This window comes from Arthrobacter parietis, from assembly GCF_039530425.1.
GTDB classification, from domain to species: domain Bacteria; phylum Actinomycetota; class Actinomycetes; order Actinomycetales; family Micrococcaceae; genus Arthrobacter_D; species Arthrobacter_D parietis.
Window position 1 is genome coordinate 1 of record NZ_BAAAON010000003.1, and the last position, 82467, is coordinate 82467.

The window sequence follows — 82467 nt, forward strand, 5'->3', positions numbered from 1 at the left end:
TCGGGGGTGTGTCTGCGTGCCATAATTCGTGAATTTCCTCCTGTGTCCATTCTCGGACACGAAACTCACACAGACACTGGACTTCTAACTGGGGACCCAACCACAGCCACTGCTCAAGGGACTCCTGCTCTGCCTGCAGCTCCTGAAGGTTTGTGTCGAGGCCGGACACTTTCTCGAAGTCGACCGTGGCCTTGCTGCCGGCGTCGCTCATCTGCTGGTTGATCTTCTCGATCTGCGAGCTGGTCTTGGTCATCTGCCGCTCAATGCGGGTCAGATCCTTCTTCGCCTGGCGGGCCTCCTCCGGTGAGGGGCCTGCAGACCCGGCAGCCGCCGCCGTCGTGCCGTTGCCGCTGTCCGTTCCCATCGGGGTGCCGGCAAGGTTGTCGCCGGAAGCCCTTCCCCGCCGCAGCCGCAGGTACTGGTCCAGCCCGCCGAGCAAGTCCCCCAGCCTCTCCCTTCTCTATCCGAATACGAGACCCGCCCCACAACGGCTCATCACGTTCCCGGTCAGGAGGCCCCCATCGATTTGGCTCTCCTTCGAGTCGAAGCGAATATTCGTGCCTCCAACTGTCATATGCACTTCCGCTGTGACTAGGGGGAAATCAAGCTCATCCTTCAGGACCAGTATCCGAGGATGAACCGCCTCCAGTATCTCGGCGGATTCCCAGACCTTGAAACGGACGCCCACGTCATCGCCATTGGCGTACTGTACGCGGAGTGAGCTGCCGTTTGGTGGACTGTCCACATCGAGCGGATCTCCTCGGATCTCCCAGTCGTTTGCTATGAGTTCCGTGCGCGGCTGGCCAGAGGCACTCAGCATCCTGATATTCAGAAGCAGGTACCCACGCTCGTCCCGGTCAAACCAAATGATCGGTTGATCACGGAACACAACCATGTTCGGCGTTTCGTGATAAAAGTTCCCGCCAACGATCCCGACCACTTCATGGCGCATCCACTCAAATCGTCCGCTTACTTCTGCTGTGTGAGACTGCTCTTTGAGTTCTCGGCACTGCTCGGCGGTCCAGGCGTCGGCTTTCCTATGATGCACGCTACAGAGAGCCACCATTCCTTCTGGACGATGGTGTTGCTCGACGTGCCATGGCGGATCGAAATGGTGGTATTCCAGGTACGGAGTACCGCACCCTTTAACCGGACATCCGAATCCAACTTCGCGTCGCAGTTGCTTCCTAATAGCGACTGGTGGTGTGCGACTAAGCTTCGGCATTGGGCTCCCTATTGCGCATCGAGTTCGGATCGAAAGACTCCGAGACTGGTCCACGTCTGATAGTAAGAGCTAACCCCGGAGGATATGCACCGGGTCGACGCGACTGCGATGGCACGCCTTCAAGAAGCGGTTCGGTAGTGGGATCACTCCCCCAAGGCCTCCGCGGCTGCCAGCCACTGCTCCTCGAGTGACTCCTGCTCAGCCTGAAGCTCCCGCAGCTTCGCGTCGAGGCCGGACACCTTCTCGAAGTCGACCGTCGCCTTGCTGCCGGCGTCGCTCATCTGCTGATTGATCTTCTCGATCTGCGAGCTGGTCTTCGTCATCTGCCGCTCAATGCGGGTCAGATCCTTCTTCGCCTGGCGGGTCTCCTCCGGTGACGGGCCCTCAGAACCGGCTGCCGCCGTCGTCGTACCGTTGCCGCTGTCCGACCCCATCGGGGTGCCGGCGAGCTTGTCGCCGGATACTGCTGCTCCCCGCCGGAGCTGCAGGTACTGATCCACACCGCCGGGCAGGTCGCGGATCTTGCCGTCGCCGAGCAACGCGAGCTGGGTATCGGTGACGCGTTCAAGCAGGTACCTGTCGTGGGAAACCACGATCAGCGTCCCGGGCCACCCGTCCAGCACATCCTCCACGGCCGCGAGGGTGTCTGTGTCCAGATCATTGGTGGGCTCATCGAGCATCAGCACGTTCGGCTCCCCCACCAGCAGACGCAGCAGCTGCAGACGCCGCCGCTCCCCACCTGAAAGGTCACCGACCGGTGTCCATTGCCGCTCATTGGTGAACCCGAGCTGTTCCACGAGCTGGCTCGCCGACACTTCCTTCCCGCCGACGGACACCACCCGCTTTTCCTGCTCAATCACTTCGGTGACGCGGAGGTGGTTGACGTCGTCGAGCTCGCGCACGTCCTGTGACAGGATCGCCGTCTGCACCGTCTTGCCGCGCTTCAAGCGGCCGGAGGTAGGCGCCATCTCGCCATTGAGCAGCCGCAGCAGCGTGGTCTTGCCGGCACCGTTGACGCCGACGATCCCGAGCCGCTGACCTGGCGCCAACCGCAGGGTGATGCCCTTGAACAGGGGCTTGTCCCCCAGCTCCAGCGAGACGTTCTCCAAGTCCAGCACGTCCTTGCCCAGCCGGGCGGTGGCGAGCTTGCTGAGCGCGAGCGAGTCACGCGGCTCTGGAACGTCCGCGATGAGCGCGTTGGCCGCCTCGATGCGGAACTTCGGCTTGGCGGTCCTTGCCGGTGCGCCGCGGCGCAGCCAGGCCAGTTCCTTCTTCACCAACTGTTGGCGCTTGCCCTCAATCACGTTGGCCATGCGGTCACGTTCGGCGCGGGCAAGGACGTAAGCGGCGTATCCGCCGTCGAACCCGTCCACAATGCCGTTGTGCACTTCCCAGGTGCGGGTGGAAATTTCGTCGAGGAACCAGCGGTCGTGGGTGACCACCAGCAGCCCGCCCTCGGTGGGGCGCCAGCGCTGCTTGAGGTGCTGAGCAAGCCACGCGACGCCTTCCACGTCGAGGTGGTTGGTGGGCTCGTCGAGCATGATGACGTCGTCGTCCCCTATTAACAGCTTCGCCAGCGCCACACGGCGCTTCTGCCCGCCCGAGAGGGAGTCCACGCGGGCGTGCCAGTCCACCTCCGCCACGAGGCCGCCCATGACGTCGCGGATCTTCGGGTTGGACGCCCACTCGTGGTCGGCCTGGTCGCCGACGATGGCGGCGCCGACGTCGAGGTCGCCGTCGAGCACGTCGTTCTGGTTCAGGTATCCCACGGTGACGTCGCGGCGTTTGGTGACGCGGCCGTCGTCGGGCGTGGTGCGCTGGGCGAGCAGGCGCATCAGGGTGGATTTGCCGTCACCGTTGCGGCCGACCATGCCGATGCGGTCACCCTCCTCCAGTCCGAGGGTGACGCCGTCCAGGATGGTGCGGGTGGCAAAGGTGACGCTGATGTTCTCAGCACCGAGCAGATGGGCCAACGTAGATACTGCTTTCGTTATGGGGATCAGTGTCCAACTTAGAACACTCCGGGGCACACGGGAAAACGCCTGATCGGTAGGCAGCTGAGATTGCGCACTCCGGAACCGCCGTTCATCGCGGGCATGCTGTACGGTGAAGAAGGAGTTCCAGCTATACGTCCTTCGACGGATTTTGAGCACACAGGATCCGTTGCCGCCCGCACCTCATTCCCGCGGTGCCTGGCTGTGGTTATTCATCACCACCCGGAAGCCACACAGCCGCTTCCCTCCCTGGAGCAGACCTCCAGACCTTATCCTTCGCCCCCGCCGGCACCCGGTCGGAGCGCCTGATCCGCATCTTCGTGAACCAGCCCCTCCTTCCTCCTGCCAGTTCCCGTGACCCCTCCTGGGTCACGTAAGGAGAACAGCCATGAGTTTCAACAGCAAAATCACGTCCAGCCAGCCCTTTCCCGCAAGCCTGCGCGCACTCCCCGACCGCGCCCTGCACGTGCTCAACAGCAAAGTGCATCGCGCGCAGGATGCGGAGTACCGGCACGGAATCCCTGAGATGGAGACCGAATTCCGGAAGGAAGAACTCCGCGAGGAAATTTCACGACGCGAAGCGTTGAGCGCTACCGCCTCGTACCCGGCACTGCGGATCGCGACCTAAAACTCGGTCCGAGCGATCCGCGCGGTGCTTCCCGATGCGGGCTAGGCGATGTAGTCGCTGACAATTCTCGCACCGTGGGCGGGACCGTGCACCAGTTCTGTGGTGAGGCCGGCGGTGGCCAGGAGTGCGTCCACGGTTGCGGCGTGATCCTCGGACTCGGCAAGGAAAGCGACCGTGGGGCCGGATCCGGAGACGATACCGGCGAGCGCACCCGCTTCCCTGCCGGCGGCAAGGACGTCCTTCAACTCGGGTGCGAGTTCCAGGGCTGCGGCCTGCAGGTCATTGTGGAGCAGGTCAGCGAGGGTGTGCGCGTCACCGGAGCGCATTGCACTGAGAATCTGCGGATCGATCTCGGGGATCTCCGGCGGCTGCTCACCGCTGGCGAGGCGGAGGTCATCGAGCGTGCGGTACACCTCCGGTGTGGATAGCCCGAATGATGATGGCACCAGGACCCAGTGCAGCGGTGTCTTGGAAATGGCGGGTGTGAGCTGCTCCCCCACCCCAACTCCGACGGCGGTGCCGCCGATAAGCGCGAACGGTACGTCCGCGCCGAGGTCGATGGCGATTTTGGCGAGCTCGTCGCGGGAGAAGCCGCTGTTCCACAGGGCGTCGCAGGCGAGGAGTGCTGCTGCGGCGTCTGCTGAGCCTCCGCCCATGCCGCCAGCGATCGGGACGCGCTTGGTGATGTTGAGGTGGACCCCGGTGGACTTCTCGCTCAGCTCGGCCAGCAGTGCAGCCGCGCGGGCGGCGAGGTTGCTGGCGTCGAGGGGGATTTCCTCCATCGGGAGGTTGAGGCTGCCCTGGCCGTCCACCGTGACGGCGATGGCGCCGTCGTCCGTGGCTGTAGCGGTGATCTCCTCATACAGGGAGACGGCGAGGTAGACGCTGGCGACGCTGTGGTAGCCGTCCTCGCGGGGAGGACCCACCCGGAGGGAGACGTTGATTTTGCCCGGCGCCTTCACCCGTACGGCGCGGGGACCCGTTGTGCGCATCCCTGCCGTTCTCCCAGCCACCATGGTGTCCAACTTAGATCACGTCAGGGCTGAGGAGAAACTGCCGGGTGCTGTGACCTGCGGGTTTCAGGGGCGCTGGTTGTCAGCGGTTACTTCGACGGGAAGGGGCTGCAGGCGCTGTGCGCTGGCCCGGCGATCAAGGATTACTTTGGCGGCCACCGCGAGGAGTAGGACGGGGGCGGTGAGAATAGCCATGCCAATTAATAGGTCGATGAGTTCCAAACCGATTGCACCAAGCTTTCGTTTTCTACGGACGCCTCATCCATGAATAACGTATGTGTTTATAAGCCGGTTCCCAAATTGGGGGACGGTGGGTCGCTTTTGGAGGTGCGGGCCCGAGGTGCTCGGGGCGTGCCCGTGGAGATCAGGTGCAGCTGACCAGCAGGTCCTGCAGTCCGCGGGCGTCGGCCGGATGGCCGAGGAAGTAGCCCTGTGCGCGTTCGCATCCCAGTGCCTGCAGGACGGCGAGTTGTTGGGTGTTCTCCACACCTTCGGCGACCACCCGGAGTCCGAGGCCGCGGGCCAGCCCTACGATGCCTGCAACGAAGGCATCAGAGCCGTCCGGTCCCAGCGTGCTGATGAAGGACTTGTCGATCTTGATCTCGCTCACGGGGAGCCGATGGAGTTGGGTCATCGATGAATATCCGGTGCCGAAGTCATCGATCGAGATACCGACTCCCAGTTCCTTCAGATTCCAGAGGCTGCTGACGTCGGCGTTCTCGGAGATCACCTGGGTTTCGGTGATTTCGAGGATGAGGGCTGTGGCCGGGAATCCTGACTCATGCAGGGTCTGCGTGACCAGATTGGCGAAGCATGCGGTGTTGAGCTGCGCTGCCGAAATGTTCACTGCCACCTCGATCGGATGGCCAAGGCTGTGCCAGACCGCTCCCGCGCGGCACGCTTCGGCCAGGACAAACGCACCGATCTCACCCATCAGATTGCTCTCCTCGGCGAGCGGGATGAACTCGGCGGGTGAAATCATGCCCAGCTCCGGGTGTCGCCAGCGCAGCAGGGCCTCAGCTGCCGCGACCTTGCGGGTCTCCAGATTCACCTGCGGCTGGAAAAGTACCTGCAACTCACCCCTGGCGGCTGCTCCCCGAAGATCTGTTTCGAGTTGGAGCCGGTACGGGGAATGCGTTCTGCCGGGAGCGTGTCCGCGGGTACGAGCCTTCGACCGGTACATGGCGAGATCAGCGGACTCAACCAGCTTCCGAGCCGCCTGGGTCACGTCATCCGGTGTACCGGCTGTCAGGGCTTCGCTGAGCGCTGTCCCGATAGCGGCGTCGAGGAACAATCTTTTCCCGTTCACCTCGAACGGCTCACCGAGAATAAGCCGGATCCGGGCAGCAATGCCCTCCACCTCGGCCTGCACTTCCGCCTCGGTATCGGCGTGAAGGTTCTCGAGAAGAACGATGAACTCGTCGCCGCTGTAGCGGGACACCAGATCACCCTCGCGTACCGCACTGGTGATCCGGGCCGCTACCTGCTGGAGGACGGAATCCCCGGCGCTGTGCCCGAGGCTGTCATTGATGCGCTTGAACCGGTTGAGGTCACAGAAGAGAAGCCCCACCCGCCCTTCGGTCCAGGCAGCCCTCACCAGTGCGGCTTCGATGCTGCTTTCCAGCTTCACCCGGTTGGGCAGCCCGGTGAGGGGATCGTGAAGGGCCTGCCGTTGGGTCTCCTCGAGGAGCCGTGCATTGTCCAGCGCGACGCCGGCCAGCCCGGCAAGCCCCGCCAGCCGCTCGGTCATCACACCCTCGATGCTTGTTGGCGCAGGCCTGTCAGCCCAGTGGGCCAGGATGATCCCGACCAGTTTCCCGTCGGTGGTGATGGGTGTGCCGGCGAAGGCTTGAATCTCGAATTCCTCCACCGTGCGCTGCGCCCACGCCGATCCGTTCCGGTCTGCCAGTTGCGGGAGGTTATTGGCGAGCATCTCGGCCAGTTCCGGGCTCTCTGCTGCCGTGGTCATGTAGTTCGCGAGCTTGTCCGCCAGGGCGCCCGTCCAACCCACCATCGCGCCGATCCGCACCTCGCCGGCGTCGTCATCCCACAGGGCCACAGCAGAACGGTCCGCGCCGGATAAGGCGGGAACGGCGTCGGCCACTGTCTGGGCCACCGTTTCGACGGTGGACCGTTGGTTCAGGGAGCGCGCCACCTCCAGGAGCAGCTGGGCGGTTTCGCCCTGTTCCCGGGTCTCGATAAACATCCGCGCAATATCCAGGCCGACGGCGGCGTGGTGGGCATAGGCGCTCAGCGTGGCCTCGTCCTCTGGGAAGAACTCCTGGCCGGGATACGCAACGGCGGCCAGTACCCCGTAGGAGTGATCGGCGGAGCTGACCGGGGAGGTGACGATGGGCAGACCAGTAAGGCTGGGATGTTTCAGGTTGAGCTCCGTACCGGAGCCCAGTGCCCCGGTCAGCAGGGTGCCTGTGCCGCGGGTACTGATGTGGCGACTGCCGTCCGGAAGGGTTACTGCCAGGAGATGGCCGGGTGCATGTACTGCGACGTTGGCCCTGCTGGCGATCCGTTCGAGGACCTCTGCCAGCGACTCTCCGCTGGTCAGGTCGGTTGCTGCACCCTGCAGCGCGTTCAGCCGGCGTTCGGCTGACTCCAGCTCAACCGGTGTGCTCTTCCTCCGGCGATCGACCCGGCGTCTGCGGAAGCGTCGAAACGGTTTCTCTTTCCACGTCACCTCGTAACGGCATTCCTCTGCGCCGTCCAACTGGCACAGATCGTGGGAAACCTGGGCCGGTGCCAGGCCGAAGAGCGCGGGGGCCTGGGCCAGCAGACTGAAGGTGTAGTCGCAGTCGACCTGGTGGGGAGCGTGCGGAGGCAGCACCCACCACCTGAGCACCGCCTTCCCGTCCGTCACCTCGTCGGCGCGGATGACGGAGCCCGTGTCCAGGCGGGTTGAGAGCCGGGACGCGCTGCCCAGCAGCACCGAGGTGGAGCCGTGCGCTCTGGCAAGGGTTCGTAGCGGTGCGAGGCCACGGTCCTTGAGCGCGGCCGGGCCGAGCAGCAACCCGATGCGGGGGTTGGAGGTTTCAGCGGTGGCGGCGTCAAACAGCCGCACGGTGGTGGCATGCGGAATCCGCCCAGTCACGCCGCTCAGCTTTGCTTTCTGAGCCTGCAGGCCAGCCCGCCGCAAGACCCGCTCCGCTCCTGATGGCCCGAGTTGGTCCGCGACCACCTGCAGTAAGAGCCGTGTGGTCGCTGTAGAGGTTTCTCCTCCTGTAGCGGCGCCGTCCAGATCTTCCACAGCACTTCTTCCTGCCTATAACGGAACTCCCCGGGGCACAACGCAGTGCCCGCACAACCCTTGAACGGTACCAAGGAGCCGTGGCCGTTTCGCCCGCGTTAGGCGAATCCTGCGGCAAAGCCGCCAGGAACGGTGTTATTCCTGCGCTGGGATCGGGTGGTTGCGGAACGGCGTGCGGAGGCGGGCGCCGTCGTCGTCTTTGTCTTCGTCGGTAGGGCCCGGCTACGGTGCGACGACTTCGATGGTGGCCCAGCGTCGGGTCTCGTCAATCGACTGTCCGCTGGGCATCCCGTCCGGAGTGGCCGTCAGCACGCCGTAGGTTCCGGGCGTGATGTCCGGTGACAGGGTGATGGTGAAGCTGTAGTTCCCGGAAGGGCTTGCGTAGGCGGACTGCTCGCCGATGATCGAGTAGTCCGTGCGTGAAGGCCCGAAAAAGACGGTGATTCGCTGGCCCGGCTGGTAGCCGCTGCCGGTGATGGTGAACGCCGTTCCCGCCTGGACGACGGTCTGCACAGAACCCCAGACGGGGCCCGGCGTCACCGTGTTGGGGGCACCCGCGAAGGGGTTGGGCTCACCGTGGGGTGGCGGGACGAATGGCGTGCCCGGGTTTGGCTCGCCGTGCGGCGGCGGAACAAAGGGATCGCCCGGAGCAGTGGGAAGCGGCTCGAGGGTCGGTGCAGGTTCCGCGGGGGCTTCTGTAGCTGGCGGAGTGCTTGGCTCGTCGCTGGGCTCCGGAGACGGCTCGGCGCTCGGCTCCGGGGTCTCTGCGGGTTCCTCTGTGGCGGTCTCCTCCGGGGTGGGAGTTGCGGACGGCGATGGAGAGGCGGAAGCGGTGGTGGTGCGGGCTTCGGGCTCACCGGTTGCGTTTGTGCAGCCTACAAGGAGGAGCGTGGTGGTGACGGTGAGGGCGAGGACTGCTGGGAGCTTGGACAAGAGACCGTACTTTCGGAACGAAGTAAATAAGAGGTGGCGTGGAATCGCCGGGCAAGAAACCCTGCAGTGCTGCATCCCCACTGACGGACTTTACTGCCCGGGATGCCTGCCCAACAGCACGGAATCATTACGTGAGCAAACCGTTATGCGGGCTGCGGTGGTCTTCTCCCGGCGCTCATACGGGCGCACACTTGAATTGTGCTCTTCTCGGAGCGGTCAAGCAGCGCGCTGTCCCGGGGAGGGTCACTCGGACGGGCCAGAGGGTAAGTTCTCAACCCTTCCGATCAGCGGTCGAAATGAGTCGTTGGTTCAGCCGCCTGACCGGCGCTGGCGACAATCTGGACTGCCAGTTCGCGCAGCTTGATGTTGCGGTGGGAGGAGGCTTTCTTGAGAAACTCGAACGCCTCGGTCTGGCTGCAGCGGCTCTGGCACATGATGACTCCGATCGCGATGTCGATGGCCGTCCGCGATTCCATTGCTGTTCTCAGATCCTCGGCTATCTCGCTGTGATGGGCAATCCGCACAGCCAGGCGCAGTGAACGGGCTGCTTCTGCGGCATAGGCGGCAGCTCTCTCTACGGTTTCATCCGTGAACTTGTGCGCCCTGTCCGCGTAGAGATTCAGCGCAGCCTTGGCGTCTCCCATGAGGTCAAAGGGAACAGCGAGAATGGACTGCATTCCGCGATCGGCGACAGCGCCGATGTAGTCCGCCCAGTGTTCTTCCTGATTGACGTCTGCAACGTGGACTGTGGTCTGGTTCCGTGCGGCGGAGAGGCACGGGCCGTCGTCGAACTTGTACTGAACTTCATCCATCTCTCGGGCGCGTTCACTACTGCTGGCTACGGTGGCAGCCTTGCGTTCCCGCAGCAGCGTGATGCCGCAGAGAATCTCTTCACGGTCACCGAGGGCACCGGCGGCATGCCGGCACAACTCGTTCAGGAAGGCCTCAACGTCTGCGGAATCGAGTACTGCGTCTTGCAGTCGGTGGTCGGTGCGTACATCGGAAAGCTCATTGCTGCTCACTGCAGCCTCCGGATCTGTCATGCCAGGCGGCACGGGAAGGTAGCTCAGACCCGCGGCGTAGACGGCGCGCCAAAGGAATGACCTAGCAACCATGACGGCGTAGCTAGTGGCGGCCGCTTTTTAACCGTAGGTACAGCCTACGTTTCGCCGTCCTCACGCGTCGAATTTTTCCGGACCGTCCCGCCGTCGTCATTTCGTGGCTTCTTCGGTCCCAAGGGCCTTCAGCTGCAGCCGGATCAGGCTCGGCGCTCCGGCTTCAAGGCTGTCCACGCTCAGCTGGATCTGGTGGCCTTCGTAGGTCGCGAGCGCAGAACAGACGCTGCTCAGGCCGATTGATTCGGGGCCTCTCTCGCAGGTTCCTTCGAGCTCGAACTCCCATCCGGAAGCCTCCGCCAAGCGCAGTACGTCTTCGGCTTCCAGCACCCGGTCAGCCTGCCACGTGCGGCTGAGGGTGGGGCAGGACTTGTTGTTGAAACAGATGAACCGTTCCCGCTCGACGTGCTGGGACACCACGGTCCAGCCTTGAGGTATCTCCAACTGATCGGCCACGGCTCCCAGCTGCACTGCTACCGAATCGTGGTGCGTCTTGACGAAGAAAAAGGCGCCGGCCCAGACGAGCACCATGATGAGACACAGCCGAATGGCCAGTTTCCGCATGCTTTCCCCCGAGACCGATCGAAGTTTTGTCGAGCATATAGAGGGCGCGGGTGGTGCGGGAAGCGTCGTGACCTAAACGATAGGTTCGCGCTTTCGTCGGTCACCCGCCGTCGGGCGCTGGACGCGCAGGCTTCACGTTCAACACGAGCATGCTGTCCGCACCTTCAACACCAGGAACGCGCCTGCCCAGGCAAGGATCATGCCGATGCACAGCCACCCCGCTACTTTTCTCACGCCCCCCCCCAAGGACGTCCCGGATGGTCTTCAACCTATCGGCGAAGCAACGAATCCCGCGTCCACCGCCGTCGTCGTTCTTGTGCCCAGCCATGGTCAGATGTACCGTCGATGGGTATGGTAAGCATACTGATGAATTGATCGTTCATCTGATGTTCCAATCCTAAGGAGACGCTATGAGCACGAGGATCGAGAAGCAGATTATGGTCAACGTTCCAGTGAGCGTGGCCTACAACCAGTGGACACAGTTCGAAGAATTTCCCCACTTCATGAGCGGGGTGAAGAAGGTTGAGCAGCTGACCGACGACCGCCTGCAGTGGGTTGCCGAAATCGGTGGCGTGAAGCGCGAGTGGGAAGCGAAGATCGTTGCTCAGGAGCCTGACCGCCGCGTCGCCTGGGCAGCCACCGAGGGCGCAACCAACGCCGGAGCTGTGACGTTCGAGGACGTCGGCGGCGGCCAGACCTCCATCCGGCTCGAGCTTGAGTACGAGCCCGAAGGCATGATCGAGAAGATCGGTGACAGGCTCAACGTCGTCGAGAAGGAAGCCGAGGGTGACCTCAAGCGCTTCAAGGAATTCATCGAGGACGAGGGCTATGCCACGGGCGCCTGGCGCGGGTCCGTCGCCGGCGACACCTTGGGTTCCCCAACCGTCACCGACGCCGCCGCCTCACGCGGGGACAGCGGCAAGGCCGGTATCTCGGGCAAGGCAGCAGCCGCAGGTGTTGGCGTGGCCGCCGCAGCCGCAGCTGGTGTCGCGGCAGCAGCGGGCAACAAGAAGAGCACCGATACGGAGGCGACCACTGTTGATGTACCGGTGGTTCCGGTTGAGGACACCACTCCCCCGGATGTCACCCCTGTTGTCGGCGGCGCTCCTGTGGACGTGGCACCCGAGACCGCATCCGAGCGGCCCCTCGGTGAGCCCTTCGACCAGACCAACGGACTTACCGACACAACCGGCGACTCCGACGGTCTCGCTGCCAGCGACACCCGCAGTGCAGTCGAGCGTGACGAGGATGATCGGACGGCCGACGGCTACATGCCTCCGGGCAGCCGTCCTGGCGCACCGTAACTCTCACACCCATCCACGGCGGCTTCCTTCGGGAGGCCGCCGTGTGGCGTTTAAGGTGCCTGTATTCGAGGTGCTTTGCTTCTCAGAACAACCACTGCGGCTATCAGGGCGAGGGCGGCGACCAGTCCCAATAACATCGCGGGCCCGCCAATGTTTTCGATGGACCCCGCGTGCACGCAGATGCCAGCGACCGTCAATGCCGACAGACACAGCGACGCTGTCATCACATCGATCCACCGCTGTGAGCCATTGGTTAGACTCTGTCGCCTTCTCCTGGCCGTAAGTCGCCATGCTGCCAGCAAGGCAAGCTCGAAGAAAGCGAGCGCAACCACAACTGCAGTGAGATACGGAATCTCCAGGTACGCAACCTCGGGGTAGCGCTCAGCAGCGTCAGCGGCAATCTGCGGAACAACCACGAACTGAGCCAGCAAGGAGCCAACTGCCAGAGCGCCGATGAGGATTCGGGCGAGTGCAATGTGGTGTCTGGTCATGCTTCGATCATCGTCCCAGCCAGCTTCACTGTCCCTCATCAGGGTCCTTCCACCCGCCGCGGTGGGACATTGACGGCACCGCAGGCTCGGGTGCCCTCCAGATGACGATCAGGGCCGTGGCCAGTGGACCCACCACAAGCGAGACCAGGAACCACACGCCCCGCGAACGATTCTTCTGTTCCGCAAGACCCGCGTTGATCAGGGCCAGTGTGAACCAGAAGAAACTCGAGCTCACGTACTCATCCATCGCTCCACCCCCATGAGAGACCATCAGGCATAACGCCTCGAGCCTAGCGGAGGGTCTGGACCGGGACCCGCAGGACCGTCGCTAGACGAGCGGAGGCTGCTTCGCCTCAGCGATGCGGGCAAACGCGTGAATGTCGAGCACTTCACCGCGAGCGGAGGGGTCCACGCCGGCCCGGGCCAACGCCTCACCCGCAAGCACGCCGCTGCCGGCCCAACTGGCCAGGGCGGCACGGAGAGTCTTGCGTCGCTGTGCGAAAGCGGCGTCGATGACGGCGAACACCTCTTCGCGGGAGGCTGTGGTTTGGGGCTGTTCATGCCGTTCGAACGCAACCAGCCCGGAGGCGATCTTCGGCGCAGGCCAGAAGACGTTCATGCCGATCACTCCGGCTTTGCGCATCTTGCCGTACCACTGGGCCTTCACCGACGGCACGCCGTAGACCTTGGAGCCGGGCGGGGCGGCGAGGCGGTCGGCCACCTCGTCCTGAACCATCACCAGTCCATGGCGCAGCGACGGGAAATGTGCCAGCAGATGCAGCACCACGGGGACGGCCACGTTGTAGGGAAGGTTGGCCACCAGGGCGGTGGGTTCGGCGGGTAGTTCGGTGATGCGCATGGCATCGCCCTCCACCACGTCGCAGAACGTGGCCCGTTCCGGGCGCCACCGCGTGATGGTCTGCGGCAGGCGTGCAGCCAGGACCGGATCAATCTCCACGGCCACCACGCGATGCGCGGCGTCCAGCAGACCAAGGGTCAGTGAACCGAGCCCGGGGCCAACCTCGAGCACCGTTTCCGCGGGATCAACGGCGGCAACCGAAACGATCCTGCGGATGGTGTTGCCGTCAATGACAAAGTTCTGGCCGAGCGTCTTGGTGGGACGGATCCCCAGTTCCTCGGCCAGTCGGCGGATTTCGCTCGCGCCCAGCAGGGCCTGTGCCGGGGATGAGCTCGCCTTGTCATTCACCTAGACATCGTAACGGGACCTGCGCCGGAGGCCGGGACCGGACGGCAGACCGGAACCGGCACGGCCCGGAACGCAGCAGCGCCCCTACCGATACTGGCAGGGGCGCTGGGAAAGCCGCGGAAGGAGTCGCTTACCGCAGGCCGAGCTTCGAAGAGCAGGAAGGCCAGTGGCCCCAGCCGCCGTTCTGCTTGAGCACCTCGGCAGTAGCGATCTGCTCGGCGCGCGATGCCTGGTGCGGCAGCGGTGCGTACTGGCCGCCGCCGGCACCAAGCCAGCTGGACTGGCTGAACTGCAGGCCGCCGTAGTAACCGTTGCCGGTGTTGATGGACCAGTTGCCACCGGACTCGCACTCGGCGAGGGCATCCCAAGCGGCGCCGCCGGATACCACTGCTGCCGGAGCGTGTGCGGGCGTTTCGATCTCCGCCGGAGCGGCGGCCTCGGCTGCAGCCTCAACTTCGGCCTCAGGCGCCTTATCCTCTTCCGGCTCGGGCGTCGGCTCCGGCTCTTCCTCCCGGGTGCCGACGGCGATAATTTCCTCGACGGGCTCGCGGGTGACCTTATCGCTCACGTTCTCCCTCTTACTCTCCTTGCCGTCAATGACGGTCACGGTGAAGACGCGGGTGCGCTCGCCTGCAACCCCGGCCTGGACCACTTCGCGTTCGCCGACGAGCAGCTCCTCGGTTTCCTTTTCGGTGGAGGTGAAGTCGATCGTCTCGGTCTCGGTGATCTTCTTGCCGGTCTCAACTCGGGTGACCTTGAGCCCCATGCCGGTGACCAGCGAGCTGTTCACCGGAACCGAGACGCGGTCTTCCTTGCCGAGCGTGACCTTCGCTTCTGCGAGAAGGTCCGCCACGGTGTTCATGGTGGTTTCGATGCGGGTGCTCTTGCCGTCAACAGCGAGGGTGACGTTCTTCGGCGTCGAAATGCTGAGGGTGGAGCTGAGGGTGACCAGCCTGGTTTCGGCCGGTGCGGAGATGTCCGAGTCGCTGGCCACGCCGAGATCATTGACGAGCTCGCCCACGGTCTCTCCCGTGGTGTGGACAATTGTTTCGGCTCCGTTGAGCCGGACGTCCACGGCGGTGGCCTTGTTGACCTGGATGGCAGCGCCGTCGTCAACCGGGGTTGCAAGAGCCGGGTACACATCGTCGTTCGCGGTGACGGTCACCTCCGCGGTCCGCAGGACCTCGGCCACGGTGCCGCCGAAGGTCTGGACGGTCTGTGCCTGCCCGTCAACCACCACCTGCACGCTCTTGCCGTTGCCCACGAAGGCCACCAGTCCAACCACCAGAGACAGCATGACCACGCCCTGTCCGGTCAGGACAGCCCAGGCCTTTGCATTCCGCCTGGCTACTCGCTTCGCCACTCTTTTTGCCACAACGTCCCACATTCCCCGCAGTATCCGGGCACGGGGAGAGGGCGCTCTGCAGCCGGCCCAATAAAAGCGGCAGCACAGAGTGCACAGGCAAATGAACGACGGCGGAGGGCGCCTCAAGCGCACCTCTGACGTTGAGCTGAGCACACCTGACATGCCTCATTCAGGCGCGGCTCAACGCCAGCGGTAATACACAAGGAACCCGTCCACAGCGGACGGCATCAGTCCGAAAGCCTTCCCCGACCCCGGCTAATAAGAGTTCACCGTAATCCAACCGTGATAATAGGGCAAGCTCCGGGCCGGGACTTCTACCGGCCCTGTTGGCCGTCCTTCAGTGAAGAAGATTTGGTGGCCGCCCTTGAACTGATGCAGCGCCCCGCGGCAACGGTCGATCTACCCGCCCACGACAGGGCCTTCTGGGAGAGGCACTCGGGAATTGCGAACCGTACGGCATCAGCGGAGGCATCGGTCGGGAATGTCGTTGCGCAGGTGCGCCTTGAGGCTGATGCTCTGACAGCCGAGGAGGTGGCGCAGCGCCTCCAGGTCGACGCATCCACGGTTCGGCACTATCGGCGTGAGAAGAAGCTGCACGCCTGCACCATGGGTGGCAGGCTGCGGTTTCCGCTCTGGCAGTTCACCAACCATGCGGCGCTGCCGTCCATTGGCCGGGTACTGGCAGTCCTGCCGGAAGATATGCATCCGCAATCTGTGGCCGGGTTCTTCACCACACCGCAACCAGACCTAATGCTGGAGGGCGCAGCCGTGTCCCCCCCGTGAATGGCTTCTCGGAGGCGGATCAGTCGATCATGTGGTCGGACTGGCGGAGGACCTGGCGGCCGGGCGCTAATGCCGGGTCAGTACCCGCCAAGTGTTGCCGAACTTCGCCGCATCGGCTGTGACACCCACCTGCTCAGTCAAGGGTCGGTGCTCTGGAGAGTCCACTTCACAAGCTCCCCACACCCCAAAGCGTGGAATGGCCTCCGCACGTGGGGGCCCGTACCCAGCTCACGCTGGGACCCGCATCCCGAGCCCGCTCAGGATCACGCACCTCTCGGCGCCGCGTATCTGGGCGAAAGGGTGGACACCTGCCTCGGCGAGGTATTCCAACTCACCCGCTTCGTCGATGTCGATCGGCACGCCCCCTATGTCACGGCAATCCGCACCACGGTCGATGTGAGCTTGGCCGACCTCACCGGCCCGTGGCTGATACGCGCCGGAGGCTCCGCACAGGTTGCCCTTCAGGAGAAGGAGCGCACCCGTGCCTGGGCTCGGGCCATCCACGCGGCATGGCCGGATCTCGACGGCGTGCTGGCTCCCTCGGCTCAGCTAAGCCCCAATCAGCTCAAGTGTGACATCGGGGAAGGCATCGGCGAAGTGGCCCAGTTTCCACCGGTCACCGAAGATGGCGATGCATTCGCCGTCCGATCGCCGCAGGATCTCCCCGCCCCGGAAGGAATCGGGAAGGGAACTCGGTGCAGCCGGGATGCGGCGGGCCAGGGTATAGGACAGCTGCTCCAGGGCAACCGGCGCGTTGAACTCGGTACGCATGCGCTGTTCTGCCACCTCGAACTGGAGCTGCCCGACGGCGGCCAGCACCGGCGCCTGGTCACCGCGCAGCTCAGAGCGCAGCACCTGGATGACGCCCTCATGATCGAGCTGCTCAATGCCGCGCCGGAACTGCTTGTACCGTCCGGGGTCTTTGGCGCGCACGGTGACAAACAGTTCGGGCGAGAAGTGCGGGATCTCCGGGAAGGTCACCGGCTCATCCTGGTAGAGGCTGTCCCCTACCCGGAGGCTCGTCGCGTTCACCAGCCCGACGACGTCTCCCGGCCAGGCCTGCTCCACTGCTTCACGCTCCCGCCCCAGAACGCGGTGCGCATACTTGGTGGCGAAGGGCCTGCCGGTCCGGGAATTGGTGATGACCATCCCCCGCTCGAACACGCCGGAGCAGATTCTGAGATAGGCGATGTGGTCACGGTGGGCGGTGTTGGCGCCGGCCTGGACCTTGAACACGAAGCCGGAAAACCCGCCTTCCAGAGGGCGGTGGGCACCATCCGCAGTAACCCGGGGCGTTGGTGCTGACCCCAGGTCCACCAGCAGGTCCACCAGCTGGCGCACGCCGAAGTTCCGGGCGGCCGCAGCGAACAGGACCGGAGTCTGCTGAGCTGCGGCAAACGCTTCAGCGTCGAAGTCTCCGTTGGAGGACGCCACCAGGCCCAACTCTTCGCTTGCGACGTCCCACACCTGTGCGGCGTGGGGATCGAGGTCGGCGGGATCGATGGTTGTTTCCCGTGCCGGCTGTGCGCCTCCCTCGACTGCTTCCAGTGCGATCGAGCTGGCGGTGCGCACGTCGAGCAGTCCCTCAAATTCGCCAGCAATGCCTGCGGGCCAGGTCAACGGAACCGGAACCATGTCGGTGCGCTCGCCGATCTGGTCAATCAGCCCCAGCGCGTCCAGGCCGGGCCGGTCCCACTTGTTAACCACCGTCACAATGGGAAGCCCACGCTGCTTGCAGACTTCGAGCAGCTTCACGGTCTGCGGCTCGAAGCCCTTGGCGGCGTCGATCAGCATCACGGCGCAATCGACTGCGGCCAGCACCCGGTACGTATCCTCGGAGAAATCAGCGTGGCCGGGAGTGTCCACCAGGTTCAGCACGGTATCGCGATACTCGAGCTGAAGTGCCGCCGAGCTGATGGAGATGCCGCGCTCGCGCTCCATGCCCATCCAGTCCGAGACCGTGCCGTGTCGGCTGGACTTGCCGTGGGTGACCCCGGCGTCCTGGATGGCGCTCGCGTACAGGGCCAGCGCTTCGGTCAGCGTGGATTTTCCCGCATCCGGGTGGGAGATGACAGCGAACGTCCGCCGCCTGCGCGCCTGCTCAGCGATGGTGGCAGGGCGTATCGCCTCCGAGAGGGTGGATGTGTTTGTCATGGGTTCCTCTTTCTACCTCTGAGGACTCCAACAGACCCCGAAATAACTCGACTTAGTGCTTCTTCGGCCGTGCAATGGACGTGCCCGTGCGAAGAAGGTTCTCAACCATCATCTCGCGTTCAGCGGGCATCGACATCATCGATGGGTTTGGGATCTCACTCCCACTCACCGTACGCGCGGCGGGTGTTCGCGTTGATGGTCCGGCACAGCTCCTCGAGGTCGGTCCCCAGATGTTCGGCCATGAACCGCACCGTGTAGGCAACGGCGTAGCTAGCGTTCGGCTGGCCCCGGAACGGATGCGGAGTGAGGAACGGCGCATCGGTTTCGGTGAGGATCAGCGAGGGATCCGCCACGTCCAGCGCTTCCCGCAAACCGCGGGAGTTCTTGAAGGTGACCGTGCCGGAAAAGGACATGAACCAGCCGTTGTCATTGCAGATCCGCGCCAGGTCGGCGTCGCCGGAGAAGCAGTGGAAGACGACCCGCGCGGGAGGTTCCTCCGAGCGCAGGACCTTCACGACGTCGTCGTGCGCGTCCCGGTCATGGATCTGCAGGGCGAGGTCAAGCCGGCGGGCAATGTCCAGGTGTCGGCGGAAGGAGTACTCCTGCCGTTCGCGGCCGTCCTCACCGGTGCGGAAGTAGTCCAGCCCGGTCTCGCCGATCGCCCGGATGCGGGGATGCTGAGCGAGGTGTTCGATCTCGGCGAGCGCATCCTCAAGCGTGCCTGCCTGTGCAAGGACGGGTGCTTCATTGGGGTGGATCGCCACGGCGCCCAGCAGGCGGGAATCACGGCTAACGGCGTCGACGGTGAAGCGGGAGGACTCCACATCCGTGCCCACCTGCACCGCGAAACCGACGCCGACGGCCTCCGCCGCGTCCATGGCGTCCGTCGCGCTGACGGCAACCTGCCCGTCACGGAAATCAAGGTGCGTGTGGTTGTCCATCACCGGGAACGGAAGTGGCTCCGGTGCCGGCGGATAGTCGAGTTTCCGGCTGCGGCCGCCCGCCTCGGGAGCACGTGACCTGCTGGAAGAATCTTCCGCTGAGGTCTCAACAGGCGTCTCAACAGGGCGGTACTGAACGGGGATCGAACTGGTGCACATGGTCCAACCCTAGACTTTCCTTGCAAAACCCAGCGGAGCTCCTGTGCTTCCTCCTGATCAAAGGAACTTTCCGCCACGAACCCCAGTTGTCCTAGTAGTCTTGAGCTAGTTAGCAACCGTTGCCCCGCACGTGTTTCACTGACGTATCTCCACACTGAGGTGGTGCCTACGTTCCCGGCAGCGTCTGACGGAAGGTATCGATGGACGCCCACAACCAGTACGCCACTCCGAACGGCACGGCGCCCAGCGCTTCCACAGGAACAAGTGCGGAGGCCGCCCGCCCGCCGATGACGGGCGAGACGTTCCATGACACCAGCACGCGCATCCTGCAGTCCATCAACACCGTGATTGACGGCAAGCCCGACGCCGCCCGGTTGGCTTTGACCGTGCTGCTCGCCGAGGGACATCTGCTGTTGGAGGACGTGCCGGGCGTCGGCAAGACCATGCTGGCCAAGACCCTGGCACGCACCATCGACTGCAGCGTCAACCGCATCCAGTTCACTCCGGACCTGCTGCCCTCGGACGTGACCGGCGTATCCATCTACAACCAGGATTCCCACCGGTTCGAGTTCCGGCGTGGGCCGGTGTTCGCGAACATCGTGATCGGGGATGAGATCAACCGGGCGTCCGCCAAGACGCAGTCCTCCCTGCTCGAATGTATGGAGGAACACCAGGTCACGGTGGATGGCTCCACCCACCGGCTGGCCGAGCCGTTCATGGTCATCGCCACGCAGAACCCGATCGAAATGGAGGGCACCTATCCCCTGCCCGAAGCCCAGCGCGACCGCTTCATGGCCCGCATCTCCATGGGCTACCCGGACATGAGCTCCGAGATGGACATGCTGGAGACCCACCAGTCCGTCTCGCCGCTGCGGTCCATCCAGCCGGTTGCCGGTGTTGAGGACGTTGCGGCGATGATCCGCCAGGTCCGGCAGGTGTACGTCTCCCCTGCGGTGAAGGAATACACGGTCGGGATTGGCCATGCCACCCGCCAGCACGCCCAGCTCCGCCTCGGCGCCAGTCCGCGTGGCCTGCTGCAGCTGCTGCGGGCGGCGAAGGCCGGTGCAGCACTGGAGGGCCGGGACTTCGTTCTGCCCGACGACGTCGCTGCCGTCGCCGAAGCCGTTCTGGCACACCGGCTCATCCTGGACCGTAAGGCACTCAGCTCCGGTGAGACGCCGTCGTCAATCATTGCCGGCATCCTCGCCCGCGTGCCGGTGGCACGTGACGCTGCGAGCGCCTCCTCCCGAAACGGCTAGGACCATGTCCCTGGTCGAGCGGCTGCCCCGGGTCCTGACGGCCCGCGGTTGGGGCCTGGCTGCGGCCGGTGTGCTGTCGCTCCTCTTTGCCCAGTTCCTCGGCCGGCGGGACCTGCTGTACTTAGGCATCCTCCTGGTTCTCCTGCCGCTGGCGTCCGTGCTGGTGCTTCACCTCGTCAAGCCGCGGTTCACCGTGCACCGGACCTTTGCACCGCAGAGCATGGAAACGGGATTCACCACCACGGTGACGCTGTCAGTTGCCTCCGACGGACCGTTGGGCGGTTCGGTGGTCATGCGCGAACAACTGCCGCAGCGCTTCGGCGACGCCCCCGAATTCCACTTCCCCGCCCGCCACCCCACACCCAGCGGTGTGAGCCTGTATGAGTACCGGCTGCGCTCGGCCGCGCGTGGAGTGTACGACGTCGGCCCTGTCACCGCCGGCTTCACCGACCCCTTTGGTCTGGGCATCTCCCGCCACACCCTCGGTGGAACCGACCGGCTGGTGGTCACGCCGAGCCCGCTCGATCTGCCCCATTCTCCGCTGACCGGTGTCCGTGGGACGGACGGCAATGCCGTGACCCGCCGGAACGCCAACCCCAGCGACGACGACGTCATGACCCGCGAATACCGCCACGGCGATCCCATGCGCCGGGTGCACTGGGCGGCGACGGCCCGGCACAACGAACTCATGGTGCGGCAGGAAGAATCCGTCACCACGCCCGAGGCCACCCTTATCCTCGATCAGCGGCAGGCCAGTTACGGGTCCGGTTTCCTGTCTGCGTTCGGTGGGGATCCGGACACCGATTCCAGCATGCTGTCCTCACCCACGTTCGAGTGGGCGGTGGTTGCTGCTGTCTCCATTTCAGCGCACCTGCTCGAGCGCAGCTACGCGCTGCGGTTTGTCGACGAGACGGGTGCGCCGGCTCTGCAGCGATCGGTGTCAGCGCCGTGGCCCGGAGATGAGGAGTTCTCCGGGCCGGCCGGGCTGCATGGAATCGCGCAGGGGTTGGCCGCGCTGGAGCTGTTGCCGGATCCTGCGAAGCGGTCCACGTCGTCGCAGAAGCGGCGGTCGGTTGCTGACCGGTCGGTTTCTGCGAGATCTGTTTCGGCCCGGTCTGTTTCTGCGCGGTCGGTTGCTGCGCGGTCCGTCGCTGACCGGTCCTCTGCTGTGCCGTTTGGCGATCCGATGCTGGACAAGCTTGCGGGGCTGAAGAACCGGGGGCCCCTGATTGCCCTCCTCGGTGCAATTACCGAGGATGAGGCACGTGATGTGGGCCAGGCAGCCGAGTACGGCTCGCAGTCCCTCGCCATCCTGGTCAGCGAGCGCCCACGGGACCTCCACTCGGTCATGGACATCCTCCGCAGTGCCGGCTGGCACGTGGTGGCTGTGACGCCGAACGCGTCCGTCGCTACCGCCTGGGCGCACCTGGACACACCGCCCGCCACTGTCACTTCCTCTACAGCGAAAACTACTCTCCGCTCAGGAGCTTCCTCATGACCGCCACTCTCTTCCGGCCTCCAGCCGACGGACAGGCACAACGTGTTCTTCCGAACCGGCCGGCCGCTACCCGTCGGAGCCATTGGCACCTGCTGGTTACGGCGGCGTCGTTCGGGGCTGTGATGCTGACGTCCACGAGCCTGTCCGGGGTGATCTTCGGCTGGACCTGGTTCACGCCCGTCCTGGTGACGGTGGGAACGGTGCTGTTCTTCATGGCGCTGACCCGTGTTTCGCGTCTTCCCTCCTATTTCGCTCCCCTGGTGGGCATCCTTGCCCTGGCGGGTTCGTTGATCTGGCAGTTCTTCCCGTCACAGAGCACCTTTGGCTTTTTTCCGGGTGACGGGTTCGTTGGCCGGCTGACCATCCTGCTGGGGCACGCCGAGAACACCGTGGTGTCCCAGGTGGCGCCGGTGTTACCAACGGCCGGGCTCTTCCTGGTGGTCTGTGCCGGCATGGGGCTCATTGCCGTCCTCGTGGACACCCTCGCCACATCGTTGCGTATGCCGGCCACCGCCGGACTGGCGCTGCTGGCAGTGCTGGTGGTTCCCGCCGTCGTACGTATCAACAGCGTTGGCGTGCCGGCGTTCATTGCTGCAGTGGCAGGGTTCCTGCTGCTCCTGGGCTGTGCGCACTGGCGTGAATCGCAGTGGGAATCGGCGTCGTCGGGCGAGTTGTCAGGCGCCCACCTGACCCGGGGAGTGACAATCGGGGCGCTGGCACTGGGCATCGCCGTCGTGCTTCCGCTGGCCATTCCCGGCTTCAACTCGGGGGCGTTTCCACAGGGCGCGCGGGTGAACCTGTGGGGTGCGGCGACGGGGCTGAATCCGATTGTCACGCTCGGCAATGACCTGCGCAATCCCAATGGGTTCGGGCGGATCGAGTACTCCACTACGTCGGACGACCCGCTGTATCTGAGGTCGGTCACGCTGGAGGATTTCAGCGGTCAGCGGTGGGAGCCTGATCAGCGTCTGGGCCAGCGGGTGGCCGGTGTGGACGAACTGTTCTCCGAGAACCAGCCTTTTGCGGCGACCACGCTCACGCGGGTCAGTACGGACAGCTTCACCAGCCCGTGGCTGTTGGCGCCGTATGCCCCGGTGTCCGTCGAGGGCCTCAATGGGCGGTGGGCCTATGATCCGGCGAACCTCAGCATCCTTGCAATTGACGGCGGCTCAACGGCGCAGCAGGAATACCTGATCCGCAGTGCCGAGCCGGTGCTGACTCGCGAGCGGCTCCAGGCCATCCCGCCGGCTGATCCCCAGTCTGTACCCGAGCAGTTCCTCGCGCTTCCCGATTCAATGCCCGGCATCATCGGCGAGACCACGGCAGCGGTAGTGGATGGCATCAGCAACCCGTATGACCAGGCGATCGCCATCCAGCAGTTCCTGCGCGGACCGTCCTTTGTGTACTCGGTGGATGCGCCGGTGGACGGCGGGTATGACGGCAACAGCCTGGATGTAATGGCGCGTTTCCTCGAGTCGAAATCCGGGTACTGCGTGCACTATGCCGGAACCATGGCAGTGATGGCCCGGCAGGCAGGGATCCCGAGCCGGGTGGCCGTGGGGTACTCGCCCGGAACGCCCACCGGCGACGTTTCGCGTGGACCCAACGACGAACGGTTTGTCGAGTTTTCGGTCAACTCCAAGGATGCGCATGCCTGGCCGGAGCTGTATTTCGAGGGTGTCGGCTGGGTGCGGTTTGAGCCCACTCCGTCCCGCGGTTCGGTGCCCGAGTACGCGTTCTCGACCGTGGTGCCTACCGGTCCCGTACCGAACGAAGGCAACCTGAACCCGAACGCTCTGCCGGGGACGCCGTCCACTGCGACTCCGTCCCCGCAGGCTTTGGAGGAGGAGTCGCCGCAGGCGGTGCGGGAGAGTGCCGAGCGCAGTTCCGCTCTCGGGGTGATCCTCGGTGGAGTGCTCGTGCTGCTGGCGTTGACGCCGATGGCCTTGCGGCGGATGCGGACCCGGCGCCGTCGTCGTTCTGTCACTGCCAACACCGAAGGAGTGGGGTCAGCAACAGTGGCGTGGGCGGAAACTGTGGAGCTGGCCGCCGATTACGGAGTCCCTCCCCTGCCCACCGACACACCGCGGACGTTCGAGCAACGGTTGCGGGCGGGATTCGATGAGGGTCCGGCGGCAGCGCTGGCCCGGCTGCGGCGCGCCTATGAGGAAGAGGAGTATGCGGAGTTTGCCGTCTCCGGTGCACAGCCACGGACGGCGAACAGTTGGGATGACGTGCAGGCCGTCACCGACGCGCTGCACGAATCTGCGACTCCTGCGGCACGGCTGCGGGCCCGGTTCTGGCCCCGCTCGCTGTCGCAGCCGTTCGGGGCGCAGCGGAGCGAAGAGGTTGTTGCTGCTGTCGCTGCCGCTTCGCGCTGAGTCGCGGGCCGTCCTGCCCACCTTTTGAACGCACCGACGGCGTGTCGGGGGTGACACGCCGTCGTTCTGCGGCTTCACAGGCCAGAAGGTGGGCAATCCGGCCCGGGCCTGAACCCGAAACCGCAGCGGTTTAGCCCGCGGGCCTCTAGCTCGCGGTCGGGTCCGCGATGCCCACGTACTGCGTGTAGAGGTATTCCTCGATGCCCTCGTAGCCGCCTTCACGTCCCAGGCCCGACTGCTTCACGCCGCCGAACGGAGCCGCTGCATTGGAGATGACGCCTGCGTTGAGTCCGAGCATGCCGGTGTCCAACCGCTCGCCCATCCGCAGCCCGCGGTTGAGGTCGCGGGTGAAAACGTACGCCACGAGTCCGTATTCGGTATTGTTGGCCAGCCGAACGGCGTCGTCTTCGGTGGAGAAGGTGACAATCGGCGCAACGGGACCGAAGATCTCCTCCTGCAGGATGCGGGAGGAGGACTGTACATCCGTGAGCACCGTCGCCGGGTAGAAGTAGCCGGGACCATCCATGGGTGAGCCGCCGGAGAGGACCTGTGCGCCGTCGTCGACCGCATCCTGCACCAGGGAATGCACGTTGTCGCGGCTCTTGCCATCGATCAGCGGGCCAAGCTTCGAGCTGTCTTCGGTTCCGCGGCCCGGGGTGACGTCCTTCATGCGGGCGGCGAGCCTGTCGGCGAAGTCGGCCGCGACGGACTCGTGCACAATGAACCGGTTGGCTGCGGTGCACGCCTCGCCCATATTGCGGAGTTTGGCGGCCATGGCGCCCTCGACCGCCTTGTCCAGGTCAGCATCCTCAAAGACCAGGAACGGTGCGTTTCCGCCGAGCTCCATCGAGGTGCGCAGGACGTTCTCGGAGGCGTCGGCCAGCAATCGGCGGCCAACCGGCGTCGAACCGGTGAAGGAGAGCTTGCGCAGGCGGCTGTCCTTGATGAGGGGTCCGGTGACCTTACCGGCGCTGGTGGTGCTCACGATGTTGAGCACGCCCTTGGGCAGGCCGGCCTCTTCAAGCACCTTGGCGAACAGCAGCGAGGTGAGCGGGGTCAGGTTGGCGGGCTTGAGCACCATGGTGCAGCCGGCGGCAACTGCGGGTGCGATCTTGCGCGTTGCCATGGCCAGCGGGAAATTCCACGGAGTTATCAACAGGCACGGGCCTACGGGCTTCTTGTTGACGAGGATGCGGGATTTGCCGTCCGGTGCTGTGGAGTAGCGGCCGGACATGCGGACGGCTTCCTCGGAGAACCAGCGGAGGAACTCGGCGCCGTAGGTCACTTCACCGCGGGCTTCGGCGAGGGGCTTGCCCATTTCCAGGGTCATCAGGAGTGCGAAGTCCTCGGCGCGTTCGGTGACGAGTTCGAAGCCGCGGCGCAGGATTTCGCCGCGTTCGCGGGGAGCTGTTGCGGCCCAGCTGTCCTGTGCTGCGACGGCGGCGTCCAGTGCGGCCTTGCCGTCTTCGGGGCTTGCGTCAGCGATGGTGAGGAGGGTCTTGCCGGTGGCGGGATCTTCGACGTCGAACGTCTTGCCGTTCAAGGCGTCACGCCATTCGCCGCCGATCAGCAGGCCGGTGGGGACCGAGGACAGAAGTTCTTGTTCGCGCTGGGCGGTGATAGTCATCCGGAAGCCTTTACGATCGACGATGGTGAGTGCAGGAGCCGTTCTTGCATCTTGGCCTTCACGCTAGCCCTGCGTTTTGGGCCCTGTCCATACAAACCTGCACCACGTAGTCCCGGATCTGCTGTTGTACTGCACAGCAGCTCGCCTCCCGTTGAAGGTTACGTCCGCGCGGCCACCACTGCCGCGTACAGCTCCCGCTTGCTGACCCGCCGGTCTTCGGCAACGGCGGCAACGGCATCCTTGAGCCGAAGCCCCTGGCTCATCAGCTCGTTGACTGCGTGGACGTGGTCTTCCGGTTCGGTTGGCGCATCTTCCGGTGCACCGCCGACGACGACGGCGATCTCCCCCCGGATCTCGTTGCCTTCCACCCACTCGAGCAGGTGCTGCAGCGGTCCGCGGATCACCTCTTCATAGCGTTTGGTGAGTTCGCGTGTAACGCACGCCTGCCGGTCCGCGCCGAATTCGGAGTGCAGTGCGCGGATCATCGCTTCGAGCCGGTGGGGCGCTTCAAAGAACACCATGGTGCGGCGTTCGGTGCGCAGGTCGGCAAGGCGGGCGGCGCGTTCGCCGGTCTTGCGGGGCAGGAACCCCTCGAAGCAGAAGCGGTCGGTGGGGAGGCCGGAGAGGGCGAGTGCCGTGAGGACGGCGGAGGGTCCGGGGGCAACGGTGACCGTGATGTTCCGTTCGGCGGCGGCTTCGACGAGGCGGAAACCGGGGTCGGAGACGGAGGGCATACCGGCGTCGGTCACGAGCAGGAGGGTTGCACCGGCGTCAACGAGGTCCAGCAGTTCGGGGGTTCGTGAGGCTTCGTTGTGCTCGTGGTAGCTCAGGGTCCTGCCGCGTGGGCTCACCTCGAGGGAACGGATGAGCCGCTGCAGGCGCCGGGTGTCTTCGGCGGCGATGACATCGGCGGATTCAAGGAGCGACACCAGCCGGAACGTGGCGTCGCCCATATTTCCGATCGGTGTGGCCGCCAGGACAATGCTGCCGTTTCCGGGGATCAGCGTCCGGGAGCCCGGGTCCTCGGAGGTGAGGTTTTCCGGAAGGAGCGGGGCGTCGTCGTCGGAATGTTCCGTCTTGTCCGTAGGTTCTGTCACTGGTTCAGCCTAGCTGTCCCGGAACTGTCAGAGCCGCTCGGTACGATGATTCCGTGAGCCAAACCACCACTGCCGCAGCCGTCCCCGAGGGGTCTGGGCGGCAGTGGGTCGTTTCGGCGCGCACGGCGTTTTCCGAGCCGGTGCTGCGGCGCCGTCTGCTGGGTGAGCAGCTTCCGTTCGGCGTGTGGGGCTGGCTGATTCCAGTGGTGGTGGCGCTGATCGGTGGCGTGCTGCGGTTTGTCCGGCTGGGTGAGCCCGGCACTCTGGTCTTTGACGAGACCTACTACGTCAAAGACGCCTACTCCTACCTGCAGTCCGGGTATGAGCGCGAGTGGCCGGAGGAGGCGGACGAGTCCTTCAACGCCGGCAATCCCGGGGTGATCCTGGAGACGGCGGATTATGTGGTGCATCCGCCGGTCGGCAAGTGGATGATCGCGTTCGGCATGCTGCTGTTCGGGCCGTCCAATCCGTTTGGCTGGCGGTTTACGGCGGCGGTGGTCGGTACGCTGTCCATCCTCGTCCTGGCTCTGGTGGCGCAGCGGCTATTCGGGTCGGTGGTGTTGGGCGGTATTGCCGGGTTGCTGTTGGCGGTCGACGGGCATCATCTGGTCCATTCACGGACATCGCTGCTGGATGTTTTCCTCATGTTCTGGGTACTGGTTGCGTTTGCGCTGCTGGTGCTTGACCGGAACTGGGCGCGGCGCCGGTTGGCGGTGCTGATGGCCTCTCTGGCGCGTGAGCGTGGCCAACCCACGCGGGAGCAGTTGCTGTACGGGCCGTGGCTGGGATTGCGTCCGTGGCGGATTGCCGCTGGAGTCGCGTTGGGGTTGGCGCTGGGTACCAAGTGGTCGGCGCTGCCCTACATTGCGGTGTTCGGCCTGATGACCGTGCTGTGGGATATGGCCGCCAGGCGCACGGTGGGGGTTCGGCGTTGGGTGCGTGGCGCCGTCGTCCGTGATGGTCTGCAGGCGTTTGTCTCAATTGTGCCGGTAGCGCTGCTGACCTATCTGGCAACGTGGACCGGCTGGTTCCTCTCCTCCGATGCGTATGACCGGCAGTGGGCGGCGGACAATCCCGACCCGCTGTGGGACTGGGTCCCCGCTCCCCTGCGCTCGCTGGCCGAGTACCACCGCAGCGCGTACACATTCCATGAGGGGCTCAGTTCTGAGCATCCGTATGAGGCAACGGCGTGGTCGTGGCTGGTGATGGGGCGGCCGACGTCCTTTCACTACCAATCGGACGGGCTGACGTGCGGTGCGTCCGACTGTTCGCAGGCCGTCAGTGTGGTGGGCAACCCGCTGATCTGGTGGGGCGCTGCGCTGTCGCTGCTGGTGGTGCTCTTACTTTGGGTTGGCCGGCGCGACTGGCGGGCAGGTGCCATCCTCGCCGGTGTCGCTGCCGGGTATCTACCGTGGTTCCTGTTTCCGGACCGCACCATGTTTTTCTTCTATGCGATCGTGTTTGAGCCGTTCCTCGTCCTGGCACTGGTCTATGTGCTGGGGCTGATTCTGGGCCGTGCCAGCGATCCGCCGTGGCGGCGCCGGAACGGTATTCTGCTCGTGGGGGGATTCGTTGTGCTCGCAGTGCTGGTATCCGCGTTCTTCCTGCCCATCTGGACGGCTGAAACCATCCCCTACAACCAGTGGCGTCTGCGGATGTGGATGCCGAGCTGGATCTGACGCGGCATAGATTGTCAGTCCAGGCGTCAGTTCTCCGTTCGCCAGTCACCACCGAGGGAAAGCGAGTTGCACGTCATGCGGGAATCCTCCACCGAACTCATGGTCGATCTGCCGGCCGAGTCCAACGTCACCGACCTCCTCATCACCCAGCACAAACGCGCTCCGAAGGCTCCGCTGTATGCGGTGAAGACGGATGGCATCTGGAAGGACGTCAGTGCCGACTCCTTCCTGGAACAGGTGCGTGCGCTTGCAAAGGGGCTTCTGGCGCGCGGCGTTCAACCGGGTGATTCGGTGGCGGTCATGTCGAAGACCCGCTATGAATGGACCCTCGCTGATCTTGCCATCTGGTTTGCCGGAGCCGTCACCGTTCCCATTTACGAGACCTCCTCGGCGCACCAGGTGAGTTTCATTCTGAAGGACTCTGCTGCCGTCGTCGTGCTCGTTGAGAACGAGGAAAAAGCGGGGGTGGTACGCGAGGCTGCGCCGGAAGCGCAGCTCGTGCTGATGAATTATGACGACGGCGCTGCCTCCTTTGCATCGTTGGCGTCTGACGGGCAGTCCGTCAGCGACGAGGTGCTCGAGTCTGCGCGGAGCAGCCGGGTGCTCGAGGATGTGGCGTCGCTGGTGTACACGTCGGGTACTACCGGGCATCCCAAGGGGTGCGAGATCACGCACGGCAACTTTGCACTGTTTGCTGTGAACACCATCGAGTTCCTGCCGGAGCTGCTCAAGCAGGAAAATGCGCGGACCCTGATGTTCCTGCCGTTGGCCCATGTGCTGGCGCGTGCGGTTCAGCTGGTCTGTCTTGGTGCCGGCGTGAAGCTTGGCCACACGTCCAATGCCGCCGAACTGCTTGACGATCTCGCTGCGTACAAGCCCACGTTCCTGCTGGTGGTGCCGCGCATCTTCGAGAAGATCTACAGCACCGCTTCGCAGAAGGCTGAGGCGGCCGGGAAGGGCAGGATTTTCCGGGCAGCGGATGCCACTGCGGTTGCATACTCGAAGGCTCTGGATGCTGCGGCGCGGGGTGGAAGCGGTCCGTCGCTGCTGTTGCGGGCCCGTCATGCCCTGTTTGACCGGGTGCTGTACCCAAAGCTGCGGGGAGTTTTCGGTGGTGAGGTGGTGCATACGGTGTCGGGCGCTTCGCCGCTCAGCGAGCATCTCACGCACTTCTTCCGTGGTGCCGGGATCAACGTGTTGGAGGGCTACGGTCTGACCGAGAGCACGGCTCCCTGTACAGCGAACACGGTGTCGTTGACGCGGGTCGGTTCTGTGGGCATTCCGATGCCCGGGACCACCATCCGTGTCGATGACGAGGGCGAGATACAAGTCAACGGCGTCGGGGTGTTCAAGGGGTATCACAACAATGATGTCGCCAATGAAGAGTCATTCACTGAGGACGGGTTCTTCCGTACCGGTGACCTTGGATCACTGGACGAGGACGGTTTCCTGCGGATCACCGGCCGAAAGAAGGACCTTCTGGTGACGGCCGGCGGGAAGAACGTTGCGCCGGCGCCGCTGGAGGAGAAACTCCGGGAACACCCGCTGGTGGCGCACGCACTGGTTGTGGGCGACAACCGGCCGTTTGTGGCTGCTCTGGTGACGCTCGATGGCGATGCTTTGGATAACTGGGTGAATGCGAACGGGGCCGATGCTAGTGGGGCGTCGTCGGCAGGGTCGTCGGGTGGGGTTTTGTCGTCTGCTGCCTTGCGAGCGGAAGTGCAGACGGCTGTCGATGCTGCAAACGAACTGGTGTCACGTGCCGAACAGATCCGGAAGTTCGACATTCTCGATACCGAGTTCACCGTCGATTCCGGCCACCTCACGCCCACCCTGAAACTGAAGAAAGCGGCAGTGTTGACCGACTACCGAGAGGCTGTGGAGAAGCTCTACTCCTGATTCAGTCTTACCGGCTGATTGAGTCTTGCCGGCGCACTCGCGTTGTGCGGGCCCCGCCGCGTCCTGTCGTCGTCCTGCTGCCGTCGTCGGGTCTTGCCGTCGTCGGGTCTTGCCGTCGTCGTCGTGCTTTAGATGCCGTTGTTGGCCCGCCGTGCTGCGTAGGCGTCGGCGGACTTTTCCCGGCGGGCTTTCGTGGGCCAGGTGAGGACGAGGGTCAGTACAGCACCGATCAGTACGATGGCGCCAACGGTTGCCGCGGCGTCGATCCAGAACTGGGCTGGGAAAAGTCGGATGAGGGTGTCGTCGAGGCGGAAGGTCCAGGTGCCGTCGGCGAACAGGAGTGCGTGAACCTGTGTGAAGAAGGTTTCCCAGGCCAGAATCCCGGCAACGGCGAGGGCTATTGCGAGAACGAGCGTTGCGACGGCCCCTGCGAACAGGCCGCGACGGATGCCGCCGGGGTAACGGCGTGCCAGATAGATGCACGCAATGATCGTGAGGATGGCGAGAACGGTTGCGACGACGAAGCCGGTCGACAGGACGCCCTTCACGTCAGCCATGTGGCCGACTTCGCTGTCGAGGAATAGTTGGTCGCCGTCGGTGTTGACGAGGTCGCCCAGGTAGCGGGCGGGAGCCCAGTTGAGGATGTAGTCCATGGCGTACGAGCCATAGGTCATCCGATCTTCCGTGCTGAATCCGTAGCTGTCGGCCGGGAAGCCCGGGCGGTGGTATTCGACCCAGAGGAACAGCGGGGTGGTGACAGCCCGAACCGCAGCGGCGAGAAGGATGATCGGAAAGAACAGGGCGACTGCGACCTGCAGGATGCGGGGCAGCAACGGTTTGGCGGCAGCGGCCTCATCACGCTGATTTGCCCGCCGGTTGACCTCCTCTTCGGGAGGTCGGATGGCGAGCGATGAGGTGTCAGGGGCGGCGTCGTCGTTGGTTGCGTCTCTGGTTGTGTCGTCGCGGGTTGCATCTCTGGTTGTGTCGTCGCGGGTTGCGTCTCTGGTTGCGTCGTCGCGGGTTGCGTCCTCGGCAGTTGCTGCACCGGTGGACCCGCCTGAGGTTCTTCCCACCGGGATTGCGGCGATTTGTTGTGTCGCGGGCGATGACGGATCGGCTGTGGGGTGGTCCGGTGGCGAGTAGACCCCTCCCCCGTAGCCGGACCCGATGGTGATGGGATTTTCTTGTCCGGTCGATGTGATTTCGGGTTCAGCAACTCCATGAGAATCACCGCTTCCAGGCGGCGTTGTTGAAACGTGGGTTCCAACCGGGGCCGGAGTAACGGAAGTGTCGGTCTCGTTCTTGTCTTCGGTCTCGGCTTCGACCTTGGCCTCGGCCTCGGTCCCGTTCTTGTTTTCGGTCCCGCTCTGGGAAGCCCGCGTGTAAGCCGAAACGTCGGGGAGGGTACTGGCCTTCCGCATGGGGAAGCCGCTCTCGCGAACGCGGGTTGAACCACCGCCGGGCTGGTCCGAGCGCAGTGCTGCGCGGCGCTCGCTCCCTGCAGTTCCGCTCTGATTCTCGTTCTCAGCTTTGTCAGCCACGACTATCTCCTTGCATGGAATTCCTACTTAAGACAGTACCCGCGTGGACTGACAGCGCTGATGTCGGCCACGCCGCAGGGCCTCCCTCGGCATTTCCTGTCTGCATTCCATGGGCGTTCGCTGTGGGCATAATTGAGGGCTGCTCGGACGATCCGGTTTTGTCAGTGGGGGGTGATGGAGTGGGTTCATGAGGTTTTCCGAGGAGTTCACGCCAGGTGCTGGTAGTAATGCTGCCAGCACTGCCGGTGCCTCCCGTGTAGGCTCCGCTTCCGAGGGCGCCTCCCGTGTAGGACTATCGGACCCCGGTTCCAGCCGCACGGGCTCCTCCCAGAAGGAGCCTTCCTGGACTGAACCTCAGGATTGGACCGACGTTCCGTTCAGCGGGGCGTTCGAAGGCCAGATATGGGAAGGAACAGACGAACCCGCACCATCGGGTCCGTGGGGTGTTGTTGAGCTGTCCCCTATGAGGGCGTTGGAATCGCTGACCGACGCAGTGGACACGCTGGAACGGTTGAACCAGCTGCAGTGCTGGGCCGATGCGCAAAAGGCCCGGCTAGTGGACCGCATCCGTGAGCTGTACGAACGCGAAGTGCAGCCGGCAAACGAGGACCAGGCCAGCGCTCAGGCGCAAGCCGATCAGGACGAGTTTGTGTTGTCGCTCGCAGCCGAAGAAGTCGGCGCACTGCTGCGAATGCCGTCCGGGTCTGCCAAGAATCTCGTGGCGCAGAGCCGCTTGCTGGTCAACCACCATGAGCGCACGCTGACCAGCATGGAAGCGGGCAGGATGTCATGGCGGCACGCGACCACGATCGTGGAGGAATGCGTCGGTGTCCCAGTTGATTCGGCGGTCCGGTTTGAGGAGGACCTTGTCGAGGTGGCTGAGCAGTCCACGGTCGCGAAGCTGACTCGGCGAGCCCGTGGACTGCGGGAGATCCTGCACCCCGAAGCTGCACCGATCCGCAAAGCCCGTTCCGCTGCCGAACGGCGGGTGATCGTCGAGCCGGGTACCGACGGGATGGCATGGCTGAGCGCCTACCTGCCGGCGGAACAGGCGTGTGGAATTTACAACCGGCTCGACGCCGGAGCCCGCGGACTCCAGGCACCGGACGAGTGGCGCACGCTCACCCAACTCCGTGCCGACGTCTTTACTGATCTGCTCACCCACACCTGTTCCGGAGACATCAGCACGGGCACCGGGTTCCGTGGCATCGGGGCAACCGTCCACATCACCGTGCCAGCCCTCACCCTTCTGGACCAAACGCCAGGGGGCGGTGGTGGACGAGGAGCAGATGGCGGATCGCTAGGCTTCATGGCTGACGCAGGAGCCGGGAATGCTGAGAAAGACGGCGTAGCGGATGGTGGCTGGAACCCGCTGAACGGCGGGAACGCAGACGAACATGGCACCTCGAGCGGTTACGGTCTGCCAGACGGTGATAGCAACACCGGTTCCGGTACAAGGCGAAGCCAGCCCGGCTACGCCGTCCTGGAAGGCTACGGCCCGATCGATGCAGAGACGGCAGCACGTCTCGCAGGACACGCACCCTCCTTCACCCGGATCCTGACGCACCCCGAAACCGGGGCGGCGCTGTCCATCGGCCGGGCCTCCTATCGGCCACCGAAACACCTCCAGGACTGGGTCCGAGCCCGGGACAAGACCTGCAGACATCCCGGCTGCAACCGGATAGCAAAGGCCACGGAGATCGATCACACCGTCCCCTGGCACAAGGGCGGGCGCACCGACCACCTCAACCTCTCCTGCCTGTGCGCCAAACACCACATGTTCAAGACACACGAGCATTGGGACTACACGCAGCCCGAACCGGGGACCATCATCGCCATCTCACCAGCGGGCAAAACCTACACCACCAGACCGCCACCCTTTTAGCACCCGCCGGGGGTGCGGGGAACCGGAACGCACTGCACAGACGGCACGGCACGGTCGGCCGAGGCACTGCACGGCGCGGCACCGCACGGCACGGTCGGCGCGGCACCGCACGGCGCGGTCGGCGCGGCACCGCACGGCGCGGTCGGGGCGGCACGCACGGCGCGGTCGTCGCGGCACCGCACCCAGCCTCGCTCACGTTCAGGCAGTCAGCACCGAAGCCCCACGGTCCTCATCCGCAAGATCGCCGGTGTACCCAGCCCTAACTGCACGCCTGCCAAGAACCAGCGTGTAGACCCAATAGAGCGCGAACACCAGAAAACCGATTCCGATCCGCAGCCACACCGGAAGCGGACTCGGCGTCACAAACCCTTCTACGAGCCCGGACACAAACAGCACCAGCACCAATCCCAGCGCAACCGTAATGAGCGACCGACCCTCCTCAGCAAGCGCTTGCGACCGCGTTCGTACTCCCGGCGAAACCCACGCCCAAAAGATCCGCAACCCTGCCGCCGTCGCAATGAAGATTGCCGTCAGCTCCATGAAACCGTGCGGCAGGATGTAGATGAAGAACACATCGAGTTTGTCGTAGGAGGCCATCATTCCCCCGGCCATCCCAACGCCCTGGGCATTCTGATAGAGGATGAATGGCCCCCAGATACCGGTAATCCCAAAAGCGACCGCCTGAACCGCAATCCATGCATTGTTGGTCCACACCAGGCCCGCAAAGGACGCAGCCGGATTCTCCGAGTAGTAGTTGACGAAGTCCTCTTCGACATACCGCCGAATCTCCTCGTCACTGCCAAGAGCCGCAATCACTCCGGGCGTATTCACAACCCAGGCACCGAACAGCCAGGCAACAGCCACAAACACCACACCCACCACCACAGTGAGCCAACGGATCCGGTAGAAAGCAGCCGGCAGCGAGATCACAAAGAATCGCGCAACATCTTCGAGTACATTCGAGCGTGCTCCAGTGAACTTGGTCCGGGCCCGTGACAACCGCATCGACAGTTCGTTGGACAGCGCACTCTCTGGCGCAACGGAACGGATCATCGACAGGTGGGTGGAGGTGCGCTGATACAGGCTGAGTAACTCATCAGCTTCGCGGCCATGCAACCGGCGCTGCCGCGTGAGCGAATCCAGCCGGTTCCAGTCACCGCGGTTAACTTCCTCGAATGCGTCCAGATCCACCCGATCAGCTTAGCCGCCGAAACCCACACGCCAACGGCAGCTAAGCTGATTTCATCCAAGGGGAGGACATCCAATGAGCTCGGTCATCACAGGCGAAGCAGTCGTTCTTGAACTGCGCCCGGCATCCTTCGGCGCCCGTGCCGTAAGCCTGATGATCGACGTGCTCGCACAAATTCTGGTGATCATCGGGGTCATCGTCGCCGTCGGAAACACCGTTGGCGGTTCCTTCGACCCTGCACTGACCCAAGCACTCGTTCTGGTGCTCGTGGTTCTTGTCCTGGTGATCATTCCGGTGACAATCGAAACGGTGACCAGAGGAAAGTCACTCGGCCGCCTGGTGATGGGACTGCGCATCGTGCGCGACGACGGCGGTTCCATCCGCTTCCGGCATGCCTTCATCCGCGGAATGCTTGCCGTCCTGGAAATCTACCTTCTGGTCGGCTCGCTCGCTTTCCTCGTTGCAGTGTTCAATGAACGCTCCAAACGGCTGGGCGACCTGCTTGCGGGCACCTATTCAATGCACGAGCGCGTCGTGGTCAAGTCCCGCACACGCGCCGTGTTGCCACCGCAGTTACAGGAGTGGATCGCAACTGCCGACGTCGCCCAGTTACCTGACGCGCTAACCCGCCGGATCTCACAGTTCATCGGCCAGGCAAACCGGCTCACCCCGCCTGCACGCGCTGCCCTCGCAATTGAACTAGCCACCGAAGCATCAGCTTTCGTTTTCCCGACACCACCTGCAGGAACACCACCGGAAGACTTCCTGAACGCAGTCGTATCCGAAAGGCGCGACCGCGACTACGCCCGACTCATGAAACAGCGCGAACGAACCTCACGCACGGCCGAACAGCTTCACAAGCTGCCGTTCAGTTCCTGAGCGCTGAAGCTACAGCGCAAGCAGAAAATCACACCTGCTGCGAGGTCCACTCTGCCCAGGTCAGGTTCCAGTCACCAAAACCGTCCCAGACCTGCACCGGACCGGTGTCCGTATTCCGGATCTCGAGCATGTCGCCCGGACCGAACATGTCATAGAAGTACTTGGCACCCTCAGGGCTCATGCCTACACAACCGTGCGAAACGTTCAATTCACCCAGAATCGGCTGGGCTGCAGGAAGCGCCTCATGAACAAAAGCGCCACCATTCGAAATGCGGCTCGCGAAATTCACCTCAGTCGGCTCGTAGTAGGCGGGATCGCCCGGCTTCAAACCAATGGACTCCGCCGTAAACTTGGTCCGCTCGTACTGTTCCATCACGGTGTAGAACCCGAAGAAGGATGGCCATTCCTCAGTGCCGAGCGTCACCGGAAAGGTTCGCTCCAGCTTGCCGTCGATGAAGACCTGCATCTGCTTGGTGGCATTGTCCACCACAGCCAGGCGGTCATTGTGGGTGGAGAAAGACCACGTGTCGTTGAAGTTGCCGATCATCCCGTTGCCGAAATCAACACCAAACAACTGCACATCAACGGTGATGGTGCTGTTCGGATCCCAGTACTCCTGAGCCCGGTAGCGCACCTCTGAATCGTTCAGCCAGTAGAACGCACCCTCCTGGCCGGACGTGCTGGTGATCGTGATGGCCTTCTCGACCGCATCCTTGTTCATCACCGGCTCGCTGAACGTGATCTCGATCGTCTGGCCGGTCCCAACAGTGGACCCTGGAGCCGGATACATCCAGGCATTGGCCTCATTCTCCGGCTGAACGGTGGTGAACGTCTGCTCCTGCCGGTGCTCTCCGCCGGCCGTATCGACAAGAACGAACTCGAACGCATACTCCGTGGCAAACGAGAGCGGCCCGTCGGCCTTCCAGGAGGAGCCATCCTCCGACACCGTTCCTGCAACCGGCTCGCCGCCGTCCACAGGCTCAAGCGACACATCCTGAATGGTCGCCTCCTCCACCCGGATCTCCGGAAGCGTGACCGGATTCACCGCTACCGCACCGTCCGTCGGCGTCACACCGAACGTGAATTCCTCAGCAACCGCCGTTTGCTCAGCTTCCGGTTCCCTGGAAGAGGAAGGGGCAGAAGACGGAGCGGACGACGACGGCGCTGCCGCCTGCTCATTGCCGAAGTTAGCCCAACTCGGAGCAGTGATGGCGCCCACAGCACCGCCACCGACAACCAGCAGTCCAGCGACAATCAGCGCACCGATCTTCCAACCGCGCCGCCGCGGCTGCTTCCCGTCGGAGAGATTCGACATGCTCTATACCCTGCCTGCTAGTTGCTGTCCAGTTGCCATTTTACGCGCGAGTACCCGGCAGCTCCGGCTGGACACACTTCGGTCCGGTTACGATTCCTGGCCGTACGTCACTGTGCCTGGTGGCCGCAACGCCCGTAACCTGCTGCTCGCCGCAGCGTCAGTACGACGCCGCGGCGTCAGCGCAACGGTTCAGTAGCGGTAGTGATCCGACTTGTACGGCCCGGCCACATCAACATCGAGGTACTCGGCCTGACCCTTGGACAGCTCGGTCAGCTCAACGCCCAAGGCGTCAAGGTGCAGCCTGGCAACCTTCTCATCAAGAATTTTGGGCAGCACGTACACCTGCTTGGCGTACTCCGGCGATCCGTCTTCCCGCACCTGACCGTGCTTGCTGAAAAGCTCGATCTGCGCGATTGTCTGATTCGCAAACGAGTTGCTCATGACAAACGACGGGTGACCGGTAGCGTTGCCAAGGTTGAGCAAGCGCCCCTCCGACAGCATGATGATGCTGCGCTGCTTGTCAGTCCCCTGATCGAATACCCACTCGTGAACCTGAGGCTTGATTTCCACCTTGGCAACGCCGGGTACGCGAGCCAGGCCCGCGATGTCGATCTCATTGTCGAAGTGACCGATGTTCCCGACGATCGCCTGATGCCTCATGGCCTGCATGTGGTGCGCCATGATGACGTCCTTGTTGCCCGTGGTGGTAATGAAGATGTCACCCACCGAAAGCACCGACTCAAGCTTGGCCACCTGGTAGCCGTCCATCACTGCCTGCAGTGCACAGATCGGATCGATTTCGGTCACGATCACCCGCGCACCCTGGCCGCGAAGTGCCTCAGCCGCACCCTTGCCGACGTCGCCATAACCACAGACGACGGCGACCTTCCCACCAATGAGGACATCGGTTGCACGGTTCAGGCCGTCCGGCAGTGAGTGGCGAATGCCGTACTTGTTGTCGAACTTCGACTTTGTCACGGAGTCATTGACGTTGATCGCCGGAAACAGGAGCTTGCCCTGCTCGGCCAGCTGGTACAGGCGGTGAACACCGGTGGTGGTTTCCTCGGTGACACCCTGGATGGACGCGCCAATGCGCGTCCAGCGCTGCGGATCTTCGGCCAGGGAGGAACGCAGAACATCGAGGAAGACGACGTACTCGTGCGAGTAATCGACGTCATCTTCGGCCGGCGCAGCGGGTACCGCTCCGGCTGCCTCAAACTCCACACCCTTGTGCACGAGCATTGTGGCGTCACCGCCGTCGTCGAGAATCATGTTGGGCTCGGCGTCAGGCCACTGCAGGATCTGCGTGGTTGCCCACCAGTACTCCTCCAGAGACTCGTTCTTCCAGGCGAAGACCGGCACACCGGCCGGCTCTTCAACCGTTCCACGCCCGACGACGATGGCCGCTGCCGCTTCATCCTGCGTTGAGAAGATGTTGCAGGACGCCCACCGGACTTCCGCGCCGAGAGCCGTCAGTGTCTCGATCAGGACCGCCGTCTGGACTGTCATGTGCAGGGAACCGGCAATGCGTGCACCCTTGAGCGGCTGGCTCTCGCCGAACTCACGCCGCAGTGCCATCAGCCCGGGCATCTCGTGCTCTGCAAGCCGGATCTGGTGACGACCGGCTTCTGCTAGGGAGAGGTCGGCTACCTTGAAGTCAAACGTCATAGTGATGGGGATTCCTCTGCTGGAGAAGCGGGCGTCGGAGTAGGTGCGGAAACGTTCTCCGCTGCCCTGAGTTCGGGACGAAGCAGCACGGGGATGGATTCGTCGATGGGGTATTCCACATAGTTGCCTGCTGCATCCGGAGCTGACGAGCGCAGCGCCTCGCCCTCCTGCACCAGTGCGGATCCGGTCACGGGACACCGAAGGATAGCCAACAGATCAGAAGAGATATTGGGCAACAGGATGCAGCCTTTCGAGGATTCCGGATGGCGTGCGGGGCAGCAACAGCTGTGACACGTGGTGCGGTATTACAAGGGTATCGCGCAGTGCATCAGCACCGGGAATCCGTGTGGATAGTGCTCACAACTGACAGTGGTCAAAACTCAGTGCTCAGAACTCAGCGGTCGCGTAAAACTCTCAGATGGCCGCGACGTGCACCTGGCTCGCCGGGCGGCGGCGTCAGCGGAGACTTCGATCCGGGAGCAGCCGGTTCAGGAACGCTGCGGTCAACCGCAGCTTCACGAACAGCATTCACCAAAGCCAACAGGTCATCCGGGCTGGGTTCCGGCGGTCCGGATGGGAGTGCAAGCCGAAGTACTTCCCACCCACGCGGAACCGTGAGGTTCTCGGCATGGGGGGCGCACAAATCATAGGAGTGCGGTTCCGCGTAGGTGGCCAGCGGACCGAGGACAGCGGTGGAATCGGCATACACGTAGGTAAGCGTTGCCACAGCAGCACGCTGGCACGCTGAACGCGAACATTGCCGGATCGATCCCACGACTGATCAGCCTACCGTGTCCGGTGCCAGTGATGCAGCAGGAACGGGTTCGGACTAGAGTTTCAGCATGCGGGATAGCTCTTTTTCCATTCGTCCGGCTGTACCGGAAGGGCCTGTCGGTGAACAGTCCCGGTACGCCCGCCGGCGGCGTGATCGCCACGGTAGGGGCCTGCGCGGTGAGCTCATCCCGTCACACCTGCCTGGATCCCGCACCCGTTCCGAACGGTTCGAGGATTGGGTTCTGGAATCCGCACAGCGTCTCGAACGATTGTGGGGCGACAGGATCCAGGACGTCCAGATCCTCGTCCTCGAAATCCCTGACGGTCTGGAACAGATGGCCCCTGAAACCGTGCGCGGGCTACTGGGCACTTCCACTCCCGCCGCTGACAGGCAGCCTGCCACCATTACGGTGTTTCGCCACCCCATCGAAATGACCGCGAAGGGCTACGTTCCCGCCAACGAACTGGTGCATGACGTGGTGGTCGAGCAGATGGCCGAACTGTTGGGCATGGCACCCGAAGCGGTAGACCCCGCCTACGGCCGCTCCCGGGCCTGAAGGTAACAGGCCTAAAGGTCCCGGGCCTGAAGGTAAACGGGCCTGAGACGGGCGAGCTGCACAATCCAGCCCCGGCCAACCAGCGCCGAAACAACTCAGCTAGAACCCGATATTCACCGAAACGCTCTGCTGGCCTGCACTGCCCGCAGGAATGGGAGCTACGGAAATTCCGGGAGTATCGCCGTCGAGCGTTGTCACCTGCGCACCATAGGCAGGATCACCGGAGACGCCGATCAGCACAGCAACCGTCTCTTTGCCGAGATCAGCAGCAGGCACCGTCAGGGTGGTGCCGCCTGCGACGTCGAACACTTGCTCTTCGCCCAGGGCGCCCTCCGCAGTGACCGGCAGAAGGCGAACCTCCGCCCGGCCGGTGGGCGCACTGAAGACATAGGCTGCGTCCGCTCCGGTAGGTAACGTCGACACGTGCTGGCTTCCGAGGCGCACAGCAGACGGGACCTGTGCCAGGTCGACCGGCTCTTCCGGTTCAGTACCGCGGACAACCCTGGCCGATGCGGAATTCAGTACGTCGGAACTGATGACAGCCGAATAGTTCCCCTCTGGCAGCGACTCCAGCGGGATCGAGGTGACCGAACCGGCCGCCGCCGTAACAACGCCACCGCCGGGCAACTCCACCTCACCGTTTGGTCCGAACACACGGACATCCAACACAGCATCCGTTCCACCCGGCACCGCAACCTGCAGCGACGGCCCGGCACCGGCATAGCCCTCCTGCGCGATGATCGGGTCCATCACATCCGGCGCCTGAATCTGGATGCCCAGAACAACCTGCGATGAAGCGCTCGGCGCCGAGGCCTGGATCAGTTCCACCCCGCCGGGAGTCAGTCCGCGCAACATGCTCTGCTGGATGAATCCGCTGACCCGCCCGCCGTCACTGCGCACGCGAATGGCAACGTTCTCCTCATTCGCCGCAAGGCCGGCAACCACTATCGACTCCGACTCACCGGGAGCAATGAGAATCCCCCGGCCGCCCGGAGCGTCAACCACGCCCTCGGACCCGTACAGGTCCAGGTTGACGGTTGCAGGCGACTGCGACGGATTGTGCAGGTTCAGCACCGCCGTTGCACCCACCGTGGTCACCGCTCCGACCAGCCAGAAATCGTTCGACGGAACCTGACAGTGCGCTACTGCCAGGCCCGAAAGATCACCATCCGTCGCGGTATAGGTAAACCCGGCACCGGCAGTAGCACGCTGCTCCCCCAGAGCCTGGGCACGCAACACGGCCGCACCCTCGACTGCCTGCCCGGAGACAACCCCCGCTACTCGGTTGGTCAGGCCGTCCTCGTTGCTGACCTGCGGGTCCTCCTGCTCGGACTCGGGCACCTGCTCGGCAAGAACCGCCAGCGGATCGCCACCGCCCAACGGAGTGATCGACGAGCCCGGAACAGTGCCGCCTAAATCGCTCAAAGTCATGGCGCTGACTCGGTTTCGAGCGGTCTCAGACACCGGACTGAACTCCGGATCGCCGCCGTCCACAGTGCCCTCGAGCAGCCGCAACGGTTCCGGACATACGGCCGAATACTCCCCCGCCGGCACCGCCGCCGTCGGCACCGGGAACGTTACTGCCGCGCCCTCAATGTTCTGCACAATGCTCGCCCCCGCCAGCACGCCCGTCGCAGACACCAGTACGACGCCGGCAGCAACCCCCGCTGCACCGCGCACCCAGGTGCCACTTCGTTTGGCAGGCACGGCCGTCTCACTAACCTTCTTCGTTGCGCTCATTGTCAGCTGCCCGCCCTTCCGCTGCTCAGGGCGGATTCGCGTTCTGGCGGGTCAGTTAAGTCAGCCGGGTCGGACGCAGTAGCCGGGCCGGATGATTCAGCACTTGCAAACGCGTCAGCACTTCCAGCACCACTAGCCACAGGTTCCGCCGCCCGCCGCCCGCTCGACACCGGAACCGCTGCCGTTCGATTACGGCCCTGCGGCACGTGGACAAAGCGGGGGCGCGCAGGAATCGGAACGGCCAGCAGAACAGTCAGGCTGAACACGATCGCCTGCGCAATTCCGGACCACGGTTCCCACGCCGTGACGTAGTGAACCTCCAGATCGCCACCCGCAGCAGGCAGCGCAAACGCCTGATTCCATCCGGTAGACGCCGGTTCCAGCCGTTCACCGTTGAGGGTCGCTTCCCAGCCGGGCTCGGACCGCTCATTCAGCACCAGCATCCTGCCCTCAGGGCCTGCCGGAACCGTGCCCGAAGCGGTCGTGGCGTCGGAGTCGAGCACGCTCAGGGTTGAGCCCGCTTCATCAACAATCCGAACCCTGCCCACCTGGGCCTCGGCTACCGAATTACCGGAAGCGGACATCTCTACCCGCCACAACCAGCCGGCCTCGGTGTTGCCCACCGACACAAGTCCGGGAACAGAATCGATCTGGCTGGCGAGAACTTCAGCCGCCGAACCCGACTGCTGCAGCACAACAAAACCCACCCCAAGCCGCTCCAGTTCCTCGCGCGGGTCCACACCGGTGCCGGCCACCAGGGTGGCGACGGTACGCCGCACGTCGGCTGCCGCGTCGTCGTCCTCACGCAATTGGGCGTTCAACAGTGAACCGTGGAGCTGACGGGCAGAGTAGATCTGGGAGAGAGCATCGAGCGTGGTGCCGCCGCCCCGCATGAGCGCGGCACTGACGTTACTGTCGCCGTCGACATTCATCACCAGGGTGGTGCTGCGCTCACCCCTGGTACCGCGGTCAGCGGCGGTCGCCGGAAGTGTACGGGGTGCACTTGGCACCACCGCCTGCCCGGTTCCGAAAGTGGTCGCTTCCACCGCAGGATCCGGGGTACGCAGCTGCGGAACCAGCCAGACGGTCAGGCTTGTTGCCGGGCCCAACGCCAGCACCAGGGCAGCGGCGGTCAACCAGGCCCGGGCACCTAGAACCGGCCTACCGGAACGCCCGGACCTACCGGCACGCAGACGCTGCTGCAGCCATTCGCCGCCCAGCAGCGCAGCTGCCAGAAGCGCCAGGGAGACAATCGAGACCCACGGTCCGGTGAACGGTGTGATGAGCGATGATGAGCCGACGCCGGTCACCACCAGAGAACTCGCTACGCTGCCGAGCAGTGCCAGCAACGCCAGCAGCCACAGCACACGCGCAGCGGCCTTGGCCTTGCCGGGCAGGAAAAGCGCCGTCGCAGCAAGCAGCAGCACCGGCAGCCCAACGATCAGCGAAACAACAAGCGGCCACGGTCCCTCGAACAGGTCCGGAAACGCAGCAAGCCCGCCGAACGAAGGAAAAGCTACCGGATAGCCCAACAGTTGCTGCCATAGGGGCGCAGCGTTGAACGGCAGCGGAAGGCCGGGGTCCCCAAAGACGGCCCAGGGACGGTCGAGTGTGGACGCCGCAAACGGAATGAACAGGGCCAGCGGCGGCAGCAGCGCCCACCAGAGTGTCTTGGCACGGCGGCGTGCAACCAGGGTGATCAGCACAACAGCCAGCACAAAAAACAGCAGCAGCGACGGAGCAGACGCAGTCACCACGGCAAGCATCAGGCCCGCCGCAGCAGCCGCCGTCCAGCTCGGAACACCATTGATGCCCGGCTTGAGCATCAACTGAAGTGAACGCTGGCGCCTGGATGAGTCAACGGCGTCGTTGGTCTGTGATCCGGGCCTACCGGGAGCTTGCCCCACTGCGCGGATGAACGCCAGCGCAACCAACGGCAACAGGAGGTGCACCAGGAGTGCACCGAGCCTTCCGCTACCGGTTGCAACCTGAAGGACCGGCAGCGATCCCCAGCAGAACGCAGCCCACAGCCGAAGCGAACGGCTGCGCACAAAAGCACCCGATCCAAACCAGGCACTCAATCCAGCCAACGGCGCAGCACACAGCATCAGCACGACGACGGCCACGTTGCCGTTGCCGAATCCCAGCACCGATATCAGCCACAACACATAGCTGAATGGATCTCCGTGCCCGGCGAAGCCTGCACCGAGATCGATCCACCAGCGCGATCCATTGGCCCAGATCTCGGCAAGATCTGTTGACAGCGGCAGGAGGGAACCGCCCGCCAGCGCTGAGGCACCGATAAAACGGTGCAGCGCGACCAGTGAAACACCGAGCAGCACTATCGCCGCGGCAATGGCACCCCAACCCGCCCAGATCCGGGAGGGGCCTTCCAGTGCTGCGAAGTCGTCGTTCGCATCGCCCGAGGGTACGTCCACAGCAGTGCTCTGGGCGTAGGACTCGTCTTCGAGTCCGCGTGCTGAAAACGCCTCCACCACTGACTTCCGGTGTGACCACACCTCCCTGCGATCGGTCCGCAACGCACGCACCACTGACCGCGGCAGCCGCCTGGTCCGGGCGGCTGATCGACGGGACCGGTACAAATCGAAGGGCTTCAGCACGGCAGCGATGCTGGCGGTGAGCTGGCCGACGCCGTACCCCGGGTCCTTTGCCAGCAAACCGAGAATCAGGCGGGCGAAGCCGCCCAGCACGGCACCGACCGCAAGGAACGGAACCTTCCACAGCGTTGCGTGCTTGAGGCGCAGATACACTTCGGCACGCCGCGCAGCACCGAGCGTTGCCGCGTGGTTGTCCCGTGAGCCGGCATGCCGCAGAACCGCACCCGGAGCCACCACTACACGGTGACCGGCCAGGCGGTTGCGCCAGCAGAAGTCGACGTCGTCTCCCGTACCCGGAAGGGCTGGGTCAAAACCACCCAGCTTGTCCCACACATCACGGCGGATCAGCATGCCTGCCGAGTTGACGGCAAACATGTCACTGCGGACGTCATACTGGCCCTGGTCCAGTTCGTCGACGTCGATCAGGGTGAGCCGCTCAGCCCACCGGCTGATGGACAGCCCAACATCCACCAGCTTGCGCCGATGCTCCCACTCGACCTGCTTGGCACCGGCAACGGTCACGGACGGCGCCAGCTCGACTGCTCGAAGGAGCTGCTCAAGCGCCGTCGGTTCGGGAGCGGAATCATCATGCAGAAGCCAGATCCAGTCGTGAACCCCGCTGGCGGGATCGGAACTGTCAGGTTCCGATCGGCGGCTGGAAGGAATCTCGGCAAGCCCTGTACGGACGGCGGCACCGAAGCCGCCGCGCCCGGAGGCGCCTACTACGGGGGAACCCACCGGAAGCTGCAGTTGCAGAAGAGACGCCGATTCATCAGATGAACCGGCGTCGACTCCTACATGGAAGTCCGGGGGTCGGGTCTGCTGACCGAGTGCCTTGAGTGTGTCCGGAAGGTACTCGGCGCCGTTGTGGGCTACGACAACGGCTGTGACCCTTTGTTGCGGATGAATCAGACCGCTCGCTTTCGTAAACGGCGGCGCTCGCGCTCGGAAAGTCCGCCCCAGATGCCGAACCTCTCGTCATTCTCCAGCGCATACTCCAGGCACTGCGACTTGACGTTGCAGGAGCCGCAGACCTTCTTGGCATCCCGCGTGGAGCCGCCCTTTTCAGGGAAGAACGCCTCCGGGTCCGTTTGAGCGCACAGTGCGTCAGCCTGCCAGCCCAGCTCGCCTTCATCATCGAAGTCGGAGCCGATGCCCGGAAGACCAATCCATACCGCCTGGTCAACCCGCTCCGGCACGGCCTGGCGGCGTGGTGCCGCTGCGGGCTCGGCATCGAGGAAATTCTCGACGCCGGCACCCTCGGTCAATGCCTCATGGGCCGCCAGGAAGGCGGTTGCCTCATTTTCAAGCGACGAAGTCTGCTGCCTGTACCGCTCAGCAGCGTCCGGATCCGCCGGATCGACGTACCAGTCCTGCGGAACGCCGCGCGATCCGTAGCGCGCAGACGCCTGGGCCGCAATGGACGTGCGGTCCTGAATGTGCTCTGCTTGCCCCATACCAGCCTCCCGGTGTAGCAGCTTCGGACAGAAACTAGTGTGGGAGATGTGCCTTCAGCAAGCCGCTGAGAAACCCCGAAATCCCGTCTGCCGAAGCAAATCCGATGACCTAATTACACGCGTGTAAGTAGCATCGAGTCAAGCGGCGAAGGGAATCTTATAGAGTGAATTTCCCAAATGGCGGGCACGCCACGCGAAGCGCACCTCACAATTGTGCAACTGAACCCGCAGGTCAGCACGCTTACCCAACGAAAGGCAGGCACCCAGTGGCACCACTGAAGTCCGTTGCAGAATTATGTGAGTCCCTCCGGTCCGCGTCCGGAGCACCCCGGCTCATTTGGTACGGGCCCGGCTCCGAACGGGTGGAACTCTCCGGCAGGGTGCTCGAAAACTGGGTTGCGAAGACGTCCAACATGCTGGTCGAGGAGCTCGACGCGGTGGCGGGCACCGTCGTCGCGGTTGGAATGCCGCCGCACTGGAAGAGCCTTGTGTGGGCGCTGGCGAGTTGGCGGGTCGGTGCGGTGACAGTGCTCCGGGACGAGACCGTGCGCAACGACGGGACAGCGCCCGGCGACCGGACCGCGCCCGACGACGGTGCCCCCGTAGATGTTCGGCTCACCATGGATGCCGCCCCGGGAGCACCGCGCGTTGGGCGGGAAGGGGACCGCGAGGATGAGTTGCTGGTACTGGTGGCGCCGGGCGCACTGGACATGCGCTGGCCCGGAACGCTTCCCAGCGGTGCCGTGGACTACGCAGCGACCGTCCGCGCGTTCGGCGATGTGTATCTCGAGGATCCCGCTGACAGCGGCGCCGAACTGATCCGTGCCGGCGGAAAGAGTTTCACGTTCAGCGACCTGCTGGACGGAGCGGACCAGCCCGCAGAAGGCATCTGGCTGGTCCCGGCCTCCTTGCCCCTGCTGACCGTCCTGCCGGCTGCCGTCCGTATCTGGGCGGCCGGTGGAACCGTGGTGCTGGTGCACCCGGAGGTCGAGGCGACCGACCGCCTGATGGAGGGTGAACGCGTTACTGCTCGGTTGGCTGTTTAGCTGACGGATGCACCACTGACTGGTTCGCCGGAGGGTATGCCACCGACTGGGGTGACTGGTGCGCCGGAGGGTGCGCCACCGGCTGGGGCGACGGGTGGGCTGATGCGGCGGCGTCAGCCGGAACCGGACCGGTGGCCACCGGCACGGATGATCCGGCGCCGGCACCTGCACCGGCAGTTGCACGGGAGCGGGGGTGGATCAGTTCATGGTCATGAGCGAACGCAGGCTCCGCATCGAGTTCCTCGTTGAAGACCCAGAAGCGGTAGGCAACAAAACGAACGGCCGTTGCCAGCACGGTACCCACAATTCCGGCAACGAACAGCCCCGTGCGGTCGGAGATGTCGAGCGGGTACTTGGCGAGCCACACAAAGCCGGCCGCGATGCCCAGGCCGATCGCATTGATCAGCAGGAACATCATCAGTTCGCGCAGGACGTTGGCCTGGCGGCGGTGGCGGAAGGTCCAGTATCGGTTGGCAATCCAGGCGAACACCGTGGCAATAGCGGCGGACACCACCTGGGCCTTGACCTCGCTGTCCTCCATCGGACCGTGGATCAGGATCCAGAACAGTCCCTTGTCTATGACAAACGCCACACCGCCCACGGCACCGAACTTGGCCAGCTCACGCCAGAAGAGGGAGGCGAGGGCCCGGATCCGGTCGACAACTGTGGTGATCATGACCCTCCGGTCTCTAGGACATTTCGCCGTAGCAGGACCGCGCCGAAGCGAAGTCATTCAGCTGAGGCGCCGCGGGCGCAGCACCGAAGCTGTCCGCGTACGACGTTCCGGAGAACCCTACGCCTGCCTGGCGGACAAACTGAAAATCAGCATCTGATGATCAGCACAACAACTGAGCGTCCATTTTACCGTTCAAGATTGGGACTTTCCTAGGAAGCGGGGGTTGCGAACAGGTCACATCCAAGGACCCCTCCGGCAATAGGTACCCTGAAGGGGTGACTTTTCCCGTAATCGGCGTCGTGGGCGGCGGCCAACTGGCGCGCATGATGGCTCCTCCCGCCGTCGAACTTGGCTTTGAACTTCGAGTGCTGGCGGAGGGACCCGACGTTTCAGCGGTGGCCGCCGTGGCACATTCAGCAGTGGGGAACTACACCGACCTGGAGGATCTGACCGCCTTCGCCAAGGGCGTGGACGTTCTCACCTTCGACCACGAACATGTGCCGGAACGGCACCTCCGCGCCCTGGTGGATTCCGGAATCAATGTCCAGCCGCACCCCGACGCGCTGCGCCATGCCCAGGACAAGCTGGTCATGCGGGCAGCAGTGGACCGGCTGGGGCTGCCCAATCCGCGCTGGAAGGCCGTCTCTTCAGTAGAGGAACTGCGGAAGTTCGGTGACGAAACGGGCTGGCCTGTGGTGTTGAAGACGCCGCGTGGCGGCTACGACGGCAAGGGCGTCCGGATCATCAATTCGTACGACGACGCCGCACAGGCAGCCGACTGGTTCACCGGTTCCGAACTGCTCGCCGAAGAAAAGGTGCCCTTCACTCGTGAGCTGTCAGCCCTGGTTGCCCGCTCACCCCGTGGCGAGGCCCGCGCGTGGCCGGTGGTCCATTCAATCCAGGTCAATGGCGTCTGCGATGAAGTCATTGCTCCCGCACAGGACCTGCCGGCAGTGCTGGCCCGCGCCGCCGCGGAAGCTGCCCTCCGCATCGCCGACGAGCTCGGTGTCACCGGTGTCATGGCCGTGGAGATGTTCGAAGTTCCCGGCAGCAGCGCCGGATTCCTCATCAATGAGCTCGCCATGCGGCCCCACAACTCGGGTCATTGGACCATGGACGGAGCGGTGACCGGCCAGTTTGAACAGCATCTGCGCGCCGTTCTCGACCTCCCCCTCGGGGACACATCCCTTGCCTCGGGCGTTGTGGTGATGAAGAACATCCTCGGCGGAGACAACGCAGAGCTGTATAGTGCCTATCCGATGGCGTTGCAGGCAGAGCCCGCCGCCAAGATCCACACCTACGGCAAAAGCGTACGGCCGGGCCGGAAGATCGGCCATGTCAACGCCATTGCCCTACCCGGTGACACAATGGCACAGGTCAGGGAGCGCGCCGAGCGTGCCGCGGCAATCCTGCGGGACGGCCGCGATCCCCGGAAGGAAACATCGTGAACAACTCCCCCGCCGGCGCCCTCGTGGGCCTGGTTATGGGCTCCGACTCGGACTGGCCGGTCATGGAGGCTGCCGCTCTGGCGCTAGAGGAATTCGGCATCCCGTATGAGGCTGACGTCGTTTCCGCACACCGCATGCCCGAAGACATGGTCGCGTACGGGCGTGAGGCCGCAGGCCGCGGACTGCGGGTCATCATCGCCGGTGCCGGCGGCGCCGCCCACCTGCCCGGAATGCTGGCATCGCTCACCTCGCTGCCCGTCATCGGCGTTCCGGTGCCCCTCAAACACCTCGATGGAATGGATTCCCTTCTCTCCATCGTCCAGATGCCTGCAGGCATTCCGGTGGCTACCGTCTCCGTCGGCGGCGCGCGCAACGCAGGGCTCCTCGCCGTCCGTATCCTGGCCTCCGGTGAGGGGCAGCATGCTCAGGAGCTCTCCGGCAACCTCACGAGGTTCGCACAGGAACTGCGGCAGACCGCCCTCGACAAGGGCGCGAAACTGCGCAAACACGCTGGTATGCGCACTGCCGACAGCGAAGGCGGCGCATGAGCCGGGCGGTTCACACCGGCCGGCCTTCCGAACGGACCATGCTCACCGATCCTGTGCGCTACCCGGAATCGGCTCCGTCCGGCATCCGCACCAGGCGCGCGTTCCTGCTCCTGGCGCTCACGCTGCTGATCCCGGGCGCCGCCCAGGTGGTTGCCGGAGACCGCAGGCTCGGCCGACGGGCGCTCCGCGTCACTTTCACCGTGTGGCTCCTGGTGATTACCGCCGTCGTTCTTGCGCTGGTTAACCGCCAGCTGGTGGTGAGCCTGCTCGCCAACGAGGTGTTCTCGCTGCTTCTCATTGCGGTGCTCGTGGCGCTGGCAGTCGGCTGGGCACTGCTCTTCATCAACACCCTGCGGATCATCCGCCCGCCGCTGCTGGACCGAGGGATGCGCCCGGCCGTTGCGGCAACGCTCGCCGTGCTGATGATCGTGACCAGCGGCGGGCTGGGCTACGGCGCGTACTTGCTCAACGTCGGCCGGAACACGTTCGGCAACATCTTCCAGGCCGGCCCCGCCTTTGACCCGGTGGACGGGCGCTACAACTTCCTCCTCATGGGCGGCGATGCAGGTGAGGACAGGCTGGGACGCCGTCCGGACAGCATTTCCGTGGTCAGCGTCGATGCTGACACCGGAGCCACCGTCACCTTCAGCATTCCCCGCGATTTCCAGAACGCGCCGTTCTCCGAGGACTCTCCGCTCTGGGAAGTCTGGCCGGACGGCTACAACTGCGGTAACGAGTGCATCATCAACAGCCTCTACCCGGTGGTTGCCCAGAACTACGCCGACCTGTATCCGGAGTCTCAGGACCCCGGCGCCGAAGCCATGATGGACGCGGCAAGCGGAATTCTCGGCATCGAGGTCCAGGCCTACATCCTCGTCGATATGGCCGGGTTTGAGCAGCTCATCGACGCGATGGGCGGTATCACGATCAACGCGGGCGGCTGGGTTCCCATCACATCCGAAGAGATCCCGGGCACCAGCCCCAAGCGGTACTACCCGCCGTCGGCCTGGATCGAGCCAGGCATCCAGACCCTCAACGGTTATGAAGCATTGTGGTATGCCCGCTCCCGTGAGTACGCCACCGACTACGCGCGAATCCAGCGCCAGCAGTGTGTCCAGGCGGCGATGATCGCCCAGCTTGATCCCGCAACCGTGCTGACCCGTTTCCAGGACATCGCCGCCGCCGGTACGCAAATCGTCGAGACCGACCTCCCTCGTGACCAGCTGGGCAGCTTCGTAGACCTGGCGATCAAGGCGAAGAATCACGACGTCGGGCGCCTCACCATCGGCGCGCCGGACTTCGGTGACGCGGGCGACCTGTTCTCGACCTACCCGGACATCCCGCTGGTTCATGAGCGGGTGCAGGAGACGCTGGAGGCTGCTTCCGGAGAGGCTTCCGCCGCAGCGCTGGGGGAACTCACGGTGGACCGGGCGGGGCTGGTTGAGGCTCTGCCGGTGCATGCGTCCACGACTCTGCCGGGGCAGCTGCCGGCTCAGAACGTCACCGGCGAGATCACCGTCGACTACCTTCATCAGCTCGCGGTGAATCAGGATTGGACCACGCTCGAATCTCTCTTGGCCGATAACGGGGAATGCACCCCCGCCTAAGGAACGGATATCCCGATGTACCAGCTGGACAACCCGTTGCGTCCCTACACCTGGGGATCCACCACGGCCATTGCGGAACTGCTCGGTCGCACACCATCCGGCGGCCCTGAGGCCGAGCTGTGGATCGGCGCCCACCCTGACTCGCCCTCCACAGTGCTGGGACATGGGGACACTGGTACCTCGCTGGACGCGCTGATCGATTCCGACCCTGACCGCACCCTCGGCGCTCCGACGCGTGAGGCGTTCGGTGACCGGCTGCCGTTCCTGATGAAGGTGCTCGCTGCGGCGGCGCCGCTCTCGCTGCAGGTCCACCCCAGTCCGGAGCAGGCGCAGGAGGGGTTCGACCGGGAGAACGCCGCATCGGTCCCGCAGGACGCTCCGCACCGGAACTACCGCGACGCGTTCTCCAAGCCCGAGCTGATCTTCGCGCTCACCGACTTCGATGCGCTGTGCGGATTCCGTGCGCCGACCGAAGCGGCACGGATCTTCACGGGTCTCGTGGACCTGCTCGAGAAGCAGCAGGGCTCGGCGCCTGCCATCCTGAGCGCCGTCGTCGCCGACCTCGGCATTCCGGATGAGGCGGCAGCTCTGCGCGAAGCCTTCACCCGGCTCCTGACCGGCGGTGCGGAGACACGGACGGCCGTTGAGCGGGTGGTCGAGGCATTGGACAAGGGACTTCCCGACTCCGCGGACCCGCTTGTGGCTGCAGCGGCCGCAACCGTCCTGCAGCTCAACGGACACCACGAGAGCGATCCGGGCGTGTTGGTTGCACTCCTCCTCAACAGGGTTACCCTGCAGCCCGGACAGGCGCTCTACCTACCGGCGGGAAACGTGCACGCCTACCTGGAAGGCCTCGGTATTGAAGTGATGGCGTCCTCGGACAACGTCCTGCGCGGCGGATTGACCACCAAACACGTTGATACCGGCGAGCTGCTGAAGACCGTCGAGTTTGCGCCGCTCGCGCTGCCACTGCTTGACCCGGAATCCACCCCGCTGGGACAGGAGCTGTACTGCCCACCGTTTGACGAGTTCCAGCTACAGCGCCTTGAACTTCCCGTTTTCTTCGGGGATGACGCCGCATCAGCCGACATCCCGATCGCTCAGAACGGACCCACGGTGGTGCTGGTGGTGTCCGGAACGGTTGTGCTCGACTCCCCCAAGGGCGACCTCATCCTGCACCGCGGGCAGAGCGCCTTCATCCCTGCCAACGAGTCGCCGGTGATGGCACGCCTCGCGTCGGACAACACAGACACCACAGACGACGACGGCGACAGCACCGCCGTCGCCTTCGCCGTCACCGTGGGTGCCGCCGGAGATTCTAATCCTGGCGGGTTGGGGCCTGTCCGCGGCGGCCGCGAAGAGACTCAGCCTTAGCCCTGAGGGCCGGCAGGACTTTCGTCTTCAGTGCCGGCAGGGCCTTGATCCTCAGTGCGCCCACCGCGCCGCGTGATGCGGAGAGCCCCTTGCGCGCCAGCGGCATCGCCGTCGCGTAGACCGGGTAAAGCGGCGACAGCGGCTTGTCCCAGGTGCCCATGAGCAGGTTCTCGTGCTTGGCCCAGCCCATCTTGAACTTGGACACGCCGTCATTCAGGAGGCCGTTGAAGTCATAGCGTTCAACCCCGCGCGCCTTCATCTCCCGGATAGCAAGCCATTTAAGGGCGTAGTTCGCGCGCAGCCGCTCGCCCTCCTCCGTCATGCCGCCGTACAGCTCGAAGGCCGTGTGTTTGCTGGCCGACAGCCAGAGGAACGCAACCATGGTGGTGCCCTGGAAGGCTGCATATACGGGTGACGCCGACCCGAGGTTCTTGTGGATGTCGAGGTAGTAGCGGTCCTCGTGGATGCCGAAACCGGCACGCTCCGCCGTTTCCCTGTAGACCTTGAGGCAGTCGGCGATCTCCTCCCGGGTGACCTCGCGAAACTCGAGCTCTTCCCGCGCGGACTTGCGGATGTACTGGCGGTGCTTCTTCGACATCTCGGCCAGCAGTTCATCCTCGCTGAGCAACAAGTCGAGGATGAGCGTACGCGGGATAAGGATGGTGTTCTCGGTGGCACGGAAGCCGGCAGCGCGAACTGCTCCCGCGAAATCCGAGTCCGCGTCCCAGTCCGGCTCAATGCTGAGCACGGTCCCGGCATAGGCGTCCCGCGCGTAATTGCCGAGCGCCTCGAGGACTTCCTGTGCGTCCCCTGCCCCGCACACCGGACCACGCGGAATGTAGACGAGCGCGCGGAACGGCAGGGGCAGCCGTCGGATCAGGATCTGGGCGCACGCAATGGTCTCGCCGTCCCTGTTCAGCAGGAGCCGATCGGTCCGCCAACCGTGGTCGGCCTTCGTCTGCCCCCACCCCCACAGCTGCTGCGGGTGACCATTCAGGCGGTTGACCGCTGCGTCCCATTCGGGCGCGTTCCAACACGGAGCAATGACGAGGTTCATGGTGCTAAGCCTACTGGCCGAGGGACCTGCGCCGAGCGCCAGCGGGCGCTGGGGGGCCGACTCGCGATAGCTTTCTCGTCTCGGGATAGCGCTTAGGCCATCCGATAGCGGTTAATCCCTCTCGCATGGCAAATCTGCTATCAGAAGACCAGCGGCGTCGCGTTCTGCGGCACGCCGGCCGCCCGGAGGCACCTCTCCAACGCAGCTGGGGAGACCGCAGTCTCCCAAAGCCAGCGCACTACGTGCCGACCTGTGCTGCGAATGCGGTCTTCCCGGATCTTCTCGTCGATGACCACCTGAGATGCGGTTCGGCCCTGGAGGTACTCGGGTTTGAGGTACTTGGTAAGGCCGTCGAACTCGCCGACGATACCGGAGGCCTTCCAGTAGAAGTCCACAGTTGCGGCATGGCCATCGGAATCGTGAACCTCGTATTGCAGTTCAGGCGCCTCGAAACCGCGAGCCGCCATGTGAACCCTGCTCAGGGACTCACCGGGCAGCATGGCGAGTCCGTTGGCGAAATCGAGCACCCGCGTAGCTTTTCGCCGGGCACGAGCAGTGGGCAAGGATTCTATATAGGTTGCGATTTCGGGTTTGCCGACGGGGTTGGCACGGCGCTCGGCGGGAAGCCGCACCGCATTCAACGCCCTGTCCATCACTGCGACGGCCCAGGGAAGGTCATAACGCAAGGCCAGCTCGACCGCTGTCTGGATCTTTCCCGTCACAGTGAAACCGCCAATCTGAACGCAAGGACCGACCGCAGGCCTGACGATGCGGCGAACACCGTTGCCGGTCCGCCTGCCGGAGCCCTGCGGCACAAGGGTGTCCACCATGGTCGGCGTTTCAGGTAGCGGCAAGCCCCACAGGAACGCGGCCGATTCCTCGGCGAAGAGGGGCGCGTTGGTTGACGTCCGAAGCACCGCCTGAAGGGTCAACCGGTATTGCTGGTTGGCGTCCAGGGCCTTCCACTGGACGGCATCGACGTAGCAGCCCTGGCGGATGCGGACCAGGGTTCCGCGCCGCGCACCCCTGGCCAGCCGGCGCGGCCAGTCCTCGTCAAGGGAACGGTCTGCCGCACTCTGGATTGCTGGAAGGTTCACACCCCTTACCCTGCCGGGTGGGGCATGAGCTGCGCCACGGCAAAGGCGGCACATGTGGATAACCGGCAGCCAGCGGACAGGCCACGCGGCGAGCATAGGCCAACGCCATCGTACTCCTCGATAGCGTTTGTGCCGTCGGATAGCAGACCGGCCAGGCGGTACAGGTTAACCGCTATCGCTTGGCCGAATCGCTATCGCGAGCGTGGCGCGACGACTGCACGGCAACCCGGGAGGAAAAGCGCCACCCGGCACGCCGCAAGTGCTAGCTCAGGCGGGCGTAGCTCTCCCACTTGTGAGCCTGGTGCTCACCGTCAACCACGCGGATGGTGCCCGACTTCGAACGCATCACGATCGACTGGGTAAGCACCTTGCCGCCGGAGTAGCGGACGCCGCGCACCAGGTCGCCGTCGGTGATGCCGGTCGCTGCAAAGTAGCAGTTGTCGCTGGTGACCAGGTCATTGGTGGAGAGAACGCGCTCAAGGTCGTGGCCGGCGTCGAGCGCTTTCTGCTTCTCTTCATCGCTGGTGGGCCACAACCGGCCCTGGATCACACCGCCAAGGGACTTGATGGCACACGCAGCAACGATGCCCTCCGGCGTGCCGCCAATGCCCATGAGCGCGTCGATGTCAGTGCCTTCACGGGCAGCCGCGATGGCTCCAGCGACGTCGCCGTCCATCAGGAACCGGGTGCGGGCACCGGCGTCGCGGATCTCCTGGACCAGCGGACGGTGACGGTCGCGGTCGAGGATCATGACGTTGATCTGGTTGACCTTTTTGCCCTTGGCCTTGGCAATCAGGTGCAGGTTCTGTTTCACGGGCAGGCGAAGGTCAACCATGTCCGCAGCTTCGGGACCGGTGACCAGCTTCTCCATGTAGAAGACGGCCGAGGGATCAAACATGGTGCCGCGCTCAGCCACTGCCAGAACGGCGAGCGCATTGTTGATGCCCAGCGCCGTCAAGCGGGTGCCGTCGATCGGGTCCACCGCGACATCGCACTCCGGACCACTTCCGTCACCGACCCGCTCACCGTTGTAGAGCATCGGCGCTTCGTCCTTTTCGCCCTCACCAATAACCACAACGCCGTTGAAGTGGACGGTCGAGAGGAGCGAGCGCATGGCGTCAACGGCAGCGCCGTCAGCCTTGTTCTTGTCGCCGAAACCGACCCAGTGTCCGCCGGCAATGGCTGCGGCCTCGGTGACGCGCACCAGCTCAAGGGCGAGGTTGCGGTCCGGCTCGTCATCACCCACGGCAAGAGCCGGGGAAAGGGTGGAATACTGCGCGTTCTTTGCGGTGTCGGACACGTTTACCTCATCGTTGAATTAGCGGTTCCTCTTCGGCAATCATAGTGCGGCTCTGCGCTGCGGCCATTTTCGTGACGGATGCGGCGTGAGGGACAATGGAGGAGTGAGCAATACCCAGGAAAACCAGCAGGAGGCACCGGCAACCCCGGTACTCACGGCCAAGCAGGCAAAGCGCGCCAACGCGTCATCCATCGGCATGTTCATCGCCACCGCCGTCACCCTTGCACTGGTGCTCTTCGTGGTCCTGCTCAACCCAACGCACACGGCCGAGACCTACACGCGGGACATCGACGTCGCTACCGTAGCCTCCCAGGCGGAAGACGCCGCCGGTTACGAGCCGGCCGCCGCTGTTCTCCCGGACGGTTGGACCTCCAACTACGCACGTTGGACGGGATCCGCATCCGACGGCGTCGCTTTCTGGGAAGTGGGTTATCTCACCCCCGATCGCGAGTTCATCCAGGTCACACAGACCAACAACTCCAACCCCACCTGGTTCTCCCAGCGCCTTGAGGACGCGCAGCCTTCGGGACAACGCGTGATCGACGGCGTCACCTGGGAGCTGCTGGACAGCACCTCCGGCGATGTCTTCCTCACTACCGAACAGGACGGCTTCACCCTCATCCTGAACGGGACCGCGGACCTGGCGCAGTTCGATGTTCTCGGCAGCGCAGTGCTAGAGGACCTGGGCTAGCGCTCAACGTAGAGTCACTAACGGGATGTGCGGAAGCGCAATAGCAGTAGAGTAAAAGCCGTGACCAAGCAACTGACTCCCGCTGAAGCCTGGCAGAAACTGCGTGATGGGAATGCACGGTTCATTTCCTCCTCGTCCTCCCACCCCAACCAGGACGCGTCCCGCCGCACGTCGCTGGTGAACACCCAGGATCCCTTCGCCGTCATCTTCGGCTGCTCGGATTCCCGCCTGGCAGCCGAGATCATTTTCGACGTCGGACTCGGTGACATTTTCGTGGTCCGGACGGCAGGACAGGTGATCGACGACGCCGTCCTCGGCTCGCTTGAATACGGTGTGGGCGTCCTCAATGTGCCGCTGATTGTTGTCCTTGGACATGACTCCTGCGGCGCTGTCACCGCAACAGCCAACGCCATTGACTCCGGCACCATGCCCGTAGGCTTCCTCCGCGACCTCGTTGAACGCATCACTCCCTCGGTGCTCACCTCACGGCGCAACGGAGATCACGAGATCAACGACGCCGTGGAAGAACATATCCGGCAAACCGCACAGCGCCTGGTTGACTCGTCGCGCGTCATCGCGAGCGCCGTCGAAAAGGGGTCTACCGCCGTCGTCGGTGTTACCTACCATCTGGATGAAGGCAAGGCCGACCTCGTGTCGGAACTGGGCGCCCTCTGATTTGTGGGGCTCAGCGCCACAGGCGAGAATTAGCGCATGACAATTGATTCCCAGGACAACGTCGATTACCGCATTGAACACGACACCATGGGCGAGGTTCGGGTTCCTGCCAACGCCCTCTACCGCGCGCAGACGCAGCGTGCCGTAGAGAACTTCCCGATCTCCGGCAAGACGCTGGAGCGGACGCACATCGAAGCCCTGGCACGGATCAAGAAGGCAGCAGCAACTGCCAATGCCGAGCTGGGTGTGCTCGATGACGAGCTCGCACGCGCCATCGAAGCCGCAGCGGACCAGGTTGCATCAGGAAAGTACGACGGCGACTTCCCCATCGATGTGTTCCAGACCGGATCCGGCACCTCGTCGAACATGAATACCAACGAGGTACTGGCCGAACTCGCAACCCGCGCGTTGAAGGACAGCGGAAGCGACAAGGTGGTGCACCCCAATGACCACGTGAACGCGTCACAGTCCTCCAACGACGTCTTCCCGACCTCCGTCCACGTCGCTGCAACCTCGGCGCTGATCAATGACCTGATCCCGGCGCTTGAGTACCTGGCGGAGTCGCTTGAGCGGAAGGCGGAGGAGTTCAAGGGCGTCGTGAAGTCGGGCCGCACCCACCTTATGGACGCCACGCCGGTCACGCTCGGACAGGAATTCGGAGGCTACGCCGCGCAGGTCCGCTACGGCGTCGAACGCATCAACGCTTCGCTCCCCCGGGTTGCCGAGGTGCCCCTGGGAGGCACCGCCGTCGGAACCGGCATCAATACCCCGGCCGGTTTCTCTGCCCGTGTGATCGAACTGCTCGCCCAGGACACCGGCTTGCCGCTCACCGAAGCGCGCAACCACTTCGAGGCGCAGGCCAACCGGGACGGGCTCGTGGAGGCGTCCGGTCAGCTGCGGAACATCGCGTACTCGTTCATGAAGATCAACAATGATTTGCGCTGGATGGGCTCGGGACCGAACACCGGGCTCGGCGAAATTGCCATCCCCGACCTGCAGCCGGGCTCCTCCATCATGCCGGGCAAGGTCAACCCGGTGATCTGCGAGGCAGCCATCATGGTCGCAGCCCAGGTCATCGGCAATGACACCACCATTGCGCTGTCCTCGACCAACGGTGCGTTTGAGCTCAACGTCGGCATTCCCGTGATGGCCGCCAACCTGCTCGAGTCCATCCGCCTGCTCGCCAACACCAGCCGGGTGATGGCGGACAAGATGATCGACGGGCTCACCGCCAATGAAGAACGTGCGCGTTTCCTCGCGGAAGCATCGCCGTCGATCGTCACGCCGCTGAACAAGTACATCGGCTATGAGAACGCGGCGAAGATTGCCAAGAAGGCCGTGGCCGAGGGACTCACGGTCCGGGAGGCCGTCGTCGCGCTCGGGTATGTGGATCGCGGTGAACTGACGGAAGCGCAGCTGGACGAAGCGCTCGACGTGCTGTCCATGACGCGCCCGCCGCAGTGAGCACGCGCGCCCCAAAGTACCCAGCATAAAAAAGCGAGGGTCCCTTATGGATGCAAATCCAGGAGGGACCCTCGCTTTTCAGGTTCCCAAACACCCGTGAGGGGTTAGCGGGGCGGGCCCACCACCTTGAGGCGATCCCAACCCAGCAGCTCATCCCCTGAGGTGTGCACCACCAGACGGTTGTCTCCCGGCCGGGTGTTTTCCGGCGTCGTCACGGTGACTGCGCCGTCGTTGACCAGGTGCCAGCCAAGCGAAACCTCACCGAGGTAGACGTGCACCCATCCCTCCGCAGCCAGGTTCGAAAGCACAACCTCTGAAGCTCCACGGGGGAACTTTTGCTTCGCCAGGCCCAGATCCAGCTGGTTTTCGTCGGTCAGCGAGTCCTTCACCGGAGCGTCCGGCGTGAAGGACGGCTTGACGAATTCACCGGGAGCCGGCTCTTCACCGGTGTACGCGATGCTCGGCGCCTTCGGCTGCTCCATACCCTCGCCCAGGAAGTACGAGGTGTGCGGAGGCTGGTTGTAGGCGGTGTTCTGCCAGGCAACCCCGAGGCGGTAGACCGGATCGGACTGCAGGGTGCGCAGCCGGTGGTCCGTGACGTTCACCGTGGTGGCGATGCGCAGGGCGGTCGAATCGTCGGTACGGGTGACGATCTCCTCGCGCCAGTCACCGAACAGGTCCGCCTGGAGAGCCGGCGTGCCCTTGGTGTCGTTGTTCGTCAACGTTCCCTCAGCACGGTAGAGCACGTCCTCGGAACTGGTTTCGACGTTCCACTTCGAGATGGTGGGCACGCCGGTCCGGGTTTCTTCGGTCCAGTCGTGGTCGGTGATTTCCCGCAGGAGGTCTCCGTCCCACCAGGTGAGGAAGTTCGCTGCCGGAATCTGCTCGGAGATCAGTTCGCCGTCGCTTGCGCGCAGCTGACCCACCGGTGAGTTCCAGGCAGCGTCGCCGCCGACAGCCCAACCTTCAGCACCTGGGTGCCGCGGGTCGATGTCCGCCATGGCAGCTCGTCCGGTGTCCCGGGTTGCCGGGATGGACCAGATCACCTCACCGGTCGCGGCGTCTCGGAAGGTAGCACCATTGTTGCCGGACGCACCCATGTCCTCGTGTGCCGCGAAGACCTCAAGTCCCTCCCGCGCCGGATCGAAGTCCGAAACGTGGAGTGAATCGCCGTGGCCGAGGCCGGTGTTATAGAGCGCCGTGCCGTCGTCGTCGATGGTCATGGACCCGAAGATGATCTCGTCCTTCTGGTCATTGTCGACGTCCGCCACCGAGAACTGGTGGTTGCCCTGACCCCTGTACTCGTCGCCCGACTCGTTCGAGTCGAAGGTCCACCGTGAGGTGAGCGTTGTGCCGTCGAAGTCATAGGCTGCTATCACCGTGCGCGTGTAGTAACCGCGGCTGAAGACCAGGCTCGGCTTCTCGCCGTCAAGGTAGGCCACTCCGGCCAGGAACCGGTCAACGCGGTTTCCGTAGCCGTCGCCCCACGCACCAACATCTCCACGGGCAGGGATGTAGTCGGCGGTGTCGACCGCCGCACCCGTTGCCCCGGAGAACACCGTCAGGAACTCGGGGCCGTCCAGCACATAGCCGCCCGAGTTCCGGTAGTCGGCACGGGCATCGCCGATGACTGCACCCGTTCCGTCCACGGTTCCGTCGGCCGTCTTCAGAGTGACTTCAGCCGTGCCGTTGCCGTCCAGGTCAAAGACCTGGAATTGCGTGTAGTGCGCGCCGGCCCGGATGTTCTTGCCGAGGTCGATGCGCCAGAGGCGGGTGCCGTCCAGCTCATAGGCATCCACATAGACGTTGCCCGTGTAGCCGCCCTTCGAGTTGTCCTGGGAGTTGGTCGGATCCCACTTGAGCACAATCTCGTACTGGCCGTCACCGTCCAGGTCACCGATCGATGCGTCATTTGCACGGTAGCTGTAGGGCTGGCCGTCCTTGGTGTAGGCATCGGCCGGCTTGTCCAGCGGAATGTCCAGGGTCTGGGAATCCCACACCGTGAAGTCCTCCGTGGCCCAGCGCTCGGTGCCGTTCACCACGGTGCTGATGCGGTAGGTGGCATCAGCAGCACCCTCGGCGTCGAGCAGGTTGGTGCTCGAGGTCACGGGCTCGGTTGTGATCCGCTCAGCGTTGCGGTAGACGTGGAATCCGATTTCCTCGGGATCCAGGCCGAGCATGCGCCAGCCAACGTAGACCCCTTCTTCGGAAGCAACGGCTACCGGTGAACGGTCAAGGCGCTCTGCCTGCCGTACCAGCGTGGTCTTAGCCGGGGAGGTGACGGTCTCGGACTTCTCCGAAACGCCGCCGGCGTTCACGGCTGCCACTGCATAGACGTACTCGACAGTGGTCAGAACGTCCGTGTCAGTGTAGGTGGGCTTGTCAGCCCGGCCGATGAGTTCAAGCTCACCGACTGAGCCGTCAGCCAATGGATCGGCACGGAACACCTGGTAGAAGAGAGCGCCTTCAGAGGGCTCCCAGTTGAGCGTGACGTCGTTCTTGTTCACGTCACCGAGCGCCAGTCCGGTGGGAACCGGCGCCTTTGCTACGTCCGGGTCCACCGTAGTGAGCTCGAGCGCGTTCGACGGAACCGACTCTGCTCCCGCAGCATTCAGCGCAACAACGGTGTAGGTGTACTCAAGGCCGATATCAGCGGTGGTGTCCACGAAGGACGTTCCATCGACATCGCCGAGCGCTTCCGCTTCAGTAGCTCCAGCGGACTGGCGGTACACACGGTAGCCTGCGGCGTCGTCGTTCCCTGTCCAGCTGAGCGAGACGGCAACGTCGCTGCCATCGATCTGAACGTCGTCGGCCGCCAAGTCATTCGGCGCCAGCAGCAGCGGCGTGATTTCCAGACCGTTGAACCAGCCTCCGGCCTTGATGTTGATCTGGCCGTCCGTCACCAGTACGGGCTGCAGAATCCTGTCCGCAATGGTGCCGCGACCGGCGTTGGAGGAACCGTAGTCCTTGCCCTCCGACTGAATTGCCAACCGTCCGCTACCAAGCGGGTCACCGTAGTACGCCTTGAGCGCGTAGGAGCCGTTGGGAACATCGATGACGAGCTCGTGCTTTGCGGCATCCGGCAGCAGGAAGTCCCGCTGGAGCGCGGTGGGTACGGGATCGAACCCGGTACCGCGATCGCGACCGCTGAGACCCTCAGTAGACAGGAAGCCGTAGCCGATTTCCGGTGTGTAGAGGCTCGTATTGTCCAGCGCGGTATAGCCATCCATGACGGGATTGCCGGCGAGCTGCAGATCGAACTTGTACAGCGGCGCCTTGGTGGTGATGCGGACAGCGTCCGACGGCGGCGAGTCACCTCTCCCGTTCACTGCGGCAACACGGAGGTCGTAAGACACCCCTTCCTCAAGGCCCGTTACGTTGGCAAGCGGGACTGTGGAGGTGGTGACCAGAGCGTACGCATCATCTCCGGCGTCGGCCTTTTTCGCAAAGACCTTGTAGATGTCAGCGCCCTCGACCGCATCCCAGGTGAGCTGTGCACCGGCGTTCGAGATGCTGCCGGCAACCAGCCCCGCCGGCGCTGCAGGTACTTCGGCGGGCGGCTCCGCCGCTTCCACCTCGGCGGCGAGCGGGATGTCCAGCTTGGCGACGTCGGACGCAACCAGCCGGGCCATCTGGATGGCCCCGTACTCCTGGAAGTGCGTGTCATCAGTTGTTCCGTTCGGCCGGCCCGGGTAGACACCGGCCGGAACGTGCAGGAACACCGACTTCGCCGCTTCCGGACCGATCTCGGTCAAGTAGGCCCGGCTCGAGGCGGAGAGGTCAACCAGCGGGGTTCCGGTGTCCGCCGCGATACGCGTTGCTGCGTCCACGTACTCGGGGAAGGACACGTTGGCCTCGCCCGTCTCGGTGTTGTAGGAACGGCGGGAGACCGGCGTCACGATGACCGGCGTTGCACCGCGCTGGGTGGCTCCGTCCACGAAAGTACGCAGGTACTCGTAGTAGTCGCCCGGAGCGGCCCAGCGGTCATCCACGCCGTAGCTGTTGTCGTTATGGCCAAACTGGACGAAGAGGTAGTCGCCCGGCTTGATGTTGAGCAGCACCTCGTCGAGGCGGCCCTGGCTGATGAAGTTCTTGGAGCTGCGCCCGCCGATGGCCTTGTTCTCGACCGTCACCTCATCTGAGAGGAAGCGGTCGATCATCTGGCCCCAGCCGGCCTGTGGCGCGTAACCGGAGGTGTAGGTCTGGACGGTGGAGTCGCCGGTGATCCAGGCGGTCGGCTGCGGGCCGGCCTCCAGTGGAGTCTGCTGGGTCAGCACCAGCGAATTCAGGTTCGCTGCGGTCCCTACGAACTCGAGGTTCAGCTGGCCATCCACCACTGCGATGTCGAAGGCCATTTCGAGGTACTCGCCGGCCGCCTTCGCGGTCGGCTGCACCTTGGCCATCTGCTCGGCCGTGATCGCGATATCGGTTGCGCCCTCGGCGTCACCGGCAATCAGGTTGGCCGTGTAGTTGCCGTTCGGCAGGTCAACCACAAGTTCGGTGTCGCCGACGGTGACGAAGTCGGAGCGCGTGGCGTCCTCCGTACCGCGGTCGGTGGCGGAAACCTGGGACACGTCTACGAAGCCTGCGCGGTTCTCTGCGGTGTAGGCCGTCGTTTCATCGATCCGGACGGCGCCCGGCGCGGTTTCTCCGTTGCCCAGATCCAGCGACAGCACGCCATTCTCAGGAAGCGCGGGCGCGTCAGTGCTCAGACTGGAGGCAGCCGCGGCCGACGACTGCGAGAGACCGTCAGCGCCGCGCGCCTGCACCTTGTAGTAGCGGACCTTCGTCGTGTCGACGGGGTCGGTCAGGTAGACAGTCCGCTCACTGGTTTCCGCAACCTTCGTGTAGGGGCCGTCGACTGCGTCAGCCCGGGAGACAACGTAGGCCGTGGCTCCGCTGACTTCATTCCAGCGCAGGGTCACGGCCTCGGAGGTTACATGGGACATACGCACGGACTGCGGCGCGGCCAGGGTGGAGACCGGCTCTTCGGGTTCGGGTTCCGGCTCAGGCTCCGGTGTTGCTTCAACCTCCGTGATGACGACGCCGTTGACGTAGGCGCCGGCTCCTTCGCCGGTGAAATCCATGGTGAGCTGGCCATCTTCAACGGTGGTCTGCCACGTTTGCTCAGCTACGGAGCGGCGCGCCTGGATGGTTCCGGCTGCCGTGCCCTCGAGCGCGACAGTTGTATTGGTGGTGCCGCCGTTGACGAGCTGATCGCCTGAGATGACCCGAACACTGTAGGAGCCGTTCGGGACATCGGCGACGAAGCCCCAGGCGGTTGCGAGCACAAAGTCATTCGCGACCGGGTCCGGGACAGCTGGGGTCCGAAGCCGTGAGGCGGGGTTGACTCCACCAACCGGCACTATGCCGTAGCCGGCTTCCGCCGAGTACCGGTTGGTCTCGTCAATACCGGTCCAGCCCTCAGCCACCGGGCTTTCGCTGGTACCGAAGTCGAAGGAACGGGTCAGCGGCTCCTCGGCCGCCAGCGCCGGCGTCGTCGCCGTACAGAGGCCGACGATCGCGGCCCCTGCTATCAGGGCGCGCGCTGAATGCGGACGCGAATTTTCGAGGGTCATGGCATCACACCTTTTAGTTCGACAGTGAAATATCGGTGGTTCTCGGGCCACCCGAGAGGTGCCCGGCGCACTACAAAGGCACGGGCAATGAAACGATTCACGGAGACCAACGAAAATCAGCCTAGCCGTGAGAGCGGTCACATTCAAGCAATCAGGCGATATTCAGGAAAGCGTTTCCCCAATGTGACGCATCGACAATGGCGATACCTTTCCTGGCTCTTCCCAGATGAGGGTGTAGGTCGGCCGGGCGCGTCGGTCCGCAGATAGACGTCGAGGTCTCCCGACGATGGAGGTTCCTACGCCATCCATCCGAGAGACCTCGACGTGTCCGACGCTACCCCGCCGGCCGGCTTCGGCCGCCCTGACCTAACCGCCTTCGCGGCTCATCCCAATCGACCCTGATCGGGTCTGCTGACCCTCTCGACGAGAACGCAGCGACATCACAGCCACCCAACCCCGACCGTCCGGGAAGCCGGGGCACGTCACATGGCCTGTGCTTCGGGCGTGTCGAGTGGGTCGTCCAGGGGCGACGCAGGAGCGTCGACGCGACGTGCTGAGAGGTGGCTCCAACCGAGCGCTAGGACACAAGCTACAGGCATGGCGATAGGTCAGGAACGGCGTCGCTCCCTGCGCAGGAGGGAGCGCAGAGTCTCGGCGTTCGCGTAGCCGACCCGTAGCGCGATCTCGGCGGAGGTGAGGTCCGTGGTTGCTGAGAGGTGCCGAGCTCGTTCGATGCGAAGCCGTTGGACGAAGCCGAGCGGAGTGAGGTTGAGCGCCGCACGGACTCGTCGTTCGAGGGTGCGCCGGCTGGTGCCGAGCGACTGCGCGACGAAGGCGACGTTGAACGGTTCGTCCAGGCGGGCGCGCACGAAGCGTTCGAACTCGACGACGATCGGGTCCTCGTGCCGGAGATGTTCGTAGGCGACGAAAGCCGCCTGCGACGGGCGCTCGTCGATGATGAGGAGCTTGGCGACATGTTGGGCCAGGTCGGGGCTGATCGATCGCACGAGTGAGAGCGCGAGGTCGATGTGGGCGAAGGCGGCGCCGGCGGTGACGAGGTTCCCGTCGACCACGACCATGGTGTCGAGATCGAGGGCGACGGTCGGATAGCGCTTCAGGAACTCCGGCCCCAGGAACCAGCTGGTCGTCGCCCGCCGATGATGCATCCGTCCGGTCTCGGCGACGGCGAACACGCCGGTGCACGCCGCGGCGATCCGGGTGGTCGCGTCGTCGAGGCGCCCGAGTGAGGCGATGACCGAACGAGCATCTCGGCTCTGGAGGGCGTCGTGGGTCGCGGCGGCCGTGAGGGTTCCAAGCGCAGGGACGACGACCACGTCGAACTCTCCGGACTCCGACAGCGGGTGGTCCACCGACAGGGTCATCGATGCCGTCGTGGTCACTCGCCGTTTCGGTCCGAGGATGGCGAGTTCGATCGGGTCGATCCGCGGGTCGACATCGCCGCGGGCTCCGTCGGCCACCCGCACGATGTCGATGACCGACGCGACCGCCGAACCGAAGCAGCCGTCGATCGCGATCAGTCCGATACGCATGGCGTGTATAATAGCAATACTGCCGTATACGCCACTCCCCATCGGGCCTCGCTCGTCATATGCTGAACTCGCCCCACGAAGAACCCCGACTTCAAGGAGAACCCCTCATGTCCACACCCGCATCGCTTCCGTATGCCTTCGTCGCCAAGATCGTCGCGGCCGATGGACAGCACGACGCGCTCGCCGATCTGCTCGCCGGCGCTGTCGCACTCGCCAACGAAGAAGTAGGAACGATTGTCTGGTTCGCGGCTAGGACCCATGCCGACACCTTCTGGATCTTCGATGCATTCCCCGACGAGGCCGCTCGCGACGCCCACGCCAACGGCGCCATCGTCGCAGCCCTGATGGCCAACCAGCACCTCCTCGGCGCAGCACCCGAGATCCTGGCGGCCGACGTCCTCGCGTCCAAGCTCCCGTAGTCCGCCAACGCACGAGACGATCGCGCCCCGCCGAGTCAGTCCGCAGATAGACGTCGAGGTCTCCCGACGATGGAGGTTCCTACGCCATCCATCCGAAAGACCTCGACGTGTCCGACGCTACCCCGCCGGCCGGCTTCGGCCGCCCTGACCTAACCGCCTTCGCTCGACTCGACGGCCTCGGTCTGAGCGTGATCGGCAACGACTTGAACCGGATCGTGCGGTCCTCGCGTGCCGCGTGGTGGAACCAGATCAGTGGTGCCGACGGTGCGGCAGCGAAGGCGCCGCTCGTGACACCGTGATCCGGCGGTTGGCCCACGAGCCGCTGGGCTGGCGACCGACCGTGCTGGAAGTTGTAGTGCGCCGCTACCGCTGTGCCGACTGCGGACACGTGTGGCGCCAAGACACCAGCGCCGCGGCGGAGCCACGCGCGAAGCTCTCGCGCACCGGGCTGCGGTGGGCGCTGGAAGGGATCGTGGTCGCACACCTCACCGTCGCCCGTGTCGCCGAGGGACTCGGGGCCGCGTGGGACACCGCCAACAACGCGGTCCTGGCCGAAGGCAAGCGGCTGCTGATCAACGACCCCACGCGGTTCGAGGGCGTGAAGGTCATTGGCGTCGATGAGCACGTCTGGCGCCACACCAGGCGTGGCGACAAGTACGTCACCGTGATCATCGACCTCACCCCGGTCCGCGATGGCGCCGGCCCAGCAAGGCTGCTGGACATGGTCGAGGGCCGGTCGAAGGCGGCGTTCAAGACCTGGCTCGCCGACCGCGACGACGCCTTCCGTGACGCGGTCGAGGTGGTCGCGATGGACGGCTTCACCGGGTTCAAGACCGCCGCTGCGGAGGAGATCCCGGACGCGGTCACGGTGATGGATCCCGTCCACGTCGTGCGCCTGGCCGGTGACGCCCTCGACAGGTGCCGGCGCCGGGTCCAACTCGCGATCCACGGGCACCGTGGGTTCAGGGACGATCCGCTCTACAAGTCGCGGCGCACGCTGCACACCGGCGCGGACCTGCTCACCGACAAGCAGAGCGACAGGCTACGCGCGCTGTTCGTTGATGACGCTCACGTCGAGGTCGAGGCGACCTGGGGTGTCTACCAGCGGATGATCGCCGCCTATCGCCACGAGGACCGGCAACGTGGCCGCGAGCTCATGGAGAAGCTGATCACCGACCTCAGCGCCGGCGTCCCCAAGGTGCTCACCGAGCTCACCACCCTGGGCCGGACCCTGAAGAAGCGAGCCGCCGACGTGCTCGCCTACTTCGAACGACCCGGCACCAGCAACGGGCCGACCGAGGCACTCAACGGACGGCTCGAACACCTGCGCGGCTCCGCACTCGGGTTCCGCAACCTGACCAACTACATCGCCCGAAGCCTGCTCGAGACCGGCGGCTTCAGACCCCAACTCCTACACCCCCGATTGGGATGAGCCCCTTTCCTGCCACCCGATAGCCTTCCCGCCACCCGACACCGTTCAACCGCTATCGGATGGCCGAAGCGCTATCGCAAGTTCAGTACCGCGCTTCGTCTCTTCCGGCCCACGGGCGGCAGGCAACCCGCCGCGTCAGCGCACGAAGTTGGGAACACCCGTCGAGTAGCGTGCATTCTCGGCGTGCTTGCGGTGAAGCGGGTTCAGCTCCGGAAGGTCATCGAGTGAGAACCACCGCACGTCCATGGACTCGTCGTCATTCACGCGCGCCTCACCGGAAAGGTACCGGCACCGGAACACCAGGCTCAGGAACCTGCAGACGTCGGAATTCGGGAAAATCACCGGCCCGACGACGTCGACACTCATCAGGTGCTCAACCTCAACTGACACGCCGGTCTCCTCCTGCACCTCACGGACAATGGCCGGGGCGGGTTCTTCGCCCGGCTCAATCATCCCGGTGATAAGGGTCCACTGGCCGGTGTCGGCTCGGCGTCCGAGCAGGACGCGGCCGTCGTCGTCATACACCACCGCCGCTGCTCCGGGAAGCCACAGCGGATCATGGCCGATCTTGGAACGCAGGTCCTGGACGAACTCGGGGATAGGCATATTCCTCAGCCTAGTGCGAGGACCAGTCCTGCCCCGACGATCATGAACGGCCCGAACGGGATGGCCGTCTTGGCGTTACCCCTCCGGCTGATGATGAGGAGAACACCCCACAGTCCGCCGAGGAGGAAGGCCGCGAAAGTGCCCCACAGCAGGAAGGACCAACCCACAAAGCCGAGATACAGGCCCAGCACCCCGGCAAGCTTCACATCACCGAAGCCCATACCGGCCGGGTAGATCAGGCGCAGGATGAAGTAGAACACCCACAGCACAGCGGCCCCGCCGGCAAGGGACACCAGCCGGCCCCAGTCCTGTGCCGCGAGCGCCGCAGCTATGAGCAGTACACCGGCCGCCGGGTAGGAGGGAAAGATGATCCGGTTGGGCAGCCGGTGGGTTCGGATATCGATGACGCTGAGCCAGATCCCGATCACCGCGAGCAGCGCCAGCGCAAGGGCGCACAGCCAGAACGCAACGGGCGCGGTGTCCCAGTACTCCCCCATCAGCGCCAGCATCTGCCTACCGTAACCGAATCCGGCGCCGGGAACTGAAACGCCTGGCTTACACTGTGGATATGTCCGCCTCAAGCGGTTTGAACCCGGCGAGCCTCTTCCGATCCCTCTGTCGTTCCTCGCCGTGGCGCTGGGAAACGGTACGGTTCTCCGTGTCCTGGATCAGCACCGACGGGGAGTCGGATCCGCTGCGCGCCTGGGTGCGCCGGCCGCAGGCACTGAGGGTTGAGACAGCTGAGGGAGCCCTCCTCCACAGCAGCACCGGCAACGAGCATTCCCGAGACTCGTTCTACGTCAGTGCGAGCAAGAGTTCCTGGCTCGTCGCCCCGAACCTCGTCAGCCCGGTCTACAACGAAACCGGGTACGTCCACCGCCGCCCCAAAGCCGCCTACGGGGAACCGGCGTTCGGTGACCCGCGTTGGTCCGCCATGCTTGACCCCGTGGAACTCGCGGGGGATGCTCCGGTGCCGTATGAGACGCCGTTCGCGAACCGCGTTGAACTCGAGGACATCAGCGAAGACGTCCACGAGGGCCGCCGTGTTCTCGCCGCCACCGCCACCCCGAACATCTCCTACCAGCCATTCACGCCGGGCCGCCCGCTCATTGGAACAGGCCGAACCCGGGTGCTGGTGGAAGTCGCCACAGCAATCTGCGTCTCAACAACAGCGCTCGACGGCGAACTCGCAGGCTGCGGCCACCGGCTGGCCATCAGTGGAGTGGATGAGTACATGGTTGATGATTTGTTCACCGACGCCCCACCCACGCTCACCGACGTACGCGACCACATTCCGTGGCAGGTCGGCTGACCCGCCACGGAACGCAAGCCCTAGATTTCGGCACCCTCCAGCAGGTCCGTCACCAGTGCGGCGATCGGCGAGCGCTCGGAACGCGTCAGCGTGATGTGACCGAACAACGGATGCCCCTTGAGCGTCTCGACGACGGCGGCAATGCCGTCATGCCGGCCCACCCGCAGATTGTCCCGCTGCGCTACGTCGTGAGTGAGGACAATCTTGGAGTTCTGCCCGATCCGGCTCATCACCGTGAGGAGCACGTTCTTCTCGAGCGACTGCGCCTCGTCCACGATCACAAAGGAATCATGGAGGGACCGGCCGCGGATATGGGTGAGCGGCAGGACCTCCAGCATGCCGCGGTCCATGACCTCCTCCACCACCTCCTGCGAGACCAGCGCCCCGAGGGTGTCGAAGACCGCCTGCGCCCAGGGGTTCATTTTCTCGCTCTCGCCGCCCGGCAGGTAGCCCAGCTCCTGGCCGCCCACGGCGTACAGCGGCCGGAACACCACCACCTTGCGGTGCTCCTGCCGCTCAAGGACAGCTTCGAGTCCGGCGCACAGCGCCAGTGCCGACTTTCCGGTGCCTGCACGCCCACCGAGGGACACGATGCCCACCTCGGGATCCATCAGCAGGTCAATGGCGAGCCGCTGTTCGGCGGACCGGCCATGCAGCCCGAAGACGTCGCGGTCCCCCCGGACCAGCCGCACCTGCTTGTCGGCGCCCACCCGGCCAAGGGCTGAACCCTTCCCGGAGTGGAGGATGACCCCAGTGTTTGCGGGCAGTTCCGCGGCGTCCGGCAGGAAGACGGGCTCATGCGCATAGAGGGTGTCGACGTCGTCGTCCAGGGTGTCCAGCTCCGCAACTCCCGTCCAGCCGGAATCCTTGACGAGCTCATTGCGGTACTCATCCGCCTGCAGCCCCATCGCGGAAGCCTTCACGCGCATCGGCAGGTCCTTGGACACCACCGTGACGTTGCGGCCCTCATCCGAGAGGTTCTTGGCCACGGCCAGGATCCGGGAGTCATTGTCGCCGCTGCGGAAGCCGACCGGCAGCACCTCGGTGGACACGTGATTGAGTTCCACCCGGAGCGTTCCGCCCTCGGTTCCCAGCGGAATAGCTTGATTCAGCCCGTTGTGCTGCACCCTCAGCTCATCCAGGAGCCGCAGGGCCTTGCGTGCGAAGAAGCCCAGCTCGGGATCGTGGCGTTTGCCTTCGAGTTCGGTGATCACCACGATCGGCAGGATCACCTCATGTTCCGCGAAGCGTGTGATGGCCCGCGGATCCGACAGCAGTACCGAGGTATCCAGGACGTAGCTGCGGCTGCCGAGACTCTCGACAGCAGAAAGGCCCGCCGCTGCGAGGAGTTGTTCGTCCTGCGCCGCCGGGCGGGCCTTGGTGTTGCTGGGCGTATCGGTTGCGGATCGCTGGGTTGTGCGAGATGTGGCCACTTCAACTCCACTTCCCCGGGCGAGGAACGCCCGAGAATAATCTAGGGCTTGGGTGAGGCGGGCCGGCCAGAAGGCCGCGCACGGCCTCCCCTTTTCAGAACCGGTGCTGGTGAGCACGGTGCCTGCATAGGTGGCCTCCCCGAACAGCCGGCGGGTGCCTGCTGTTGCAACAGACATTACGCCCGCGAACGACGACGACGGCACCGGCAATGCGTGCGTGTCGCGTGAATTTTGGGTGACGAAGTGCGGAAGGAATGTTATCCGCCGAAGCGGCGCTGCCGGCGTCCGTAATCGCGCAGCGCGCGAAGGAAATCGACCCGCCGGAAGTCCGGCCAGAGCGCCTCGCAGAAGTAGAATTCGCTGTACGCGCTCTGCCACATGAGGAAGCCGGAAAGCCGCAGCTCGCCCGAGGTGCGGATCACGAGGTCCGGGTCCGGCTGGCCGCGCGTATACAGGTACTCGGAAATCTGTCCGACCGACAGGTTCCCGGCGACATCGGCCAGCGATGCGCCCTCGGAGTCCGCGTGCATCAGCAGTTCCTTGACGGCGTCGACAATCTCACGGCGCCCGCCGTAACCGACTGCGACATTGACGTGCAGCCCTTCAATGCACGCGGTGCGTTCGGCGAGCTCAGTGACCTTGACCGCGAGGTGTTCCGGAAGGAGATCGAGAGCGCCGACCGGCTGGACGCGAACTGTCCGCGTTTCACCCAGGCGGTCGAGGGTGTTCCCGATGATGTCCAGAAGCTGCTCGATTTCCTCCGCCGAGCGGCTCATGTTGTCCGTGGACAGCATGTAGAGCGTGACCATTTCGACGCCGAGCTCCCGGCACCAGCCAAGGAACTCGAGGATCTTGTCCGCGCCGGCCTGATGGCCGTGCTGCGTCGGTGCGCCGGCGAGCTTAGCCCAGCGGCGGTTGCCGTCCACCATGACGCCGATGTGGTGGGGGATGCGGTCGGCTGCCAGTGACCGCTGGAGTTTGCGCTCGTAGAAGTTGTAGGCAAACGAGGGAAACATCACGGCAGCGCCCACCCGTCCTTCCGATCAGCTAGTGAGATTCAGTTCCTACCGTACCGGCACGAGCCCCGCTGTGTGGGGTGCGGCGGTTGTTACCCGTTAGTAACTTATGAGCCGGTCAGATAGAATTCGGGTCATGAGCCGACGCGTTTCTCCTCCAGCCGGTGCACCCAATCCTCGCCGGCAACCGGACGAATCGGCACCCGTTGACGGTCCTGTGGAATACGCCGTCGAACGCGCTGCAGACGCGCTGAACATCAAACCGAAGTGGCGGGGATGGATCCACCTCGGAGCCACTCCCCTGGCTATCGCCGCCGGGATCGTGCTTGTTGTCCTGGCACCCACTCCGGCAGGAAAAGTCACCTCCGCGATCTACGCGTTCACCGGTGTCCTGCTCTTCGGCGTGAGCGCCGTCTACCACCGCGGCAACTGGCAGCCCCGCACCAAGGCGGTGCTCAAACGTCTGGACCACACCAACATCATGCTGGTCATCGCTGGCAGCTATACGCCGCTTTCCTGGGCGCTGCTGCCGCAGGACAAAGCCACCTTCCTGCTCTGGCTGATCTGGTGCGGAGCCATTGCGGGCGTGCTGTTCCGCGTGCTGTGGGTCAATGCGCCGCGCTGGCTCTACGTGCCCATCTACATCGCCCTCGGCCTCGCGGCCCTACTGTTCCTGCCGGACTTCCTCGCCGCCAGCGTGCCTGCCACCGTGCTCATCCTGGTCGGCGGGGTGTTCTACATTGCCGGCGCCGTGATCTATGGGCTCAAACGGCCCAACCCCAGTCCGCACTGGTTCGGATTCCACGAACTATTCCACGCGTTCACCGTCGCAGCGTTCGCCGCCCACTTCATCGCCATCCTGATCGCGGTGCTCAACCCGCTTCGCTGAGCGGGCCGCTCAGCCGAAGCGTCGAAGCGGAGCAGGCCAGCCAAGGTTTAGGGCGCGTCCGGCCCATACTTGCCGCCGGGAGTACCGCGTTCAGCAGGACCTGTGGGCGGTGTCCGGGACGGCTCGTCCGCGGCCTCCGCCCGGCGCGCTTCCCCGCGATGCTCGAGCGGCCGACTCTGCCGAATCTCTTCCGCCTGCCGGGCTTCCCCTTCCTCAAGGAGTGCCATCTCCCGGTAGCGCACACGGCGGATCCTGCGGGTCATGTCACGGATCAGGAAGATCACTGCGATCACCAGGAAGAGAGTTGCCAGGAACCCGAGCAATCCGGGGGTTACATCGGCCGGATCAAGACCGGGGCGCAGTGAGGGTTCATCACCGGGCGCCGGGGTCACGGTTGCGGCCAGATTCAGCAGGGAGAGCACTCCAGAGCACCACTTTCACGAGGAGACATGGCATCGATGCCAACGGCAGGAATAACCACGAAATTATTCTATGCCCGCAAAGAAGTCCGTTTCAGGCAACTCCTGCGGTACACGGGAGGAGATCAGCGAGTAGTCCTCCCACGGCCAGACCTTGCGCTGCAGATCAGCGGAAACCGCAAAGAAGAAGCCGCCCGGTTCCACCTGCGTGCGGTGAGCCAGCAGTGCCCGCTCCCGGTGTTCGAAGAAGTCGCCGCAGTCGATCTGCGTTGTGGTGGGATGGGTTGGCCGCGCGGGCTGGTGGCCCTCGGCGTCCGCCTCCAGCCAGGCTGCAATCCGCTCTGCGTAGGGCGACTGCAGGCCTGCTTCCTCCAGTGCGAAGTGCAGGGCACGGAACCGCTCCGGATTGAACGCGCGGTCATAGTAGAGCTTCAGCGGATTCCACGGCTCGCCAAGACCGGCATAGCGGGACGGGTCCCCCGCCGCCTCGTACGCCTCAACCGCTACCCGGTGCGCCATGATGTGGTCTGGGTGCGGGTACCCGCCGTTCTCGTCATAGCTCAGGATCACGTGCGGCCGATACTCCCGGACCAGCTTCACCAGCGGCGCGGCTGCCCGCTCGAGAGGCTGCAGCGCGAAGCAACCGGGCGGCAGCGGCGGAAGCGGGTCCCCCTCCGGCAGTCCCGAGTCAACGAATCCTAGCCAGCGGTGTTCCACTCCGAGCGCCGCTGCTGCCTCAGCCATCTCCAGGCGCCGCAGGCCCGCGAGGTCGCGGGCCGCATGCGGCACGTCGGCCATCTGCGCATTCAGGATGTCGCCGCGCTCGCCGCCGGTGCAGGTGGCCACCATCACGGACACTCCGGCTGCGACGTAGCTGGCCATGGTGGCCGCGCCCTTGCTCGACTCGTCATCGGGGTGCGCATGCACCGCGAGAAGGCGGTAGCCGCCGTCGTTCTCTGGATTTCCTGAAGGAGTAGCTGGAATTTGCTCCGGGCTGGGCACTGAATGCTCCTGAATCTTTCCTGGTGTGACTAGGCAAGCGGCCCCGGTCAGGGCGCCGGCTGGAAAATGACGGAAATTCACCTACGCACCGGTTGGTAAACTTGGAACCGATGAGCACCGACCACGCGCCAGTACCAAGAGTAGCCAATCGCTACGGCGCCCCCAAGCCGCAGCGGCCCGCCACCGGGCTTGCTCGCCGGCACAAGCGCTGGCTGATCTGGTTCGCCCTGGCTTCAGCGGTGGTTGCCACGGGTGTTTTCAGTATCTTCGCCGGTACGCCGGAGGTTTCATCAAAGGACGTAGGCTTCAGCATTGAAGGCCCCGCCGTGGCCCGCGTGGACTATGAGGTCACCAAGGATCCGGGCGCCACGGCGCAGTGCGCTGTGCAGGTACTGAACCAGTCCTACGCCATCGTGGGCTGGACCGTGGTGACCATCCCGCCCACCAACTCCCAATCCGTTGACGGTGGCACCTCGTCCCACAGCACCACGGTCCGCACCGAGTCCCAGGGGGTCAGCGGCGGCGTCAACGCCTGCTGGCTCCTTGAGGAATCCTGATTGTCACTGATCCAGAATCCGCCCGGTTATTGGGTATTTGAAGCTTGCTGTCTATAATGGACTGATACGTTCCGCCCCGCCCCGCGGTTGGTTCCTACTGAAGTACTTCAGGAGAAGAGGCCATCACGCAGGCGGGGTCTTTGCTTGTAGATGCGCGCATCACGGCAAAGGCCGCAGCCGAATCCCGCTTGAGGGCTTCGACGTACCTAAGGAGATATCGTGTCCACCAACAGCGCATCCGTCGCCTGGCTCACCAAGGAGTCCTACGACCGCCTCAAGGCTGAGCTGGACCACCTGTCCGGCCCAGGCCGCACCGAGATCGTTTCCCGCATTGAGCAGGCCCGCTCTGAGGGTGACCTCAAGGAGAACGGCGGCTACCACGCAGCCAAGGAAGAGCAGGGCAAGGCCGAGGCCCGCATCCGGCAGCTGACCGAACTGCTGAACAACGCACACGTGGGCGAGTCCCCTGCAGATGACGGCATTGTTGAGCCGGGCATGCTGGTCGAGGCGAACATCGCCGGAGACAAGGAGACCTTCCTCCTGGGCAGCCGGGAAGTTGCCGGGGACACGGATCTCAACGTCTACAGCGAGAGGTCCCCGCTGGGCGCAGCGATCCAGGGTCACAAGGCCGGAGACACCGTGAAGTACACCGCGCCCAACGGCAAGGAAATCACCGTCGAGGTCCTGTCGGCTAAGCCCTACGCGGGCTAGCTGTGCTTCTCAACTAGCGCTGAGGCGGTCGGTCCCTGACGGGGCCGGCCGCCGCTTCAGTATCAGCGCAGCCAGTACTCCGCCGAGAGCCCCGAAGAGGTGGGCCTGCCAGGAGATGTTCGAACCGAACTGCGGCAGCACGCCCCAGAGGAGCGAGCCGTACATCAGGAAGAGCAGCCCGGCGAGCAGGATCTGCTTCCAGTCCCGGTTGTAGAAGCCGCGGACCAGCAGGTGGGCAAACAGGCCGAAGACCAGCCCGGACGCACCGATGGTCACTCCGCCGCCGAAGATCCACACGCCCAGCCCGGAGGCCAGCCAGCTTGCCCCGACTGCCACGGCGAAACGCCGGGCGCCCTCCAGGAACGCCAGAAACCCCAGGACCAGCAGCGGCAGCGTATTGCTGAACAGGTGTCCGGCATCCGCGTGCAGCAGCGGCGCGAACAGCACGCCGTCCAGCCCCTCCACTTCCCGCGGCACAATGCCCAGCAGCCGGATCAGGAAGAAACCGGTGGCCGTGTTGACCAGATGCACAATCCACAGCAGGGCAGCGAAGCCGACGACAGTCGTTAACGCACCCCGCGCCCGCTTTGCCAGCATGTCAGCCCTGGATGACGACGGGTTGGAAGCCCTCTGCCCGCAGGTTGTTCAGCACCTGCTCGCAGTGTTCCTCGCCCTTCGTCTCCATGTTGATGGTGATCGCCACGTCCCCCATGCTGATCGAGCCACCCACCCGCGTGTGATCCACACCGGTCACGTTGGCGTCAGACTCCGCAATGATGCGGGAAATGGTGGCCAGCGAACCGGGCCGGTCATCGAGCAGCATCCGCACCACCAGATACCTGCCTGCAGCAGCGAGGCCGCGCTGGATGACCTTGAGCATCAGCATGGGGTCAATGTTGCCGCCGGAAAGCACGACGACGGTGTTCCCCGGGTTGGCCCCGTTTTCCGTCAGTTTTCCATCCAACAGTGCCGCGACGCCCACCGCGCCGGCCGGCTCCACCACCATCTTGGAGCGCTCCAGCAGGAAGATCAGCGCGCGGGCAAGGGAATCCTCGCTCACCGTGACAACGTCGTCGACGAGTTCGCGGATGATCGAGAACGGAAGCTGCCCCGGCCGGCCCACGGCAATGCCGTCCGCAATCGTGGAAACCTTCTGCAGCGGCACGAGGGCGTCCGCTGCGAGCGACGGCGGATAGGCGGCTGCGTTCTCCGCCTGCACGCCGATCACGCGGATCTCCCGGCCCAGCTCCCTGGCACGGGCCTTGACGGCAACTGAGACGCCTGCCAGCAGCCCGCCGCCGCCAACCCCCATGAGGATGGTGTCAACGTCCGGAACCTGCTCGAGGATTTCGAGGCCGATTGTCCCCTGCCCGGCCACCACGTCCACGTTGTCGAACGGGTGGACAAAGACAGCACCGTGCTCATCCGCGTACCGTTTTGCCTCGGTCAGTGCTTCATCCACGTTGTGCCCGTGGAGCACCACCTCCGCACCATGCCCGCGGGTTGCCGCGAGCTTCGGCAGCGCCACACCGAGAGGCATGTAAATGCGTGCCTTGATGCCAAGCCGGGCGGCTGCCACAGCCACGCCCTGGGCATGGTTGCCGGCCGATGCCGCGACGACGCCGCGTGCCCGCTCCTCCGCGGAAAGCCTGGCCATCCGCGTGTAGGCGCCGCGCACCTTGAAGGAACCTGCGCGCTGCAGGTTCTCGCATTTGAGCGAAACCCTGGCACCGGTCAGCCTGCCAAGTGCGCGGGAGTCTTCGATCGGCGTGTACGCAATGACGCCGTCGAGCATTTTCTGAGCTTCGAGGACGTCCTCGAGGGTCACTGCCAGCTGGGCGAGATCCGTGGTCACGTTGACGCTTCTTTCGTGGAGGGTTCCGGCCCAAGTGGTTCACCGGATGAGTAGGGTGCAGGGACAGAGCCCGGGCCGGGGTGTCCCGCGGGCGCACCGAGGGCAGGATCCGTCTCCCAGGTGCGGCCCGCTATATAACGAACAACCGTGTTGAGGATCGCCAACAGCGGTACGGAAAACAAGGCGCCGGCAACGCCGGCAACGAGGGAACCGCCCGCAACCGCCAGCACCACTGCGAGGGGGTGCAGCGAGACGGCGCGGCCCATGACGAACGGCTGCAGGATATGCCCTTCCACCTGCTGCACCAGCAGCACGATGGCGAGCATCACCAGTGCGTTGACCCATCCATTGGCCACCAGGGCCAGCAGGACAGCCACCATGCCGGTGAAGAGCGCGCCGAGAATGGGTATGAACGAACCCAGGAAGACCAAAACCGTCAACGGAAGAACGAGCGGCACGCCAATGATGGCGGCTCCCAGACCGATTCCGACAGCGTCAATGAAAGCAACGAGGATCTGCACCCGGACGTAGTTGGCCATCGAGGTCCAGCCCTGGCGGCCGGCACCCGCGATCGCCGCCCGGGCCCGCCGCGGTGCGAGGCCGGCGATGAAGCGCCAGATGGTGTCGCCGTCGTGCAGGAAGAAGATCAGCGCAAACACCGTGAGCAGCAGTCCGGCCAGAAAGTAGCCGGCACCGGATCCGAAGGAGAGCGCTCCGCTGACAATCACCCCGCTGTTGTTGTCCACAGCATTGGCGACTTCCTCGATGAAGCCGTCAATCTGTGACGAGGTGAGGTCCAGTGGACCGTCGGAAAGCCACTCCTGCACCTGCTCGATACCCGCCAGCGCCTCATCCCAGAGTGAAGCGAACCCGACGGCGAGCTGCTGCCCGACCAGGGAAAGGGTGGCGGCCACGGCGAGCAGGAATCCGAGAACGATGACGGAAACGGCGATTCCCCCCGGCACTTTGCGTGCGCGCAGGAAGGTCACCGCCGGCAGCAGCAGACTCGAAAGAAGGCCCGCGATCATCAGGGGAATGACCAGCAGTGAAATCTGGCTCATCAGCCACAGCACCGCAGCGGATACCACAAGAATCAGGCCGACGCGCCACGCCCAGGCCGCCCCGATCCTCAACGCATAGGGGACATCCTCGCCGGCAGACCGGCCCGAGGGCGCAACAAAGCCGTTCGAGAAGGACTGCTGCGTTTTCCGCCGCGAAGGACGCGTCATGCCTCAATCTTTTCACAACCGTCTGACAGAACCATTTTCGGCCAACTGTTTGAATTTGTTCGAACCGTTGTATTTTGTTAAGTGTCTTTTCTTCCGCCAACCTACGGAGTCCGCTGATGCTCGCTGCCGACCGGCATGCTGCCATTCTTGCGAAGCTCGGCGTGCGGCGGACGGTCCGCGTCGGCGAGCTTGCCGAGGCCTTGGGGGTCTCGGAAATGACCATCCGGCGGGACATCGACGTGCTCGATTCCGCCGGCGCACTGCGCAAGGTCCACGGCGGCGCAGCATCCCGGACCGCGCTCAGTGCAATCGAACCCGGATTCGGTGTCAACGCAGACCAGCGCATCGAGGCCAAGGAGTCCATTGCCGCAACGGCGGCAGCCCTCATCCAACCGGGCATGACCGTGGCGCTCACCGGCGGAACCACCACCTACCGCCTGGTCGAGCACATCTCCGGGCCCCTGACCATCCTTACCAATTCCCTGCCCGCCGCCGAGAAGCTGCACCGGGCTGCAACACCTGGCGTGACCGTCCTGCTGACCGGCGGTGAGCGCTCCCCTTCCGAAGCGCTGGTAGGGCCCATTGCCGCAGCCACCGTCCGGTCCTTCAACGTGGACCTGTGCTTCATGGGTGCCCACGGCGTGGACGCCCAGGCCGGGATCACCACCCCCAATCTTGCCGAGGCAGACACAAACCTTGCATTTGCCGAGCAGTGCGGCCGGCTGATCGTTCTGGCTGACTCCACCAAGTTCGGCACGGTGAGCCTTGCCCGCATCACCGGGATCGAGCGGGTGCACTGCATTGTGACCGACTCCGAGCCGGATGACCCGCGCTATGCCCGGACAACGAGCATCCTCACTCCCCCAACCGGCCCATCCCCCAAACCCCAGGACACCCCATGACCCAGGTAACCCCCACCCGCTTATCCGACGGACGCGAGCTGATCTATTTCGACGCCAGCGAGGAGGCGGCGGCGCTGCACCGCGACCCTGCCGCCGTCGCCGATTCCCGTGGTCTCCCGCCCCGCGGCGGTACGGGAGACGTACGCTACGACCCCCTGACCGGCGAATGGACGGCCGTGGCCGCACACCGGCAGACGCGCACCCACCTGCCCCCCGCGGACCAGTGTCCACTGTGCCCCTCCACAGCCGGCAACCTGTCCGAAGTTCCCGCCTCCGACTACGAGGTTGTGGTTTTTGAGAACCGCTTTTCCTCCTTTGGACCCGCGCTCGGTGAGCTGCCGGACCTCCAGCCCGCCAGCACAGGCTGGGGCACGACGACGACGGCCTTCGGACGGTGCGAAGTGGTCGTGTTCGATTCCTCCCACGAGGGCTCCTTCGGGTCCTTGCCGCCGGAGCGGGCTCGCACCGTCGTCGAAGCGTGGGCACACCGGACCGAAGCGTTGTCCGCAATGGAAGGCATCCGGCAGGTTTTCCCGTTCGAGAACCGCGGCGCGGACATCGGAGTGACCCTGCTGCATCCGCATGGGCAGATCTACGCCTATCCGTTCGTTCCGCCTCGCGCGGCGCTAATGGGCCAGGCTGCCCGGCGCTATTTTGACGCCGTCGACGGGCGCGGCACCCTGATGGGCTCCGTGCTGAAGTCCGAGCGTGAATCCGGCGAGCGCATGGTGCTTGAAGGCGCACACTTCAGTGCCTACGTGCCGTTCGCTGCACGCTGGCCGCTGGAAGTGCACCTGGTGCCGCACCGTCACGTTCCCGATATTGCCGCACTGACCGGCGAGGAAAAGGACGAGCTGACCACGCTGTACCTCGACCTGCTGGCCCGCGTGGACGGCATCTACAGCACCCCCACCCCCTACATTGCCGCGTGGCATCAGGCGCCCCTGATTCCTGACCTGCGCGAGGCCGGCTACCTTCACCTGCAGCTGACTTCTCCCCGCAGGGCTGAGGATAAGCTGAAGTTCCTCGCCGGCTCGGAAGCAGCAATGGGTGCTTTCATCAACGACACCACTCCGGAGCAGGTTGCCGCCACCCTGCGCGCCGCAACACCAGCAGGGAAGGTAACAGCATGACTCTCGTTCAGCAGTTTGAGGATCGCTTCGGGCACTCACCCCTCGGCGTTTGGGCAGCTCCCGGCCGCGTCAACGTGATCGGTGAGCACACCGATTACAACGACGGGTTTGTGCTGCCGTTTGCGATCGACCGAGCCACGCAGGTGGCAGCTTCCGTCCGGGAAGACTCCACCGTCCGGGTCAGTTCGACCTTCTCCAGCTCCGGCTCCGGCTCCGGCTCCGGCTCCGGCGAGGTCATCATCAGCGATCTGGATGAACTGGCTGCCGGCGACGTCGAAGGCTGGGCTGCCTACCCGGTGGGCGTTCTGTGGGCCCTGCGGCAGGCGGGCCATTCGGTCATGGGCATGGACCTGCTGATTGACTCGCAAGTTCCGGTTGGAGCCGGCCTGTCTTCCTCCGCCGCCATCGAGTGCGCAGTGGCGGTCGCCGCCAATGAGCTGTACGGGCTCGGTCTCAGCGGCTCGGACCTCGCGCTCATCGGGCAACGCGCCGAAAACGAGATGGTCGGCGCGCCCACCGGCCTGATGGACCAGTCCGCGTCGCTGCTGGGCAAGCTCGGACACGCGGTGTTCCTGGACTGCCGTACGCAGCACGCCGAGCTAGTTCCCCTGCCGTTGCAGGAGAACGGTTTGGCCCTCCTAGTCATCGACACCCGGGTAAGTCACTCCCATGCAACCGGCGGCTACGCATCACGCCGTCGTGCCTGTGAAGTCGGTGCCGATGTCATGGGCGTTCCGGCGCTGCGCGACCTCAGCGAAGAGGACCTCGAGGAGGCATCCGGCCTGCTGGACGAGGAGACGTTCCGGCGGGTACGGCACGTCGTCACGGAGAACGCCCGGGTGCAGGCCGCCGTCGAGCTTCTCCGTAACGAAGGACCACGGGCGATTGCGCCGTTGCTGGATGCGAGCCACGTCTCCATGCGGGACGATTTTGAGATCTCCTGTGCTGAGCTGGACCTCGCCGTTGAATCGTCCCGCAAGGCCGGTGCACTGGGTTCCCGCATGACGGGCGGCGGCTTCGGCGGCTCGGCCATTGCGCTGGTTCAACTGGCGGATCTGGACCGCGTCGGCGCAGCAGTGATGGCGGCCTTTGCCGCAGCGGGTTTCACCGAACCGGCCATCTTCGCGGTGTCCCCGGCGGACGGAGCCGGCCGGGTTTCCTGAGGTTTCTCCGCCACCGCCACCCAACCACCCCAGGAAGATTTGCGCAGGTCCGGTGGGTTCAGCGGCGCTGAACCCACC

General features: G+C 64.5%; 66 protein-coding genes and 4 pseudogenes. 29 read left to right on the forward strand and 41 right to left on the reverse strand.

Translation table 11 applies throughout. The features are described from left to right. From ABFX19_RS12150 to ABFX19_RS12160, 3 genes and pseudogenes are all read right to left on the reverse strand, one after another. Positions 1-439, reverse strand: a pseudogene (locus ABFX19_RS12150) (ABC transporter C-terminal domain-containing protein); the annotation flags it as partial. A gap of 21 nt (positions 440-460) precedes the next feature. Further along, positions 461-1225 carry an HNH endonuclease signature motif containing protein gene (locus tag ABFX19_RS12155; protein WP_346028428.1) on the reverse strand — a complete coding sequence of 255 codons (765 nt, stop codon included), beginning with the start codon at positions 1223-1225 and terminating at the stop codon, positions 461-463. A gap of 143 nt (positions 1226-1368) precedes the next feature. Further along, a complete protein-coding gene (locus tag ABFX19_RS12160) occupies positions 1369-3198 on the reverse strand; it encodes an ABC-F family ATP-binding cassette domain-containing protein (protein ID WP_346028429.1) in 1830 nt (609 codons plus the stop codon). Between the two features lie 409 nt (positions 3199-3607). Here ABFX19_RS12160 and ABFX19_RS12165 point away from each other — a divergent pair, with 409 nt between their 5' ends. After that, positions 3608-3847, forward strand: coding sequence for a hypothetical protein (locus tag ABFX19_RS12165; RefSeq protein ID WP_346028430.1), 240 nt, complete (start codon positions 3608-3610; stop codon positions 3845-3847). Positions 3848-3888: 41 nt separating this feature from the next. Here ABFX19_RS12165 and ABFX19_RS12170 read toward each other — a convergent pair whose 3' ends face one another. The 6 genes from ABFX19_RS12170 to ABFX19_RS12195 all read right to left on the reverse strand — a co-directional run bounded on the left by ABFX19_RS12170 (position 3889) and on the right by ABFX19_RS12195 (position 10731). After that, entirely contained in the window at positions 3889-4839 is a 951-nt protein-coding gene (locus ABFX19_RS12170; protein WP_346028431.1) for a 4-(cytidine 5'-diphospho)-2-C-methyl-D-erythritol kinase, read from the reverse strand. Positions 4840-4926: 87 nt separating this feature from the next. Beyond that, complete coding sequence (locus ABFX19_RS12175) at positions 4927-5055, reverse strand: hypothetical protein (RefSeq protein WP_346028432.1); 129 nt, start codon at positions 5053-5055, stop codon at positions 4927-4929. Between the two features lie 169 nt (positions 5056-5224). Continuing rightward, positions 5225-8119, reverse strand: a complete 2895-nt coding sequence (locus ABFX19_RS12180; RefSeq protein ID WP_346028433.1) for an EAL domain-containing protein — start codon at positions 8117-8119, stop codon at positions 5225-5227. A 222-nt stretch (positions 8120-8341) separates the two neighbouring features. After that, positions 8342-9052: a hypothetical protein gene (locus tag ABFX19_RS12185; RefSeq protein WP_346028434.1), complete on the reverse strand. Its 711-nt coding sequence runs from the start codon at positions 9050-9052 to the stop codon at positions 8342-8344. A 284-nt stretch (positions 9053-9336) separates the two neighbouring features. Then, positions 9337-10074, reverse strand: coding sequence for a GAF and ANTAR domain-containing protein (locus ABFX19_RS12190; RefSeq protein WP_346028435.1), 738 nt, complete (start codon positions 10072-10074; stop codon positions 9337-9339). 189 nt (positions 10075-10263) lie between these two features. Then, positions 10264-10731: a hypothetical protein gene (locus ABFX19_RS12195; RefSeq protein ID WP_346028436.1), complete on the reverse strand. Its 468-nt coding sequence runs from the start codon at positions 10729-10731 to the stop codon at positions 10264-10266. Positions 10732-11141: 410 nt separating this feature from the next. Between ABFX19_RS12195 and ABFX19_RS12200 the strand changes: the two genes are divergently transcribed. Continuing rightward, a complete protein-coding gene (locus ABFX19_RS12200) occupies positions 11142-12035 on the forward strand; it encodes an SRPBCC family protein (RefSeq protein WP_346028437.1) in 894 nt (297 codons plus the stop codon). A gap of 50 nt (positions 12036-12085) precedes the next feature. Here ABFX19_RS12200 and ABFX19_RS12205 read toward each other — a convergent pair whose 3' ends face one another. From ABFX19_RS12205 to ABFX19_RS12220, 4 genes are all read right to left on the reverse strand, one after another. Further along, the gene (locus ABFX19_RS12205; protein WP_162252855.1) at positions 12086-12526 is read right to left on the reverse strand and encodes a DUF2975 domain-containing protein; all 441 of its coding nucleotides are present in this window, start codon (positions 12524-12526) and stop codon (positions 12086-12088) included. A gap of 25 nt (positions 12527-12551) precedes the next feature. Continuing rightward, positions 12552-12761 carry a hypothetical protein gene (locus tag ABFX19_RS12210; RefSeq protein WP_235563285.1) on the reverse strand — a complete coding sequence of 70 codons (210 nt, stop codon included), beginning with the start codon at positions 12759-12761 and terminating at the stop codon, positions 12552-12554. Between the two features lie 93 nt (positions 12762-12854). Next, complete coding sequence (gene rsmA, locus ABFX19_RS12215) at positions 12855-13733, reverse strand: 16S rRNA (adenine(1518)-N(6)/adenine(1519)-N(6))-dimethyltransferase RsmA (RefSeq protein WP_346028438.1); 879 nt, start codon at positions 13731-13733, stop codon at positions 12855-12857. A 130-nt stretch (positions 13734-13863) separates the two neighbouring features. Continuing rightward, entirely contained in the window at positions 13864-15120 is a 1257-nt protein-coding gene (locus ABFX19_RS12220) for a resuscitation-promoting factor (protein WP_346028439.1), read from the reverse strand. Between the two features lie 333 nt (positions 15121-15453). Here ABFX19_RS12220 and ABFX19_RS12225 point away from each other — a divergent pair, with 333 nt between their 5' ends. Continuing rightward, entirely contained in the window at positions 15454-15882 is a 429-nt protein-coding gene (locus ABFX19_RS12225) for a helix-turn-helix domain-containing protein (protein ID WP_346028440.1), read from the forward strand. Positions 15883-15951: 69 nt separating this feature from the next. Continuing rightward, positions 15952-16383: pseudogene (locus ABFX19_RS16095) on the forward strand (RES domain-containing protein); the annotation flags it as partial. Between the two features lie 48 nt (positions 16384-16431). Here the strand turns inward: ABFX19_RS16095 and ABFX19_RS12230 are convergent. Both ABFX19_RS12230 and ABFX19_RS12235 read right to left on the reverse strand, forming a co-directional pair. After that, on the reverse strand, positions 16432-18036 hold the full coding sequence (locus ABFX19_RS12230) for a peptide chain release factor 3 (protein WP_346028441.1): 1605 nt from the start codon (positions 18034-18036) through the stop codon (positions 16432-16434). A gap of 155 nt (positions 18037-18191) precedes the next feature. Then, positions 18192-19136, reverse strand: a complete 945-nt coding sequence (locus ABFX19_RS12235) for a TatD family hydrolase (RefSeq protein WP_346028442.1) — start codon at positions 19134-19136, stop codon at positions 18192-18194. Positions 19137-19336: 200 nt separating this feature from the next. Here ABFX19_RS12235 and ABFX19_RS12240 point away from each other — a divergent pair, with 200 nt between their 5' ends. From ABFX19_RS12240 to ABFX19_RS12250, 3 genes are read left to right on the forward strand one after another with little or no spacing between them, the layout of a single operon-like run. After that, complete coding sequence (locus ABFX19_RS12240) at positions 19337-20395, forward strand: AAA family ATPase (RefSeq protein WP_277359063.1); 1059 nt, start codon at positions 19337-19339, stop codon at positions 20393-20395. Between the two features lie 4 nt (positions 20396-20399). After that, the gene (locus ABFX19_RS12245; RefSeq protein ID WP_346028443.1) at positions 20400-21893 is read left to right on the forward strand and encodes a DUF58 domain-containing protein; all 1494 of its coding nucleotides are present in this window, start codon (positions 20400-20402) and stop codon (positions 21891-21893) included. Next, positions 21890-24274: a transglutaminase TgpA family protein gene (locus tag ABFX19_RS12250; protein ID WP_346028444.1), complete on the forward strand. Its 2385-nt coding sequence runs from the start codon at positions 21890-21892 to the stop codon at positions 24272-24274. The genes ABFX19_RS12245 and ABFX19_RS12250 overlap by 4 nt, the downstream gene beginning before the upstream one ends. Positions 24275-24419: 145 nt before the next feature. Here the strand turns inward: ABFX19_RS12250 and ABFX19_RS12255 are convergent, their stop codons facing one another. Further along, positions 24420-25901: an NAD-dependent succinate-semialdehyde dehydrogenase gene (locus tag ABFX19_RS12255; RefSeq protein WP_346028445.1), complete on the reverse strand. Its 1482-nt coding sequence runs from the start codon at positions 25899-25901 to the stop codon at positions 24420-24422. A 158-nt stretch (positions 25902-26059) separates the two neighbouring features. Next, positions 26060-26905 (reverse strand): 16S rRNA (cytidine(1402)-2'-O)-methyltransferase, encoded by an 846-nt coding sequence (gene rsmI / locus ABFX19_RS12260; protein WP_277359076.1) that lies wholly within the window; start codon positions 26903-26905, stop codon positions 26060-26062. A gap of 146 nt (positions 26906-27051) precedes the next feature. On the opposite strand from rsmI, the gene ABFX19_RS12265 reads away from it, so the two are divergent. After that, entirely contained in the window at positions 27052-28677 is a 1626-nt protein-coding gene (locus ABFX19_RS12265) for a dolichyl-phosphate-mannose--protein mannosyltransferase (RefSeq protein WP_428831037.1), read from the forward strand. 75 nt (positions 28678-28752) lie between these two features. After that, on the forward strand, positions 28753-30576 hold the full coding sequence (locus ABFX19_RS12270) for an AMP-dependent synthetase/ligase (RefSeq protein ID WP_346028446.1): 1824 nt from the start codon (positions 28753-28755) through the stop codon (positions 30574-30576). A gap of 128 nt (positions 30577-30704) precedes the next feature. Here ABFX19_RS12270 and ABFX19_RS12275 read toward each other — a convergent pair whose 3' ends face one another. Next, entirely contained in the window at positions 30705-32117 is a 1413-nt protein-coding gene (locus ABFX19_RS12275; protein ID WP_346028447.1) for a DUF1461 domain-containing protein, read from the reverse strand. A gap of 187 nt (positions 32118-32304) precedes the next feature. Here ABFX19_RS12275 and ABFX19_RS12280 point away from each other — a divergent pair, with 187 nt between their 5' ends. Next, positions 32305-34002 carry an HNH endonuclease signature motif containing protein gene (locus tag ABFX19_RS12280; protein ID WP_346028448.1) on the forward strand — a complete coding sequence of 566 codons (1698 nt, stop codon included), beginning with the start codon at positions 32305-32307 and terminating at the stop codon, positions 34000-34002. A 198-nt stretch (positions 34003-34200) separates the two neighbouring features. On the opposite strand, the gene ABFX19_RS12285 is transcribed toward ABFX19_RS12280, so the two are convergent. Beyond that, a complete protein-coding gene (locus ABFX19_RS12285; protein WP_346028449.1) occupies positions 34201-35193 on the reverse strand; it encodes a stage II sporulation protein M in 993 nt (330 codons plus the stop codon). 73 nt (positions 35194-35266) lie between these two features. Here ABFX19_RS12285 and ABFX19_RS12290 point away from each other — a divergent pair, with 73 nt between their 5' ends. After that, entirely contained in the window at positions 35267-36070 is an 804-nt protein-coding gene (locus tag ABFX19_RS12290) for an RDD family protein (RefSeq protein ID WP_056548834.1), read from the forward strand. Between the two features lie 28 nt (positions 36071-36098). Here ABFX19_RS12290 and ABFX19_RS12295 read toward each other — a convergent pair whose 3' ends face one another. The 4 genes from ABFX19_RS12295 to ABFX19_RS12310 form a co-directional block, all read right to left on the reverse strand. Continuing rightward, positions 36099-37385, reverse strand: coding sequence for a L,D-transpeptidase (locus ABFX19_RS12295; RefSeq protein ID WP_346028450.1), 1287 nt, complete (start codon positions 37383-37385; stop codon positions 36099-36101). 189 nt (positions 37386-37574) lie between these two features. Next, positions 37575-39053 (reverse strand): adenosylhomocysteinase, encoded by a 1479-nt coding sequence (gene ahcY / locus ABFX19_RS12300; RefSeq protein WP_277358860.1) that lies wholly within the window; start codon positions 39051-39053, stop codon positions 37575-37577. Next, positions 39050-39244 (reverse strand): hypothetical protein, encoded by a 195-nt coding sequence (locus ABFX19_RS12305; protein WP_327019694.1) that lies wholly within the window; start codon positions 39242-39244, stop codon positions 39050-39052. The genes ahcY and ABFX19_RS12305 overlap by 4 nt, the downstream gene beginning before the upstream one ends. 203 nt (positions 39245-39447) lie before the next feature. Continuing rightward, positions 39448-39828, reverse strand: coding sequence for a DUF3499 domain-containing protein (locus ABFX19_RS12310; protein WP_082566093.1), 381 nt, complete (start codon positions 39826-39828; stop codon positions 39448-39450). A 67-nt stretch (positions 39829-39895) separates the two neighbouring features. On the opposite strand from ABFX19_RS12310, the gene ABFX19_RS12315 reads away from it, so the two are divergent. Then, the gene (locus tag ABFX19_RS12315) at positions 39896-40384 is read left to right on the forward strand and encodes a metallopeptidase family protein (protein WP_346028451.1); all 489 of its coding nucleotides are present in this window, start codon (positions 39896-39898) and stop codon (positions 40382-40384) included. A gap of 99 nt (positions 40385-40483) precedes the next feature. Here ABFX19_RS12315 and ABFX19_RS12320 read toward each other — a convergent pair whose 3' ends face one another. From ABFX19_RS12320 to ABFX19_RS12330, 3 genes are read right to left on the reverse strand one after another with little or no spacing between them, the layout of a single operon-like run. Continuing rightward, complete coding sequence (locus tag ABFX19_RS12320) at positions 40484-42124, reverse strand: DUF5719 family protein (protein ID WP_346028452.1); 1641 nt, start codon at positions 42122-42124, stop codon at positions 40484-40486. A 2-nt stretch (positions 42125-42126) separates the two neighbouring features. Next, complete coding sequence (locus ABFX19_RS12325; RefSeq protein ID WP_428831051.1) at positions 42127-45654, reverse strand: glycosyltransferase family 2 protein; 3528 nt, start codon at positions 45652-45654, stop codon at positions 42127-42129. Next, complete coding sequence (locus ABFX19_RS12330; protein WP_277358856.1) at positions 45651-46199, reverse strand: WhiB family transcriptional regulator; 549 nt, start codon at positions 46197-46199, stop codon at positions 45651-45653. The genes ABFX19_RS12325 and ABFX19_RS12330 overlap by 4 nt, the downstream gene beginning before the upstream one ends. A gap of 266 nt (positions 46200-46465) precedes the next feature. Between ABFX19_RS12330 and ABFX19_RS12335 the strand changes: the two genes are divergently transcribed. After that, positions 46466-47245: a TIGR03089 family protein gene (locus ABFX19_RS12335; RefSeq protein ID WP_346028453.1), complete on the forward strand. Its 780-nt coding sequence runs from the start codon at positions 46466-46468 to the stop codon at positions 47243-47245. A 124-nt stretch (positions 47246-47369) separates the two neighbouring features. On the opposite strand, the pseudogene ABFX19_RS12340 reads toward ABFX19_RS12335, so the two are convergent. Next, positions 47370-47921 (reverse strand): annotated as a pseudogene (locus ABFX19_RS12340) (GtrA family protein); the annotation flags it as partial. Between the two features lie 275 nt (positions 47922-48196). Between ABFX19_RS12340 and ABFX19_RS12345 the strand changes: the two are divergent. Genes ABFX19_RS12345 through manA form a run of 4 tightly spaced genes read left to right on the forward strand, consistent with a single transcriptional unit; the run spans position 48197 to position 52898 of the window. Beyond that, positions 48197-49369 (forward strand): 5-(carboxyamino)imidazole ribonucleotide synthase, encoded by a 1173-nt coding sequence (locus ABFX19_RS12345; RefSeq protein ID WP_346028454.1) that lies wholly within the window; start codon positions 48197-48199, stop codon positions 49367-49369. 35 nt (positions 49370-49404) lie between these two features. Further along, positions 49405-49917: a 5-(carboxyamino)imidazole ribonucleotide mutase gene (gene purE, locus ABFX19_RS12350; RefSeq protein WP_277358865.1), complete on the forward strand. Its 513-nt coding sequence runs from the start codon at positions 49405-49407 to the stop codon at positions 49915-49917. Beyond that, positions 49914-51524: an LCP family protein gene (locus ABFX19_RS12355; RefSeq protein WP_277358853.1), complete on the forward strand. Its 1611-nt coding sequence runs from the start codon at positions 49914-49916 to the stop codon at positions 51522-51524. Before purE ends, ABFX19_RS12355 begins: the two co-directional genes overlap by 4 nt. A gap of 15 nt (positions 51525-51539) precedes the next feature. Next, positions 51540-52898 carry a mannose-6-phosphate isomerase, class I gene (gene manA / locus ABFX19_RS12360; protein ID WP_346028455.1) on the forward strand — a complete coding sequence of 453 codons (1359 nt, stop codon included), beginning with the start codon at positions 51540-51542 and terminating at the stop codon, positions 52896-52898. On the opposite strand, the gene ABFX19_RS12365 is transcribed toward manA, so the two are convergent. From ABFX19_RS12365 to glpX, 3 genes are all read right to left on the reverse strand, one after another. Continuing rightward, on the reverse strand, positions 52843-53955 hold the full coding sequence (locus ABFX19_RS12365) for a lipid II:glycine glycyltransferase FemX (protein WP_346028456.1): 1113 nt from the start codon (positions 53953-53955) through the stop codon (positions 52843-52845). The genes manA and ABFX19_RS12365 overlap by 56 nt on opposite strands. Before the next feature lie 140 nt (positions 53956-54095). Further along, positions 54096-55052, reverse strand: coding sequence for a hypothetical protein (locus ABFX19_RS12370; protein WP_346028457.1), 957 nt, complete (start codon positions 55050-55052; stop codon positions 54096-54098). A gap of 262 nt (positions 55053-55314) precedes the next feature. Beyond that, on the reverse strand, positions 55315-56352 hold the full coding sequence (gene glpX / locus ABFX19_RS12375) for a class II fructose-bisphosphatase (protein WP_056548853.1): 1038 nt from the start codon (positions 56350-56352) through the stop codon (positions 55315-55317). Positions 56353-56455: 103 nt separating this feature from the next. Here glpX and ABFX19_RS12380 point away from each other — a divergent pair, with 103 nt between their 5' ends. The 3 genes from ABFX19_RS12380 to ABFX19_RS12390 are packed head-to-tail and all read left to right on the forward strand — an operon-like array spanning position 56456 to position 59182. After that, positions 56456-57043, forward strand: coding sequence for a DUF4245 domain-containing protein (locus ABFX19_RS12380; protein ID WP_277358849.1), 588 nt, complete (start codon positions 56456-56458; stop codon positions 57041-57043). A gap of 60 nt (positions 57044-57103) precedes the next feature. Then, the gene (locus tag ABFX19_RS12385) at positions 57104-57718 is read left to right on the forward strand and encodes a carbonic anhydrase (RefSeq protein WP_056548856.1); all 615 of its coding nucleotides are present in this window, start codon (positions 57104-57106) and stop codon (positions 57716-57718) included. Positions 57719-57754: 36 nt separating this feature from the next. Further along, positions 57755-59182 (forward strand): class II fumarate hydratase, encoded by a 1428-nt coding sequence (locus tag ABFX19_RS12390; RefSeq protein ID WP_346028458.1) that lies wholly within the window; start codon positions 57755-57757, stop codon positions 59180-59182. A 104-nt stretch (positions 59183-59286) separates the two neighbouring features. Here ABFX19_RS12390 and ABFX19_RS12395 read toward each other — a convergent pair whose 3' ends face one another. Together ABFX19_RS12395 and ABFX19_RS12400 are read right to left on the reverse strand one after the other, a co-directional pair. Beyond that, on the reverse strand, positions 59287-64761 hold the full coding sequence (locus tag ABFX19_RS12395) for a rhamnogalacturonan lyase family protein (protein WP_346028459.1): 5475 nt from the start codon (positions 64759-64761) through the stop codon (positions 59287-59289). A 608-nt stretch (positions 64762-65369) separates the two neighbouring features. After that, the gene (locus ABFX19_RS12400; protein WP_006247388.1) at positions 65370-66311 is read right to left on the reverse strand and encodes a GlxA family transcriptional regulator; all 942 of its coding nucleotides are present in this window, start codon (positions 66309-66311) and stop codon (positions 65370-65372) included. A 107-nt stretch (positions 66312-66418) separates the two neighbouring features. Between ABFX19_RS12400 and ABFX19_RS12405 the strand changes: the two genes are divergently transcribed. After that, positions 66419-66730, forward strand: a complete 312-nt coding sequence (locus ABFX19_RS12405) for a putative quinol monooxygenase (RefSeq protein ID WP_006247389.1) — start codon at positions 66419-66421, stop codon at positions 66728-66730. Between the two features lie 107 nt (positions 66731-66837). Continuing rightward, positions 66838-68162: pseudogene (locus ABFX19_RS12410) on the forward strand (ISL3-like element ISPfr2 family transposase). A gap of 135 nt (positions 68163-68297) precedes the next feature. Here the strand turns inward: ABFX19_RS12410 and ABFX19_RS12415 are convergent. Both ABFX19_RS12415 and ABFX19_RS12420 read right to left on the reverse strand, forming a co-directional pair. Next, positions 68298-68768, reverse strand: a complete 471-nt coding sequence (locus ABFX19_RS12415; RefSeq protein ID WP_346028460.1) for an NUDIX hydrolase — start codon at positions 68766-68768, stop codon at positions 68298-68300. A gap of 5 nt (positions 68769-68773) precedes the next feature. After that, positions 68774-69277, reverse strand: coding sequence for a prepilin peptidase (locus tag ABFX19_RS12420; protein ID WP_277358845.1), 504 nt, complete (start codon positions 69275-69277; stop codon positions 68774-68776). A gap of 59 nt (positions 69278-69336) precedes the next feature. On the opposite strand from ABFX19_RS12420, the gene ABFX19_RS12425 reads away from it, so the two are divergent. Next, entirely contained in the window at positions 69337-70080 is a 744-nt protein-coding gene (locus ABFX19_RS12425; protein ID WP_346028461.1) for a hypothetical protein, read from the forward strand. A 20-nt stretch (positions 70081-70100) separates the two neighbouring features. Here the strand turns inward: ABFX19_RS12425 and phoH2 are convergent, their stop codons facing one another. Both phoH2 and ABFX19_RS12435 read right to left on the reverse strand, forming a co-directional pair. Further along, positions 70101-71513 (reverse strand): RNA 5'-3' helicase PhoH2, encoded by a 1413-nt coding sequence (phoH2, locus tag ABFX19_RS12430; RefSeq protein WP_428831038.1) that lies wholly within the window; start codon positions 71511-71513, stop codon positions 70101-70103. A gap of 257 nt (positions 71514-71770) precedes the next feature. After that, entirely contained in the window at positions 71771-72532 is a 762-nt protein-coding gene (locus ABFX19_RS12435; RefSeq protein ID WP_277358863.1) for an isoprenyl transferase, read from the reverse strand. Positions 72533-72665: 133 nt separating this feature from the next. On the opposite strand from ABFX19_RS12435, the gene trhA reads away from it, so the two are divergent. After that, positions 72666-73418, forward strand: a complete 753-nt coding sequence (gene trhA / locus ABFX19_RS12440) for a PAQR family membrane homeostasis protein TrhA (protein WP_277358843.1) — start codon at positions 72666-72668, stop codon at positions 73416-73418. A 47-nt stretch (positions 73419-73465) separates the two neighbouring features. Here trhA and ABFX19_RS12445 read toward each other — a convergent pair whose 3' ends face one another. Both ABFX19_RS12445 and mca read right to left on the reverse strand, forming a co-directional pair. Then, entirely contained in the window at positions 73466-73840 is a 375-nt protein-coding gene (locus ABFX19_RS12445) for a hypothetical protein (RefSeq protein WP_346028462.1), read from the reverse strand. A 63-nt stretch (positions 73841-73903) separates the two neighbouring features. Then, positions 73904-74821, reverse strand: coding sequence for a mycothiol conjugate amidase Mca (gene mca / locus ABFX19_RS12450; RefSeq protein ID WP_346028735.1), 918 nt, complete (start codon positions 74819-74821; stop codon positions 73904-73906). Between the two features lie 128 nt (positions 74822-74949). Here mca and ABFX19_RS12455 point away from each other — a divergent pair, with 128 nt between their 5' ends. Beyond that, entirely contained in the window at positions 74950-75396 is a 447-nt protein-coding gene (locus ABFX19_RS12455) for a DUF4307 domain-containing protein (RefSeq protein ID WP_277359517.1), read from the forward strand. A gap of 216 nt (positions 75397-75612) precedes the next feature. Continuing rightward, a complete protein-coding gene (greA, locus tag ABFX19_RS12460; protein ID WP_056548871.1) occupies positions 75613-76107 on the forward strand; it encodes a transcription elongation factor GreA in 495 nt (164 codons plus the stop codon). 9 nt (positions 76108-76116) lie between these two features. Here the strand turns inward: greA and ABFX19_RS12465 are convergent, their stop codons facing one another. Genes ABFX19_RS12465 through ABFX19_RS12475 form a run of 3 tightly spaced genes read right to left on the reverse strand, consistent with a single transcriptional unit; the run spans position 76117 to position 79191 of the window. Then, positions 76117-76704 (reverse strand): rhomboid family intramembrane serine protease, encoded by a 588-nt coding sequence (locus ABFX19_RS12465; RefSeq protein WP_346028463.1) that lies wholly within the window; start codon positions 76702-76704, stop codon positions 76117-76119. Between the two features lies 1 nt (position 76705). Next, the gene (ilvA, locus tag ABFX19_RS12470) at positions 76706-77902 is read right to left on the reverse strand and encodes a threonine ammonia-lyase (RefSeq protein ID WP_277359527.1); all 1197 of its coding nucleotides are present in this window, start codon (positions 77900-77902) and stop codon (positions 76706-76708) included. Between the two features lie 56 nt (positions 77903-77958). Further along, on the reverse strand, positions 77959-79191 hold the full coding sequence (locus ABFX19_RS12475) for an AI-2E family transporter (RefSeq protein WP_346028464.1): 1233 nt from the start codon (positions 79189-79191) through the stop codon (positions 77959-77961). Between the two features lie 116 nt (positions 79192-79307). On the opposite strand from ABFX19_RS12475, the gene ABFX19_RS12480 reads away from it, so the two are divergent. From ABFX19_RS12480 to galK, 3 genes are read left to right on the forward strand one after another with little or no spacing between them, the layout of a single operon-like run. Further along, entirely contained in the window at positions 79308-80093 is a 786-nt protein-coding gene (locus ABFX19_RS12480) for a DeoR/GlpR family DNA-binding transcription regulator (RefSeq protein ID WP_346028465.1), read from the forward strand. Then, on the forward strand, positions 80090-81226 hold the full coding sequence (gene galT / locus ABFX19_RS12485; RefSeq protein ID WP_346028466.1) for a galactose-1-phosphate uridylyltransferase: 1137 nt from the start codon (positions 80090-80092) through the stop codon (positions 81224-81226). The genes ABFX19_RS12480 and galT overlap by 4 nt, the downstream gene beginning before the upstream one ends. Continuing rightward, a complete protein-coding gene (galK, locus tag ABFX19_RS12490) occupies positions 81223-82389 on the forward strand; it encodes a galactokinase (RefSeq protein ID WP_346028467.1) in 1167 nt (388 codons plus the stop codon). The genes galT and galK overlap by 4 nt, the downstream gene beginning before the upstream one ends. The last annotated feature ends 78 nt before the right edge of the window (positions 82390-82467 follow it).

Coding starts and splice junctions, on each gene's coding strand:
- ABFX19_RS12425 (WP_346028461.1), top strand. CDS start 69,337: ATGTCCGCCTCAAGCGGTTTGAACCCGGCGAGCCTCTTCCGATCCCTC.
- ABFX19_RS12415 (WP_346028460.1), bottom strand. CDS start 68,768: ATGCCTATCCCCGAGTTCGTCCAGGACCTGCGTTCCAAGATCGGCCAT.
- ABFX19_RS12245 (WP_346028443.1), top strand. CDS start 20,400: ATGTCCCTGGTCGAGCGGCTGCCCCGGGTCCTGACGGCCCGCGGTTGG.
- ABFX19_RS12315 (WP_346028451.1), top strand. CDS start 39,896: ATGCGGGATAGCTCTTTTTCCATTCGTCCGGCTGTACCGGAAGGGCCT.
- ABFX19_RS12270 (WP_346028446.1), top strand. CDS start 28,753: ATGCGGGAATCCTCCACCGAACTCATGGTCGATCTGCCGGCCGAGTCC.
- ABFX19_RS12155 (WP_346028428.1), bottom strand. CDS start 1,225: ATGCCGAAGCTTAGTCGCACACCACCAGTCGCTATTAGGAAGCAACTG.
- ABFX19_RS12255 (WP_346028445.1), bottom strand. CDS start 25,901: ATGACTATCACCGCCCAGCGCGAACAAGAACTTCTGTCCTCGGTCCCC.
- ABFX19_RS12405 (WP_006247389.1), top strand. CDS start 66,419: ATGTCCACACCCGCATCGCTTCCGTATGCCTTCGTCGCCAAGATCGTC.
- ABFX19_RS12200 (WP_346028437.1), top strand. CDS start 11,142: ATGAGCACGAGGATCGAGAAGCAGATTATGGTCAACGTTCCAGTGAGC.
- ABFX19_RS12400 (WP_006247388.1), bottom strand. CDS start 66,311: ATGCGTATCGGACTGATCGCGATCGACGGCTGCTTCGGTTCGGCGGTC.
- ABFX19_RS12455 (WP_277359517.1), top strand. CDS start 74,950: ATGAGCACCGACCACGCGCCAGTACCAAGAGTAGCCAATCGCTACGGC.
- ilvA (WP_277359527.1), bottom strand. CDS start 77,902: ATGCTCGACGGCGTCATTGCGTACACGCCGATCGAAGACTCCCGCGCA.
- ABFX19_RS12170 (WP_346028431.1), bottom strand. CDS start 4,839: ATGCGCACAACGGGTCCCCGCGCCGTACGGGTGAAGGCGCCGGGCAAA.
- ABFX19_RS12295 (WP_346028450.1), bottom strand. CDS start 37,385: ATGTCGAATCTCTCCGACGGGAAGCAGCCGCGGCGGCGCGGTTGGAAG.
- ABFX19_RS12235 (WP_346028442.1), bottom strand. CDS start 19,136: ATGTGCACCAGTTCGATCCCCGTTCAGTACCGCCCTGTTGAGACGCCT.
- ABFX19_RS12330 (WP_277358856.1), bottom strand. CDS start 46,199: ATGGGGCAAGCAGAGCACATTCAGGACCGCACGTCCATTGCGGCCCAG.
- ABFX19_RS12280 (WP_346028448.1), top strand. CDS start 32,305: ATGAGGTTTTCCGAGGAGTTCACGCCAGGTGCTGGTAGTAATGCTGCC.
- galK (WP_346028467.1), top strand. CDS start 81,223: ATGACTCTCGTTCAGCAGTTTGAGGATCGCTTCGGGCACTCACCCCTC.
- ABFX19_RS12420 (WP_277358845.1), bottom strand. CDS start 69,277: ATGCTGGCGCTGATGGGGGAGTACTGGGACACCGCGCCCGTTGCGTTC.
- ABFX19_RS12250 (WP_346028444.1), top strand. CDS start 21,890: ATGACCGCCACTCTCTTCCGGCCTCCAGCCGACGGACAGGCACAACGT.
- ABFX19_RS12220 (WP_346028439.1), bottom strand. CDS start 15,120: ATGTGGGACGTTGTGGCAAAAAGAGTGGCGAAGCGAGTAGCCAGGCGG.
- purE (WP_277358865.1), top strand. CDS start 49,405: ATGGGCTCCGACTCGGACTGGCCGGTCATGGAGGCTGCCGCTCTGGCG.
- ABFX19_RS12475 (WP_346028464.1), bottom strand. CDS start 79,191: ATGACGCGTCCTTCGCGGCGGAAAACGCAGCAGTCCTTCTCGAACGGC.
- ABFX19_RS12230 (WP_346028441.1), bottom strand. CDS start 18,036: ATGACAAACACATCCACCCTCTCGGAGGCGATACGCCCTGCCACCATC.
- ABFX19_RS12165 (WP_346028430.1), top strand. CDS start 3,608: ATGAGTTTCAACAGCAAAATCACGTCCAGCCAGCCCTTTCCCGCAAGC.
- ABFX19_RS12240 (WP_277359063.1), top strand. CDS start 19,337: ATGGACGCCCACAACCAGTACGCCACTCCGAACGGCACGGCGCCCAGC.
- ABFX19_RS12390 (WP_346028458.1), top strand. CDS start 57,755: ATGACAATTGATTCCCAGGACAACGTCGATTACCGCATTGAACACGAC.
- ABFX19_RS12365 (WP_346028456.1), bottom strand. CDS start 53,955: ATGAACCTCGTCATTGCTCCGTGTTGGAACGCGCCCGAATGGGACGCA.
- ABFX19_RS12205 (WP_162252855.1), bottom strand. CDS start 12,526: ATGACCAGACACCACATTGCACTCGCCCGAATCCTCATCGGCGCTCTG.
- ahcY (WP_277358860.1), bottom strand. CDS start 39,053: ATGACGTTTGACTTCAAGGTAGCCGACCTCTCCCTAGCAGAAGCCGGT.
- ABFX19_RS12465 (WP_346028463.1), bottom strand. CDS start 76,704: ATGCTGGCAAAGCGGGCGCGGGGTGCGTTAACGACTGTCGTCGGCTTC.
- manA (WP_346028455.1), top strand. CDS start 51,540: ATGTACCAGCTGGACAACCCGTTGCGTCCCTACACCTGGGGATCCACC.
- ABFX19_RS12320 (WP_346028452.1), bottom strand. CDS start 42,124: ATGAGCGCAACGAAGAAGGTTAGTGAGACGGCCGTGCCTGCCAAACGA.
- trhA (WP_277358843.1), top strand. CDS start 72,666: ATGAGCCGACGCGTTTCTCCTCCAGCCGGTGCACCCAATCCTCGCCGG.
- ABFX19_RS12175 (WP_346028432.1), bottom strand. CDS start 5,055: ATGGCTATTCTCACCGCCCCCGTCCTACTCCTCGCGGTGGCCGCCAAA.
- ABFX19_RS12395 (WP_346028459.1), bottom strand. CDS start 64,761: ATGACCCTCGAAAATTCGCGTCCGCATTCAGCGCGCGCCCTGATAGCA.
- ABFX19_RS12195 (WP_346028436.1), bottom strand. CDS start 10,731: ATGCGGAAACTGGCCATTCGGCTGTGTCTCATCATGGTGCTCGTCTGG.
- ABFX19_RS12290 (WP_056548834.1), top strand. CDS start 35,267: ATGAGCTCGGTCATCACAGGCGAAGCAGTCGTTCTTGAACTGCGCCCG.
- galT (WP_346028466.1), top strand. CDS start 80,090: ATGACCCAGGTAACCCCCACCCGCTTATCCGACGGACGCGAGCTGATC.
- ABFX19_RS12355 (WP_277358853.1), top strand. CDS start 49,914: ATGAGCCGGGCGGTTCACACCGGCCGGCCTTCCGAACGGACCATGCTC.
- ABFX19_RS12480 (WP_346028465.1), top strand. CDS start 79,308: ATGCTCGCTGCCGACCGGCATGCTGCCATTCTTGCGAAGCTCGGCGTG.